Consider the following 112500-nt stretch of genomic DNA (forward strand, 5'->3'; position numbering starts at 1 on the left):
TGCGCCCGGACCTCGGTGCCCAGCCGTTCCCGAAGCTGGCTGAGCAAACCGTCATCATGCTCGTCATTGAAACGGACATAGCTCATGAACGCCGCAGGCTTACCGGACATGGCATCCCCCTCCCGCCGCACCATGTGAATTCTGGCAGACCGGCCCAACCCGTGATCGGTGAAGCACACAACGGCAGTTGCACATACGGCACTTGTGAGCGGCGTGCAGCAACCCACCACGACTACAAAGCAGATGCTTGCGCTTGCCCCCGCGTGGCCATCCTCCAGCCAGCATCCCGCCGCCGCAGGGAGCGCAGTTAGCGAATGTCCTGGTCAAGTACGGTTCCTGTGCGAGTCCTTGACCGGTCTTGAAAACCGCCGTGGCAGCGATGTCACCGTGGGTTCAAATCCCACACCCACCGCTGATGAACGGCCCCTGACCAGGTATCTAGGTCAGGGGCCGTTCTCGTGAGCGTTGTCCACCAGTGACTGCGGCTCCCCGCCGTTTCCCGACCGAACGGGCGCGAGAGGGGCACGTTGACTGGCGATCTCTAGACGGCGAGCAGTCCGGCGAGCACCACAGCCCCCGCCGCGGAGAAGACCCGCAGCTTCCTCCAGCCCGGTCCCGAAGCCTGGCGGTTCAGCTCCCACATGAACACCAGACCGCCACCAAGGCCCAGCGCACTCCGCAGCAGGAAAACGGTGGTGTGCACAGGGAGCCTCCAGGGACCTTCGAAGGGACGGGAAGGCTACCCCGGGCGGCGGTCTGGTGGTGGATGGGGCGCTCATACGGGGCGCGGAGCCGACCGCCCCAGCCACCCACAATCCCACCCACCACGGCCCGCAGGATCCGGCAGAGCCCCCAGCCGTTGCGCACCTGCTTTTGGATCAAAGCGTCTTTTGGGTCCGTGGCGGATCCTGCGTGTAGCCCCGCGGGCAGTGCCTATCCCCAGGTCGGGCCTGCCGGTGTGGGCCACGGGTGGGGAATCAAGCTCGGTCCGGTGTGTCGACCCTCGGCGGGCCGGAGTGTGAAGCGTGATCATCCCGGGGCATCGATGGTGGCGCGGGGGGCCGGGGCCGGGGCGGCACGGGCCGAAGGCATGAGCGCAGCCCCGAGTCCCGAGCCCGCGCCGGCCCGCAGTGGGGGCCGGTGGGGTGTGATCTACGCAGCGACGGCCGGGAAGCCGTTGGGACAGAGCAACCGGATGTCGAAGGCAAGAGCCCCCGGCCCCTGACCGATCCGCCGTAGGCCGGTGACCGAGGGAAGCAGGCTCTAGCCCTAGGGGCTGTCGAGCATGGAGAAGCTGACGGTTCCCGGGGGGGGTCCTGTCGAGTCCTGTTCTCCCAAGTGCGCGACGGCTGGGAGCTCTGCAGGATCCTGCGGGCCGTGGTCGGAGGGATCCCCCGTCCCCGCCCGGAAGGGCGGGGCTTGATGAAGTAGAGCAAGTTGTATCGCCCTGGCACACAGCGGTTTTCAAGATCGTCACACTGCCCGCGCCCACAGGCCGGAGGCCCTCCAGGGTTCCTGGATAGAAGCCCCGCGAGAGGGCTGGCCTTGCCCTAGCAACACAGCGGGCCCGCCCCGGGAGATGCCAAATGCGAGGCCTCCGTGTTGACGGCCCGTGATCGGAGCCAGCCGCATGTGGAGGGCACGACGAGGGCACAACGGCATCGCGCAGGTTCAACGGCGGTCAACGCCAGCAAACGACATTTCGCTTGGTCAGCGACGTAGCTTGACGGTCTCCGCAGAAAACGCAGGAGAGGGCGGCACCCCCGCACAGGGTGCCGCCCTCATTGGTGCACCGGAGTCGCCGCCCATCGGTCTTGAGGGTCGGGGACAGGCGACGACTCCGGAGTTCGGTGGCCGTAGGGCCTAAAGGTCGCCGTACGGCCTAACGGTGGACGTACGGCCTAACGGTGGTCGCTGCCCGTCGACTGTGAGGCCGCGCGGCCTGCCTCCAGACGTGCCACCGGGATACGGAACGGCGAGCAGGACACGTAGTCGAGGCCGACCTCGTGGAAGAAGTGCACCGACTCCGGGTCACCGCCGTGCTCGCCGCAGACGCCGAGCTTCAGGTCGGGGCGGGTCTCGCGGCCGGCCCTCGCCGCGGCGGCGACCAGCGAGCCGACGCCGTCCTTGTCGATCGTCTCGAACGGGGAGACGCCGAAGATGCCCTTCTCCAGGTACGCCGTGAAGAACGAGGCCTCCACGTCGTCCCGGCTGAAGCCCCACACCGTCTGGGTGAGGTCGTTCGTGCCGAAGGAGAAGAACTCCGCCGCCTCGGCGATCTGACCGGCGGTCAGCGCGGCACGCGGGAGCTCGATCATCGTGCCGATCGACAGCTTCAGCTTCGTACCCGTCGCCGCCTCGACCTCCGCGATGACCTGGTCGGCCTCCTCGCGGACGATCTCCAGCTCCTGGACGGTGCCGACCAGCGGGATCATGATCTCGGCGCGCGGATCGCCCTTGGCGTTCTTGCGCTCGGCGGCCGCTTCCGCGATCGCGCGGACCTGCATCGTGAACAGGCCGGGGATGACCAGGCCCAGGCGTACGCCGCGCAGACCCAGCATCGGGTTCTGCTCGTGCAGGCGGTGCACCGCCTGGAGCAGGCGCAGCTCGTTCTCGTGCGGCTCCTGGCGGGACTCCGCCAGGGCCACGCGGACCGAGAGCTCCGTGATGTCGGGCAGGAACTCGTGCAGCGGCGGGTCCAGCAGACGGACCGTCACCGGCAGGCCGTCCATCGCCGCGAACAGCTCCACGAAGTCCTTCTTCTGGAGCGGCAGCAGCGCCTGCAGGCTCTCCTCGCGCTCCTCCTCCGAGTCCGCCAGGATCAGGCGCTCGACCAGCTCACGCCGGTCACCGAGGAACATGTGCTCGGTACGGCACAGGCCGATGCCCTGGGCGCCGAAGCGACGGGCGCGCAGCGCGTCCTCGGCGTTGTCCGCGTTGGCCCGCACCCGCAGCCGGCGCTTGCGGTCCGCGAAGGCCATGATGCGGTGGACCGCCTCCACCAACTCGCCGGCGTCCTGCGCACCCGCGTGCATCCGGCCCTCGAAGTACTCCACGACCGGCGACGGGACCACCGGGACCTCGCCCAGGTAGACCTTGCCGGACGACCCGTCGATGGAGATGACGTCGCCTTCCTCGACCACGTGCCCGCCGGGGACCGTCATCCTGCGGCGCTTGGTGTCGACCTCCAGCTCCTCTGCGCCGCAGACACAGGTCTTGCCCATGCCGCGTGCGACGACGGCCGCGTGGGAGGTCTTGCCGCCGCGCGAGGTCAGGATGCCCTCGGCGGCGATCATGCCGTCCAGGTCGTCGGGGTTGGTCTCCCGGCGGACCAGGATGACCTTCTCGCCCGAACGCGACCACTTCACGGCGGTGTACGAGTCGAAGACCGCCTTGCCGACCGCCGCACCCGGCGACGCCGCGATGCCCCGGCCGACCTGCTCGACCTTCGCATCGTCGTCGAACTTCGGGAACATGAGCTGCGCGAGCTGGGCGCCGTTGACGCGCTGGAGCGCCTCCGCCTCATCGATGAGGCCCTGGTCCACGAGCTGGGTCGCGATACGGAAGGCCGCGCCCGCGGTGCGCTTGCCGACGCGGGTCTGGAGCATCCAGAGCTGACCGCGCTCGATCGTGAACTCGATGTCGCAGAGGTCCTTGTAGTGGTTCTCCAGCGTCTCCATGATCTGCATGAGCTGGTCGTACGACTTCTTGTCGATCGACTCCAGCTCCGCGAGCGGCACGGTGTTGCGGATGCCCGCGACCACGTCCTCGCCCTGGGCGTTCTGGAGGTAGTCGCCGTAGACGCCCTGGTGGCCGGAGGCGGGGTCACGGGTGAAGGCGACGCCCGTGCCGGAGTCCGGGCCGAGGTTGCCGAAGACCATCGAGCAGACGTTGACGGCCGTGCCGAGGTCGCCGGGGATGCGCTCCTGGCGGCGGTACAGCTTGGCGCGGTCGGTGTTCCACGAGTTGAAGACCGCCTCGATGGCGAGGTCCATCTGCTCGCGAGGCTCCTGCGGGAAGTCCCGGCCGGCCTCCTTCTTGACGATCTTCTTGAAGGCGGTGACCAGCTTCTTGAGGTCGGCGGCCTCCAGGTCGGTGTCGACCGTGACCTTCTTGGCCTCCTTGGCCTTGTCGAGGGCCTCCTCGAAGAGGTCGCCGTCGACGCCGAGGACGGTCTTGCCGAACATCTGGATCAGGCGGCGGTAGGAGTCCCACGCGAACCGCTCGTCGCCGGCCTGCTCGGCGAGGCCCTTCACGGACTTGTCGGAGAGTCCGATGTTGAGGACCGTGTCCATCATGCCGGGCATGGAGAACTTCGCGCCGGAACGGACGGAGACCAGAAGCGGGTTGTCGGCCTGGCCGAGCTTCTTGCCCATACGGCTCTCGAGAGCGTCGAGGTGCGCACTCACCTCGTCACGCAGTGCCGCCGGCTCCGCGCCGCTGTCGAGGTAGACCTTGCAGGCTTCCGTCGTGATCGTGAAGCCCGGGGGAACGGGAAGCCCCAGGTTGGTCATCTCGGCGAGGTTTGCGCCCTTGCCACCCAGGAGGTCCTTGAGGTCTTTGTTTCCCTCGGTGAAGTCGTAAACGAACTTCGCTACGTGGGGTTCTTTGTTTTCCGACACGGTCTCGACTCCCTCGAGGACGTGGTGGCTGCCCTGACGGCGAGGAACATACCCAGATCGAAGGCGCCTGGGTACGTCTACTCACGCGTCATGCGCCTGTAACCACCCGTCCGCCAGTGGATCGAAAGTCAAGGCTTGGCAAGCCGTGACGGGCTGATGTTTTCACTTCTTGAACGCAAGAGCGTCCGCAGGTGCGGTTTTCCGCTCACATGAGCGGCCTGACCGCACGTTTGATTTCGATCGATGAACGATCAAAGGGTGGCACCCAGTGCCACCCTTTGGAGAAGTGCAGTCGCTCAAGATCCGCTCATCTGAGCGCAACCCTTATCAAGGGTGGCGAGAATCACGCTGCCACAGCCGACGGAATTTCACCATGCGGACCCGTCCTCGAAACGGAAACGCGGCTGTCACACACCCAGCGCGACCAGCCGATCTTCCACCCGTTCGGGCGCGTAGAGGTGCTCCACGACGAGCGCCCCGGCCCCGATCAGCCCGGCCCGCTCACCCAGCCGCGAGGTCACGACGTCCAGATGAGCGGTGGAGCGCGGCAGCGCCCGCTGGTACAGCAGCTCCCGCACCCCCGTGAGGAAGGCCGTCCCGGCCAGATCCCCGGCGATCATCAGCACCCCGGGGTTGAGCAGCGTCACCACGGTCGCCAGTACGTCCCCGACCTGCCGCCCGGCCTCCCGGGCCAGGGCTGCGGCACCCGGGTGCCCGGCCGCGAGCAGGTCCCGTACGTCCGAGCCGGAGGCCGCGGGCACGCCCGTCTCGGCCAGCCTGCGGGCCACGGCACGGCCACTGGCGACCGCGGCCAGACAGCCGTGGGAACCACAGCGGCACTGCGCGTCGGCGCCCACCCGGATGTGGCCGATGTCGCCGGCGCCCCCGTCGATGCCCCGGTAGACCGAGCCGTCCACCACGACCCCGGCGCCGATGCCCGTCGACACCTTGACCAGCACGAAGGCCGAGCAGTCCGGGTATCCGGTGCGCTGTTCGCCGTAGGCCATGAGGTTGGCGTCGTTGTCGACGAGGACCGGTACCGGCGCGGCCCCGGTCTCCTCGCCGAAGGCCCTCGCCAGTTGGCCCGTTATGTCGTAGCCGTCCCAGCCGGGCATGATCGGCGGCTGGACGACCCGGCCGGTCTCGCTGTCCACGGGGCCCGGCACCGCGAGCCCGATGCCGCAGACTTCCCCGGCCCGCCGCCCGGCCTTCTCCAGCAGCTCGGCGAACCAGCGCCCCAGGTCGCCAAGCACCGCCTCCGGCCCGTCCTCGACGACCAGCGTGCCGCTGTGCTCGGCGAGGATCTCGCCGGTCAGCGTCAGTACGGCGGCACGCGCGTGCCGGGTCTCCAGGTCGGCGGCGAGGACGACGGCGTGGGCGTCGTCGAACTCCAGGGTGATGGAAGGGCGCCCGCCCAGCGGGGAGTCCACGGGACCGCCGGCGCCCTCGCGCAGCCAGCCGGCGCGGAAGAGGCGGTCCAGGCGCTGGCCGACGGTGGCACGGGACAGTCCGGTGGCCTGTTGAAGTGCTCCGCGTGTGACGGCCCGTCCGCTCCGCACCAGTTCAAGCAGTTCCCCGGCGCTGGCCTGACCCCGTGCGCTCATGCACACCCCCTTGTGTTTCTCAAGCTTGCATTACATATTGGGTTTTGCGTGTTAAATAGACGTAACTCTACGGTGTTGCCGACCTAACCGGTCGGCCGGACGTCTTTTCGGGGAGCCCCGAGTGGATCGCACTGCCCAACTCACCGCCCGCCGCGCGGACCGTGACATCGCATACGATCCGCCGCCGGGTGCCGATTCCCCGCACGCCGGAGCCGCCCGCGTACTGGAGGCCAACTGGACCGGCACCTCCACGGTGCCCTCGCGCGGCCTGTACCCGCACCAGTGGTCCTGGGACTCGGCGTTCATCGCGATCGGCCTCAGGCACGTCTCGCCGTTACGGGCGCAGACGGAACTGGAGACGCTGCTCGACGCCCAATGGGGTGACGGGCGCATCCCGCACATCGTCTTCAACCCCTCCGTGCCGCTCGACGCCTACTTCCCGAGCCCCGACTTCTGGCGCTCCTCGACCGCCGGGCGGGCCGCCGGCGCCCCGCGCACCGTACAGACCTCCGGCATCGTGCAGCCACCGGTGCACGCCCTGGCCGCCTGGCTGGTGCACCGCGCCGACCCGGGGCTGTCCCGGGCGCGCGGTTTCCTCTCCCGGGTGTATCCCCGCCTGGCCGCCTGGCACCGCTATCTGCTGCACCGGCGCGACCTCGGCGGGGCCGGCCTCGCGTCGGTCGTGCACCCCTGGGAACAGGGCATGGACAACAGCCCCTGCTGGGACGCTCCCCTGCGCCGCGTCCCGCCCGCGCCGACCCGCTCCTTCCGCCGTGCCGACCTCGACCACGGTGCGGCGGAGGTCCGGCCGACGGATCTGGACTACGGGCGGTACGTGCGGCTGGCGACGGACTACCGGGACGCCGGGTACGCGGACGGCCCGGGCCGCTTCGCCGTCGAGGACCCGGCCTTCAACGCCCTGCTCATCGCCTCCGAGCACGCCCTGGCCGGCATCGCCAGGGAGCTGGGGGCTACGGGCACGGCCCGGCACGCCCGCGCCGAACGCCTGACGGCGGCGCTGATCGAGCGGATGTGGGATCCGGCGAGCGGGATGTTCCTCTGCCACGACGTGCGAGCGGGCGAGCTCATCCCCGAGCGCGGCGTCACCGGCCTGATCCCCCTCCTCCTGCCCACCCTCCCGCGCGACATCACCTCCGCCCTGGTCCGCACCGCGTACGGCCCGCACTTCGGCCTCGGCCGCTCCACCCGCCTCGCCCCGTCGTACGACCTGCTCGGCGAGGCCTTCGACCCGCACCGCTACTGGCGCGGCCCGGCCTGGTTCAACACCGGCTGGCTGCTGGAGCGCGGCCTGCGCACGCACGGCGAGCTGGACCGGGCCGACGCCCTGCGCGAGGCGATGCTCGACCTCGCCGCCGCGTCCGACTTCGCCGAGTACGTCGACCCGTACACCGGCGAGGGCTGCGGCGCCACGCGCTTTAGCTGGACGGCGGCGCTCACGCTCGATCTGCTGCACGAATTCAAGGAACCCATGGACTCCAAGGGAGGGGACCGGGGATGACAGATCGTCATCATCTGCTCGTGTACGGGGGTACGTTCGCCGCCGTGGGCGACGCCGGCGACATCAGCGGCGTACGGGCCGCCGGCTCCCCGGAGGGGTTGTTCGTACGCGACGCCAGGCATCTGAGCCGCTGGCAGCTCACCGTCGACGGGGCGGTGCCCGAGACGCTCTCCCCGGTGGCCGACGGTGACACGGCACGCTGTGTGCTGGTCCCGCGCGGCGGGCGCGACGAGCCTCCGGCGTACACACTCTTCCGTGAACAGGCCGTCGGCGACGGCTCGTTCATCGACTCCATCCGTGTGACGAGCAACCGTCCGGTGCCGACGACGATCCGCCTCGCGCTGACGGCCGACGCCGACTTCACCGACCAGTTCGAGCTGCGCTCCGACCACCGCACCTACGCCAAGTCCGGCGCCAAGCGCCGCCGCCAGGTCCTCGACCACGGCGTGGAGTTCAGCTACCAACGAGGCGAATGGCGCTCGGTGACGACGGTGACGACCGAGCCCGCACCCGACGCCGTGGAGGAGACCGGGACCGGTGCCCGCCGGCTGGCCTGGGCCCTGGATCTCGAACCGCACGGCACGGCGGAGCTGACCCTGCGCGTGATGGCCCGACCGCACGGCGACAAACGGGCCCTGCGCGTACCCCGCTCCCCCGCCGCCCTGTCCGCCCAACTCCTCGCACTGGAAGGCGAGTTCGTCGAGGGCGTGGCCTTCCCGACGGGCTGGCCGGAGCTCGCCGCGGCCTGTGCGCGCGGCCTGGCCGACCTGGCCGCGCTCCAGGTCCCGGCGACGGGCCCGGACGGCGAGGAGCTGCGCGTACCGGCTGCCGGAGCGCCCTGGTTCCTGACCCTCCTGGGCCGCGACGCCCTGCTCACCTCGCTCTTCGCCCTCCCCTACCGGCCCCGGCTCGCCGCGGCCACCCTGCCCGCGCTGGCGGCGACGCAGGCGACGACCCGGACGGGGCCTGACGCGGTCTCCCAGCCCGGCAAGATCGTGCACGAGGTCCGGCACGGCGAGCTGGCGCACTTCGGGCAGGTGCCGTACGGCCGTTACTACGGCTCCGTGGACGCGACGCCGCTGTTCCTGATCCTGCTCGGCGCGTATGTGGAACAGACCGGCGACACACCTCTGGCGCAGCGCCTGGAGTCGCACGCCCGTGCCGCGATCGGCTGGATGCTGGACCACGGCGGCCTCACCACCCGCGGCTATCTGGTCTACCGCGCCGACCAGGGGGGCCTCGCCAACCAGAACTGGAAGGACTCCCCGGGCGCGATCTGTTCCTCCGACGGGACCCGCCCGGCCGGCCCGGTGATGGCGGCGGGCGCCCAGGGCTACGCGTACGACGCCCTGCGCCGCACGGCGTGGCTGGCCCGCACGGTGTGGCAGGACGCGACGTACGCCGCCCTGCTGGAGCAGGCGGCGGCCGATCTGCGCGACCGTTTCCAGCGGGACTTCTGGATGCCGGAGCACTCCTTCCCGGCTCTGGCGCTGGACGGCGAGGGCCGCCAGGTGGACGCACTCGCATCCGACGCGGGGCATCTGCTGTGGTCCGGGCTGCTGGACAAGGAGTACGGCGAGCTGGTGGGCCGGCGCCTGCTGGAGCCGGACTTCTTCTCCGGCTGGGGTGTACGCACGCTGGCCTCCGGCCAACCGGCCTACCACCCCCTGTCCTACCACCGCGGCTCGGTCTGGCCGCACGACAACGCCCTGATCAGCCTGGGTCTGGCCCGCTACGGCCTGCATGACGAGGCCCGCACGGTGGCGCACGCGCTGGTCGACGCGGCGACGACGACCGGGCATCGGCTGCCGGAGGTTCTCGCGGGGTACGGCCGAGACACCCATGCGGAGCCGGTGCCGTACCCGCACGCGTGCGAGCGCGAATCCCGCTCGGCGGCCGCGCCGTTGGCTCTGCTGACGGCGGTGGGCGGGGCGTAGCCCCACGGCCTCGGCTCCGCCTTCGCCCGATCCGTGTTCCCACCCGCACCACCTGTGCGACTTTCGCCGCCGGGTGCGGGTGGCCCCCGCGAGGGCTCGTCACCGTCGGCGGCCCCAGGTTCAAGCCACCCGCACCACCTGTGCGACTTTCGCCGCCGAGTGCGGGTGGCCCCCGCGGGGGCTCGTCACCGTCGGCGGCCCCAGGTTCAAGCCACCCGCACCACCTGTGCGACTTTCGCCGCCGAGTGCGGGTGGCCCCTGCGGGGGCTCTTCACCGTCGGCGGCCGCAGGTTCAAGCCACCCGCACCACCTGTGCGACTTTCGCCGCCGAGTGCGGGTGGCCCCCGCGAGGGCTCGTCACCGTCGGCGGCCGCAGGTTCGGGCCGACCGTCCATCGAGGGCTCATCACTGTCTGCGCCCGCAGGCTCGTGTGGCCGGCCATCCATCCGTCCGTCGGTTCATCGCCTTCGTAGGGCCACCGCGAGCCTGTTGGCCCGCCGTTTGCCGGGTGTTTGCCGAGCGCTGGGGCGCGGGGGCTGAACATGGGTGCAGGCCGGCCCGTACGAGGAGATGGCGGGCCCCCAGCCTCCCCAGCGAGGCCCGCCACAACTCCAGCAGGGGCCTCGCACGGAAGGACCTTCGGGTGCCTGTCTTCACGCGCTTTCGTCAACCCACCAGCAAGAACGACGACTTGACCGAGACGGCCCCCACCGACAAGAAGTCCTCGGAAGACCCCCCGCCGGACAACCAGCCGCCCGAGCCCACGCCCACCGCCGGCGGCGAGACCTCGGCAGACGACCGGTCCCTCGAACCCGCGGACGCCGACGGCGACGAGCTCTCAACGGCGGACGCCCGGACCCTCGAACCCCCGCCTACCGACGGCGACGAGCCCTCGACGGACGACGGCCCCAACGACCCCGCGGCCGCAGACCGGCCCTCGGCAGACGGCCAGACCCTCGAACCCGCGGACGCCGACGGTGACGAACCCCCGCAGGGGCCACCCGCACCCGACGACGAAGGTGCCACGGGTGGTGCGGGTGGGAAAAAGGAATCGGCCGATGGCGAAGCCGAGGACGAGCGGCGGCCCCAATACCTCCGCTGGACCCTCACCCTCCTCGCCGCCGCCCTCGTCTACGTCTGCCTCCAGATGCCGAACACCCTCGGCAACCTCAGACTCAGGGAGTTCGTACGCCTCCCCGCCGAGGCAGTCATCGGCGCCGCGATCCTCCTCAGCCTCCCCCGCCGCCCCCGCGTCATCACCGCGGCGACGACGGGCGCGGCCCTGGGCGCCCTCACCATCCTCAACCTGCTGGACATCGGCTTCAACGAATACCTGGGCCGGCACTTCAACATCGTCCTGGACTGGGAGCTCCTCGACGACGCCCAGTCGTACATGAAGGACTCCATGGGCGGCACGACCGCCGTGCTGCTCACGATCGGCGCCATAGTCCTCGCCGTGCTCCTGATAGCCCTCGTCGCCCTGGCCACCGTCCGCGTCGCCGACGTGCTGGCCCGGCACAAGGCGGACGCGTCCAAGGGCGCCCTGATCGCCGGCACCGTCTGGATCACCTGCACGGCGTTCGGCATCCAGATCGCCGGCGTGCCGATCGCCGCCGACCACACCGCCGGCGTGGTCAAGGTCCATGTGCGCCGGACGCTGGACACCCTCCGCGACGAGGCGGCGTTCGCGAAGGACGCCAAGGCGGACACGTTCGGCAACACACCGCCCGCCCAACTCGTCCCCGACCTGCGGGGCAAGGACGTCATCTTCACGTTCATCGAGAGCTACGGCCGCAGCGCGATCGAGGACCCGGAGATCGCCCCCGGCGTCACGAGCACGCTCGACAACAGCACGGCGGCCCTGGCGAAGGCCGGCTTCCACGCGAAGAGCGGCTGGCTGACGTCGGCGACGTTCGGCGGCAATAGCTGGCTGGGCCACTCCAGCACCCTGTCCGGCCTGTGGATCGACAACCAGCAGCGCTACCGCACGGTCATGGCCAGCGACCACCTCAGCCTCACCAAGGTCTTCCAGAAGACCGGCGAGTGGGACACGGTCGGGGTGATGCCCGGCGTGCAGAAGAGCTGGCCGGAACAGAAGTACTACGGCCTGGACAAGGTCTACAACGCCTTCCAACTCGGCTACCGAGGACCGAAGTTCAGTTGGTCGACGATGCCCGACCAGTACGCCCTGGAGGCATTCCAGCGCCAGGTCCACAGCAAGAAACGCGACAAGCCCCTGATGTCGGAGATCATCCTGACCTCCAGCCACCAGCCCTGGGCGCCGATCCCCAAGATGGTCGACTGGGACGACCTGGGCGACGGTTCGGTCTTCGGGCCCATCCAGCAGGCGGGCGTCAAGCCGGCGGACATCATCTCCGACTCCACCCGCTCCAAGCAGGAGTACGGCAAGTCCGTCTCGTACTCCGTCACCAGCCTCACCCAGTGGGTGGAGCGCTACGGCACCGACGACACCGTCCTCGTCTTCCTGGGCGACCACCAGCCGATGTCCCGGGTCAGCGGCACCAAGGCCAGCCGGGACGTGCCGATCTCCATCGTCGCCAAGGACCCCGAGGTCCTGGACAAGATCGCCGACTGGAACTGGACGGACGGCCTCCAGCCCGCGTCCAAGGCCCCGGTGTGGAAGATGAACTCCTTCCGTGACCGCTTCCTGACGGCCTACGGCTCCACGCCGAACCCGTCGAAGTAGTCCCTCGGCCCCTCAGCCCCCGGACGTGTCCAGCTCGGCGTCCTCGCTCACACCCGCGCAGTCGTACGGGTCCTTCAGCCAGCCGTCCGGCAGCACCACCCGGTTGTTGCCGGACGTACGGCCGCGGGGCCCGTCGGCGCCGGCGGGCCAGGGCTGGTCGAGGTCCAGCTCGTCGAGACCGCCGCGCAGCGCCTGGAGCGAGGACGTGATCGCGAGCCGCTTGCGCATCTCGGAGCCGACCGCGAAGCCCTTCAGGTACCAGGCGACGTGCTTGCGGAAGTCGATGACGCCCCGCGCCTCGTCGCCGATCCACTCGCCGAGCAGCGTGGCGTGCCGGACCATGACGTCGGCGACCTCGCGCAGGGTGGGCCGCGCGATGTCCTCCGTGCGTCCTTCGAAGACCGCGACCAGGTCCGAGAACAGCCAGGGCCGCCCGAGGCACCCGCGTCCGACGACCACGCCGTCGCAGCCGGTCTCGCGCACCATCCGCACCGCGTCCTCGGCCGACCAGATGTCGCCGTTGCCGAGCACGGGGATCTCCGGCACATGCTCCTTGAGCCGCGCGATGGCGTCCCAGTCGGCCGTGCCGCCGTAGTGCTGGGCGGCGGTGCGGCCGTGCAGCGCGATGGCCGTGACACCCTCCTCGACGGCGATCCGCCCGGCGTCGAGGTAGGTGATGTGGTCGTCGTCGATGCCCTTGCGCATCTTCATCGTGACCGGCAGGTCACCGGCCCCGCTGACCGCCTCCCGCAGGATCGCCCGCAGCAGGTTCCGCTTGAACGGCAGCGCGGAGCCGCCGCCCTTGCGCGTCACTTTCGGCACCGGGCACCCGAAGTTCAGGTCGATGTGATCGGCGAGGCCCTCCTCCGCGATCATGCGGACGGCCTTGCCGACGGTGGCGGGGTCGACGCCGTAGAGCTGGATCGAGCGCGGCTTCTCGGTCGCGTCGAAGTGGATGAGTTGCATGGTCTTCTCGTTGCGCTCGACCAGCGCCCGGGTCGTGATCATCTCGCTGACGAACAGCCCCTTGCCGCCGCTGAACTCCCTGCACAGGGTGCGGAAGGGCGCGTTCGTGATCCCGGCCATGGGGGCCAGGACGACGGGCGGCTGGACGGTGTGCGGGCCGATCTGCAGCGGCGAGGCGGTCGTGGGCATCCACCCATTCTCACGTACCGGACCGGGTGCGGCGAAATTCATTAGTTAGGCGTACTATTCAAGAATGCCGGAGCTCAGCCCCCGCCGCCGAGTGCTGGTCCTCGCGATCTGCTGCATGAGCCTGCTGATCGTGAGCCTCGACACCACGGCCCTCAACGTCTCCCTCCCCGCGATGCAGCGCGATCTCGGCGCGAGCACGTCGGGCCTCCAGTGGACGATCGACGCCTACACCCTCGTCCTGGCCTCGCTGCTGATGCTGGCCGGCTCCACGGCGGACCGCATCGGCCGCAAACGCGTCTTCATGACCGGCCTGATCCTGTTCACCATCGGCTCGGCCCTGTGCTCCGCCGCACCGAGTCTCGACGCGCTGATCGTCTTCCGGATGGTGCAGGCGGTGGGCGGTTCGATGCTCAACCCGGTCGCGATGTCGATCATCACCAACACCTTCACGGACCCGCGCGAGCGGGCGCGGGCGATCGGCGTGTGGGGCGGGGTCGTCGGCATCTCGATGGCCGCGGGACCGCTGGTCGGGGGCCTGCTCGTGGACGCGGTCGACTGGCGCGCGATCTTCTGGGTCAACCTTCCGGTGGGCATCGCCGCCCTCCTGCTCACCCTGCGCTTCGTCCCCGAGTCCAGGGCCCCCAAGGCCCGCCGCCTGGACCCGGTGGGCCAGCTCCTGGTGATCGCGCTGTTCGGCTCGCTGACGTACGCGATCATCGAGGCGCCGAACGCCGGGTTCGCGTCGGTGCTGCCGTTCGCGGCCGTCGCGGCGGCGGCCCTGCTCGGGCTCCTGTGGTACGAGCCGCGCCGCGCCGAGCCCCTCATCGACCTGCGGTTCTTCCGGTCGGCACCGTTCAGCGGGGCCACCGTCATCGCGATCGGCGCGTTCGCCTCGCTGGGCGGGTTCCTGTTCCTGTCGACGCTGTACCTCCAGAACGTGCGCGGGCTCGACGCCCTGGACGCGGGCCTGTGGATGCTGCCGATGGCGACGCCGATGTTCCTGTGCGCGCCGCTGTCCGGACGGCTGGTGGGCAGCCGGGGCCCGCGGCTGCCGCTGCTGGTCGCGGGCGTCGCGATGACGGTGAGCTGCGCGCTGTTCGCCCTCTTCGAGGCGGAGACGTCCAATGTCACGCTGCTGCTCGGGTACCTGCTGTTCGGCATCGGGTTCGGGTTCGTCAACGCGCCGATCACCAATACGGCGGTGTCGGGGATGCCGCGGGCCCAGGCAGGTGTCGCGGCGGCCGTCGCCTCCACGAGTCGGCAGCTCGGGGTGACGCTGGGGGTCGCCGTGATCGGGGCGGTGCTGGCAGCCGGGGTGGGGGCGTCGTCGTACAAGGAGTCGTTCGTGTCGGCGGCGGGGCCGGGGTGGTGGATTCTCACCGGGTGCGGGCTGCTGGTGCTCGTCGTGGGGGCGGTGACCAGTGGGCCGTGGGCGCGGCGTACTGCTGAACGTACGGCTGAGACGCTGGAGTCTGCTGAGATTCGCGGTGCGTCCCGGGTTGTCGCGTAGTTCGGCGGCTATCGGTTCGTGGGGGCTGGTCGCGCCCACGCGGCGGAGCCGCACATCCAACTCAGCCCCGCGCCCCTTTGAGGGCGATTTCGTGCAGCTTCTCAAGACGTACCCTCGACTCCTCGTCCGCCGGTACGTACGTCACCATCCTCGGCCCCACGTCCGGGCTCAGCCACAGGTCGGTGTGGTCGACCGTGATGCGGCCCACGTGGCGGTTGAGGAACTCCTTGCGCTTGCTGCGGTGGGACACCACCTCGTGGCGCTCCCACACCTCGCGGAACTCGGGGGACTCCGTGCGCAGCCGCTTGAGGAGCATCTTCCAGGCGGGCTCGCCGAGATGACCGGCCATCGCGGCCCGGAAGCGGGCGGCCATGAGGCGCTGGGACTCCGCCAGGTGCACGATCGAGGACTTCCAGTCCGGGTGGGTGTACGAAAGGATCATGCAGTTGCGGTCCTCGGGCGGAACCGCCTCCAGGTCGCACAGCAGCAGGCCGTAGGTGCGGTTGTGGGCGAGGATGTCGTACCGGCTGTTCTGGAGGCACGCCGGATAGGGCTCTAGCTGCTCCAGCACGGCCCGCATCGCCGGCGTCACGGACGGGCAGGCCGTCGCCGGCGTCGGGTCCACCGCCCCGGCGAGCTGGAAGAGATGGGACCGCTCGCCGGCGTCCAGCATCAGGGTGCGGGCGAGGGCGTCGAGGACCTGGACGGAGACCTGGATGTCCCGGGCCTGTTCGAGCCACGTGTACCAGGTGACGCCGACCGCGGCGAGCTGGGCGACCTCCTCGCGGCGCAGGCCGGGCGTGCGGCGCCGGCTGCCGCGGGGCAGGCCGACCTGCTCGGGGGTGATGTGCTCGCGGCGGTGGCGCAGGAAGGCGGCGAGTTCATGGCGCCGGATCACCGACGCGGCCGTACCGCGCGAGCCGTCTGCGAGCGCCGTCGTCTCCTGGGCCATGGTGGTCATGCCTCCAGCCTGCCGCTGTCCGGACCCTGTTTCCAGGTGGTTCTGCTACCAGGATAAGGACACTCTGGTACCAGTCTGAGGACCGTCGCAGCCTGGTGAGCGTGACCGAAACCATCACTTCACGCAAGGCCGCCCGGGCCACCGCGGCGGCACCCTCGCTCGGCGGCCTCGGCCTGTTCACGGTGCTGCTCGCCGCGGCGCTCCCCCTCATCGACTTCTTCATCGTCAACGTCGCCCTGCCCACCATCGGCCACGACCTCGCGGCGAGCGAGGCCGTGCTCGAACTCGTCGTCGCGGGCTACGGGTTGGCGTACGCCGTGCTGCTCGTCCTCGGCGGGCGGCTCGGTGACCTGTTCGGCCGGCGGCGGCTGTTCCTCGGCGGCATGGCGGCGTTCGGGCTGACCTCGCTGGCGTGCGGGCTGGCGCCCAGCGCGTGGACGCTCGTCGCGGCGCGGGTCGCGCAGGGCGCGGCGTCGGCGGCGATGCTGCCGCAGGTGCTCGCGACGATCCAGGCGGCCACCAGCGGCCCGCGCCGCGCGAAGGCCATGGGCCTGTACGGCGCGACGGCCGGCCTGTCGATGGTCGCCGGGCAGATCCTCGGGGGCGTCCTGGTCGCGGCGGACATCTGGGGCACCGGCTGGCGCTCGGTGTTCCTGGTGAACGTGCCCGTCGTCCTCGTCGGCCTCTTCCTGGCCGCCCGCGCGGTCCCGGAGACCCGCTCCCAGCACCCGGAGCCGCTCGACGGTCCCGGCACGGTCCTGCTGGCCGCCGCCCTGCTCACGCTGCTGGCCCCGCTCACCGAGGGCCGGGCGGCGGGCTGGCCGCTGTGGACGTGGCTGTCGCTGGCGGCGTTCCCGTTCGTGGCGGCGGCGTTCTACGCGGTGGAGCGCAGGGCGGACCGCAGGGGCCGTACGCCGCTCGTGCCGCCGAGCCTGTTCGCCCTGCTGTCGCTGCGCCGGGGCCTGGTGATGATCGTGCCGTTCTCGATCGGCTTCAGCGGCTTCATGTTCGTGATCGCGGTGGCGTTGCAGCAGGGGGCGGGGCTCGGTCCGGTCGGGGCCGGGCTGGCGTTGGTGCCCATGGCGGTGGCGTTCTTCTTCGTCTCGCTGGCCGGCCCGCGGCTCGTGGCCCGCTTCGGCACCCGGGTCGTGACCGCCGGTGCCGCGATCCAGGGCGTCGGCGTGGCCCTGATCATCCTGGCCGCCTGGCGTTCCTGGCCGGACCTCGGCCTGCTCGAGCTGCTGCCCGGCGCGGCCGTCGCCGGTGCCGGTCAGGCCCTCCAACTCCCCGTCGTCTTCCGGATCGTGCTCTCCGAGGTGCCGCCGGCCAGGGCGGGCGTGGGCAGCGGGGTGATGATCACGACCCAGCAGTCGGCGCTGGCGCTGGGCGTGGCGACCCTGGGCACCCTCTTCCTCTCCCTCGTCCCCGGGGCGGGCATGCGGGACGCCCTGGTGACGACGTTGCTGGTCCAGCTCGCCGGTGTGGCGCTGACGGGCCTGCTCAGCCTGCGCCTGCCGCGCACGATCTCCTGATCGAGTTGTGAGGGTGTGGCCACAGGTTGGTCAACTCGCCGGGCAAGTGTCCCTGTTGATGTTGGTCTTGCTGCACACTCCTTGCTGCGCGGCGCCGCGCAAGCAGACTCGATGTCCTCGGACGCTGGAGGCGTCATGCTGGAGATCAACACGAGCAAGGTGAGCCGCTGGGACCACCACGGACGAGAGCACGTCGTACGGGTACTCCGCAGGGGCACGCAGCGCACGGTCAGATGTGACACCTGCGGCTGGCGCAAGGGCGCGCAGTTCCTGCCCTGGCTCAAGGCGGAGGAGCATCTGGCCGAGGCGCACCAGGCCACGGTGGACCCGGCCGGGGCGCAGACCGACGGATGACCGGCGTACGCCCCTACCGGCCCGGGGACCGCGAGGCCGTCGAGGACATCTGCGTCCGCACGGCCCACGAGGGCGGTGACAGCCGGCCGCACTACCGGGACCCCGCCGTCTTCCCGGCGACCTTCGCGATCCCGTACGTCGTCCTGGAACCGGACCTGGCGTTCGTCCTGGACGACGGGGACGGGCGGGCGGTCGGCTACGTCCTCGGCGCCGCGGACACCCCGCGCTTCGTGACGGCGTTCCGCACGCGGTGGCTGCCCACGGTCGCCGGCCGTCATCCCGAGCCGGACGGGCCGCCGCGCACGCCGGACGAGGAGATGGTCCGGCTTCTGCACGACCCGGAGCGGATGCTCGTCCCGGAGGTCGCCGCCTACCCGGCCCACCTCCACATCGACCTGCTGCCCGACTGGCAGGGCCGGGGCCACGGGCGCGCGCTGATGCGCACCCTGCTGCGGGCCCTCGGGGACAAGGGGGTCCCGGCGGTGCACCTGTCGATGGTCACGGCCAACACGCCGGCGCGGGCCTTCTACGACCGTCTCGGCTTCCACGAGATAGCCGTCCCGGACCCGGGACCGGTCACCTACCTCGGCCGTGCGACGGGCGGACTCGACGCCCTGTGACGGCTCAGCCGCGAGCCCGCAGCCCCCGCAGCAGCAGGTCCACGAGGGCCTCGAAGTCGCCGAGAACGCCCGGCTGTTCCCACTCCCGGGCGTAGTGCGGGTCGTGGAAACGGTCGGTCGCCCGGAACAGGGCGCCCGCGGTGACGACCGGGTCCTCGGCGGTGAAGGCGCCCGCGGCGACGCCCGAGCGCACGATCTCGGTGAGCTGGCCGGTGAGTTCGGCGATGTGCTCGCCGACGACCGTCTCGACGGTCTCGCTGGTCAGCACGGTGTACGTGGCGAACAGCTCCGGGTCGTCGAACGCCTTGCGGCGCTTAGCGGCGAACAGCGCCGCGAGCCACTCGCGCACCCGGGTCTCCGGGTCCAGGTCGGGTGCCGCGACGATGGCCGCGAGCACCTGCGTGGTCCGGTCCAGCCACCGCTTGGTGACCGCTTCGCGCAGCGCCGCCTTCGTGCGGAAGTGCCGGTAGACGCTGCCATGGCTGACGCCGAGCGCGCGGGCCACGTCGACCACGGTGGCCTTGGCCGGGCCGTGGCGGCGCAGCACCTCCTCGGTGGCTTCGAGGATGCGCTCGGCGGTCAGGGTCTGGGGCGTCGGTGACATGCCCTAGACCGTACCCGGCAGGTGATCCGGCACCGCGGTCACTACTTGCTGCCCAGGTGGGCCATCTGCTGGGCCGGGTAGCGGTCGCCCGCCGCGGCGTCCGCCGGCACCGCCCGCTCGATCGCCGCGAGGTCGGTGGCGTCCAGCGTGACGTCCAGCGCGCCCAGCGACTCGGTGAGCCGCTCGCGGGTGCGGGCGCCGATCAGGGGCACGATGTCGTCGTTGTGGCCCGCGCCCCGCGAGAGCACCCAGGCGATGGCGATCTGGGCGACGGAGACGCCCTTCTGCTCGGCGATCTTCCGCAGTGCCTCGACGAGGTCGAGGTTGTGCTGGAGGTTCTCGCCCTGGAAGCGGGGCGAGTACGCCCGGAAATCGTTGGTGGCGAGCTGCCGGTCGCGGGCGAAGTGGCCGGAGATCAGCCCGCGCGACAGGACGCCGTACGCGGTGATGGAGATGCCCAGCTCACGGGTGGTCGGCAGGACGGACTCCTCGATGCCGCGGGAGATCAGGGAGTACTCGATCTGGAGATCGGCGATGGGTGCGGTGGCGGCGGCCCGGCGGATCGTGTCGGCGCCGACCTCGCTGAGGCCCACATGGCGGACGTATCCCTTCTCGATCAGTTCCGAGATCGCGCCGACCGTCTCCTCGATCGGTACGTCGGGGTCGAGCCGGGCGATCCGGTAGACGTCGATGTGGTCGACGCCCAGGCGCTGGAGGGAGTAGGCGGCGAAGTTCTTCACGGCGGCCGGGCGGCCGTCGTAGCCGGCCCAGTCGCCGTCCGGGGAGCGCAGCGCGCCGAACTTCACGCTGACCAGTGCCTGTTCGCGCAGGGCGGCGGGCGCGGTGCGCAGGGCCTCGCCGACCAGCATCTCGTTGTGGCCCATGGCGTAGAAGTCGCCGGTGTCGAGCAGCGTCACGCCTGCTTCCAGGGCTGCGTGGACGGTGGCGATCGACTCGGTCCGGTCCGCGTCGCCGTACAGCGCGGACATGCCCATGCATCCGAGGCCGAGGGCGGAGACCTGGGGGCCGGTGGTTCCGAGGGTGCGGGTTTGCATCGTCATGCCTCCACCATGCCCTAACAAATGACAGATTTCAATATCTGTCATTCCATACTTGTCCGCACACTCGCCGACCACCCAATGTGGTCCAGACCTATTGACGAGAGGTCTGGACCACGAGCACTGTCATGCCTACGACATCGCCCGCCCCGACCCCCACCGGGAGGCCCCGTATGCTCCGCCGCGCCCTCAGCCTGCTCACCGCGGCACTGGCGACCGCCTGTCTCACCCAGCTCCCCGCCGCACCCCCCGCATCCGCCGCCGACACCTGCGCGGTCAAGTCCAAGCCGGCCGGCAAGGTCCTCCAGGGCTACTGGGAGAACTGGGACGGCGCCGCCAACGGCGTCCACCCGCCCTTCGGCTGGACCCCGATCACCGATTCCCGCATGGCCGCGCACGGCTACAACGTGATCAACGCGGCGTTCCCGGTCATCCGCTCCGACGGCACGGCCCTGTGGGAGGACGGCATGGACAGCGGGGTGAAGGTGGCCACCCCCGCGGAGATGTGCGCGGCGAAGGCGTCCGGCCAGACGATCCTGCTCTCGATCGGCGGCGCGGCAGCCGGCATCGACCTCAACTCGACGGCCGTCGCGGACAGGTTCGTCGCGACGATCGTCCCGATCCTGAAGAAGTACAACTTCGACGGCATCGACATCGACATCGAGACGGGCCTGACCGGCAGCGGGAACATCGGCCAACTGTCCACGTCCCAGGCCAACCTGATCCGCATCATCGACGGGATCCTCGCCCGGATGCCGTCCAACTTCGGCCTGACGATGGCCCCGGAGACGGCGTACGTCACCGGCGGCAGCGTCGTCTACGGCTCGATCTGGGGCGCGTATCTGCCCATCGTCAAGAAGTACGCCGACAACGGCCGCCTGTGGTGGCTGAACATGCAGTACTACAACGGCAGCATGTACGGCTGCTCCGGTGACTCCTACTCGGCGGGCACCGTCGAGGGCTTCGTCGCGCAGACCGACTGCCTCAACAAGGGCCTCGTAGTGCAGGGCACGACCATCAAGGTGCCCTACGACAAGCAGGTGCCCGGCCTGCCCGCACAGTCCGGCGCGGGCGGCGGCTACATGTCACCGTCCCTCGTCGCCCAGGCCTGGCGGCACTACGGCACCTCGCTCAAGGGCCTGATGACCTGGTCGATCAACTGGGACGGCTCGAAGAACTGGACGTTCGGCGACAACGTCAGGTCGCTGCAGGGCCGTTGACCCCGGGGGCACGCAGGTCCCGGACATACCGGTCGAGCAGCGTCCCGTCCTCGGTGAACCTCTGCCCGCCGGGCGTGAACCCCGCCCGGCGGGCGACGGCGGCGGACGCGGCGTTGTCCGGCTCCACCTGGATCACGGCCTCGTTCCCGCCCGCGCCGGCCGCGTACCGGCAGACCAGGAGGACGGCGCGGGTGGCCAGGCCGCGGCCCCGCCACGACGGGTAGAGGCCGTAGGCGACATTGACCTGGCCGCGGGTGAGGCCCTCCGCCGCGAACCGCAGGTCGATCGTGCCCGCGAGCGTCCGGTCGGCGCCCACGCGGATGCCGAAGGCACGCAGGGGGCCGGACGCGGCCCACTGGTCCACGCAGTGCCGGAGATAGGCCGCGACGCCCTCGGGAGTGCCGGGACCGCCGCTGAGCCAGCGGACCAACTGCTCGTCCTCGCCCGCGAGATGGGCCTCGGCGTCGTCCGGGCACAGCGGGGACAGCTTGACGACCCCGTCGGACAGCCTCACCTCACGCATCCGCTCGGCACCGGCCCTCAGCGCCGGTCGTCGGAGTGCAGGGCGGCGAACAGGCCGTGCGCGCGGGTGCCGTCCGGCAGTTGCCAGGCGCCGCCGACATGACCCGAGGCTCCCTCGGTCAGGAGCCCGGCGCCCTGCCGGGCGGGCCGCAGGACGCGGTGCAGCCGCAGGGTCGTGCCGTCCGGCGCGGCCAGCCGGCCGCTCTCCGAGTCCTCGACGACCGGGGCGGTGACCTGCTCCGCCGCGAGCCCGGGTCCGGTGTAGGAGCGGGTGACCTCGCGGTCCACGGCGTCGGTGACGCTCTGCGCCTGGGCCTGGGCCCGCCCCTCGATCAGGGCCCACAACTGGGCGACCAGCACCGGGTCGTGGCAGCCGTCGTAGGCCCAGCGCGGGCCCAGCACCCCGTGCTCCATGGTCCCGACGAGAGCGTGCTCGGCGCCGTCGAGAGGGGCGCCGCGATAGGTCAGCGGAACCAGATAGCAGACCGTTTCCGGACCGGAGTCGTCGGTGATCACCATGAACTCGATCCCGACCTCGCCCCGCGGGTCGTCCAGCCGGAAGCCGCCGGCCTTGGCCAGACGGGGTTCACCGGCACCGGCGTACCACGGGCGGGAGGGCAGCCAGGCGGTGAGCAGCTCCAGCTTCGTCGGCTTGAGGGTGGTGTGGTGGATGATGGCCATGCCGCAGGCTCTCACGGAAACCAGACCGGCTGGTACGCTTTTTCGATCATGATGACGACGTACTTCTTCCCCCTCCGCTAGCCGCTCCGTCGGCACGACGCGGAACATCCCGGCGCCGGCGATGCGGGACGGTCCTCCACCGTCCCGGGCTTCGACGTGGGAGAAGACGGCATCATGCGCACACCGCGCGTGTTCCTGGTGGCCCGGTGCGTACGCGGGCTGGAGCCCGTACTCGGCACCGAGATTCTGCGGACGGACTCCGCGACCATCGACTGGATCGGCCACCGCGAGGTGGGTTTCCGGGCGGCCGACGACATCGCCCTTCGGCTACGGACCGCCGACGATGTCTTCCTGCTGGCCCACCGCCGGCACGACATCGGTCCGCACAGGAGCGACCTGACCGAACTGACCGGCCTGGCCCGCGAGTTCGACCTGGCGGCCCTGGCCCGCGACCGCAGGACACTGGGCGGCCCGTCCGGCTTCGGTGACGGCATCGAGATCTCGGCGTCCTTCCTGGGCCGCAGGACGTACAACCGGTACGACATCGAGGACACCGTCGGCCGGGTGCTGGCCGAACGTGCGGGGGTGCCGTACCACTCGCGCCGGCACGGCGACGCGCCCCCGCCCGGCCACAGCGGCTGGCGGCTGACCCTGGACGGCACCCACGCCACCCTGCTGCTGCGCCTGGGCCGGCGCCCCGCGCACCGGCGTGCCTACAAGAACGCGACGATCCCGGGCACCCTGCACCCACCGGTCGCCGCCGCCATGGCCCAGGCGGCCGAACTACGGCCGGGGCAGCGGGTGCTGGACCCGTGCTGCGGCGCGGGCACGCTGCTGATCGAGGCTCATCACACGGCGCCGGGCACGACTCTGGTCGGCTTCGACCTCGCCCCGGCCGCACGCCGGGCGGCACGGGAGAACGCCGGCCCGCTGCCGATCACGGTCCGCCGCGGCGACGCCGGGGCCCTCCCTCTCGCCGACCGCAGTGTGGACCGCGTGCTGTGCAACCCGCCCTGGGGCGAACAGGTCGGCGCCGGCGGCCGGCTCACCGGGCACCCGGAGCGCTGGTGGCACGAACTCGCCAGGGTCCTGACCGACGAGGGACGCGCGATCGTACTCCTACCGGACGCACGCGGCCTGGCCCACGCCCTGGCGCTGGGCCTGTCCCCCGTCCATGTCCAGCGGCTCAGCCTCTTCGGCAGCCAACCGCTCCTGATCCACTTGGAACGCCGGGTCCTCGCACCCCCTGAGGGGCGCGGGGAACTGCGCGACCAGCCACGACGGCGCCGCAGCCGAACGACGGCACAGCCGCGGAGCGCCTAGCGGGCGGTGAGGGCCAGCTTCGCCCCCAGTGCCACGAACGACCCGGCGAAGGTCCGCCGCAGCCACGTCATCACCCGCGGCCGGGAGGTGACGTGGCTGCGCACGGAGGCCGCGATGACGCCGTACGCCGCGAAGACCACGAACGTCGCCGCCATGAACACCCCGCTGAGCACGAGCATGCGCGGCAGTGCGTTCGCCTCGCCCGGATCCACGAACTGCGGCAGGAAGGCGAAGAAGAACATCGTCAGCTTCGGATTGAGAATGTTGATCAGCACACCCCGCAGGATCACCCGCCCCGCGGAGAGCGGCGCGGGCTTGTCGTCCACCACGAGGGCCTCCCTGTCCTTGAGCGTCGCCCAGGCCATGTAGAAGAGGTAGGCGACACCGGCGTACTTGAGGATCTGGAAGGCGGTCGCGCTCGCGTGCAGCAGCGCGGCGACACCGGTGATCGTGGCCACCATGTGCGGCACGATCCCGAGGGTGCAGCCGAAGGCGGCGACGACGCCGGCGCGACGGCCGCGGGAAAGAGCGGCGGCGAGCGTGTAGACGACGCCGGTGCCGGGGGTGGCGACGACGACGAGGGTGGTGAGGAGGAAGGCGAGACTCATGCCGTCACCCTGCCGTGCCCGAAGCATGGCCGTACAAGGCCAATCGCCCACCCCGTAACAGGGCCAATCAGCCACTGCGTTCGACACCGCCTCGCGGTGGCCGGAGAATTGAACTGTCGGGCGAGCAGCCCCCGGTGGCGCCTGCCCCCCGGCACCGCGGACGCCCCTGCGCCACCGCAGAGGAGGCGCCATGACCATCCGCATCGCCACCTTCAACGCGGAGAACCTCTTCCGCCGTCCCAAGGCCCTCGGCATCCCGGACGTCGAGCGGCGCCGCCGGGTCCTGGCCGACTTCGCCGAGCTGGTGTCGCTGCTCGACCTGGCGAGGTACGAGCGGGACGAGAAGCTGCGGATCGCCGAGATCGTCGCGAAGCACCGGGCCTACGAGACGAACCCGAAGAACCCCCCGCCGATCTTCGTCAACCAGACCCGCATCGGCGGCGCCAAGCTCTTCCAGACATCCGGTCAGCCGGGCAGCGCCGAGTTCGAGGTGCGGGTCGTCGCCGGCGGCCGGGGCGACTGGACGGGTTGGGCCGAACTCGTACGGGAGGACCTCGGCGGGGACGCCGTGAAGAACACCGGCCGGGTCGTCGCCGAGGTCAACGCCGACATCCTGCTGATGGTCGAGGTCGAGGACCGGCTCACCCTGCAACGCTTCAACGAGCAGATCCTGGACGGGACCCTGAAGATGAAGCCGTACCCGTACAGCATGCTGATCGACGGCAACGACATCCGTGGCATCGACATCGGCGTTCTGAGCCGCCACCCGATCACCTCCGTACGGCCGCACCTCTTCGACCGCCACGAAAACCGGCCGTTGTTCAGCCGGGACTGCCCCGAGTTCGAGATCGATCTCGGCGGTCAGAAGCCGCTGTGGCTCCTCGGCAACCACCTCAAGAGCAAGAGCTCGGACGACCCGGCGCTGCGACTGGCCCAGGCCCGTCGGGTCGCGGAGATCTACACGGAAGCCCTGAAGCGCTCCCCGAAGGTCGTGGTCGCCGGAGACCTCAACGACTCCCCCGACAGCGCCTCCAGCGGCGCCATCCTGGCCACCGGTCTTCAGGACGCGATGAGTCACCCAAGTTACCGGGGCCTGCCCGGCACCTTCGGGGAGTGCGACTCACCGCGCCACAAGATCGACTATCTCCTTCTGTCACCGCAGTTGTGGAACGGCGTACAGCATGTGGCCCTGGAGACCCGCGGAATCCACGCCGAGGGCATCAAGTCCTTCGACTCGGTGACGTCGAACGTCGACGCCGCCTCCGACCACGCCGCCCTCTACGCCGATCTGGACCTGTGATCGCCGGTCCTCAGCCCTGCCGCAGCGGCAGCGCCAGGTCCACCACCTGCCGCCCCTTCGGGAAGCCGCCGACGGTGGTCGCCCTGCCGGTCAGCAGGTTGATGCGCAGGGTGCGTGAACCGGCCACCGCGTAGCCGGTGTTGGCGGCGGTGGACGGTGAGCTGTAGATGTCGAAGCCCGTTGCGGGCGGCAGGTCCGTGCCCGTCTTTCCGGTCGGCGCCAGGTTGCCCGCGTTGGCCGGGGACTGGAGGGAGACCTGGTCCTGGGCCGTGTCGAGGTCGAAGAGCGTCGTGGCGGTCGTCGCGTCGAGGTCGTTGTTCGTGTACGCCGCCGCCGTCACCCCCGCCGCCGTCGCACCGAGAGGTTCCTCGCCGCGCCCCGCCCGCTGCGGGCCGCGCATGACCTCCCCTTCGGAGCGAACCGCCCCACGGACGGCAAAAACCCCGATTCCGTTATGCCTGTTACGTCCGTAACGGAATCGGGGTTTTTCAGCGGATCCCTCAGGCGCCGACGAGGCGGCTCGCCAGGTAGCCCTCGATCTGGTCGAGGGAGATACGCTCCTGCTTCATCGAGTCACGCTCACGCACCGTCACGGCGTTGTCCTCGAGCGTGTCGAAGTCGACCGTCACGCAGTACGGCGTGCCGATCTCGTCCTGGCGGCGGTAGCGGCGGCCGATGGCGCCGGCGTCGTCGAACTCGATGTTCCAGTTCTGCCGCAGCGCCTGGGCGAGGCCCTTGGCCTTCGGGGAGAGCTCGGCGTTCCGCGACAGCGGCAGGACCGCGACCTTCACCGGGGCCAGGCGGTGGTCGAGGCGCAGCACCGTGCGCTTCTCCATCTTGCCCTTGGCGTTCGGCGCCTCGTCCTCGACGTAGGCGTCGAGGAGGAACGCCAGCATCGCGCGGCCGACACCGGCCGCGGGCTCGATGACGTACGGCGTCCAGCGCTCGCCGGCCTCCTGGTCGAAGTAGGAGAGGTCCTGGCCGGAGGCCTTGGAGTGCGCGCCGAGGTCGTAGTCGGTGCGGTTGGCCACACCCTCCAGCTCGCCCCACTCGTTGCCGCCGAACTGGAAGCGGTACTCGATGTCAGCGGTGCGCTTGGAGTAGTGGGAGAGCTTCTCCTTCGGGTGCTCGTACCACCGCATGTTCTCCTCGCGCAGGCCCAGGCCGGTGTACCAGTTCCAGCGCTGCTCCATCCAGTACTCCTGCCACTTCTCGTCCTCGCCCGGCTTGACGAAGAACTCCATCTCCATCTGCTCGAACTCGCGGGTGCGGAAGATGAAGTTGCCGGGCGTGATCTCGTTGCGGAAGGACTTGCCCATCTGCGCGATGCCGAACGGCGGCTTCTTGCGAGAAGCGACCTGCACCTGGGCGAAGTTGGTGAAGATGCCCTGCGCGGTCTCCGGGCGCAGGTACGCGATCGAGCCGGAGTCCTGCGTCGGGCCGAGGTGGGTGGAGAGCAGACCCGAGAACTGCTTGGGCTCGGTGAACTGGCCCTTGTTGCCGCAGTTCGGGCAGTTGATGTCCGCGAGGCCGTTCTCCGGAAGGTGGCCCTTCTTGGCCTCGTACGCCTCCTCCAGGTGGTCCGCGCGGAACCGCTTGTGGCAGGAGGTGCACTCGGTGAGCGGGTCCGTGAAGGTGGCGACGTGGCCGGAGGCGACCCAGACGTCGGGGGCCAGGATCACGGACGAGTCGATACCGACGACGTCCTCGCGCGACGTCACCATGTAGCGCCACCACTGGCGCTTGAGGTTCTCCTTGAGCTCGACACCCAGCGGCCCGTAGTCCCAGGCGGCGCGCTGACCGCCGTAGATCTCACTGCAGGGGAATACGAAGCCACGGCGCTTGCTCAGGCTGACGATGGTGTCGATCTTGTCGGCGGCCACGGTGCTCTCTTCATTACGACGACGGGCGACGAAGCGAGGCGCTTCACAGCGAATGCTTCAGGGTACCGGCGGGGCCTCCCCCTCAACCAAATCGGTAGCCCTCTGTGGACGGCCGCTCACGCTTGTTGACAACCGTTTCCAATTTCGCTGAAAATGACTGTCATGAACGTACGACGACCTCACATATCCAGGATCGCCCTCGCGGCCGTCACCGCAGTCGGTATCGGCGCGCTCTCCGCCTGCTCCTCGGACAGCGCGGCCGCGGGCAACACGGACAAGTTCGACGTCGTCGCGTCGTTCTACCCCATGGCCTTCCTCGCCGAGCAGATCGGCGGCTCCCATGTGAAGGTCACCAGCCTCACCGAGCCCGGCCAGGAGCCGCACGACCTGGAGATCAGCGCCCGGCAGCGGGCCCAGTTGGAGGACTCCGACGCGGCCCTCTACCTCAAGGGTCTCCAGCCCTCCGTGGACGAGGCGATCGGCCAGGCCGGCCTCGACACGAAGATCGACGCCGCCACGCTCACCAAGCTGGAGGACCACGGCGACGTCGAGCACGAGCACGCGGGCGAGGAGGCCCACTCCGAGGAGTCGCACTCCGAGGAGGAGGGGCACGCCCTCGACCCGCACGTCTGGCTCGACCCGGTGAAGTACGCCGAGATCGCCAAGGGCGTCGGCGCGGCCTTCGAGAAGGCGGACCCCGACCACGCGGCCGACTACCAGAAGAACACCGACGCCCTGGTCAAGAAGCTCGGCGAGCTGAACACCGAGTTCGCGGACGGGCTCAAGGACACCCGGTCCAAGGTCTTCTTCACCAACCACTCCGCCTTCGGCTACCTCGCCGAGCGCTACGGCCTGACCCAGGAGGCCATCACCGGCGTCGACCCGGACAGCGAGCCGAGTCCGGCCCGGATGAAGGAGCTCCAGAAGGAGGCCAGCGCCGACGGTGTGACCACCGTGTTCTACGAGACACTCGTGTCCGACAAGACCGCGAAGACCCTCGCCGCCGACGCCGGCCTGAAGACCGACGTCCTCGATCCGCTGGAGGGCATCACCGACAAGTCCAAGGGCGACGACTACTTCGGAGTCATGGAGGCCAACCTCACGGCCCTGAAGACCGCCCTGGGAGCCAAATGACCAACGCTACGGAGGACGGCATGACCGAGCCCGTCATATCGCTGCGCGGCGTCCGCGCCGAGCTGGGCTCGCGCCCCGTCCTGCGCGGCATCGACCTCACCGTGCGCCGCGGTGAGGTCGTCGCCCTGCTCGGCGCCAACGGCTCGGGCAAGTCGACGGCCGTGCGCAGCGTCATCGGCCAGGTGCCGGTCAGCGCCGGCGAGATCGAGCTGTTCGGCACCGCGCGGGCCCGGTTCCGCGACTGGGCGCGGGTGGGCTACGTCCCGCAGCGCACGACGGCCGCCGGCGGCGTGCCCGCCACGGTCGGCGAGGTCGTCTCCTCGGGCCGCCTGTCCCGCACCCGCTTCGGCGTCTTCCGCAAGGCCGACCACACGGCCGTCCGGCACGCCCTGGAGCTGGTCGGCATGGCGGACCGGGTCAAGGACTCCGTGAACGCCCTCTCCGGCGGCCAGCACCAGCGCGTGCTCATCGCCCGTGCCCTGGCCTCCGAGCCCGAGCTGCTGATCATGGACGAGCCGATGGCGGGCGTGGACCTGGCCAGCCAGGAAGTGCTCGCTCGCACGCTCACGGAGCAGGTCGCAGGCGGTGCGACGGTCCTTCTCGTGCTGCACGAACTGGGCCCCCTGGAGCCCTTGATCGACCGGGCGGTCGTCCTGCGCGACGGCTGTGTCATGCACGACGGGCCGCCCCCGAAGGCGGTCGGCCAGCACGCGCTTCCCGGCCACGACCACGTACACCCGCACGCGGCTCACGACGCCGAACGGATCCGGACGGGACTGCTGAGCTGATGGACTTCCTGAACTACGACTTCATGCAGCGGGCGCTGCTCGCCGCCGTCCTGGTCGGCATCACCGCCCCCGCCGTCGGCATCTACCTCGTCCAGCGCCGCCAGGCACTGATGGGCGACGGAATCGGCCATGTCGCGATGACCGGCGTGGGCCTCGGCTTCCTGCTGTCCTGGTCGCCGGTGTGGATGGCGACGCTGGTGTCGGTGCTCGGCGCGGTACTGATGGAGCTGATCCGCTGGTACGGCAAGACCCGCGGCGACATCGCCCTCGCGATGCTCTTCTACGGCGGTATGGCCGGCGGCGTCATGCTCATCAACCTCGCTCCGAACGGCTCGAACGCGAACCTGACGTCGTACCTCTTCGGCTCCTTGTCCACGGTGAGCGAGTCGGACGTGACGGCGATCATCCTGCTCGCCGCATTCGTGGTGCTCGTCACCCTGGGTCTGCGCCGCCAGCTCTTCGCGGTGAGCCAGGACGAGGAGTTCGCGAGGGTCACGGGCCTTCCCGTGCGCGCCCTGAACCTGCTGACCGCGATCACCGCGGCGGTGACGGTGACGGTCGCGATGCGCGTGGTCGGCCTGCTGCTGGTGAGCGCGCTGATGGTGGTGCCGGTGGCGGCGGCGCAGCAGCTCACGCGCAGCTTCGCGGCGACGTTCGCCATCGCCGTGGCGATCGGCATCACGGTGACGATCGGCGGCACCGTGACCTCGTACTACCAGGACGTGCCGCCCGGCGCGACGATCGTCCTGCTGACCATCGGCGCGTTCATCGCGCTTACCGCGCTGGCGGCCCCGCTGGCCCGGCGCAGGGCGCGTGCCCTGGCGGCGGCGCAACCCTCCGGCGACCCGGCGGAGTGCGCGATTCCGGCCAGCAGGGAGAGCGACGGGAAGGTGAGCGTCTGACCGCGCCCAGCCCGGGCTGGCACAATGGCCCGGCAAGGCGCAGACGTGAGGAGGCAAACCGGTGACGACCGCTGGACCGCCCGTGAAGGGCCGCGCGACGCGGCAGCGGGCCGCTGTGGCGGCGGCCCTGGACGAGGTCGACGAGTTCCGCAGCGCGCAGGAGCTCCACGACATGCTCAAGCACAAGGGCGATTCGGTCGGCCTCACGACGGTCTACCGCACCCTCCAGTCGCTCGCCGACGCCGGCGAGGTCGACGTCCTGCGCACCTCCGACGGCGAGTCGGTCTACCGCCGCTGCTCCAGCGGCGAGCACCACCACCACCTCGTGTGCCGTGTCTGCGGCAAGGCGGTCGAGGTCGAAGGCCCGGCCGTGGAGAAGTGGGCGGACGCCATCGCGGCCGAGCACGGCTATGTGAACGTGGCGCACACGGTGGAGATCTTCGGCACCTGCGCGGACTGCGCGGCCATCAACGGCTGAGCCAAATCAGGCCAGTTGGCCAAATGATGAACCTACCGTAACCCCTTCGTGATCAAGTGTTCATATGATCATTACGGCTCCTGCGACCACAGGGGCCACATGAATCACAGGGGAGAACAACTTGAGACTGGGACGTATGGCAGGTGTGGCCGCTGCGAGCGCCGCGCTCGTGATGGCTGTCGCGAACTCCGCGGCCGCCGCCGACCACACCATGCACACGGGGGACGCCTGGGGCAACGTGCCCGGCGTCGACTGGAGCGGCACCGGCTTCTTCAACGAGTACGGTGACGTTGTCACGATCAAGGACAACGACGCCGACGGCCGTGGTGTCACGATGAACGTGTACATCGGCAGCCCGAGCGGCAACCCGCGCTACTCCTTCACCGTCGGTGGCGAGGGCAACACGGCCACCAAGAAGGCCAGCATGGGCGGCAAGTACGACCTGCCGGAGAACACCCGCATCGGCTTCAAGTTCTGCCGCGCGCCTGACGGCGAGTGCAAGGACTACACGTTCCTCAACGACAACTAAGTCGGCGGGAACCACGAACGGCCCCGCTCCACTTCGGTGGAGCGGGGCCGCTTCATGTCGTGGCGAGCTGGAGCATCAGCGTCACGGCGAACCCGGCGAATGCGATGCCCAGGGCGAGTACACCGACGCGGATCCTGCGGTACTTGCGTGACACGACGCGGCTGAGCAGCCAGAGCTGCTCCACCGTCCTGGCCAGTGGATCGGCAGCGTGCCGCTCGATGTTGTCCCGCAACTGCTCGATGCTCGCGCAGGCTTCGACGTCACCGTAGTAGCTCAGCGAGCTCGCGGGGTGCGACGGTGTACGCCGCTTGCTGGTCGTCGGCATGACCGCGGAGGCCAGAGCGCCGAGCCCGTACGCGCCGCAGATCGCCGAGATCCACCACGTGATCTGCGACAGGGTCCTCAGATCACGGGGCGACCACTGGCCGGCGAGAGCCGCGCTCAGCACGACGCCGGTCACCACACCGCTGCCCGCCAGCAGGGTTGCGGCTTTGGCGTCGGCTCTGGTGATCTCTTCCCGCGTTTCCCTCAGCAGGGTGTCCGTGTAGGCAAGCTGCTGCCTGCGCGCCCGCCTGTCACGGGAATTGGCCTCAGCGGTCATGGGACCGGCCTGAAGGTGTTCACGTCCGTCGCCAGGCCGTTCAGTTGTACGCGCTGGAACTGCGTGAACTCGGAGGCCCGCCACAGGTTCTGCCGGGTCCCCACGTCGTATGCGTCCTCGGTGATCAGCAACTGCGCCTGGGCCGTACGGTAGAGCTGCTCATCGGCGCAGAGCCGGGTGGCCTGTACGGCGGGCAGGCCCATCAGGTCGTACGAGGACACGACGGGCCCCACCCAGGTCCTGCCGTAGGCGAGGGCGACCCGCAACACCGGCGTACTGAACCGTGTCTCCTGGACGATGCTTTTGACCTCGTCGTTCCGGTCGCGCAGCGAGCGGAGCCGACTCGCGATGCCGGTGGTCAGCGCCGCGTGCACATTCCGTTCGAGGGTGGTGTCGCCCGGGAGGAAGAACTGAAGACCGTCCCCTGTGAAGCCGATCACACGGGCGAATCCCTCGATGAACTCCTTGATGTCTCCCAGGAGCAACTGCAGATACCGTATGGCCTGGCCGGGCCCGGAGGCCGCGTTGCCGACGATGCTCGCGGTGGAGCCCTGTACGTCGAGCACTCCGACGAACGCATCCAGTTCTTCCTGGCTCCGCCTGGCCTCCAGTCCGGCCACGCGCCCCCGGACCTCCTGCAGTTCCGCGCTCTGCTCCCTGTGCTGGATCTTCAACTTGCCCAGGGTTTCGTTCGTATTGAGCAGGCGGCTGATGAGGTCGCCGGTGAATTTCTTCTCCGTGGCGAACATGTGCCCGTCGCTGTTCCATCCGTAGTAGTCGAGGACCGCTCGCCAGCAGACGGCCTTCGCGCCCAGGTCGGCTATCTCATCCTGCCCGGCCTCGGCCAGGCGCTGCATCAGAGCGTTCTTGGCGTTGACATGGATGGTGAGAACGCCGCCCTTCTGCTGCATCTCCTCCAGAACACGACGCATCCGGTCGAAGACGACTTCCGAGCCCACCATTCCGCTGAGCGAGTCGAAACTGCCCCTGATGTTCTCCAGAACCTCCGGGTCCACATTGGAATTGGTGATGGCGATGGCGGTCGTGGCGGGGTCGAACCGTTCTACCTGCACCTCATGGCTGCTGTGGACGAAGCGGATGCCGCGCTCGAGGCTTCCCACCAGATGACGCCAATGAGGGGCCTCCTCGTCGGAAACCTTCTCGAACCTGCTGGCGCTCACCTGACGGATGCGGTAATCCGGGTAATGCTCGTTGAAGGCCTGCATCTGCATGATCATCGCCTGATGCGGCCGCTTCTCCGCCCGGCTCACGTCGATGAAGAAGAGGTGATCGTTGAGGAGCAGCTCCTTCTCGATCGGGTTGGTCTTCTCGGAGAAGTGGATGGTCACCTTCTCGCCGCCGACGGCCGGCGGGTTCTTCTTCAGCAGCTCGTCGATGGAAATCCACGCCGGCTTGCCCTGGGCCCCGATGAACTGGGTGATCACATGGAAGGGGAAGTATCGGGAGGCGTTCAGCACGAAGGACTTGGCGGCGTCATGGTCCTCACCACCCTCCCCGTCGACCACCAGAATCTCAAGCAGTCGGCTGATCACCGTGTTGTCGATATTGGGCCATAGCTCGGTGAAGTCGTCGGCCCTCTCGCGTGCGAAATTGATGAATGCCGTCTCGAACTCCTGGGCCGCAACCCCGCGCACCCATCGGTAGGTCGGGTCGAAGGGCCGAACGGTGCGCCGGGCCAGGTCGTACTGGAGGTCGGGGCATTCGAAGATGGCCTGTACGAACGGCGCGTAGGCGGGTATCAGCCGGTTGACCTCCCGGTCCACCAACATGCGCTTGACGTGCAGTGAGGCGGACAGCGAGCTGGAGATGCGGTCGCGGAAATAGAGAACGCCGGACACGGTCAGGTCGAGCTGGGGGTGCTTCCGGTGGAACCGGTGGATGGCGAGGGGTTCGTTGCGCTGCCCGAACATCGCCTGGAAGGCGGCCCGTGCCTCGACGTCGGAATCCCAGGGAACGCCAAGGGCGTTCGCCCGGCGCAGGCCGCCGCCCACGCTGACGTTTCCGACCTGGATCGGCACCGCGATGAGGTAGCAGTGCTGTTTGATGATGCCCTCGACGCCATCGACGAAGCGGAGGCTGCGGACCCGCTCTTCGTATTCCGGCGGGTAGTAGTCCCGGAAATAGAGACGCACGCGAGTACCGTGCTCGAATGCGTGCTCCGCGAGGGTCGTGATCTGCCAGTTCTCTTTGTCTCTGGTCTCCCAGAGCAGCGTCGTGTCCGAACCGTAGCGCCGGGTGACCACCTCGACGCGATCGGCGACGATGAACGAAGAGAGGAAGCCGATGCCGTACTTGCCGATCAGAGCGGGGTTGTGAGCCTTGAGCTTGGAACTGTTGCCCACGACGCACAGCTTCGTGCGCACATCGTCCGCGGTCATGCCGATGCCGTGATCGGTGATCTCCAGATAGGGTTCCTCACCAAGGGCGTCGATCATCACGACGATGGGCTGGTTGCGGTGTTCCCCCGCCTCTTCGGGAAGTTCCGCCAGCGCGTCGTGCGCGTTCTGCATGAGTTCCCGGACGGTGAGGTAGGGGTCGTTCCCATAGAGATCGCGGACGAGCAGATCGAGGATGGTCGACACCGCGCCGATCGATATTTTCCCGTCGTCCGTGGCATTGCCGTCCTGGAGCGGGAGCTCTTCCTCCTCATCAGCTCCAGGAACGATCTCGTCGCCCTCGTCCGCATGGTTCTCGCTCATCGTCAACCCTCCTCCGCCGACTGTCCCGTTCGCCCGTCTTTCGTTCCGATGTCGTTGTCGAGCAGGGCGAGCACCTCGACGTTCAGCCGCTGGAACTCCTCATTGCTGATGGTGTTCTGGGCCATGAGCTGGGCGAGCACCATCATGATCCGGGCGTAGCGGCTGAGCTCCGTCGTGGAGACGACATCGAGTGACCGGCGCAGGCTCTGAATAATCGGATTCCTGGTGTTCACCACGGCCCACAGCGAACCGTCGCCCTGGACGGTCCGCGGTTCAGCGAATTCGAAGTCCTCCCACCAGTCCTCCTCCAGGTCCGCGTCGTCGTCGAACATGTCGTCCCAGTAGGACGAACGGGCCGGAGCGGCGGACCGGGACGTCGAGACCAACTTGACCGGGACCCGGGCGTCGACATCGTCGACACACAGGATCTCCCAGTCCGGCGCGCTCACCGAGGCGAAGAGTTCGTGCAGTGGCCCCCATGCCTCGGCGGCCCTGCTGATCTCGTCCATGTAGTCCTTGACGACGTGCCGGAGAGTCACCCCGTGATCGGCGCAGATGTCGGCCACGAGTCGAAGGATCTCCTCCTCGTCCAGCAGCACGGGCGCCGCCCCGAGGTGCCGGGCGCGGTCGGCGAAGAGCTGGTCGTTGCCTCGGTCGTAGGCCCATCGCAGCACCCGGCCGGCGGATCCCTCGACGACGTCCCGTACGGATGTGTGGCGCCGGCCCGACACGGCGTCCGGGAAGTACAGGGGGAGCGGCATCCTCGGCCCGAGCGCCAGGCGAAGTTCCGGGTCGTGCCTCAGGAGCAGCCTGGTGGTGTCCCCGTGGGTCTGGAACAGGCGCTCCACATGGTCGTTGCCCTTCCGGGCGAGTTGAAGCAGTGCCTGCCGTGCGGACGCCTCCAGGTCACGGCTGAGTCGCTGGTACGAGGCGTCGTGGCGCAACCCGGCGCGATCCGGCTTGAGATCGATGTCGGCGACATCGACGACGCCGCACATGACGAGGTTCAGCGGATAGGGAAGGATCTCCTCCTCGGTGACGAGGATGCCCCGGCGGTAGACGGTGATCGGAGGCACGAAGCCGGCGGGCGCCACTGCCAGCGCGCCATCTCCCGCAGTTTTCACGCGGGTTGCGTACACGGGGCGATGCGACCACTGAAACCGCTCCTGCAGCATCTCTCCCACCACACCTCCCCGCGACGACAGGGACTCCCGCCAGCCTTCGGGCTGAGGAATTCCCAGCGGGACCCCGTTCACGAGCACGGGATAGGGCGCGTACAGATATTGCTCGCGCAGGTATTCGAGGATGAAGTCGGTGTCGAGCAGTTCGTCATGCTCGTCGGAGATCTGCAGCACGACGGTGGTGCCGTGGTCGCGCAAACCGTCCGGGACCCTGTCGATGACAGCCGTACGTGCGCTTCGGTTCAGTGACCAGCGAACCGCCGGCTCGTCCGGAGCGCTGCCGAACTTGCGGGAAACCACGCTGACCTCGTGTGCGGCCAGGAACACCGTGTAGAAACCGAAACCGAACTTTCCGATTCCCAGCGTTTCCCCGGGTTCGCTTGGCCAACCGCTCAGGAAGAACGTCGAGAGGTTTCCCTCGAGCTCGGCCTCCGACATGCCTATGCCCGCGTCGGAGAAAATGAGCCGCCCGCCTCCGACACCGCCCGGATCCTGCCGTGTGGTGATGGTGATCGGCGATATTCGTGCCCCGGACCGGGCCGCCTGGAAGGTCGCTTCCAGGGCGTTCTGCAGCAGCTCCCGGAGAATCACCTCCGGAGAATCGAATAGGCTTTCCACCATCCTGAGAAAGCTGGAAACGTCCGTTCCAATTTCGATATCGCGCACCGACCGCTCCCCCTGATACACCTCTGGCCGGCAGAAGTGTTATTAACGGTAGCGCTCTCGATACCCGCTAACAAGCCATTCGCATGGATGGTCGCGAACAGTCAAATATGATCAGAGGTGGTGGCCCTGAGTTCGCCGACTCAGGGCCTGCGCTCAGGCGTCGGGCTGCCGGCCTTCCATGGCGAGCAGTTCCTCGTTCGGGATCGCGCCGCCGAACCGCCGGTCGCGGGAGGCGAACTCCACGCACGCGCGCCACAGGTCGCGCCGGTCGAAGTCCGGCCACAGGACGTCCTGGAAGACCATCTCGGCGTAAGCGCTCTGCCAGAGAAGGTAGTTGGAGGTGCGCTGCTCGCCGCTCGGGCGCAGGAACAGGTCCACGTCCGGCATGTCCGGGTAGTACAGGTACTTCGCGAAGGTCTTCTCGGTCACCTTCGACGGGTCCAGCTTGCCGGCCTTCACATCCTCCGCGAGGGCCTGCGCCGCGTCCGCGATCTCGGCCCGGCCGCCGTAGTTCATGCAGAAGTACAGCGTCAGCTTGTCGTTGCCCTTGGTCTGCTCCTGGGAGATCTCCAGCTCCTTGGCGACCGACTTCCACAGCTTGGGCATACGGCCCACCCAGCGCACCCGGATGCCGAGCTCGTCGAGCTGGTCGCGGGTCTTGCGGATGAAGTCGCGGTTGAAGTTCATCAGGAACTTCACCTCGTCCGGGGACCGCTTCCAGTTCTCGGTGGAGAAGGCGTACAGCGAGATCGCCCCCACGCCCATCTCGACCGCGCCCTGAAGGACGTCCAGCACCCGCTCGGCACCGACCTTGTGCCCCTCGGTGCGCGGCAGGCCCCGCTCCTTCGCCCAGCGGCCGTTCCCGTCCATGACGATCGCCACGTGCTTGGGAACCAGCTCGCCGGGGATCTTCGGCGCACGGGCACCGGACGGGTGCGGCTCGGGCGCCTTGTACTCGCGTCGCCGGCGTCCCAGGAACCCACTCACGGCCATGTGCTTGTCGTCTCCCTTACTTTTCCACGTACCGAAGCGAACGCAGTCCGCGTTCCAGATGCCAGTGCAGATAGGCGGACACCAGCCCGCTGCCCTCCCGGACGTGCCGCGGCTCACAGGCGTCCGCGGTCTCCCAGTCCCCCGTAAGCAGCGCACCTAGCAGTTCCAGGGTCTGCGGCGACGGTACGACGCTACCGGGCACCCGGCAGTCGACACAGACCGAGCCCCCGGAAGCGACCGAGAAGAAGCGGTTCGGTCCGGGCATACCGCACTTCGCACAGTCGCTGAAGGTCGGGGCGTAGCCGTTGACGGCGAGGGAGCGGAGCAGGAACGCGTCGAGCACGAGATGGGGCGCGTGCTCGCCGCGGGACAGCGTCCGCAGGGCGCCGACCAGCAGCAGATACTGCTGCACCGCCGGTTCGCCCTCATGATCGGTGAACCGCTCGGCGGTCTCCAGCATGGCCGTCCCGGCGGTGTAGCGGGCGTAGTCGCTGACGATCCCGCCGCCGTACGGAGCGATGGTCTCGCTCTGTGTGCACAGCGGCAGACCGCGCCCGATCAGCTCGCTCCCGCGCGCGAAGAACTGCACGTCGACATGGGAGAACGGTTCGAGCCGGGCGCCGAACTTGGACTTCGTCCGCCGCACCCCCCGCGCCACGGCCCGCACCCGCCCGTGCCCCCGCGTGAGCAGCGTGATGATCCGGTCCGCCTCACCGAGTTTCTGGGTGCGCAGCACGATGCCGTCATCCCGGAAGAGACTCATCGCAGGCCTCCACGGGCTTCCGGCCGGGGGTCCGGGGGGTGGCCCCCGGGAAAGCACAGCATGATCCGGTCCGCCTCACCGAGTTTCTGGGTGCGCAGCACGATGCCGTCGTCGCGGAACAGACTCATGGGTTCATTCTCGCGTACGGCGGGGGGTGGGGGTCCCCCCTGTCGAGCGAAGCCGAGAGTGGGGGAGGGTGCGGTCGGGGTTGCTGATCGCGTCCCAGGGGGCCAGGTTCCACGGGCTGGAGCGGTTCGCCGGGTCCAGCAGGGCCCGCAGATGCTCGTCGGCGACCGCCTGCGACGCCGGCAGATCGGAGTCCCCCGCGTCCCGCAGCCCCGCCCGCCACACATGCCGGCCGAGCAGATAGTGATCGGCGTACTCCTGCCAGGAGGCGTACTCGCGCACCACCGTCGGCACGATGTTCTTCAGCGCGGTCCAGGCGTCGCCCTCGCCGATCAGCCCGCAGGCGAAGCCCCGGCGGGTGATGTCGACGTACAGCGCGGCATCCCAGGCGAGCGGCGAGACGCCCGTCTGCCGGTACGCCCGCGCCCGGTATCCACTGCGGGACAGGTCGTCGAGCCGACCGACCAGCTCCTCACGCGAGGTGATCTCCCACTGGTCGGCCAACCAGCGCCGGGCACTGTCGTCGTCGATCCGTACATACGGGTACAGCGTCGTCCGCGAGGCGCCCTTGTCCCTGCTCACCGGCGCGCTCAGCGACACCATCCACAACTGGTGCGTGGTGAGCGGCACGGGGTAGCGGCGGGCCGCCTTCACACCACGCCTTCTCCATCTCCACATGGCCATGCCGCCGCACCCTATGCGCACGCACCTACGTCAAGGAACCTCACCCCTGCTCCGTGCGTTCGCGTACGCCGTCGCGGCCCGCAGCCGCTCGGCGGGCGTCGCGTTGCGTACGGCCGCCGGCTCCGCGTCCCACTCCTTGCCGCCCCCGTACGGCCTTAGCTGCACATACGGTCCCTCGTGTCCCATCACGATGCCGATCCGACCCGAACGAGTGTCGATCACATACGACCCGACAGGCGGCTTCATCGAAGTACCGCCGCGAGGCGCCGCACGGTCTCGACGGAACAACGACCCAATTCGACGAGCGGGCACGGAGCTTCACGCGCAAGACTCGCCGGATCGATCCGGAGTGTCGGAAGCGTAATTCCTGCCTTCTCCAGCGCCGCCCGCAATTCCTTCACTACTTCCTCCGCTTCTTCGACGCAGCGCGCCGAGTGTCGTGCCGTCACCTGACTCCCCTCGAATTCGGGTTTCACGCTTCCCATCTCCATGGTGACCTGCGACGCCTACACTCGGCAGGAGTCTGTGCCCTACAAGTGCAGGGCAGCGCAAGGGGGTTGGCCATGGCCAACGGTTCACGTCAGGCGGCGTGGGAGTTTTTCGGAGCGGAACTGAAGCGACGCCGGGAGGACGCCGGGATCACTCAGGTGGAGTTGGGTTCCCGGGTATTTGTATCCGGCGGATACATCGGCCAGTTCGAACAGGCAATTCGAAAGCCGCAACTTGATGTCGCCCAGCGGATTGATGAGTCCCTGCAAACCGACGGTATTTTCGAGCGGATGTGGCGGCAACTCATCAAGGAACAGCGGTACGCCGATTATTTCGCGCACGCGGCAGAACTGGAGCGGCTGGCAACGAGCATCTGCGACTGGGCGCCGGCTGTGGTGCCGGGGCTCCTCCAGACGCGCGCATACGCCCGAGCCATCTACCTGGCGAGCAACCCGCTCGCGACGGACGAGTACATCGAGCAGGTGGTCGGGCTGCGCCAAGAACGCGCGCAGATCCTCAAGGACGCCACAAGGCCGGTGTACTGGGCGATTCTGCACGAGACGGTCCTGCGCGTCCCTGTCGGCGCCTCTGCTGTGATGGCCGAGCAGTTGGACCAAGTGGCGGCGATGGTGCGGGAGCGCAAGGTGCTGGTGCAGGTGCTGCCGTTCTCGGCGGGAGCCCACCCCCAGATGGGCAAGATGATGACCCTCATGCAGTTCGAGGATGCCCCGCCAACTGCCTATACAGAGGCCGTGTTTTCGGGGAGTCTGTTGGACGATCCGGCTGTAGTGAAGCAAACACAGGCGGATTACGATCTCCTGAGGGGCGCTGCGCTGTCGTTGGAGGCGTCCCTGGCACTGATCGAGTCGGTGGCGGAGGACTACAGACGATGCAGGCGTACGACCTGAGCAAGGCCCGTTGGCGCAAGAGCACCTACAGCGGGGGCAGCGGCGGCGAGTCCTGCGTCGAGGTGGCCGACGGAGTCCCCGGCGTCGTTCCTGTCCGAGACTCCAAACTGGCCTCGGACAGTCCCGTACTCCTCGTTCCGGCGTACGCCTGGTGCGGCTTTCTCACGTCTCTGAGGTGACCCGCGGAGCCGTCTGCTGACGCTCCGCCTCTGCCCACAGCTCGGTGAACTGGGTGACGTGGTCCTCGATATGGTCCGGCTCGGCACTCAGCAACGTACTGTCCGGGTTGTTCTCCTGGTCCGGCTTGGTCTCGTGGCAGAGTTCGCCGTCGAAGACGATGAAGTCGCTGACCCTGGGGTTGGACTGCATCAGCGAGCGCACCGCGATACGCGCGTCGATACCCCGCCTGCGCTGGCTCTCGCACAGCGCTCTGAGTTCGGATGTGACCTCGTCGGGGTCCCGCACGATGAACAGGCGCCGGATCTCCACGCCGCGCCGCTTGATCGCCTTCTCCTGCGCGGCGAGGTACCGCTCGGCCGGCCCGCTGGTCCAGAACTCCCGGTCCACCGAAGTACTCGTGGCGTCGAGGGTCATCTTCACGCAGTCGGTGATGTCGATGAGCCACTCGTGGTTCTCGCCGGGGCAGTCCGCGCTGCCGCTGCCGAGCCCCTCCATCATCTTGGCCAGGCGGCCGAGCTCCTTCTCGGCGAAGGCCTGCACGATGTCGCCGCCCTGCTCACGGACCTTGGTGTAGCCGAGGACCAGCCGGGTCACCTCGTCGGAGCGCAGCACCGAACCGTCGACCTGGCTGAACAGCGTCGTCGCGGCGAGGATCTCGTTGAAGCGGGTGTCGACCTTCTCGAACCGCTCGCCGAAGTCGATGAGGAACTGCACGATCAGCGCCGCGCTGCCGATGACGATGGACGCCACCCACTGCCAGATGTTGCCGTCGTCCTCATTGAGAATGCTGGTGAGCAGGAAGGCGCCGCCCGCCGCCGTGGCCGTGATCAGGATCCGCCAGAACATCCTGGGCATGCGCTGCTCCTGCCGCGGTACCGCGTGTCCGTTGCTTCCCGCTCCTAACGATGACGCTCCACTCATCTCTCATCCCCCGTCGGGTTTCTCGTCCGGTTCCGCCCCTCAGCGTGTGCTCAGCGCCTGGTGCGGCGTCGCCACGGCCTGGAGGGCCAGTCGATCTCGGATGCGCCGGCTCAGGTTCTCCCACTGGCGGGAGAAACCCGGTTTGTCTTCCAGCACGTCCCACAGGTGACCCAGCGCGGGGTCCACGTGCGCGCGCGGCATCCACAGATGCAGCAGATGTACGACGACCGGTTGCAGCGTCTCGAGCACGGAAGGCCCGTCCGCCGTACCGAGCCGGCTGTTGTCAAGCATGTGCTGAACAGTCGTCAAAAGCCAGTCGTGCAGGGCGAGATCTTCGCAAATGCCCGCCGCCGATGCCGTCGGAATGTGCTCCGGAAGCCGTAGCTCCATGGTCCGCAGCCCGCCCTCGGCCACCGTGAAGTGCACGAGGGACGCCCGCTCGCCGTCCGAGGTGCGCCGCGCGACCCAACGCAGCCTCGTGGGGCTGGACTTGAAGGGCACCCGGCGGTCCAGGAGCGGATGGCGGCGAAGCTCGGCCAGCAGGCCCTCGGCGATCATCCCGAGGTCGAGCTCACCCCGCCGCGCACCCTGCAACACCCCATCGGCCGTAGCTTGTTGGGGCAGCTTGCCGAAGGGCTCGACCAGGCCGGGGCGGACCAGATACTGACCCCAGGTACGGCGCACGTCGGGGCCGGAGGCAGGGAGGCTGAAGTACGCCGTCGACTGCAACAGGCGGCCCTCGGTCAGCGCCGCGCGGCCGGCCACCGTACCGACGGCCCGGACCTTGGAGCCGTTGGAGGCGGGCAGCCGGCAGTCCACGCCGGTCAGGATCTCGGGGGAAAGAGCGTGTATGGAGGGCCGCTCGGAGACCCGGACGTGTTCGTCGGCCCGCAGCTTGAGCAGTTGGGCGGCGGCCCGGCGGTCCAGGGCCTGATGGGACGGCAGCAGACAGGTGCGCACCTCGCCGCAGGCGAGGACCGAAGGCGCGGGTTGTCCGAAGGCCGCCGTCATCTCAGGTCCCCTCAGCCTCGGAGGAGTCGCCGGGCTCCTCGTAGAAGACGTAGGTGGCGCGTTGCGCGACCGCCGCGGGAACCGGCATCCCCTCGCCGGCGGACCGCTCGGCGACCTGCTGGAGCGCACCGGCGTCGACGTCTATCTGGTCCAGGATGAGCCGTACGGCGTCCTCGACGGCGAGGAAGCGGTTCGGCATCAGGGTGCAGGTGCGGTAGGCGCTGAAGGCGGCCTTGGTGTCGGTGAGCCTGATCAGCGGATCCAGCCGGTCCCAGTCCTGCGGGAACTCCCCGCCCTCCCACTGGGTCGGTGGCAGCACGGGATCGCCGAGGTGACGTAACAGGCCCAGCCGGGCGAGCTGCCAGACGGCGGCCAGGAACGGGCAGGACCACAGCCGCCGGCCGTCCTTCTCGGACCACAGCTCGACGTCCATGAAGATGGAGTGGTTGCGGGCCGCGGTCTCCTGGGGCGCGGCCCAGCCCTTGACCTCGCCGAGTGCGCTGCGTGAAGTCGACGGCGTGCGCTGGCCGTTGGCGAGCCAGCCGCTGTGACTGACGGACGGGCGGGAGCCGTAGCTGCCGGGCGGCGGCGACTCGACGAGGCGGTGCATGACCGATTCCGCAAGCTCGATGCGGTCGGCGACCGCGCAGGCCGACTCGCGGGCCAGGTAGTCGATGACCAGGCCCGCCTTCTCGGCCTCCTTGAGCACCATCGGGATCAGCTCGGCCGGGGTGGAGAAGCGGGTGAAGTAGTCGTCGATGAGGAAGCAGGTGCTGATCCGGGGCCGCTTGCTGCGCCGGGCCGCGGAGGCGCGCACGGCGTCCACCCAGATCCGCACCTCGGCGAAGTGCTCGGCCAGCCGTTTGGGGCCCGCCTCGAAGTCCTCCATGTAGAGGTGGCCCAGCTCCAGCGAGAGGTGGGCCAGCGGGACGGACTGGGTGCGCCGCTCCGCGGTGGTCTCCTGGAAAACGGCCTCGGTCACACCTGCTCCCAGTACTTGTCGTCGGTCAGGCGTCCGGCGAGCTGGCTGAGCGCCTGCCAGGTCTCCTGGTTGGCGATCTGGCTGTCGAGCACGTCCTCGTCGGTGATGAGCTGCTCACGCCACTGCAGGACCGGTTCGAGCGGCACCGAGCCGAGGACCTGGCTGTAGCCGATGCCGTGCGTGGAGGCGAGCTGCTTGAGGTCGCCGTCGGTCTTGCGCATCCACGCCGACTGGGTGGGCGAGACCTGCGACCACAGGGGCGACTCGGGGTCGGGTACGGCGGCCCGCACGAAGCGGATCGCGTTGCGCAGGGCGTCCTCGCCGTGGCCGCGCTCGACACCGCCGGCGACGATGCCGCGCTTGCCGAACACCAGGCTCGCGGCGGCCGCCACATGCTGGCGGGTCCAGCGGTGGAAGACCAGCCAGCGGGCCGTGACCTCGCTCATCTCGGACGACGCGGTGGCCTCCAGCGCCATGTCGACGGCGTAGGAGCGCCCGGCGCTGAGGTCGACGATCACCAGGTCGAACTCGTAGTACAGCGTCATCAGCAGGTCGACGCAGCGGCGCAGGTTGTCGTCGCTGGTGGCGAACTCGCCGCCGCTGACGTCACCCGGCATCAGCACCAGGCGTCCGCTGCCGGGCGGCGGGAACCGCAGCACCTGGTGCTCCGTCTCGGCCCACACGTCGATCCGGGCCGGTTCGCTGACCTCTCCTATGAGGTAGGCGTGCAGTCCGCGGTCCTCGGTGGCCTGGCGGGCGTCGCCCACGTCGAAGACGGCCGCCGCGGTGGGCGAGCCGAAGTCGAAGTCCAGGTAGCAGACGTCGTCCCCGGCCATGGCGCGGTGGTAGGCGAGGTTGGCGCTCGTGACGGAGCGGCCCGTGCCTCCTTTGTCGGAGGCGGCGAAGATCAGCACGGTTCACACTCCCCGGTCCGCGGCTTCGCGGGCACGGGCGAGCGAGTCGAGCTGTCCCAGCACGTCGAGCGTCAACGCGTAGGCCGTACCCGGCTGTTCGTCCACGAGGCTGCGGGCGCGGCGCAACTTGACCTCGATGTTCCTGAGCTGCATGCCGTGCCGGCCGGCGTCCGAGGGCGCGGGTTCCATCTGTTCGTTGCCCAGCAGGTGCGCGGACTCACTGAGCAACGCCCTTGCCAGGTCGGTCAGTTCGAGGCTGCGGATCGGGGGCTGGCGGTACATGGCGTGGGCCTGCACCATCACCTCGGTGACGCGCTCGGTGATGCTCCACGACACCGGTACGCGCCGTTTGTGGATCTCCGCCTCGGGATAGGCGGCGTGGACGTTGTCCCACAGGCCGGCGCCCTCGCCGTCCCGGATGCGGCGACGCCACATGTGGTCGAAGATGTCCTCGGCGAGCCGCAGCAGCCGGTCGTGCGAGCCGAGGCTGCGCGAGAGCGTGCAGAGCTGGACGGTCCGCTTCAGCAACTGGGCCGAGAAGTCGGTCATGGCCCAGGTCATGGGCGGTCCGATCCGCTCGCTGCCTTGCAGCGGCAGGGCGACGCCGACGTTGTGGAGCTGGTGGACCATGGGGTCGTCGCGCGTCATACGGCTGGTGATACGGCCGCGCTCGGCGAGGCGCTCCATGACGCCGACGGTGCGGGTGAGGTCGTCGTCGGTGGCCCGGCGGCGCATCAGGTCGTGCACGAGGATGGCGGCGACGGAGAGGGAGAAGTACTCGGACTCCAGCTTCTGTCCCGTCGTACGCCAGGGGATGTCCTCCAGGGGCCAGCGGTCCTCGTCGAAGCGGGCGATGCGGGACCAGTACTGCTGGGTCAGCTCCCACCGCAGCCGGAGCGCCTCGGCGAGCCGCTGCTGCTCGGTGTTCAGCAGGCCGAGGGTCAGGGTGCGGTCGGAGAACAGGTCCTGGATACCGTCGAGCGCGACCACGGTGAAGTACAGGTACGGCACCGCGTTGGCGACGCCCTCGGGCTGCGGTCCGACGGGTTCGGTGGTCTCGACCTCGGGCGAGTCCTTGACCATGGTCCAGGCCCAGCCGCACTCGAAGAGCTGGTTCTCGTCCTTGAGGCCTTCCTGGACGTCGATACCGAGGTAGACACTCTCGACGATCGCCGCGCGTAGCGCGCGGAAGCGGTTCTGGAACTTGTTCAGCACCTGGCGCTGCGACAGCCGCCCCTGGCCGAGGAGTTCGGAGAGCGTGCGGCCCTGCGAGGAGTCGGTGTCGAAGACGTTGACGACGAAGGAACGCAGCAGGCTCACCATCGCGGCGGTCAGGCGGTTGCTGGTGGCCTGGCGCAGTTCGGCGATGGTGTCCCGGACGTCGCTGCGCCGGGTTCTGGTCTCGTAGATCTTGAGGAAGCCGAGGGTCGCCAGGCACAGGGTGATCGACATGGAGTAGGAGTCGACCACGCCCAACTGGCGTTGTTCCTCGGTGACTTCCTTGGCCTTGTCGGCCGAGCCGAAGTAGTAGCCCCCGGCGAAGGTGGGCCGCTTGTCGTCACCGGTGTGGGTGCGCATGAAGTCGGCGGCGGCGGTCACGAGGTTGGCCGGGATGTCCAGCCGTCCGCCGGCCTTCTTCAGGACCTGTTGGACGTCCTCCTGGGTGGTGTCGGGGTCGTCGAGCCGGAACGCGGGGATCTCGGTTGCCGGGTACAGCAGGCAGAGCAGCCGCTCGGCGTCGGCCACACTGCTCTCTCCGCCCCATTCGCCCCAGTCCCACTCTCCCCCGTCGAAAGAGTGGCGAGCGATTCCCTGCCAGATGTCCAGCAGATGCTGGCGTGGCTTGATCTGCATCCCATGCCCCTCACACAGGCCGCACTGCCATCAGTTGAGGAATATCCCTCTTCTGTTGTGAAGATTCACTGTGAAGATTCACTGATCAGTCGATCGGAAGGATCGAGTCCGAATTACTGCGCCAGCCGTAGGCGATGATCATTCCCGAATAACCGTCGCGCACTTCGGCCTCGGATTCGAGCCGTTGGACCTTGAAGTCGCCCGCGAATGTCTCAAGACTCGCGCGCACCTCGGATTCTCCCACGTCACAGGCCGGGAAGAAATGCTCACCCGCGTGATAGCCCTTCGAATGCTCCATGAAGGCCGCGGCGAAGGGCGCTCCCGGAGCCAGGGCCCGCATGAAGCGCTCGACGCCGAGCCGGAACTCCTTGTGGGACGTGGTCATGGACTCGGCGACGAAGAACATGGTCCCCATGGACCACCGTCGCCCGTACCGCGCGAGGTCGAAGAGGTCGCCCTGCTCGACCGAGACGACCTTGCTGAACCGCTCACGCGGGTCCACACCAAGGGAGTTGTACGCCTCGTGCTCGCACAGGGCGCTCCAGAACTGGTCCCAGTTCGGGTCGTAGGACTCGACCTGGCTTCTGAGGTAGCCGACGTTCGCGGACGAGCGCTCGAAGAGCGTGATCTCGTCGCACCACGGCATCATGGAGAGTGCGGGATAGAGATTGGCGCCGGCACCCACATCGATACCGGAAACGGGGCCGCTGCCCTGCTTCCGGAAATGATCGCCAAAATGATCCCGTACCATGTGCAGGATCTCCGCGTCCTCTGCCTGTAAGTCGCGGTAGTTATGATCAACGTAGGCGATCGGGTCGAATGCCGCCCAGCGCACCTCAGCGTTCTTCAACTGGACGCCCCCCGACGATCTCTGGGTCATTCACTCACGGTACCAAAGGAAGGCGCACTGGGAGCGCGTCGAGGCATAAGCATCTCGCACTCTTGAACCACCGGATTGCCCTGCTCAAGATGGGCGGATCTCGAACCGAGCACCTGAAACGGCGGGCAACGGGTGCTCACCCGCACGAGTGACACCATTCCATCACATAGGGGGCAGTTGATGGCTGTGCCGGAGGAACGTTTCCCTCTTCTGGGTCACCGCGCTGAGCAGGCCTTCCTAGCCGACAGCAGCGATCGGCCGCTGACGATGAGGGGCGTCACCGAGACGGACCTGCCCGAACTCCTCCGCGTCGACCGCGAGGTCTTCCCCGACGACCCGTACCCGTACTTCGTGCTGCGCCAGCACATCGACGTGCACGGCGACCGGATCCTGGTCCTCGACGACGGGGAGTACCTGCACGGCTATGTCCTCTTCGTGACCACGTCGGACGGCTATGTGTGCTGGGTGCTGAGCCTGGCCGTCAGCGCCGACCAGCGCGGCCGGGGGCTGGGCAAGCGGCTGATGCTGGAGGTGCTGCGGCAACTGCGCAGGGAGCGGGTGCACGAGGTGAGGCTGACCGTCGAGCCGACGAACGCCGCGGCCATCATGCTGTACCGCACCCTGGGGTTCTCCACCGACGGGGGCGTGCACAGGGACTATCTGGGGCCCGGGGAGGACCGGCTCATCATGGTGCTGGGGTTGGCTTCCGCGTAGGGCGCGTCGGGGGTAATCCCCCGGGGAGACCGGGGAGTTGGCCGGATGTGACACTCCGTCATGGTCCGTCAGGCTGCTGTGCATGAAGCAGATCACGAAGAGTGCCGCCCTGATCGCCGCCGCCTCCGGAGTCGTCTTCGGACTCGTCACTCCGCTCACCGCGTCCGCCACCGGCGCGCCCACGCCGCTGAAGTGGACCAAGTGCGAGGGTGCGGGGCTCGACCCGCGCCAGGAGTGCGCGACCGTGTCCGTGCCGATGGACTACGCCGACCCCGGCGGCCCGCGGATCGACCTCGCCGTCTCCCGTATCCGCAGCGAGAACCCGTCCGCCCGCCGGGGCGCGCTGCTGATGATCCCCGGCGGGCCGGGCGGCGACAGCCTGGCCCATCCTTCGGACAAGGGAAAGCTGATGCCGCGCCAGGTGCGGGACGCCTACGACCTGATCGGGTTCGCACCCCGCGGCAACGCGCCGTCCACGTCGGTCAGTTGTGACGTCGACTCCGACGACCTGTCCGTGACGAGCCTGCTGCCCTGGCCCGCCCCCGACGGCTCCGTCACCGAGAACATGGCGATGGGCCGGCGCCTGGGGGACGCCTGTGCGCGCAACGGCGGGGAGCTGATGCAGCACATCAGCACGCTCAACAACGCCCGGGACGTCGACAGCATCCGGGCCGCCCTCGGCGAGCGCAAGCTGTCCGCGTGGGGCGTCTCCTACGGCACCTATGTCGGCGCCGCCTACACCGAGCTGTTCCCGCAGCACACCGACCGGATCGTGCTGGACAGCAGCGACAACCCCGACCCCGTGCAGGCGGAGCGCGCCTGGCTGCGGGCGTTCGAGGTGGGCGTCGAGGACAACTTCCCCGAGTTCGCCAAGTGGGCCTCGCGGCCCGGCAATCCGGACCGGGTCGCAGAGACCCCGGCCCAGGTGCGCTCCCGCTTCCTCGGCCTCGCCGCCCGGCTGGACCGCGAGCCGATCCCCTGGCCCGGTGCCAACCCGGCGGAGCTGAACGGCAACGTGCTGCGCCAGACCATGCTGTCGAGCATGTACGACCCCGACGACTATCCGGTCCTGGCGAAGCTGATGCTGGCCGCCGAGAGCGGCACGCTGCCGGCCGCTCCGCCGCGCCCGCCGGAGTCCGCGCTCCAGAACTACCTGGCGGTCGGCGCCGGGACGATCTGCAACGACGTCGCGTGGCCCAAGTCGGCGGCCGTGTACGAGAAGGGGGTCGCCGAGAGCCGGGCGAAGTACCCGCTCACCGCGGGCATGCCGCGCAACGCGCTGCCGTGCACCGCGTGGCCGTGGCAGCCGCGGGAGGCGCCGGTGCGGGTGACTGATCGGGGGCCGTCGAATGTTCTGATGATCCAGAACGAGCGGGATGTGGCCACGCCGCTCAGTGGTGCGTTGAAGCTGCGTGAGGCTCTTGGGCGGCGGGCCGTCATGGTCACCGTGAACTCCACGGGGCATGACGCCTATCTGGAGAACGGCAATGCGTGTGGGGACGCTGCCGTGTCTCGGTATCTGGTGACGGGGAAGCGGCCCGGGAAGGACCTGTACTGCGAGTGAGGGTCGTCGGTTGAGTGCGGCGCCGTCGTGGCTGGTCGCGCAGTTCCCCGCGCCCCTTAAGGCGTTGCCGGACCGCCGGTCCCTCGGCCCCGCCCGCTCAGCGGCAGCTCGCGTAACGGTGTGCCAAGGCGCGGTACGCCTCCTTCGGTTCCCAGTGCCAAGGGGAGTTCGGGTCGTCCGGGTGGGTCTTGATGGGCTTGGTGATGGCGTAGCTCGCCAGGTCGAGGTCGTAGCGGGGGTTGTCCGGGCGGTGGGGGGCGTCGGGGGTGACGAACTCGAAGGCCATCGCCACGTAGAGACCCATCGACTCGAAGACGTCCAGCAGATCGGTCAGGTAGGCGGCCTGTGTGCGCTCACTGCGCACCGGGTCGCCTTTGATCTCGTTGGGCTCCTTCGTGTAGTCGACGATGTTCCAGCCCATGCCGGCGGTCTCGGGGGCACCGACGTAGGCGCACGTGCCGAACTCGGTGATGGCCAGGGGCTTGCCCCAGCGCAGGTGGCGGCGCAACTCGCGGACGTAGGCGGCCGGTTGGGGGTGGTAGGAGTAGTAGTCGATGCCGACGACGTCGAAGAGGTTCCAGTCGACCGGCTCGAACTTCTCGTCCTGGGCGGCGGCGTAGCTGAGGCGGCCGTGGAAGACGGAGCGGCCGACCGCCGCTGCCTTCGCGGTGAAGCGGGCCAGGCGGCGCTGCATCCGCGCCATGTCGACGTTGCCCTTCTGGAGGTTGTCGATGCGGTCCAGGACCGTCTCGCCCGGGATGATCCCCGGCACGAACAGCCAGAACTCGCAGCCCACGCTGAAGTCGACGCCCGCGCCCTGCCTGCGCAGCTTCTCCGCGAACCGGCCGCACTCGGCGATCGAGTCCAGGATCTCCTTCTCCGGGATGTCCCCGAGGGTCGGCTGGAGCCAGACGTGCAGCCCGCGTTCGGCGGCCTCGGCGGCCGTGCCGAGGAGGCGGTCGACGCCGTCGCCGGTGACGTCGACCGTGTCGGCGTGCAGCTCGTCGCGGATGGCGCGGATGTCACGGCGCATCCGGGCGGCGCTCCACGCGGTGCCGGGCGTCTCCCCCTCGCCGACGGTGTAGACGACGCCCCGGTGCTTCAGGCCCCGGTGCTTCAGGCCCCGGCGCTCCGGCTCTCGCGTGGCCGCGGCGGCCTGCCCCGCGGGCAGCGCCGCCCCCGCCAGTCCGACGGCCGCCGCACCCGCGAGAAACCGTGCCCTGCTGATTCCCTCGGTGTTCTCCATACGGCCACTGTGGCGAGCACGGGCGAGTCGCGCCGTCGGCCGACGGTCTACAACACCGCAACCAAGGAATGACATACGGCGTCGATCACTAACGAGATCGTCATCACCGTTCATCCATCTTCCGTCAGACGACATCCGAACGAAGGAGATCGAGATCTTAGGCCGACGCACCCTGCTCACCGCAGGCATCGCCACCACCGCCGCGCTCCTCACGGGCGCGCCCGCCGCCCACGCCACCACCGAGCGTCTCGGCGAACTGGAGCGGCAACACGGCGCCCGCCTGGGCGTGTTCGCATACAACGTCCGTACGAGAAAGACCATCACTCACCGCGCCGACGAGCTCTTCCCGATCTGCTCGCTGTTCAAGACCCTGGCCGCCGCGGCCGTCCTGCGTGACCTGGACCGGAACGGCGAGGTGCTCGCCAAGCGGATCCATTACACGGCGGCCGACCTCGTGGACAATTCCGAACAGACCAAGCAGCACCTGGACACCGGCATGACCGTCGGCGAACTCGCCGACGTGGCCATCCGGTTCAGCGACAACACGGCGGGCAACCTGCTGCTGCGCGAGCTCGGCGGCCCCACCGCCGTCACCGGTTTCGCCCGCTCGCTCGGCGACCGGGTGACCCGCCTCGACCGCTGGGAGACCGAGCTCAACTCGGCGGAGCCGTGGCGCGTCACGGACACCACGAGCCCGCGCGCGATCGGCCGCACCTACGCCCGGCTGGTCCTGGGCGACGCCCTGAACCACCGCGACCGGGACCTGCTCACGCACTGGCTGCTGAACAACACCACCAGCGTCAACCGGTTCCGTGCGGCCCTGCCCCCGACCTGGGCGATCGCCGACAAGACCGGCGGCGGCTTCTACGGTGCCAACAACGACGTGGGCATCGCCTGGACCGAAGACGGCACCCCGCTCGTCCTCGCGGTCCAGACGACGCTGCCCGAGCAGGACGCCGCGTACGACCACGCCCTGATCGTGGAGACGGCGAAGCTGCTCGCCGAGACCCTCGTCTGAGTCGTCGCGCGACAGAAATCACCTGAAGCGCCGGGCAACCCATTCCTCGCCCTTGGTGGTCTGGAGGGCGAGGGAGGGTGCCAGATGCAGGCCGAACAAGAGGCCCAGTTCCAGGAGTTCGTCAGGGCGCGGTGGTCCCACCTGGTGCGGACCGCGTATCTCCTCACCGGCGACGCGCACCACGCCGAGGACCTGACGCAGACGGCGCTGGCGAAGGCGTACCGCTCATGGCGGCGGGTGGCGCGTGCCGACAACCCGGAGGCCTACGTCCGGCGGATGCTGGTGAGCTGCAACAGCGACCGGTTCCGCAAGCGGCGGGTCGCCGAGGCGTTGACGGCCGCGCCGCCCGAGACCGCGGGGCGCGACGAGGGCTACGCGGGTGTGGACGAGCGCGGTGCGCTCATCCGCGCGCTGGCCCAACTGCCGCCCAAACAGCGGGCAGTGGTCGTCATGCGCTACTGGGAGGACCTGTCGGAGACGGAGGTCGCCGACGTACTCGGCTGCTCCGTCGGCACGGTCAAGAGCCAGGCGTCGAAGGGGCTGGCGAAGTTGCGTGCGTGTCCGGGGCTCGCCCGGATGACGCCGTCGGGGCAGGGAGGCAGCAGGTGAACGACGACGAGCAGCCGCAGGAAGCGGACGGCGAGCGGGACTTCGAGGAGCGGCTGCGGGAGCTGCTCGCGGAGGACGCGTACACGATCCGGCCCTCTCCGGCACCGTATCCGGCGATCCGGCGGCGGGGCGTGGTGGAGCACCGGCGCCGGGTGGCCGCGGCGGGGGCGGCGCTGGTGACGCTGGCGGCGATGCCGGTCGGGGCGTACGCGCTGAGCGGCGGGGGGCCGGGCACGAGCACGGCCACGTCCCCGACGCCCTCCGCCAGTGCCTCGCGGACGACCACACCCACGCCGTCGCCGACGCCGAGCGGGCCCGCGCGGCCGGCCACGGCGGGGCAGTTGCTGGACGGCATCACCTTCGAGCAGGCGGTGGACGGGCTGGAGGGCTGCCTGGACTACAGCCGGTCCGGGCCCACCCACGCGGGCGAGACCGACCTGGGCGGTGCCGACGGCTACCGGATCGTCCTGGCGATGAACTCGACCGGCGACTCCAACGCGCCCGGCGACGGCATGTACGTCGTCGCGGTGAAGGAGAAGCCGCGGTCGACCCGGCTGATCTGCCGCACCGAGGACGGCGAGACACAGGGCCTGAACACCAGTGTCGGCAACGACGCCGACGCCATCGAGGACGAGGGCCCGGTCTTCGTCGACCCCAACGGCGGCAAGCTCTACCAGCAGTCGTTCCTCGACCGGGGCAACTGGAAGCTGCCTTTCCGGTGGGGTGTGGTCGGCACGGTCGAGCCGTCGGTGGCCAAGGTGACGGTCTCCTACGGCGACTCCAGCGCCGAGGCCGCCCTCGACCACGGCTGGTTCGTGGCGTCCGGCGTGCTGAACGAGCAGGTCACCCTGGCACCGCACATCAAGGGCTACGACGCCGGCGGCAAGTTGATCTACGACTCCGACGGGGACAAGTACTACCAGCGGACCCTGCCGTAGCAGCGCCCATGCGCGGCATCGACGGGCCGGGGGCGCCGCACCGGGGACGGCGCCCCCGGCCCGTCGTCACGCCGGCCGCTGCCCGCCGTCCGGCACCGCTCCGTTGACCGCCGCGGCGAGGCTGAACGGCGCCGGCCGGTTCCTGAGCGGCCTGGTCACCTGCTTCGCCACGCAGGACGGCATCCCTTCCGTCGCGTCCGTCTCCTGCCGCCGGTAGGCGCTGGGCGACATGCCGACCAGCTCCGTGAAGCGGGTGCTGAAGGTGCCGAGGGACGAACAGCCGACCGCGAAGCACACGTCGGTGACGCTGAGGTCGCCCCGGCGCAGCAGCGCCATCGCGCGCTCGATGCGCCGCGTCATCAGATAGCCGTACGGCGACTCGCCGTACGCGGCCCGGAACTCGCGGCTGAGATGCCCGGCCGACATGTGCACTCCCCGCGCGAGCGCCTCCACGTCCAGCGGCTGCGCGTACTCCCGGTCCATCCGGTCACGGACGCGGCGCAGCGCGACGAGGGTGCGCAGGCGCTGTTCCTCGGACGTCGACTGGCTGGATCCCACACCCGTATCTTCCCGGGCCGGCTCCCACCTCGTCCACTGCCGCGTCTGGCGCGAGCGGGACGAGAGCAGGGCCAGCACCGGTGCGGAACCTGTGCACATCGCCGCTCAGCCGCCGACGTAGGCCGCGAGGTGCTCACCGGTGAGGGTGGAGCGCTCGGCGACGAGGTCGGCGGGGGTGCCCTCGAAGACGATCCGGCCGCCGTCGTGACCGGCGCCGGGGCCGAGGTCGATGATCCAGTCGGCGTGCGCCATCACGGCCTGGTGGTGCTCGATGACGATGACCGACTTGCCGGACTCCACGAGCCGGTCCAGCAGACCGAGGAGCTGCTCGACGTCGGCCAGGTGCAGACCGGTCGTCGGTTCGTCGAGGACGTACACCCCGCCCTTGTCGGCCATGTGCACGGCCAGCTTCAGCCGCTGCCGCTCACCGCCGGACAGCGTGGTCAGCGGCTGGCCGAGGGTGAGGTAGCCGAGCCCGACCTCCGCCATCCGCTCGACGATCCGGTGCGCGGCCGGGATGCGCGCCTCGCCCTCGCGGAAGAACTCCTCGGCCTCGGTCACCGACATCGCGAGCACCTCGCTGATGTCCCGCCCGCCGAAGTGGTACTCCAGCACCGACGCGTCGAACCGCTTGCCCTCGCAGTCCTCGCAGGTCGTGGCGACGCTCTGCATGATCGCCAGGTCGGTGTAGATGACGCCGGCGCCGTTGCAGGTGGGGCAGGCGCCCTCGGAGTTGGCGCTGAACAGGGCCGGCTTGACGCCGTTGGCCTTGGCGAACGCCTTGCGGATCGGCTCCAGCAGTCCGGTGTACGTGGCCGGGTTGCTGCGCCGCGAGCCGCGGATCGGCGTCTGGTCCACCGAGACCACTCCCTCCGGCGCCGGGATGGAGCCGTGCACGAGCGAGCTCTTGCCGGAGCCGGCGACGCCGGTGACGACGCAGAGCACGCCGAGCGGAATGTCGACGTCGACGTCCTGGAGGTTGTTGGCGGTGGCCCCGCGGATCGCCAGCTTCCCGGTGGCCTCGCGGACCGACTCCTTGAGCTTGGCCCGGTCGTCGAGGTGACGGCCGGTGACGGTGTCGGAGGCGCGCAGCCCGTCGAGGGTGCCCTCGAAGCAGACGGTGCCGCCCGCCGTGCCCGCGCCGGGGCCGAGGTCCACGACGTGGTCGGCGATGGCGATCGTCTCCGGCTTGTGCTCCACCACGAGCACCGTGTTGCCCTTGTCCCGCAGGCGCAGCAGCAGGTTGTTCATGCGCTGGATGTCGTGCGGGTGCAGGCCGATGGTGGGCTCGTCGAAGACGTAGGTGACGTCGGTGAGCGAGGAGCCGAGGTGGCGGATCATCTTGGTGCGCTGCGCCTCACCGCCGGACAGCGTGCCCGAGGCCCGGTCGAGGGAGAGATAGCCGAGGCCGATCTCCACGAACGAGTCGAGGCTGTGCTGGAGCTTGGCGAGCAGCGGCGCCACCGACGGTGCCTTGAGTCCCCGTACCCATTCGGCGAGGTCGCGGATCTCCATCGCGCAGGCGTCGGCGATGTTGACCTTGCCGATCTTCGAGGAGCGGGCCAGTTCGCTGAGCCGGGTGCCGCCGCAGTCGGGACACTCGGCGAAGGTGACCGCCCGGTCCACGAAGGCCCGGATGTGCGGCTGCATCGACTCGCGGTCCTTGGACAGGAAGGTCTTCTGCAGCTTGGGGATCAGGCCCTCGTAGGTGAGGTTGACCCCGTTGATCTTGACCTTGGTCGGCTCGCGGTAGAGGAAGTCGTGCCGCTCCTTCTTGGTGTACTTCGCGATCGGCTTCTCCTTGTCGAAGAAGCCCGACTCGGTGATGACCCGCACGACCCACCCGTCTCCCGTGTAGGTGGGGATGGTGAACGGGTCCTCGGACAGCGACTTGGAGTCGTCGTAGAGCTGTGTGAGGTCGATGTCGGAGACCCGGCCCCGGCCCTCACAGTGCGTGCACATGCCGCCGGTGCGGCTGAAGGAGACCTTCTCGGTCCTGGTCTTGTCGGCACCCCGGTCGATCGTGAACCCGCCGCTCGCGGAGACCGAGGCGACGTTGAAGGAGTACGCGGCGGGCGGGCCGATGTGCGGCTTGCCGAGCCGGCTGAAGAGGATCCGCAGCATCGCGTTGGCGTCGGTGGCGGTGCCGACGGTGGAGCGCGGGTCGGAGCCCATGCGCTGCTGGTCGACGGTGATGGCGGTGGTCAGACCGTCCAGGACGTCGACCTCGGGCCGCGCGAGGTTCGGCATGAACCCTTGCAGGAACGCGCTGTAGGTCTCGTTGATCAGCCGCTGCGACTCGGCGGCGATCGTGTCGAACACCAGCGAGCTCTTGCCCGAGCCGGAGACCCCGGTGAACACCGTCAGCCGGCGCTTGGGGATCTCGATGCTGACGTCCTTGAGGTTGTTCTCCCGCGCGCCGTGCACGCGGATCAGGTCATGGCTGTCGGCAACGTGCGGCTCGGTCATCGTGAGATCTCCATCTGCAATTCGGTCGGGACGTCGCCGGTGAGGGAGGTGGGGCGCGGGGCGGGGAGCAGGGTGGGCCGCGGGGTGGACTCAGCCGCGCTCCTGGATACGGACCAGGTTGCCCGCGGGGTCGCGGAAAGCACAGTCGCGGATGCCGTACGGCTGGTCGGTGGGCTCCTGGACGACCTCGGCGCCGCTCGCCTGGACCTTCTCGAAGGTGTCGTCGACGTTCCCGGTGGCCAGCAGGATCCAGCCGTAGGTGCCCTTGGCCATCATCTCGGCGATGACGCGGCGCTCGTCGTCGGTGACGCCGGGGTCCGCGGCGGGCGGCGCGAGCAGGATGGACGTGCCGGGCTGACCCGCCGGGCCGACCGTGATCCAGCGCATCTTGCCCTGTCCGACGTCGGTGCGCACCTCGAAGCCGAGGGCGTCGCGGTAGAAGGCCAGGGAGGCGTCCGGGTCGTCGTGCGGAAGAAAACTGGCGTGAATGCTGATGTCCATGCCCGTCACGCTAGCCGTGGCACGGTGACGGCGCTTCTCGATTCCTGACCGGCCTCGGCGACATCGCGGATTCCTTCCGCCCCTACCTGTCCCGTCCTGAAAGATCGCGTCCCGCCCGCGCCTCGATCCCCCGGAAATGGACCGTCATCGCCCTCTGCGCGCCCTCGACGTCACCGGCGCGCAGGGCGGTGACGATGTCGCGGTGCCAGCGGGCGGTGACCTCGGGCGAGGGGTCGTCGGGGCGCCCGCGGGCGCCGTTCACGCGGCGGAACACCGTCCAGAACGCGGCGAGCAACTGCGGCACGAGGTCGTTGCCCAGCGAGGCGTACAGCAGCTCGTGGAACTCGCGGTCCAGCTCCGGAAAGGGCCGCCCGGACCGCCCCGCCGCCTCCATCCGCGACACGACCGCCTCCAGTCGGTCCAGCTCGCCCTCGCTCACCGTCGCCGCCACCCGCCGGATCAGCCCCTCCTCCAGCACCTCGCGCACCTGGAGGATCTCCGCGAGGGCGCCGGTGTCGTGGTCGTGCCGGGCGAGCGTGCGGAAGGTCAGACCGTCGATCAGCGGGGTGAGCGAGGCCTGGCCGACATACGTCCCGTAGCCGTGCCTGATCTCCACGATGTCGAGGGCCTGGAGGGCCTTGAGCGCCTCGCGCACGGAGTTGCGGCTGACGCCGAGGTCCTCCATGAGCTCGGCCTCGGTGGGCAGGAGGGCGCCGGCCTGGAGCCTGCGGTCGATGATGAGCTGCATGACCTGGCGCTGGATCCGGCTGTTCCTGGACTCCTCGGACGTACGGCTGTTCCTGGGCTGCCCGGGCATGCGGCGCATCGTACGCGCACCCGGACGTCCCACGTCCCATGTCTCCCGTAATCGCCCCTGACGGGGGGTCAACTCTCGCCATTTCACAGCGCCATTGGTCCGACCTGTGGCAGATGCGCCATTCGTGTGAGATCCCTTGACCGCCCCCATCGCCCCACCTATGGTCGCGCTGACCGTCAGGACGTAGGACGTCGTATCTCCTCGCATCACCCCATCGCCGGAGCACACCACCCACCGCTGGAGGAACCGTGCGCGACGTGACCCACGACGTGCCGGCGCTGCACCGCCGGTCGTTCCTGAAGTACACCGGCGCGCTGGGCGCGGCCGCCGCCGTCTCCGCGTCGCTGTCGGCCTGCTCGTCGGGGCCGGAGTCCACGAACGAGACCGGCGGGGGCGGTGGCCAGAACCGGACCCTCACCGCCGTGATCGGCTACGGCAACGACGGTAGCTGGGACCCCACCCAGACGGCGTCCGCCTTCTGCATGGCCGCCAACAACCACATCTACGAGGGCCTCCTCGACACCGACCCGATCTCCCGCGAGCCGTACGCCGCGCTCGCCACGCAGGTGCCGGCCGACCCGAATGCCACGTCGTGGAAGTTCACCCTGCGCGCGGGCGCCAAGTTCCACGACGGCAAGCCGGTCACCGCCGACGACGTGGTCTTCGTCTTCGACCGGATCCTCGACCCGAAGACCCAGACCCTCGCCAAGGGCTTCTTTGCGAGCTGGCTGAAGGAAGTGCGCAAGATCGACGCGCAGAACGTCGAGCTGGTGCTGAAGTTCCCCTTCCCGGACGGCCTCGCCCGGCTCACCCTCGCCAAGATCATGCCCAAGCACGTGTTCTCCCAGCCGGGCGCCTGGGACGAGGCCATCAAGGGCAAGGCGATCGGTTCCGGGCCGTACGTGCAGAGCGCGCACCACCCGAAGTCCAACACCACCTTCGAGGCGTATCCGGACTACAACGGCCCGCGCAAGGCGGCCTTCAAGAAGATGAACTGGCTGACCATCGTGGACGCGGCACCGCGTGTGGCCCGGATCTCCGGCGCGAGCGCGGGTGCGCAGATCGCCGACAACATCCCGTACGCCAACATCGGCCAGCTCGAGAGCGGCGGCCTGACCGTCGCCGGCGGCGCCGGGATGAACAACCTGTTCCTGATGTTCAACACCAAGCACAAGCCCTTCGACGACGTGCGCGTGCGCCAGGCCCTGCACTACGCCATCGACACCGGCAAGATGATCGAGGTCGCCCTCAAGGGGCACGGGAAGCCGTCGAGCTCCTTCCTCAACGAGGCCAACCCCAGCTACCGCCGCGCCAAGAGCGTCTACGACTACGACCCCGACAAGGCCAAGGCGCTGCTGAAGCAGGCCGGGGTCAGCGGGCTGAAGGTCGAGATCCTCTCGGTGAACGTGAGCTGGATCGTGGACTGCCTGCCGACCATCAAGTCGTCCTGGGACGCGATCGGTGTCGAGACGACCCTCTCGCCGCAGGAGACGACGGCCGTCTTCACCAAGATGGACCAGAAGCAGGACTACCAGGTCGTCGCCGCCGCCTCGAACCCCAACCAGTTCGGCCTCGACGCGGATCTGATCATGCATTACAACTACGGGCCCGAGAACCTGTGGATGCAGTACACGCGGTGGGCGGACAACTCCGTCGCCAAGGCGCTGTTCAAGGACATGGACCGGGCGACCCAGGAGCCGGACGCCGAGAAGAAGAAGGCGATGGTCCAGGACTACATCGACATCGTCGCCGAGCAGGCCGTCCTCTACCCGGTCGTCCACAACGAGCTGATGACCGCGTGGAACCCGAAGGAGCTCACCGGGATAAGGGCACAGCCGTACCCCGGCATCAACCTCCTCCAGGCCAAGTGGGCCTAGGAGTCACTGAGTGATCACCGTCGTCAGGATCCTGGCCAGGCGCGTTCTGCTGCTCGTGCCGCTGATGCTGGGCATCGTGCTGTTCGTGTTCCTGGTCATGCGGTTCTCGGACGTCGACCCGGCGTCCGCGTTCTTCCAGGGCGCCAACCCCACCGCCCAGCAGCTCCACGACTTCCGCGAGCAGAACGGCCTGCTGGATCCCCTGCCCGTGCGCTACGTCGCCTTCATCGGCGACCTGGTCCACGGCGACATGGGCACCAGCGCCCTGACCCGGGGCGCGGTCATCGACCAGGTCATGACCGCGCTGCCGCTGACCATCCAGCTCACCTTCCTGGGACTCGGCATCGCGGTCGTCCTGTCGCTGGCCGGCGGCGTCACCGCGGCCATCTACCGCGACCGCCTGCCCGACCAGATCATCCGCGTCGTCTCCCTCACCGGGGTCGCCGCCCCCGGCTTCTGGCTGGCGCTGCTGATGATCCAGTACCTCGCCGTCGATCTCGGCTGGTTCCCGACCGGCGGCTACATCAACCCGGCCGACTCCTTCACCGGCTGGCTGAAGACGATGACCCTGCCCGCCCTCGCGCTGTCGCTGCCGGTGGCGGCGCAGCTCACGCGGATCGTGCGGACGTCGGTGGTGGAGGAGCTGGACAAGGACTACGTCCGCACGGCGATCGGCAGCGGCCTGCCGCCGCGGGTGGTCGTCGGCCGGAACGTGCTGCGCAACGCCCTGATCAACCCGCTGACCGTCCTCGGTCTGCGGGTCGGCTATCTGCTGGGCGGCGCGGTCGTCATCGAGACGATCTTCTCCCTGCCGGGCATGGGGAAGCTGATGATCGACGCGGTCAAGAACGGTGACCCCGCCGTGGTCCAGGGCGTCGTCATCACCACGGCGATCGGCTTCGTCGTCGTCAACCTCGTGATCGACATCCTGTATCTGCTGGTCAACCCGCGGCTGCGGGAGGCGACGTGACGTTCAACCGCAAGCGCCTGGCCGAGGCGCTGTCCCGGCCCGGCATCCGTCTGCGCGGCTGGCGCAAGCTGCCGACGCTGTCGAAGGTGGCGGTCTGCTTCCTGGCCGTCGTCGTCGTGGTGGCGCTGTTCGCCCCGCTCCTCGCCCCGCACGACCCGCTCGACCAGCAACCGCCGGTCGACGGCACCGGGCATCCGTCCGCCGGGCACTGGATGGGCCAGGACAGCCTCGGCCGGGACATCCTGAGCCGGCTGATGTACGGCGCCCGCTGGTCGCTGGCGATCGGGCTCGGCGCGACCGCGCTCGCGCTCGTCGTCGGCGCGCTCATCGGCGCCGTCGCGGCGACCTCGCGCAAGGCGGTCGACGAGACGCTGATGCGCTGCCTGGATGTGGTGATGGCGTTCCCGGGCATCGCGCTGGCCGCCGTGCTCGTCGCCGTCTTCGGCGGCGGCATCACCGTCCTGATCTGCGCCATCGCCTTCCTGTTCACCCCACCCGTGGCCCGGGTGGTCCGGGCGAACGTCCTCGACCAGTACGGCGAGGACTATGTGACGGCGGAACGGGTCATCGGCGCCCGCACCCCGCACATCGTCATCAAGCACGTGGCGATCAACTGTGCCGCGCCGGTGCTGGTGTTCTGCACCGTGCAGGTGGCGGAGGCGATCGTCTTCGAGGCGTCGCTGTCCTTCATCGGCGCGGGCGTCCGGCCGCCGGACCCGTCCTGGGGCAGCGTCATCGCCGACGGCAAGAACATGGTGCTGACCGGCGGCTGGTGGGCGACCGTCTTCCCCGGGCTGCTGATGCTGGTGACCGTGCTGTGTCTGAACATCCTCTCCGAGGGTGTCTCGGACGCGTGGGCGGCGCCGTCCGCGCGCGAGGTCGACGTGAAGGACGAGCACGACCGGCTCCAGGCACCGGAGCCGGGCAGTGGCAAGGTCCTTCAGTTGCCCGGGCTCACGCAGGCCGCGGCCCGGCTGCGGTCACGTGCACGGCCGTTGCCCGGGGGGCAGCTCCCGGTGCTCGCGGTGGAGAACCTGGCCATCGGGTTCGAGGACCGGCACGGCGGCGTGGACATCGTCGACGGCATCAGCTTCGAGGTGCAGCCCGGCGAGGTGCTGGGCCTGGTCGGCGAGTCGGGCTGCGGGAAGTCGCTGACCGCGCTCGCGGTGATGGGCCTGGAGCCGAAGGGCGCCCGGGTGCGCGGCCATGTGCGCTTCAACCAGCGCCAGTTGGTCGGCGAGCCGATGCGCGTACGGCGCAAGCTGCTGGGCCACGAGATGGCGATGATCTACCAGGACGCCCTGTCGTCCCTGAACCCGGCGATGACGATCCGCTCGCAGCTCAAGCAGGTCGTACGCCGTGGCGGCCGGCGCAGCCCGCACGAGCTGCTGACCCTGGTCGGCCTCGACCCCGAACGCACCCTGCGCAGCTATCCGCACGAGCTCTCCGGCGGCCAGCGCCAGCGCGTCCTGATCGCCATGGCGCTGTCCCGGGACCCGAAGCTGATCGTCGCGGACGAGCCGACGACCGCGCTGGACGTCACCGTGCAGGCGCAGATCATAGAGCTGATGCTGAGGCTGCGGGAGGAGCTCGGCTTCGCCCTGATCCTCGTCTCGCACGACCTCGCACTGATCGCGGACGTCACCGACCGGGTGGTCGTCATGTATGGCGGCCAGATCGTCGAGACCGGCGTGACCTCCGACCTGGTGGAGGCGCCCGCGCATCACTACACGCGGGGTCTGCTGGGCAGCGTGCTGTCGCTGGAGTCGGCGCAGGAGCGGATGACGCAGATCAAGGGCGTGGTCCCCTCCCCCGCGGACTTCCCGGCGGGCTGCCGTTTCGCGGACCGCTGCCCGCTGGCGAGCGAGGTGTGCCTCACGACCGCGCCCGCCCTGGTGGGGACACCGACACACACGGCGGCCTGCCACCATCCGGCGATCCTTCTGGCGCCGACTGACCGCTCGGAGAGCGAGGCGGTGACATGAGCGCGAGTGAGATGAACGCGGACGGCCTGGGCGCGGTGAGCGCGGGCGACGTGACCCTGAGCAAGGCGAGCACGGCCGGGACGGACCAGGGACGGGGCCCGGCTCAGCCGGGCGTGCTGGTGGAGCTGTCCGACGCGCACGTCGTGCACAAGGCGCGCAGCGGCGGACTGTTCACCCGGGACAGGGTGTACGCCCTGACCGGCGCCGACCTCACCATCGCGCCCGGCGAGACGGTGGGCGTGGTCGGTGAGTCGGGGTGCGGCAAGTCGACGCTGGCGAAGGTGCTGGTGGGGGTGCAGCGGCCGACGTCGGGGAGCGTGGCGTTCCGGGGGCGTGACCTGTGGAGTATGACGCCGGCCGAGCGCAGGACGGCGGTGGGCGCCGGCACGGGCATGATCTTCCAGGACCCGTCGACGGCCCTGAACCGCAGGCTGCCGGTCCGCCAGATACTGCGGGACCCGCTGGACGTGCACGACCGCGGCACGAAGCGCGAGCGCGAGGACCGGGTGCGGGAGTTGATGTCCCTGGTGGGGCTGCCCCGCGCCCTGACCGACGCCCTGCCCGGCCAGCTCTCGGGCGGCCAGCGCCAGCGCGTCGCCATCGCCCGCGCGCTGGCTCTGGACCCCGACCTGGTGGTGGCGGACGAGCCGACGAGCGCCCTGGACGTCTCGGTGCGCGCCCAGATCCTGAACCTCCTGCTGGACCTGAAGGAGCGGCTGGGCCTGGCCCTGGTCTTCGTCTCGCACGACATCCAGACGGTACGCCGGATGAGCGACCGTGTGATCACGATGTACCTGGGCCGGATCGTCGAGGAGGTCCCGGCGGCCGACGTCACCGACGGCTCCCGGCACCCGTACACCCGCGCCCTGTTCTCCGCGACCCCCGGGCTGCTGGACCCCATCGACCCGATCCCGCTGGTCGGGCCGGTCCCGTCGGCGACCCGGCCGCCCAGCGGTTGCCCCTTCCGGACCAGGTGCTGGAAGGCGGACGGGGTATGTGCGCAGGCGATGCCGGAGTTCTCGGCCGCGTCGAGCCCCGCGCACCGTTACAGGTGTCACCATCCAGTGGAGGAGGGCGAGGCCACCCGCGACCTCGTACGACAGAGCCACAGTTCCAGGGAGCCCTGATCATGATCCCCACCCCGCTCACCGGTGTCGTCCCGCCCGTCTGCACGCCCCTGACACCGGACCGCGAGGTGGACGTCCCGTCACTGCGCAGACTGATCGACCATCTTATGGCGGGCGGGGTGCACGGCCTGTTCGTGCTCGGCTCGACGTCGGAGGTGGCGTATCTGACGGACCGGCAGCGGCAACTGGTGGTGGAGACGGCCGTACGGCACGCGGCCGGCCGGCTCCCGGTCCTGGCCGGCGTGATCGACATGACGACGCCGCGGGTCCTGGACCACGTACGGCAGGTCACGGAGGCGGGCGCGGACGCCGTGGTGGCGACGGCACCCTTCTACGCGCGCACCCACCCCGCCGAGATCGCCCGCCACTACCGCCTGATCGCGACGGCCAGCCCGGTCCCGGTCATCGCCTACGACCTGCCGTCCGCCGTGCACACCAAACTGCCCGCCGAGGTGATCCTGGACCTGGCCGCCGAGGGGGCGCTGGCGGGGCTGAAGGACTCCAGCGGCGATCTGGCCGGTTTCCGCGAGGTCGTCATGGGTGTCCGCAACCGGCCCGACCTCAAGGGCTTCAGCGTGCTGACCGGCTCCGAACTCATCGTCGACGCGGCCCTCGCGGTCGGCGCCGACGGGGCGGTGCCGGGGCTGGCCAACGTCGACCCGGCGGGGTACGTCCGTCTCGACCGCCTGTACCGCTCCGGCGACCGCGAGTCGGCCCGTGCCGAGCAGGAACGCCTGTGCGCCCTGTTCGGCATGGTGACCGTCGGCGACCCCGAGCGGATGGGCGGCAGCTCCTCCGCGCTGGGCGCGTTCAAGGCGGCACTGCACCTGAGGGGCGTCATCGACTGCCCGGCGACAGCGGAGCCCCAGGTGCCGCTGTCGCCGGAGGAGGTGGAACGGGTGGGGAAGTTCCTGGCGGGTGCGGGCCTGCTGTAGCCGGGTCTCCCCCGGTGGCCGCTAGCTGAGATCGGTCACCGGCAGCCGGCGGAACTCGATGGTCTCGTACGTGCCCGACTGCCCCGTCTCGTACAGCAGCCCCACCGTGTGCCGGTCGAGCCGCACCAGGTCGGAGTACGCGGCCCGCTGCTGGGACAGCGTCAGCGCCTTCGTGAAGGTCGCCCCGCCGTCGGTGCTGCGCCATACGGCCATCGACTGGCGGGCGGTGGGGACGGACGGGCCGGAGAACATCAACGGAGCCCCTGCGCCCGGGAGTTGGAGGACGCTGCCCTCCACCACCGGCACATCGTTCAGGGTGGGCTGGACCGTGTACGGCCGGTCCAGGCTCTCGCCGCCGTCGCTGGAGACGCTGTCGAGGCGGTTGCCCGCGCTCGTGCCGAGCTGGTCCCGGGAGTTGAAGTACACCCTGCCGTCGGGGAGTTCGGCGGCGGTGGATTCGTTGGCGTTGCTGTAGCCGTCGTACGTCTCGTCGACGAAGCCGGTCTGCCAGGTGCGCCCGCCGTCGTCGCTGTAGATGGCGTGCGCGCCGTAGTACTTCGCCTCCTGCCCCGTGTCGCCGGACCCCGCCGGCGGGGCCACCGAGTGGTTCGAGGGGACCACCAGCCGCCCCGCGTGCTTTCCGCGCTGGAGGGCGATGGCGTGCCCGGGGCCCGTCGCGTACCAACGCCAGTTCGCCGGCTTCACGTCATCCGTGACATCGCGCGGGGAGCCGAAGGTGCGGCCGTCGTCCGTGCTGCGCTGCACGAACACCCGGCGGCTCTGCTCCGGCGTCGCCTCACCCCGCATGATCTGCGCCTCCGTCACATCCCCGCTGTTGTAGGAGGTGACCAGCACGACCGCGCCGGTGAGCGGATCCACCACCGGCGCCGGGTTGCCCCGCGTGTCCCCCTCCCCCGCGGCGACCACCGCCACCGGTCCCCAGGTGCAGCCGCCGTCGAGGGACCGTCTGAGGACGACATCGATGTCGCCGGTGTCACCGGCCCCGTCGTGCCGGCCCTCGGCGAAGGCCAGCACCGTGCCCCGCGGGGTCGTGACCGTCGCCGGGATGCGGTACGTGTCGTAGCCGTCCTCGCCCGAGACGTACGGGACGGAGGACGTGCAGCCGGGGTCCGCCGAGGCGGTGCCTGCGGTGGTGAGTGGGGTGGTCAGGAGTACTGCGGTGGCCAGGACTGTGCGGCTCAGGATGGTCATCGAGCTCCCTTGACGGAGGGTCAGACATTACCTGTCCGTCACAGGCTCCCCGGACTCACCATCCCTGACTCATACGCCACGATGACGAGCTGCGCCCGGTCCCGTGCCCCCAGCTTGCCCATGATGCGGCTGACATGGGTCTTGGCCGTGAGCGGACTGAGTCCCAACGCTTCGGCGATCTCCGTGTTGTTGAGTCCGCGCGCGACCAGCGTCAGCACTTCGCGTTCACGTTCGGACAGGCATTCGGGTCCGCCGGCCGCGGGTGCCGATGGGCTGCGCAGGAACCGCTCGATCAGCCGTGCGGTCGGCCCCGGCGAGAGCAGGGCCTCGCCCGCGGCCACCGTACGGATGGCGTCGAGGAGTTCGGCCGGGCGGGTGTCCTTGACGAGGAACCCGGAGGCACCGGCGCGCAGCGCGTCCACGATGTTCTCGTCGGTGTCGTAGGTGGTCAGGACCAGCACGCGCACTCCGGCCAAGTCCTCGTCCGCCGCGATCAGCCGGGTCGCCTCGATGCCGTCGAGGTCGGGCATGCGGATGTCCATCACGACGAGGTCGGCGCGCGAACCACGGGCCAGCTCCGCGGCCTCCCGGCCGGTGGCCGCCTGGCCGACGACCTCCATGTCCGGGGCCGACTCGACCAGCATGGCGAACGCCTCCCTGACGAGCGTCTGGTCGTCCGCGAGCAGGACGCGGATCATCGCTCTCCCTCCCGGCCGGTGCCGGTGGGCAGTACTGCGCTCACTTCGAAACCCCCCTCGTCGCGCGGCCCGGCGTCGAGGGTGCCACCCACGCTGCGGGCCCGCTCACGCATCCCGACCAGACCATAGCCCGGGGGCTGCCCGGCGGGGGCGGGGCGGGGGCCGTCGTCGGTGACCGAAAGACGCAGGGCGCCCCGCTCCTCGTACAGCGCGACGCGCACGGCCGGTTCGGGGCCCGCGTGCCGGACCGCGTTCGTCAGCGCCTCCTGCACGATCCGGTATGCCGCCGCGCCCACGGCGGGCGGTGCCTCGCGCACCCGTACGTCCGAGGCGACCCGCGCTCCCGCGAGCCGCGCCGTCTCCACCAGGTCCGGCACTCCGTCCAGGCCGGGCAGCGGGCCGCGGGTCTCGCCCGCGACGCCCTGTGCGCGCAGCACCTCCAGCGTGCCGCGCACTTCACCGCGTGCCGTGCGGCAGGTCTCGGCGATGTCGTCGAGCGCCTTGGCGATCGTCGCGCGGTCCAGCCGCTCGGGGTCCGCCGCCAGTACGTGCGCGGCCACCGACGTCTGCACGCCGATGAGGGTGATGCTGTGGGCGAGCAGGTCGTGCAGGTCCCGGGCGATGCGCAGGCGCTCCTCGGCGACGCGGCGACGGGCCTCCTCCTCGCGGGTGCGTTCGGCGCGCTCGGCGCGCTCGACGACGGCGGCGAAGTACCGCCGGTAGTAGCGGACGTCCATCCCGCTGAAGAGGAACGCGAAGACCCAGCCGGAGATCCGCAGCAGCTCCAGCGTCTCGTCGGGGTTGGTGAGGGCGTTGAGGATCAGGGTCACGCCGAGGACGGCGGCGCCGGTGAGCAGCGTGCGGCGCACCGTGCCGGTCGCCGCGACCGTGTACAGCACCACCATGGTCGCGAAGATGGGCGCGACGTGGTTGTAGTCGAGGGCGTGGTACGGGGCGATGCAGACCATCACCGCGACCAGGACCAGCAGCGGACGGTGGCGCCGCCACACCAGGGGGACGTGGGCGGCGAGCAGCAGGGCCCAGCCGAGCGCGTCGGGCCGGCGCCCGTCGTCGCCGAGCAGGGCCATCGCCGTGGCGAGGACGGCCCACCCGGCGGCCAGCAGCGCGTCGTTGCGGCTGCGGTGCGGGGCCGTCATGGGGTCGCGGTTGATCGCCGCCATGACCCGCTCGCCGACGCGGGGCCGTACCTGTGTCCTGTTCGCCTGCACGGGCTCATCCTCCGCGATGGGGGCGCCCCTCCGGGAGGGAGGGGCGCCCGTCGGATCAGTGGGCGGACACGGCCACGCGCTCCGGTTCCTTCGGCGGCACGGGCGGCTTCGGCGCCCGGGAGAGCGGGCCCGGCCACCACACCTTGCGCCCGAGCGCGACGCCGGCGCTGGTGACCAGGTAGGTGCGGACGAGGAAGGTGTCCAGCAGCACGCCGACGGCGATGACGAAGCCCAGCTCGACGAGCTGCACCAGCGGCATGTTGGTGAGCACCGCGAAGGTGGCGGCGAGGACGAGTCCGGCGGAGGCGATGACGCCGCCCGTCGTGCGCAGCGCGGTGAGCGCGGCCGAGGCCGGTTCGGCGCCGTTCAGGCACTCCTCGCGCATCCGGTGCATCAGGAAGATGCCGTAGTCGACGCCGAGGGCGACCAGGAACACGAAGGACAGCAGGCCCAGTCCGGGGTCGGTGCCCTCGAAGCCGAAGACCGGCCCGAAGACGAGTCCGCCGATGCCGAGAGCCGCGGCCCACACCGCGACCACGGCCGCCACCAGGATCAGCGGCGCGACGAGCGAGCGCAGCAGGGCGACGAGGATCAGCAGCACGGACAACAGCACGATCGGCACGACGGTCAGGCGGTCGCGGGCGTTGGTGTCCTTCAGGTCGAGCTGCTGGGCGCTGGGCCCGCCGACGTAGGAGCCGTCGAGCTTGTCGCGCAGGGCCTCGATGGTGGCGCTCTCCGCGGCGGACTGGGGCGGTGCGGTGGCGATGACGGAGATCTCGGTCCAGCCGTCTCCGGTACGGCCTTCCTGCGCGCTGTCGACGCCCCGGGTGCCGCGGATCGACGCGAGGGTCGCCTCGGCGCGGTCGTCCGGTGTGATGACGCTGATGGGCTGGGTGCCGCGCTCGGGGTAGGCCTTGGCGAGCGTCTCCATGGCGGCGACCGCGTCGGGCTTGGACGTGAAGGAGTCCTCCTGCTTGAGGCTGCCGGGCAGATTGAGGGTGCCGAGCGCGAGCGCGCCGAGCAGGACCGCGCCGCCCGCGAGGACGGTGAGGGGCCGGCGTCCGGCGGAGTCGCCCATCGCGGTGAACAGGGACCGGCGGGCCTTGGGCGTGCTGCCGTGGCGCGGCACGAGCGGCCAGAAGACGCGCCGGCCGAGCAGGACGAGGATCGCGGGCAGCAACGTCAGCATGGCGAACAGGGCGCACAGCACGCCGACGGTGCCGAGCGGGCCCATGCCCCGGCTGGAGTTGAGGTCGGCGGCGAGCAGGCACAGCAGTCCGGCGGCGACGGTGCCGGAGGAGGCGAGCACGGCGGGCCCGCAGCCCTTGAGCGCGGCGACCATGGCGTCGTAGGGCCGCTCGATGCGCCGTAGCTCTTCCCGGTAGCGCGAGACGAGCAGCAGGGCGTAGTCGGTCCCGGCGCCGAACACGAGGATGGTCATGATCCCGGAGCTCTGGCCGGAAACCGACGTCCCGAACGCCTGGTTGAGCCCGTAGGCGACGCCCATCGACAGATAGTCGGCCATGCCCGCGACGGCGAGCGGCACCAGCCACAGGAACGGGCTGCGGTAGATGAGGATCAGCAGCAGCGCGACGACGGCGGCGGTGGTGTAGAGCAGTGGCCCGTCGAGCGAGTTGTAGACCTCGCTCGCGTCGGTGGCGAGCGCCCCCGGCCCACCGACGTCGACGCTCAGCCCGTCGCTCCCCCGCGCGACGTCCCTGACGTCGTTGACGAGCCGGTCGCGCGCCTCCTCGTCGGTCCCCGGCTCGGTGCTCGCGATCGGGTACATCAACGTGGTCCCGTCCCCCGACGGCACGCCCCGCGGTTCACCGGTGAGCTTGTGCTCGCCCGCGATCCGCTCGATCTGCCCGGCCGCGGCCGCCTTGTCACCGGAGGTCAGCCCGCCGTCCCGGTGATACACGACGACCATCTCGGTGGCCTCACCGCCGGGCAGCCGTTCCTGGATCCTGGCCACCTGCGTGGAATCGGCACTGGCCGGCAGATAGTCGACGGCCCGGTCCCGCTGCACGTCCGCGAGTTTCGACGCGAACGGCGACGCGATGGCCAGCACGGCGATCCACAACCCGAGCACAAGCCAGGGCACCGCCCGCCGCCGCGCACTCGTCCTTACGGCCCCCATGAGACGGGCCCCCTTCCGGTCGGATGTCTGGGTCGCTTCCAGACTTCCGGCAGGAAGGTGGCCGATCGTCGGGCGGGAGGGGGAGTTGGGGGCTACTGCGCGGGGTGGCCCGGGGCGGGGGTTACTCCCCAGGGAGTACTGCGGCGAAATGCGTCGAGCGCCTTGCGGGGGTGCCCGGTGGCCAGGGCCAGAAGGGCGAGTCTGCGCAGGCCGCGGCGTACGTCGGGGTGGTCCGCGCCGAGCGTGCGGATGCCGTCGGCGAAGACGGAGTCGGCCAGGTCGAAGGCGCGCCGGGGGTGTCCGGACCAGAGGACCGCGTAGGCGTGGAGCCGCCGCCGCTGCCAGGTTCCCGCGTGGTCCGGGCCGTGCAGGCGAGTGCTGTCGGCGACGAGTGCGGTGTATGCCGTGACGGACTTGCGGACCCGTCCGGTCAGGCGCAGGGCCCAGGCCTCGCTGCCGCGGGCGTCGAGCGTCTCGCGGTGATCGGGGCCGTGGATCCGCTCGTTGTCGGCGACAAGGCTCCGGTAGGCGGCGAGTGACCGCCTCAAGCGGCCGGTGGCGCGCAGGCTGCCGGCCACGTAGCGGCGCTGGTCCAGCACCTCCGGATGGTCCGGGCCGTAGAGCGCGAGCATCCTGCTCAGCAGTCGCCGCTGCACGGCGGCGCACTTCCACACCAGGCCCACCGACCAGTAGGCGTGGCCCAGTGATCGCAGGGCCCTCAGGCTCTCCTGGCTGTCCTCCGCGGTCCTGGCGGTCTCCAGCGCGAGCACCCTGCGCCGGATGCGGAGCGCCTTGAACCGGCGGTTGACCGCTCGGTGGTCGTCGGCCAGGTCGTCCAGGAGCTCGATGGTGTACGGATGGTCCGGCCCGAGGGCACGCACATAGTCCGGGTACAGGGCACGGCGCAGACGGAGCGCCTGTCGGCGCTTCCCGGAGCGTCGCACGGCGTCGGCCCGCTCGGAGCGGACGACCAACGTCCAGTGGTGCTGCTCGCCGTAGAACCGCGTGAACTCCTCGACGACCTGCGTGATGGTCGCCAGCCATTCCTGTACGCGGTAGGCGCTGCCGTAGGCGCCCGCCAGCCTGCGCCGCAGAATGATCGTGTGCCGGTGCCCGGCGCCGCTGCGCCGTTCCGCCGTCGCGAGGGCCTCCTGGTAGCGGGCCACGGCACTGTCGTAGTCGCCCAGCCACAGTTCGGCCTGGCCGACCATGGCGCCGAGCCAGGGAACGGCGGCATCGTCGGCGCCGTGGTCCGCGATGCGCTCCTGAAGCGCACGGGCGCGCAGGTCACGGACCTCCTGTCGGCGGTTGGCCGAGTGCAGCACCCAGGCCAGCACGTCGTCCACCCGGCGCAGCAGCGGGTGGCGTGAGCCGAGGTGGCGTGCGATGTCCGTACGCGTCCGCCGGAGCAGGGTTTCGGCCTCGTCGTGGGACTGGGCTCCGTTCAGCGCGACGGCCAGGTCGACGCGGCAGCCCAGTGTCCAGGGGTGGCCCCGACCGTGGATCCGCTCCGCGTCCCGCAGGACCTGCCGCGACACCGCGATCGCCTCGGTGTGCTGTGCCGCGTCCGCGCAGGTGTCGGCGTACAGGTCGCGGGCGCGAAGGGTGGCGGTGTCGTCGGGACTCAGTAACCGTTCGTAGTCCGCGAGGAGTCGTCGTGCCTGCTCGTAGGCTTCCTGGAACCTGTCCGCACTGCTCAGGGCCCGCACGAGCGAGCGCCGCGCGTCGAGGACATCGGGGTGGTCCCGGCCGTGCAGCGCCACCAAGTCGTCGACGACACGCCGGAGTTCGGCCAGGGCCTCGTCATAGCGTTCCTGCTGTGTCAGGGCGTCCGCCCAGGTCACGCGCAGCGTCGCGATCCGCGCCGGGGTGTCGGCGAACAGCCGCTCGGCGTCGCGCAGCGCACGTCGGGCGGCCTCCAGTGCCTCCTCGTACAGGCCCGCCGACATGCAGTTGTACGCCAGGCGGTTCCTGATCCACACCGTCTCCGACTCGTCGTGGTCCCCGCCCGCCGCACGCTCCGCGAGCAGTCGCCGCAGCAGGTCCACGCCCTCGGCGGCGCGGCCCACCGAGTCGTAGAAGTCCGCCAGGCGGCTCAGCTCGTCGGAGTTGCGCAGGGGGTCCACCGCGTCCGCCGGCATAAGCCGCTCGCGCAGGGACTCCGACACGGCGACGGCTTCGGCCAGCCGTCCCGCCTCGGCGTACATCTCCGCCAGGGTGGCCCGGGCCTCGATGGTGCGGCTGTGGTCAGGTCCGCCGAGCCGCTCGAAGTCCTCGACGAGGCGTTCACACATGGATACGGCGACATCGAAGTGGCCCGCCGAGCTGTGGGCCTGCGCCAGGTCGCTGCGGATGGTCAGGGTCTCCTCGGCGTCGGGGCCATTGGCCTCTTCCAGGAGAGCATGCAGCCGCTGGAGAGCGGCGACGGCTCCCTCGGCGCGGCCGGCCCTTGCCCGGATGCCGGCCAGGGATCTCAAGGCGGTCGGCACGGCCCCCGACTGTGTGTCGGGCCCGGTCTCCAGGCACAGCAGGGTCTCCTCGGCCGCGTCCAGGGCCCGCCCGGACTCCCCGACCTCATACAGATACCGCGCCATCCAGCCGCGCAGCCGCGCAAGGCGCTCGGCGCACTCCTGCCCCAGATCGGCGAGGTCGCTCACCACGGCGTTCCACAACGCGTCGATCTGGTCGACGAGTTGGCCGCCCTCCTCCCTGCGTTCCCATGCCTCGCCCAGCGGTACCCGGTCCTCCTCCAGGCACTGCGCGATCGTCGCCGCCGCCTCGGCGAGAGTCCCCTCCGCCCGAACGCGGTCCTGGAGCACACGACGGGTGAGCCGGTGTACGGCGATGCTCTGGGCGCCCATCCTCGTGGCGAGCGAGGCCTCGACAAGTCGGCCGGCCGCGCGCTCGACCGCCGTGCCGGACTCCTGCCCCTGCCGCCGGGCGATCGCGTACAGCAGCGCACCGGGCACCCCCGCGGGCGACAGCAGGGCGAGGGCGTCCAGGAGAGGCCGGACCAAGCCCGTGTCGTCGTAGCCCTCCACCTGCTGGACGGAGACCAGTACGGCCTCGGCGGCCCGGTGCGGATACCGCTCACCCGGCACCGCCGCCAGCAACTGCCCCACCGGCATCGTCCGCAACCGCCGCAGGCACCCCTCGTACCCGATGTGCTCGCTCTTGATCACGGCGGCGGACTGGGCGAGGGCGACGGGCAGCCGCCCGAGTTCCTCGGCGAGGGCACGAGCCCCCTCGTCGTCGTCGAGCCCGGTCCGCTCCCGGAGGAAGGCGAGCGCCTCCTGCGGGGTGAACACCCCGACGTCCACCTGCCCTCCCGCCGCGATGTTCCCGAAGGCCCGGCTGGTCGTGGTCACGACCACCTCCGCCCGCCCCACCGTGGGCAGCCAGTCGGCGGCCTCGTCGGGATCGACGGCGTTGTCGACGACCAGCAGGCACTGCTCGTCGGTGCGACCGATCCAGGTCAGCGCCGCCCGCGCCGAGGTCTCCGCGTCCTCGCCCGGTTCCCGCACTCCGAGCTGGGCGGCCAGTTCGGCGAGACCGGAGACCAGTTGGCCGCGCGTCTCGCCATTGATCCAGGCGACCACGGGCCACTCGTCCTCGACGCGCAGGCGGGCGTACGCGGCAGCGAGCTGGGTCTTGCCGACGCCTCGCGTACCGGTCACCGTGCGGACGACCGCCAGACGGTGGTCCGCCGCGGTCCGGGCGAGTTCGGCGACGAGATCGTCGCGCGGCTGGAAGCCGACCGGACGGCGGGGCAGGTCGCCCATGCGTACCAGGGGCCTGACCGGCTCGGCCGGCTGCCCGTTGGCGGTGACGGAGATGGTCGAGTGGGCGAAGTCGAGCCGGACCGGGGCGTCGGCGGCAGGGGCGGGCGCGGCTCGGTGGGTGGCGTACCAGGCGCTCCACGCGGTGATCGCGGCGGCGACGACCGTGCCGGCGCCGACGGCGACCGAGGCGCGGTCGCCGTCCTGCGAGGGCAGCAGGGGAAGTCCCGCGCCGTAGAAGACCGCGAAGGTGGCCCCGAAGCCCAAGAGGGCGAGCCCGATCGCCACCGCCCAGCGCACTCCCGGCCGCATGCCGCCCCCTTCAGGCGCCGCCCCTCCGGCGCACGGCACGATTGTGCGGGAGTGCGGGCAGCTCAGGAAGGCGAACGGTCGAGACGGCTCGTCGGAGCTCAGGAAGGCGAACGGCCGGGACCGCTCGTCGGAGCTCAGGAAGGCGTGCGTGCCGCCGCCGCCAGCAGCCTCGTCACGTCGTCCGTGCAGATGGTGAGGGCCGCGCCGACCGTCGCGAGGGCGTCTCGTTCGGCGGGGGTGTACGGGCCGTCGGCCAGGGCGATGCGGGCTCCCTGGAGGAGGATCGATTCGCGGCCGGCGGGGGCGAGGTGCGGGGCCAGGGGGTCCAGGGCCTCGTGGAGCTCTATGGCGAGGCCGGCACCGCAGGGCTCGGAGAAGACGCGGCCGGTGTCGGCGGCCAGGGCCTCGACCAGGGCATTGAGCTGGTCCTCCGTGCAGTCCTCGAAGCCGGCCGCGCGCACGGTGGCCGCGGCGGTCTCCAGGGACGTACGGGCGCAGGTGCCGCCGGCCGCCAGCACCGCGAGGGCGACCGTGTGGACGGCGTCGCGGAGCATCGCGGAGAAGCGGGTGGTGGTCGGATGGTCGAGGACGTCGGTGCCGAAGTGGCGGCGGCAGGCCGCGCACTCCACGACGGGGGCGGTCTCGCCGCGCGGCAGCACCGGCACGCCGAGCAGCGTGAAGCGGCGATGGCCGGTCAGCCGCTGGTAGTTGCGGTCGCCTCCGCATCCGGGGCAGAAGAACTCACCGTCGCCCACGGCCGACCATGCGGTGCGGGTGCCCAGGATGCGCGCAAGCCTGGCGGCACGGCCGTTTCGTACCCGTCCTGGCAGCACGTCGCACCTCCGTAACGCCGCGGCAACATCGCCGCGCTTGCGTGATGTTAGCCACATCACGGACGTGGAGTCAGTACCCCGGACGAGACCTTTCCGTGACCTGCACAGGTCAATGGCCGGAAATGAGCGAACCCCGCCCACCGAAATACGGCGGACGGGGCCCGAAAACTCCGGGTGCGACAACGCCCTGAAGGGGCGCGGGGAACTGCGCGACCAGCCACGACGACGCCGCGGCCGACCGAATGTACACAGCCCCCCGCGGAGCGAACCGTCAGCGAGCCGCCCGGTTGACGGCGGAGACGACCGCCTTCAGCGAGGCACGCGTGGTGTTGGCGTCGATGCCGATGCCCCACAGAACCTTGCCGTCGATCGCGCATTCGATGTAGGAGGCGGCCTGCGCGGACGCACCCTCGCTCATCGTGTGCTCCTGGTAGTCCAGCAGACGCGCGTCGATGTCGATCTTCGCCAGCGCGTCGAAGAAGGCCGAGATAGGACCATTGCCGGTACCGGTCAGGACCGTGTCGACGCCGTCGACGGTGGCCTCCACCTTCAGTGTGTCCACGCCGTCCGTGTCGGTCGTCGACTGGCCGTTCTTGACCTGGACGCGACCCCACGGGTTCTCGGGGTTCGGCAGGTACTCGTCCTGGAAGACCGCCCAGATGTCGCCGCCGGTGACCTCGCCGCCCTCGGCGTCGGTCTTGGCCTGGATGAGCTTCGAGAACTCGATCTGCATCCGGCGCGGCAGGTCCAGCTTGTGGTCGTTCTTCAGGACGTACGCGATACCGCCCTTGCCGGACTGCGAGTTGACGCGGATGACCGCCTCGTAGGAACGGCCGACGTCCTTCGGGTCGATCGGCAGGTAGGGCACGGCCCACTCGATGTCGTCGACGGTGACCCCGCGCGCGGCCGCGTCGGCCTCCATGGCGTCGAAGCCCTTCTTGATGGCGTCCTGGTGGGAGCCGGAGAAGGACGTGTAGACCAGGTCGCCCACGTACGGGTGGCGCGGGTGGACCTCCATCTGGTTGCAGTACTCCCACGTGCGACGGATCTCGTCGATGTCGGAGAAGTCGATCTGCGGGTCGACGCCCTGGGAGAACAGGTTCATGCCCAGGGTGACCAGGTCGACGTTGCCGGTGCGCTCGCCCTGCCCGAACAGACAGCCCTCGATGCGGTCGGCGCCGGCCATCAGCGCCAGCTCGGCCGCCGCCACCGCCGTACCGCGGTCGTTGTGCGGGTGGACCGACAGCACGACGTGCTCGCGGCGCGTCAGGTTGCGGTGCATCCACTCGAAGCGGTCCGCGTGCGTGGACGGCGTCGAACGCTCCACCGTGGCGGGCAGGTTGAGGATGATCTCGCGGCCGGGACCGGGCTGGTAGACGTCCATCACCGCCTCGCAGACCTCCAGCGCGAAGTCCAGCTCGGTGTCGGTGAAGATCTCCGGGCTGTACTGGTAGCCGAACTCGGTCTCCGGGCCCAGCAGCTTCTCGGCGTACTCCATCACCAGACGGGTGCCGTCCACGGCGATCTGCTTGATGTCGTCCTTGGAGCCGCGGAAGACCACGCGGCGGAAGACGGGGGCGGTGGCGTTGTACAGGTGGACGGTGGCCCGCCTGGCACCCTTCAGCGACTCCACCGTGCGCTCGATCAGGTCCTCGCGGGCCTGGGTCAGTACGGAGATGGTGACGTCGTCGGGGATGGCCCCGGGCTCCTCGATGATGGAGCGCACGAAGTCGAAGTCGGTCTGGCCCGACGCGGGGAAGCCGACCTCGATCTCCTTGTAGCCCATCTTGACCAGTTGGTCGAACATCCGGCGCTTGCGCTCGGGCGACATCGGGTCGATCAGGGCCTGGTTGCCGTCACGCAGGTCGGTGGAGAGCCAGCGGGGAGCGGCGGTGACACGCTTGCCCGGCCAGGTCCGGTCGGGGATGTCGACCTGGTCGTAGCGGCCGTACTTGTGGATCGGCATGGTGCTGGGCTGCTGGCGGTTCGCCATGTCTGCGGGGCTCCTCAGGATGTCCGGAAGGACGGCCGACGACGCAACGCGAAGCTCCGCGGGGAGGGAGTCGACCTGGACTACAGGCCCTCGCCGCGGCAGCTAAGAAGAAGCAGCCCGAAACGCATGATGCGAAGCATGCTAGCCGAGCCTCTCCGGATGCGGGGCGCTGTATCAGTATGCGGGACCCCAGGGGCAAATAGGGCAAAACGTGCGCCATACCACTCCGTCACGGAGAGTGCGGCTCCCTATCCGCATATTTCACCAATCATGGTTGCGACTAGTGACAGTCAGCTAACGCAGTGCAATGGTGCCGGACATGACGACCAACGGGGGCTTCGAGCCCGTCTTCTGCACCGTCGTACCACCACATGTCCTGGACAAACTGGCCCGCAACGACGACCCGGCCCTGTCCGGCCCCGCCCGCCGCACCCTGATGCGCGACAGCGAGCTGCGCGGCAGGCGCCGTGTCACGACCGAGTTCGCCCTCGCGGCGGCTCCGACGGCGAAGGCACCGTCGGACCAGCCGCTGCGCACCATCTACGACGCACGGCACGGCACCGCCCTGCCCGGCACCAAGGTCCGCGGCGAGGGCGCGGACCCCGGCCAGGACGCCACGGTCAACCGCGCCTTCTCCGGGCTCGGCGCCACCTTCGAGCTCTTCCTCAAGGCCTACGCCCGCCACTCCATCGACGGCGACGGCCTGCCGCTGGACGCCACCGTCCACTACGACGAGAACTACAACAACGCCTTCTGGAACGGCGAGCAGATGGTGTTCGGCGACGGTGACGGCGAGATCTTCCTCGACTTCACCATCCCGATCGACGTGATCGGCCACGAGCTCACGCACGGCGTCACCCAGTACACGGCCAACCTCACGTACTACGGCCAGCCGGGCGCGCTGAACGAGTCGATGTCGGACGTCTTCGGCTCCCTGATCAAGCAGTACACGCTCGGCCAGACCGCCGCCGAGGCCGACTGGCTGATCGGCGCTGGCCTGCTCGCCCCCAGCGTCTCCGGCAAGGCCCTGCGCTCCATGAAGGAGCCGGGCAGCGCGTACGACGACGACGTGCTCGGCAAGGACCCGCAGCCCGCGACGATGGACGAATACGTCCGCACCGGCCGCGACAACGGCGGTGTCCACATCAACTCCGGCATCCCCAACCACGCCTTCTACCTGGCCGCCACCGCGCTCGGCGGAAACGCCTGGGAGAAGGCGGGGCAGGTCTGGTACGACGTGCTGACCGGCGGCGAGCTGTCGGACCGGGCCATGTTCACCGACTTCGCGGCGCTCACGGTCAAGGCCGCGCGCGAGCGGTTCGGCGACGGCGGCGAGGAACTCCAGGCCGTGTCGAAGGCATGGGAACAGGTCGGGGTGCGAATCCCGTAAGTCCGTACTAGACAGGGACCCATGCGTATTCAGGTACGGCGCACGGGCGGATTCGCGGGCATCGAGCGGTACGCCGAGGTGGACACCTCGGGGCGGCCCGACGCCCAGGAGTGGCAGGCCCTGGCCGAGCGCGCGGTCGCGTCCGGCCGGGGCACGCCCCCGGTCGGGGTTCCGGACGGCTTCAGCTACCAGATCACCGTGGACGGCAGGACGGTGTACTGCTCGGATCCCCGGCTCACCGACGAGCAGCGCAAGCTGATCACAAGGGTGCTGAAGGAAGGAGCGTAACGGGCAGTTCACGCCCGGGCGTTGACTTCCATTACCGCCGGTACGGATGATCCGGCGCATGGCGATCGATGAGCGCGGCGCGCAGCGTCCGATACCCCGTTTCCCGGCCGGCTTCCTGTGGGGCGTCTCGACGTCCGCCCACCAGATCGAGGGCGCGACGGACGAGCGCGAGCGGTCCGTGTGGGACGCCTTCACGGCCGAGCCGGGACGGGTGAAGGACGGCTCCACGGCCGAGGTGGCGTGCGACCACTACCACCGGTACCGCGAGGACGTGGCGCTGCTGGCCGGCCTGGGCGTCGGCGCGTACCGCTTCTCGGTCTCCTGGCCCCGGGTGAACTCGCCGAAGGGCCTCGACTTCTACGACCGTCTGGTGGACGAGCTGTGCGCGGCGGGCGTACGCCCGGTCCCGACCCTCTTCCACTGGGACCTGCCGCTCACGCTGGACTGGCTGGAGCGGGACACGGCCGCCCGGTTCGCCGAGTACGTGTCCGTGGTCGCCGAGCGCCTCGGCGACCGCGTCCAGAAGTGGATCACCCTCAACGAACCCGCCGAGCACACCCTGCTGGGTCACGCCCTCGGCACCCACGCCCCGGGCAGGCAGCTCCTTTTCGACGCCCTCCCGGTCGCCCACCATCAGTTGCTGGCCCACGGCCTGGCGGTACGGGCCCTGCGCGCGGTCGGCGCCACCGACATCGGCATCGCCAACTCGCACGGCCCGACCTGGCCGGCGTCGCAGGAACAGCCGGACCTGGAGGCGGCCGACTTCTACGACCTGCTCCTCAACCGCCTGTTCGCCGACCCCCTCCTCCTCGGCCGGTACCCGGACGGCATCGGCGAGTTGATGCCCGGCGACGTCGAGTCGGACCTGAAGGTCATCGCCGAGCCGATCGACTTCTACGGCGTCAACTACTACGCCCCGACCCGCGTGGGCGCCCCACAGGGCACCGAGATCGAGTTCGGCGGAGTGACCATGCCGGCCGAACTGCCCTTCTCGGTAAGGGAGATCGAGGGCGTGCCGACGACGGACTTCGGGTGGCCGGTGGTCCCCGACGGGCTGACGGAGCTGCTCACCGGCTTCCGTGAGCGCTACGGCGACCGGCTGCCGCCCGTCGTCATCACCGAGAACGGCTGCTCGTACGAGGGCGTCGACGACCAGGAGCGGATCGCCTATCTGGACGGCCACATCCGCGCCCTGCACCGGGCCGTGGAGGCGGGCGTGGACGTGCGCGGCTACTTCGTCTGGTCGCTGCTGGACAACTTCGAGTGGGCCGAGGGGTACGCGCGCCGGTTCGGGCTGGTCCACGTGGACTACGAGACGCAGGAGCGGACGCCCAAGGCGTCGTACGGCTGGCTGCGGGACGTGCTCCGGGCCCAGGGATGACGACCGGCGCCCTGGCCGAGCCCACGGAACGGGTCGGCGGGGGCTGGACGACGGCGCTGTCGCTGGCCAACGTGGCGATCTGGGTGGGCTGGTACGGCCCGCTCCAGATCCTGCTGGCCCAGCAGGCGGAGGACTTCGCGCCCGGCACGGGGATGTCGAAGGAGACCCTGCTGGCCTGGGTGACGGGCGCGGGGGCGGTGGTGTCGCTGGCGGCGAACCCGTTCTTCGGTGCCCTGTCGGACCGCACCACGGCCCGCCGGGGCCGCCGTACGCCGTGGATCGTGGCCGGGGCCGCGGGCGGTGCGCTGTCGTTGCTGCTGCTCGCGGGCGCGGACGGGCTGTGGCTGATGACGCTCGGCTGGTGCCTGGTCCAGCTCACCCTGAACGCGGCCTTCGCGGCGGTGACGGCGGCGGTGCCGGACCGGGTGCCGCGGCTCCAACGGGGCGTCGTGGGCGGCTGGCTGGGGGCGGCGCAGATCCTCGGGGCGGTCGCCGGGACGGGCCTGGCGACGGCGGCGGGCGGGATCGCGGCAGGGTACGCGGCGTGTGCGGTGTTCGTCGCGGCGGGCGTGTTGCCGTACGTGCTCCGCCACCGGGACCTCCGGCTCGCCGCCGCGGACCGGCCGGCGTGGTCCTGGCGGTCGTTCGCACGCGGCTTCTGGCTGAGCCCGCGCCGCTATCCGGACTTCGGCTGGGCCTGGCTGACCCGCTTCCTGATCAACCTCAGCAACGCGCTGGTGATCCTCTACCTGCTCTACTACCTCCGGGACCGCCTGCACCACGACGACCCCGAGCAGGGCGTGCTGATCCTGACCGCGGTGAACGCCGTGTCGCTGCTGGCCACGGTCGTGGTGGGCGGCGTCTGGTCGGACCGGGTGGGCCGCCGCAAGCCGTTCGTGCACTGGTCCGGCGTCCTGATCGCGGCGGCCACCGCGCTCCTCGCCGCCTGGCAGACCTGGCCGGGCGCGATCGTCGTGGCGGCGCTGCTCGGCGTCGGCCTCGGCGTCTTCATGTCGGTCGACTTCGCCCTGATGACGGACGTCCTGCCCGCGGCACGGGACCGCGGGAAGGACCTCGGCGTCATCAACATCGCCAACGCCCTCCCCCAGGTAGCGGCCCCCGCCCTGGCGGCCCCGATCGTGACGTACCTGGGCGGCTACCGGGCGCTGTACCTGGTGGCGGCGGTGGTCGGGTTGGCGGGGGCGGTGCTGGTCGGACGTATCAGGGGCGTGGATTAGTCGCCCACGGTTCGGCGACGCCGCCAAGGGGCGCGGGGCTGCATTGGATTTGCGGCTCCGCCGCGTGGGCGCGACAAGCCACAGCGAATCAGCAGCCGCCCGACTACCGATCGCGGCACTCGGTCACAGCGCACCGGCGTCCCGAGCCGCATAGACACTCGGGAACAACGGCCGATACCCCAGCTCCCGCCGAATCCGGTCCGTGGAGACAACCGCCAGCCACGGGTCGGGATCGGTGCGGTCGTACAGAGCCTCCGGCACCTCCACCCCGTTGAGCTGGTGCAACTCGACCGCCGTGACAGGGACGTCGTCGGCGATGTTGTAGATCCGCCCCGCGATCCCCGGCGCGTGCAGGATCCGCAGCAGCCCCTGGGCGACATCCGCATGGTGCCCCATGTGCAGCCGCTGGGTCGCCGCCCAGTTCCCGGCCCACATCAGGGACTGCGCGAGATGCGGATCGCCCTCGCCGTAGACGAAGGGGAGACGGCCGATGCGTACGTCCATCCCGTCCAGCGCGAGCAGCTCCCGCTCGGCCTGCGCCTTGGACTCGGGGTAGGCGCCCCACATCGCGCCGCCGGGCCGGGTCTCGTCGTCCTCGGTCAGCGGGCGCCCGCGCCCGGTGCCGTACACCAGCCCGGTGCTGACCTGCACGAACCTGCGCACACCGGCCGCCTGTGCGGCGCGGCCCAGTTCCACGGCCGCGTCCCGGTTGACCGCCCACGCCTCCTCGTCGGGCACGCCGCGGAAGGACGCCGCGACGTTGACGACGGCGTCGACCCCGGCGACCGCCTTGCCGAGCACCTCCGCGTCCCGCAGGTCGCCGACGACGACCTCGGCGCCCAGTTCGGCGAACGGCTCGCCCCGTACCGCGTCCCGGACCAGGACCCTGACCTGCTCCCCGGCCCTGGCCTGCGCCAGCAGCCTCGGCACGAAGCGCCGGCCGACCTGTCCCGTCGTACCCGTCACCAATGTCTGCATGATCTGCCCCTCTCGTCACCGACCACCCTCGGACGGGGCGGGTCGGAGCGGGAGAGACCTGTTGATCAGGGGATCGGCAGTCCCTGGATAAGGCGCGCGCCGTGTCGCAGGCTGGAGGGGTGAACCGAGCCGAACTCGCCGACTTCCTGCGCCGTGGCCGCGCCCGGCTGACCCCGTCGGACGTGGGCCTCACGCCCGGCTCCCGGCGCCGTACGCCGGGCCTGCGCCGCGAGGAGGTGGCGCAGCTTGCGGGCATGTCGGTGGACTACTACACCCGGCTGGAACAGTCCCGGGGACCGCGCCCGTCCCGCCAGATGCTCACCGCGCTGGGCCGCGCGCTGCGCCTGACCGACGTCGAGCAGGACCATCTGTTCCACCTGGCCGGCGAGGAGCCGCCGCGGCGCGAGACGGCGTCGGCGCATGTGCGCCCCGGGCTCCTGCTGATCCTGGACCGGCTGCACGACACCCCGGCGCAGGTGGTGAACGACTGCGGTGAGGTGATGGCGCAGAACGCGATGGCCAAGGCGCTGATCGGCGACGTGATGTCCCGCCCGCGGCGCGAGCGCAACCTCGCCCGGCTCTTCTTCCTGGACCCGGCCGCGCGCACCCTCTTCCCGCCGGAGGACCTCGCAGGCCATGCGCGGGGCCACGTGTCCAGTCTGCGCGCGGTGGCCGCGGCCCGCCCCGACGACCCGGAGCCGGCCGAGCTGGTCGCCGAACTGCGCGCGGGCAGCGAGGAGTTCGCAGCGCTTTGGGACGAGCACGAGGTGTCCCAGCGCAACCGGGCGACCAAGCGTTTCCTGCACCCCCTGGTCGGCCTGCTGGAGCTGGACTGCGAGGTCATGGTCAGCCACCAGCACCACCACCTCCTGGTCGTGCACTCCGCCCGCCCCGGCACGGACGCCTACGAACGCCTCCAACTGCTGCGCGTGGTGGGCCTCCAGGACATGTCGCCCAGCAGGACCTGACCGGGCCAGGGCCGGGTAGTTGACCCGTCGGTAGTTGAGGCCGGAAATCACCCTTGCCGACCCTCGTCCCAGGCGCATCAATGGAAACGACGGTTCCGACGGACCGTCAGATCCCAGTTCTCAGTTCTCAGATGCCAGCTCTCGCCGCAGCGTGCCCGCACCCACCTGCCGAGCTGTCCCCCCACACGGAATTCCCCCACCCCCGAAAGGGAGCGAATCCCATGAGACGAACGCGTATCGGAGCAGGTGCGGCCCTGGCGGCCGGGGCACTCGCCATCACCGGCCTCGCCTTCGCACCCGCCGCCCTCGCCGTCACCCCCGCCACCGCGACGATCACCGCCGACTGCGGCAGCTTCGGCGGCGGCGAGGCGAGCATCACCGCGACGCAGAACGGCACCTCCGCCACCGTCACCGTCAACTCGTCCGCGATCACCGCGCCGATCGCGCTGTCCGCGGACTCGATCGCCTCGACGCTCACTTTGGTGAAGGCGAGCGGCGGCACCGTCGCCTTCTCCGGCACCAAGAACCCGGCGATGGCCGCCGGCGACCCCGTCCAGGTCGGCCCGCTCAGCGGCACCGTCGCCTCCGGGGACAGCCTGGAGGCCTTCGGCGGCTCGTTGCAGATGACCGTGTTCGGCATCACCATCACCTGCACGGCGACCGGGCCGCAGTCGCCGGGCCCGTTCGTGTTCGACTGAGGCGCGTGACGCGCTGAGAGGGCGCGGTCCCGGCGTTGCTACAGCGCGTCGGGGCCGCGCTCGCCCGTCCGTACCCGTACGACGGTGTCGACCGGCAGCGCCCAGACCTTGCCGTCGCCGATCTTGCCGGTCTGCGCGGCCTTCACGATGGCGTCGATGACGTCCTCGGCCGCCGCGTCGTCCACGACGACCTCGATGCGGACCTTCGGCACCAGGTCGACCTGGTACTCCGCGCCGCGGTACACCTCGGTGTGGCCGCGCTGCCGGCCGTAGCCGCTGGCCTCGGTCACGGTCAGACCGTGCACGCCGATCTCCTGCAGAGCGGTCTTGACCTCGTCGAGCCGGTACGGCTTGACGATCGCGGTGATGAGCTTCATGCCTGCTTATTGACCTTCTGCGCGGCGGGAGCGGACGAGGACAGGGACGCGGTGACCGGGGCTCCGTGCCCCAGGACCCCGTGATCGTAGGCGCTCTCGGCGTGCACCGTAAGGTCCAGGCCGGTGTGCTCCTGCTCCTCGCTCGCCCGGAAGCCCATGACCTTGTCGATCAGCTTGCCGAGCCCGAAGGTAACGAGGAAGGCGTACGCCGCCACCGCCACGATCGCCACGAGCTGCTTGCCGAGCTGCGCGAGCCCGCCACCGTGCAGCAGACCCTCGGTGCCGCCCGTCATGGTGGCCGTCGCGAAGACGCCGATCAGCAGGGTGCCGACGACACCGCCGACCAGGTGGACGCCGACGACGTCCAGGGAGTCGTCGTAGTCGAACTTGAACTTCCAGCTCACGGCGTAGGAGCAGACGACACCCGCGGCGAGGCCGATGACGAGCGCGCCGAGCAGGGAGACCGAGCCGCAGGACGGCGTGATGGCGACGAGGCCGGCGACCGCGCCGGAGGCCGCCCCCAGGGTGGTGGGGTGGCCGTCGCGCTTGTGCTCGACGAGGAGCCAGCCGAGCAGACCGGTGCAGCCGGCGGCGAGGGTGTTGAGGAAGACGGCGGCGGCGAGGCCGTTGGCGCCGAGGGCGGACCCGGCGTTGAACCCGAACCAGCCGAACCAGAGCAGACCGGCCCCGAGGACGACCATCGGCAGATTATGCGGCCGCATCGCGTCCTTCTTGAAGCCGAGCCGCGGGCCGAGGACCAGGCACAGCGCGAGGCCCGAGGCGCCTGAGGTGATCTCGACGGGCAGACCGCCCGCGAAGTCGAGTGCGCCGAGGCCGTCGAGGATCCAGCCACCGGGACCCCAGGTCCAGTGGGCGACCGGAACGTATACGAGCAGCGCCCACACCGGCACGAACACCAGCCACGCCCCGAACTTGGCCCGGTCCGCGACGGCACCGCTGACCAGGGCCGCGGTGACGATCGCGAAGGTGAGCTGGAAGGTGGCGAAGAGGAGGGTGGGGACGGTGCCCTGGACGCTGTCCGGACCGATACCGGCCATGCCGAGGTGTTCGAGGCCGCCGATCAGCCCGCCGGCCGCGTCGTCGCCGAAGGCGAGCGAGTACCCACAGGCCAGCCATACGACGGTGACCAGGGCGATGGACACGAAGCTCATCATCAGCATGTTGAGGACACTCTTCGTGCGGACCATGCCGCCGTAGAAGAGGGCCAGGCCCGGGGTCATCAGCAGGACGAGCGCGGTGGCGGCGAGCAGCCAGGCGGTGTCGCCGGTGTCGACGCTTGCGGCGGCGAGGGGCACGGTGGTCTCCAACGGTGTGGGGGCTCGTCAGAGATTCACGGGAGTGCGTTTCCGGTTGTGCACGGGGGTGTTTCCAGGGTGTTTCATTGCGCGCGGGTTTCCGAAGGCTCACACGGCGGGGTCCGGTCGCTCCCTTGTGCGGCAGGGGCTTGTGGATCAGGGAGAATGGGCGCCATGAGCGTTCGCAGCAAGTCATCCGAGCCGTCGGCATCGTCGGAGGCACCCCACCGCGCCGGCTTCGCCTGCTTCGTGGGCCGCCCCAACGCGGGCAAGTCCACTCTCACGAATGCTCTGGTCGGCCAGAAGGTCGCGATCACCGCGAACCAGCCGCAGACCACGCGGCACACGGTGCGCGGGATCGTGCACCGGCCCGACGCCCAGCTCATCCTGGTGGACACCCCCGGACTGCACAAACCGCGCACCCTGCTCGGCGAGCGCCTCAACGACGTCGTGCGCACCACCTGGGCCGAGGTCGACGTGATCGGCTTCTGCCTGCCCGCGAACGAGAAGCTCGGCCCCGGTGACCGCTTCATCGCGAAGGAACTGGCGTCGATCAAGAAGACGCCGAAGATCGCGATCGTCACGAAGACCGATCTCGTGGACAGCAAGACCCTCGCCGAGCAGCTCATCGCGATCGACCAGCTCGGCAAGGAGCTGGGCTTCGAGTGGGCCGAGATCGTCCCCGTCTCTGCGGTCGGCGACAAGCAGGTGGGCCTGCTGGCCGACCTGATCGTCCCGCTGCTGCCGGAGGGTCCGGCGCTCTACCCCGAGGGCGATCTCACCGACGAGCCCGAGCAGGTCATGATCGCGGAGCTGATCCGCGAGGCCGCGCTGGAGGGCGTACGGGACGAGCTTCCGCACTCCATCGCCGTCGTCGTCGAGGAGATGCTCCCCCGCGAGGACCGCCCCGCCGACAAGCCCCTCCTGGACATCCACGCCTTCGTCTACATCGAGCGCCCCAGCCAGAAGGGCATCATCATCGGCCCCAAGGGCAAGCGCCTGAAGGACGTCGGCATCAAGTCCCGCAAGCAGATCGAGGCCCTCCTCGGCACTCCGGTCTTCCTGGATCTGCACGTGAAGGTGGCGAAGGACTGGCAGCGGGACCCCCGCCAGCTCCGCAAGCTGGGCTTCTGAGAGCCGTAACCTCCTCGCCGAAAAGCCCTACGGCAGTGTCAGTCCTGCGGCGTACCCTTGAAATCGCCAGGCCGCCCCTGTGGCGGGCGAGTCGTATCGAGGAGGACGAGCAAGGCCTACGAGCCGGCCCATGACTCAGACACCCACAGCTCACACACCCGCGCAGGGACAGGCGAGAGCACAGTTCACCGTCCCCGCCCAGCACCCCATGGTGACCGTGCTGGGGTCCGGCGACTCCCTGCTGCGCGTGATCGAGAAGGCCTTCCCGGCGGCCGACATCCACGTCCGGGGCAATGAGATCAGCGCGGTCGGCGACTCCGCGGAAGTCGCCCTCATACAGCGCCTGTTCGACGAGATGATGCTGGTGCTCCGCACCGGACAGCCGATGACGGAGGACGCAGTGGAACGCTCGATCGCCATGCTGCGGGCGAGTGAGAACGGGGAGGGCGACGGCCAGGAGACCCCTGCCGAAGTGCTCACACAGAACATCCTGTCCTCGCGCGGCCGCACCATCCGCCCCAAGACGCTCAACCAGAAGCGGTACGTCGACGCCATCGACAAGCACACCGTCGTCTTCGGCATCGGCCCCGCCGGCACCGGCAAGACCTACCTGGCCATGGCCAAGGCCGTCCAGGCCCTGCAATCCAAGCAGGTCAACCGCATCATCCTGACCCGCCCGGCGGTCGAGGCCGGCGAGCGCCTGGGCTTCCTGCCCGGCACGCTCTACGAGAAGATCGACCCGTATCTGCGCCCGCTGTACGACGCACTGCACGACATGCTGGACCCGGACTCGATCCCGCGGCTGATGGCGGCCGGGACGATCGAGGTCGCCCCGCTCGCGTACATGCGCGGTCGTACGCTCAACGACGCCTTCATCATCCTGGACGAGGCCCAGAACACCTCGCCCGAGCAGATGAAGATGTTCCTCACCCGCCTCGGCTTCGACTCGAAGATCGTGATCACGGGTGACGTGACCCAGGTCGACCTGCCGAGCGGCACGAAGTCGGGTCTGCGTCAGGTCCAGGACATCCTGGAGGGCCTCGACGACGTCCACTTCTCCCGGCTCACGTCCCACGATGTCGTACGGCACAAGCTGGTCGGCCGTATCGTCGACGCGTACGAGAAGTACGACAGCCGCAACGGCACGGAGAACGGCACCCACAAGGGCGCCCGTAACAAACGGAAGTAGACCAGCGCGACCATGTCGATCGACGTCAACAACGAGTCCGGAACCGAGGTCGACGAGCAGGCGATCCTCGACATCGCCCGCTACGCACTCGCGCGGATGCGCATCCACCCGCTCTCCGAGCTCTCGGTGATCGTCGTGGACGCCGACGCCATGGAGCAGCTCCACATCCAGTGGATGGACCTGCCGGGGCCGACGGATGTCATGTCCTTCCCGATGGACGAGCTGCGCCCGCCGTCGAAGGACGACGAGGAGCCGCCGCAGGGGCTGCTCGGCGACATCGTGCTGTGCCCCGAGGTCGCCGCGAAGCAAGGGGCCGAGGCGCCCACGCAGCACACCATGGACGAGGAGCTCCAGTTGCTCACCGTCCACGGTGTGCTGCACCTCCTCGGGTACGACCACGAGGAGCCCGACGAGAAGGCCGAGATGTTCGGTCTCCAGGCGGCCATCGTGGACGGCTGGCGTTCGGAGAAGGGCCTGACCGGTCCTTCCCCGGCCCCCACCGTGTCATGAGTCTCGCCCTCGTCTCCGGCGCCATCGCCCTGGTGGTCGTCGCCTGGCTCGCCGCCTGCGCGGAGGCGGGCCTGGCGCGCGTCTCCAGCTTCCGCGCCGAGGAGGCCGTACGCAGCGGGCGGCGCGGCAGCGAGAAGCTCGCGCTGGTCGCCGCCGACCCGACGCGCTATCTGAACGTGGCGCTGCTGGTCCGGGTGGCCTGCGAGATGGCCGCCGCCGCCCTGGTCACGTATGCCTGCCTGAAGGAATTCGACAGCACCACCGAGGCCCTGCTGGTCGCGATAGCGGTCATGGTCCTGGTGTCGTACGTCGCCGTCGGGGTCTCCCCGCGCACCATCGGCCGCCAGCACCCGCTGAACACGGCGACGGCGGCGGCGTACGTCCTGCTGCCGCTGGCCCGCATCATGGGCCCGATCCCGTATCTGCTGATCCTCATCGGCAACGCGCTGACCCCCGGCAAGGGCTTCCGCCGCGGCCCGTTCGCCTCCGAGGCCGAGCTGCGCGCGCTGGTCGACCTCGCCGAGAAGGAATCGCTGATCGAGGACGAGGAGCGCCGCATGGTGCACTCGGTCTTCGAGCTGGGCGACACGCTGGTGCGGGAGGTCATGGTCCCGCGGACCGACCTCGTCGTCATCGAGCGCTACAAGACCATCCGCCAGGCCCTCACCCTCGCCCTGCGCTCCGGTTTCTCGCGTATCCCGGTCGTCGGGGAGAACGAGGACGACGTGGTCGGGATGGTGTACCTGAAGGACCTGACCCGCAAGACGCACATCTCCCGGGACGCGGAGAGCGAACTGGTGTCGACGGCGATGCGGCCCGCGTTCTTCGTGCCCGACACCAAGAACGCCGGTGACCTGCTGCGCGAGATGCAGAAGGAACGCAACCACGTCGCCGTGGTCGTCGACGAGTACGGCGGCACCGCAGGCATCGTCACCATCGAGGACATCCTTGAGGAGATCGTCGGCGAGATCACCGACGAGTACGACCGTGAGCTGCCGCCGGTGGAGGACCTGGGCGAGGACCGCTACCGGGTGACCGCCCGCCTGGACATCACCGACCTGGGCGAGCTGTACGGCCTCGACGAGTACGACGACGAGGACGTGGAGACCGTCGGCGGTCTGCTGGCGAAGGCCCTCGGCCGGGTGCCGATCGCCGGGGCGTCGTCGGTGGTCGAGCTGCCCGACGGCCGCGTCCTGCGGCTGACGGCGGAGGCGGCGGCCGGCCGCCGGAACAAGATCGTGACCGTGCTCGTCGAGCCGGTGGGTCCCCTCGTGCCCCCGGAGGAGCAGAAGGAGTCCGAGTGACCCCCAAGGAGCTGCGCGCCCTCTGCCTGTCGTTCAACGCGGCCGTGGAGGACTTCCCCTTCACCCCCGAGACCTCGGTCTTCAAGGTCCTCGGCAAGCTCTTCGCCCTGACGAACCTCGACGCCCGGCCCCTGACGGTCAACCTGAAGTGCGACCCCGAGGACGCGGTCCGGCTGCGCGGCGAGCACCCCGGCCTGATCATCCCCGGGTATCACATGAACAAGCGGCACTGGAACACCGTCACGGCGGACGGCGAGCTCCCGGACCGTCTCGTCCGGGAGCTCGTCGAGGACTCCTACGACCTGGTCGTCGCCGGCCTACCGCGAGCCGACCGCCTCCGCCTCGACCGCCCCTGATCCGGCCGTCCGCCGGGTGCGCAGGCCGAGGGCGACCAGGGCCGCGGCGACCAGGACGATCGCCGAGTTCAGCGCCATGGCCGTGCGGGTGCCGGACAGGAGGTCGTCGGCGGTGGTGGCGAGGACGCCGAGCAGCGGGATGCCGACCGTGAGGCCGATCTGCTGGGTCGAGGTGACCAGGCCGGTGGCCAGGCCCTGTTCCTCGTCGGGGACGCCGGAGGTGACCGTCAGGCCGTAGGAGATGATCGCGCCCAGATGGAACATGCTCGCCACCGAGACGGCGGCCGTGGCGAGCCAGACGGACCAGGTCTCGGTGTTCAGGAACACCAGCGCCGAGATGAAGGCGCCCTGACCGGTGAGGGAGAGGACCAGGGTGCGGCGGGCGCCGAGGCGGCTGACGAACCTCGGGGTGAGCGCGCCCGCGACCACCGACACCACGCCCTGGACGCCGAAGACCAGACCCGTCTCCCAGGCCGACAGGCGCAGGATCTCCTGGAGGTACAGGGTCAGCACGAAGATCACCGTCGACATCATCGAGAAGGTGACAAGACCGCCGACGTTGCCCCACGCCACCGTGCGGCGGCGCAGCATGGGCAGGGAGACCAGCGGTGCCTTGGTGCGGGACTCGACGATCACGAAGGCGGCGAGCAGCGCGAGGCCGGCGATCAGGGTCGCGATGACGTCGACGCGGGCGAAGCCGTGGTCGGCGGCCGTCGTCAGGGCGTAGATCAGCGACAGCAGACCGCCGGTGACGGTGATCGCGCCGGGGACGTCGAGGTGCGGGCGCTCCGGGGTGCGGGACTCGGGCAGCAGACCGGGCGCGAGAGGCAGCACGATCAGGGCGAAGATCGCGAGCAGGCCCATCGTGGAGCGCCAGCCGAGCGCGTCGGTCAGGATGCCGCCGGCCACCATGCCGATGGTGAAGCCGAGGGACATCAGCGTCCCGGAGATGCCGAGCGCCCGGTCGCGGGCGGGACCCTCGGCGAACGTGGTCGTCAGCAGGGACATGCCGGTCGGGACGATGACCGCCGCGCCGAGGCCCTGGAGGGCGCGTCCGGCGAGGAACGACGCCGGGTCCCAGGCGAACGTCGCGAGCACCGAGGCGGCGGCGAACAGGGCGAGGCCGGTGAGGAACAGCCTGCGGCGGCCGTAGAGGTCGCCGATGCGGCCGAACAGGAGCAGGAAGCCACCGGAGGGCAGCGCGAACGCGGTGACCGCCCACTGGAGCGCCGACTGGCTCATGCCGAGGTCGGCGCCGAGGACGGGCAGGGCGACGTTCAGCACGGAGAAGTCGAGCGCGACCATGAACTGGGCGGCGCACAGGACGAACAGGACGAGCCTGTCGCGCGCCGACATCCCGGGGGTGTCGAGCGGGGGCGCGGGGGTGGGTGCGGAGGTGGAGGTGGGCTGGGGAGTGTCGATCGCCATGGGTAAGAGCCTGCTGGCATCGGAATAGCCGTGGGGAGCGGGAAGTTGTCCTGGTGGTGGCACCACCAGCCAACGCGACGAGGGGGATCGGTACGTGTCCGAGGGCACGCTGAAGAGTCATCGGCGGCGCGAGCTGCGCGAGTTCCTGATGAGCAGGCGGGCCCGGGTGACCCCGGGCGAGGCGGGACTGCCCGACGGTGGCGCGCGGCGCCGGACACCGGGGCTGCGGCGCGAGGAGGTCGCCGTGCTGGCCGGGGTGGGCGCCTCCTGGTACCAGTGGCTGGAGCAGGGGCGGGAGATCTCCGTCTCGCCTCAGGTGCTGGACTCCGTCGGCCGGGTGCTGCGGCTGAGCAACGCCGAGCGCCGGCACCTGTATCTGCTGGCCGGGCTGAACCCTCCGGCGCCCGAAGTGGCGCCCGAGAAGCAGGACATGTGCGACGGGCTGCGGCGGCTGATCGACGCGTGGATGCCGTATCCGGCGCACATCATGGACAAGTACTACAACGGCGTGCTGCACAACGACGCGGCCGCGACGGTGCTCGGCATGCGGCCGGGCAAGCGGTGGAACTGCCTGATCGACTTCTTCACCGACCCGATGTACCGCTCGCGTTCCAGGAACTGGGAGGCGAACGCGGCCACGGTCGTGGCGCAGTTCCGCGCGGTCTGCTCGGCCTCCCCCGACGACGAGGGGTTCCAGGCGGTGCTGGCCGAGGCGAGGGCGTCCAGCGCGGAGTTCGTCGCGCTGTGGGAGCGGCGGGACATCGAGGACGCCGGGCAGATCCGCAAGGAGCTGGACCATCCGCTGGTCGGGCTGCTGTGCATGGAGTCGAGCGTGATGCAGATGCCGGTGCGGCCCGATCTGTCGATCGTGCTGCACACGCCGCTGGACGAGGCGAACACGGCGGCCAAGCTGGAGTGGCTGGCGTCCCCGGAGGGCCGGCGCGGGGCGATGTACCCCGTGGCCGGATAGGGCCCGTGGCGCTACGTATGCTCAGCTCATGACCGACAACAGCGCGCTCGACCCCGAGGACCGCAAGATCGTCACCCTGGCCCGTTCCGCGCGGGCCCGCAACGGCGTGCCCGAGGGGGCTGCCGTACGGGACGAGACGGGCCGTACGTATGTCGCCGGGACCGTCGCTCTGGACTCCCTGAAGCTGAGCGCGCTCCAGACCGCGGTGGCGATGGCGGTGGCGTCGGGGGCGACGTCGCTGGAGGCGGCCGCGGTCGTGACGGAGGCGGAGGGTGCCTCGGACGCGGACCGGGCCGCTGTGCGGGATCTCGGCGGGCCGCAGACGCCGGTGCTGGTGGCGGGGCCGGACGGGTCGGTGCGTACGACGGTGACGGCGGGCTGAGGTTCGAACCGGCGCGTACGCCGGTAGGACACGGACCGGCGTGGAGGCGAGGAAGGGGCGATCCGACGGGCGGTTGTCTGTGCCCGGTGTCACGCTGAGGGCATACAGGATCGGCGGAAGGGAATCGTCATGATCACCACCGACCAGGCCCCGGGTTCCCCCTGTTGGCTCGACCTCGGCGCCCCCGATGTGCGGGCCTCCGCGGCCTTCTACGGTGCGGTGCTCGGCTGGGACTACGAGTCCATGGGCGAGGGCGAGGAATTCCAGGGCGGCATGTTCAAGAAGGACGGCAAGACCGTCGCCGGGCTCGGCAAGCTCACCGAGGAGGGGGCGCGGTCGGCCTGGATGATCTACTACACCGTCGCGGACGCGGACGCCACGACACAGGCCGTGCAGAACGCGGGCGGCACGGTGCGGGTGGCGCCGATGGACCTGGAGGACTGGGGTCGGATGGCGCAGTTCACCGATCCGCTGGGCGGGCAGTTCGCCGTGTGGCAGCCGAGGAAGAACTCGGGCTTCGAGCTGGCGGACGCGTCGGGTTCGCTGTCCTGGACCGAGCTGTACACGACCGATGCCGCGGCCGCGAAGGAGTTCTACGGCGGGGTCTTCGGCTGGCAGTACAGCGACATGGAACTGCCGGGCGGCGGTGGCGCGTACACCATCATCACGCCCGCCGGGCTGCCCGAGGACCGTATGCAGGGCGGCCTCATGGAGCTGCCGGCGGAGAACCTCGCGCTGGCGGACGGGCGGCCGTACTGGCACCCGGTCTTCAACGTCGACGACTGCGACGCGGCGGTCGCCAAGGTCACCGAGAACGGCGGCAGTGTGCAGATGGGCCCGGATGACGCGGAGGGCGTCGGCCGGCTGGCCGTGTGCGTGGACCCGTCGAACGCGGACTTCGTGGTGCTGACCCCGGCGACGCCGAGTTGAGCGCCCTCACACCACCGACCGTCTGAACCCCTTGCCGACCCGGGCGACACCGCCCTGAGCCCGGCCGCTCTCACGCCGACCGTCTGAACCCCTTGCCGACCCCGGCGGCACCGTCCTGAGCCCGGCCGCTCTCACGCCGACCGTCTGAACCCGATCGTCGGTACCGCCCTGCGCAGCGGCCAGGGCCGTCCCGCGTCCTTCGGCACCAGGTCCGTCAGGAACGCGTACCGGCGCAGGGCCTCGGGGTCCTGCCGGTCGAGGGACTGGACCTGGCGCCACCAGCCGCCGATCTCGGCCCAACCGGGCGCCGAGAGGGAGCCGCCGAACTCCTGGACCGACAGGGCGGCCGTGAGGCCCGCGAAGGCCAGGCGGTCGGCGAGCGGCCAGTCGGCCAGGGTGCCGGTGACGAAACCGGCGACGAAGACGTCACCGGCGCCGGTCGGGTCCAGGGCCTCCACGGCGATGGCCGGGACGACGGCCGTCTCCCCGGTCCTGCCGTCCACCGCGTACGCGCCCTCCGCGCCGAGGGTGACGACCGCCAGCGGGACGTGCTCGGTCAGGGCGTGGGCCGCCTCGCGGGGGCAGTCGGTGCGGGTGTACCGCATCGCCTCCTGGGCGTTCGGCAGGAACGCCTCGCAGTGCTCCAGGTCCGCCAGCCCCGCCAGATCCCATGCCCCCGTGTCGTCCCAGCCGACGTCGGCGAAGATGCGGGCGCCCTTGCTCGCGGCCTGCGCGATCCAGGGTGCGCGGGTGCCCGGCACCAGGGAGGCGACGGCGGCACGCGCGCGCGGCGGGCACTCCAGTGCCCCGTCCGGACCGGGCACGGGCTCGGGGGGCGGCTCGTGGCCGTGGGAGACCATCGTGCGCTCCCCCTCGTACGCCATCGACACCGTCACCGGCGAGTGCCAGCCCGGGACCGTGCGCGACGGCGAGAGGTCGATGCCCTCGCCCTGCTCCAGCGCGTCCCAGCAGTAGTCGCCGTAGTGGTCGTCGCCGAAGGCGGCCGCGAGCGAGGTCCGCAGGCCGAGGCGGGCCAGGGCGGTGGCCATGTTCGCCACGCCGCCGGGGCTGGAGCCCATGCCGCGCGCCCAGGACTCGGTGCCGCGCACCGGGGCGGAGTCGAGGCCGGTGAAGATGATGTCCAGGAAGACCGTGCCCGTGAGATACACGTCCCAGGGCGGGTCGGCGGGCGTGCGCAGGCCGGCGAGAGGGTCGACCTGGGCCCGGCGATACGGCCCCGCCGCCATGGCCGACGGCCGCTGGGGCGAGGGTCCCTTTCCGGTGGGCGCGGTGGGCGTGGTCACGGGTGCGCTCCCTGACGTGATGCTGATCTGGCCAGTGTGCACCACGCCACTGACAACGCCACCACGATCTTGCCCGAGCCGCCCGTCCGTACAGGTCGAGCGGCCGCTACCCGCTCCCGGCCGCCCCTACCAGCGCGGCACCGCCGGTGTGACCCACCCCGGCTCCGCGACCCGCATCGCCGCCGCGTCGTCGCGGTCCCTGAGCGTGCCGTCGTCATCGAGCCATCGCCGGTGCAGCTCGGCGAGCCGGGTGCGGTCCAGTTCGACGCCGAGGCCGGGCCCGTCCGGTACGGCGACCTTGCCCGCCTCGAAGGTGAGGCGCTCGGTGAGGACGTCCTCGGACTGCCAGGGGTAGTGGGAGTCGCAGGCGTGGTGCAGGTCCGGCACGGTTGACGCCACGTGGGTCATCGCGGCCAGGGAGATGCCGAGATGGGTGTTGGAGTGCATGGACACCGCGACGCCGAACGTGCGGCAGATCGCCGCCAGTTGCTGCGTGTTGCGCAGCCCGCCCCAGTAGTGGTGGTCGGAGAGGACGACCTGCACGGCGTCCTTCCTGAACGCCTCCTTGATCTCGGCGAACGTCGTCACGCACATGTTGGTCGCCAGCGGCACCCCGGTGCGCGCGGCGACCTCGGCCATGCCGGCCGTGCCGAGGGTCGGGTCCTCCAGGTACTCCAGGACGTCCCCGAGCTCCCGCGCCACCCTCAGCGAGGTCTCCACCGACCAGGCCCCGTTGGGGTCGAGCCGCAGCGGATGCCCGGGAAATGCCTCGGCGAGGGCCCGTACGGCAGCGATCTCCTCGTCCGGCGGGAAGACACCGCCCTTGAGCTTGAAGGACGTGAAGCCGTACAGGTCCTTGAACCTGCGCGCCTGCTCGACGACCCCGGCCGGGTCGAGGGCGGCACCCCAGTCGTCCTTCTCCGCGCCCACGCCCTCCGGGTGCCCGGCCCACTTGTAGAACAGGTACGCGCTGTACTCGACCGCGTCCCGCACCTTGCCGCCGAGCAGCGCGTGCACGGGCAGCCCGAGCGCCTTGCCGAGGGCGTCGAGGCAGGCGACCTCGAAGCCGGAGACGACGGACAGCCGCAGCTTCTCGGCGGTCTGGACACCGCGCAGCCCGCCGACGTCGACCTGACCGGAGACCCGGTTCCGGTCGACGGCCACCTCGTCGGCGACGGCGAACAGGCCGTTCAGGTCCGAGACCCGGCGCCCGACCAGTTTCTGCGCGAACGGCCGCGCGAGCTCCAGGTACTTGGTGTCGCCGTACGTCTCACCGACGCCCGTGATCCCGTCAGCCGTCTCGACCTCCACGATCAGGCGGGGCGTGTACGGCTGGTGGACGCCCTGGGTGTTCAGCAGCGGCGGGTCGGCGACCAGGATCGGCGTCAGGCGTACGTCCGCGATGGTCGGGTTCACAGCGCGGCTCCCACGAGGTCGAGTCCGGTGCCGAGCAGGGCCCTGAGCTCGGCCAGGTCGCCGGGCGACGGGTCGGTGAGCGGGGCGCGCACGGGTCCGACGGGGCGGCCGCGCAGCCGGGCCGCCGCCTTCACCAGGGAGACGGCGTAGCCGGGCACCCGGTCGCGCAGTTCGACGAGCGGGACGTAGAAGTCGCGCAGCAGTTGGTCGGCGAAGCCGTGGTCGCCGTCGCGCAGGGCGGCGAAGAAGGCGTTCGCGATCTCGGGGGCGAAGGCGTGCACGGCGGAGGAGTAGGCGGGGACGCCGACCGTGGCGTAGGCGCGGGCCTGGATCTCGGCGGTGGCGGCACCGTTGAAGAACAGGAAGCCCTCGGGGGCGGCCAGGGTGAGGCGCTGGAGGCGGTCGAGGTCGCTGTGGCCGTCCTTGAGGCCGATGACGCCGGGGATGCGCGCGATGCGCCGCAACGAGGCGGCGGTGAAGGTGACCTGGCCCCGCTGGTAGGCGATGAGCGGCAGCCGGGTCCGGGCCGCGAGCTGCTCCAGTTGGGCGACGAGGCCGTCCTGCGGGGCGGCGACGAGGTAGTGCGGCAGGACCAGGAGGGCGTCGGCGCCGGCCTCCTCGGCGATCCGCGCGAACCGGGCGGCCTGCGCCCAGCCGTACCCGACCCCGGCCACCACGGGCACCCGGCCGGCCGCCTCCTCGACGGCGGCGGTGACGACGACGCGGTACTCGTCCTCGTCCAGCGAGAAGAACTCGCCGGTGCCGCAGGCGGGGAAGACCGCGCCGGGTTCGGTGGCGAGCTGGGCGGCGACATGGGCGCGGCAGCCGTCCGGGTCCAGCGAGCCGTCCTCGTGGAAGCTCGTGAGCGGGAACGACAGAACGCCGCGTGCCATGCCGTCCCGCAGCCGGCGGATAGTGTCCGTGTCCGTATCGAGGCTCACCCTCGCCATCTCCCCATGTAGACCTCATCCATGTATGAGAATCGAGATTAGATACGCGAACCGCGACCGTCAATGGCACCGTCCCTCCGATTACGATCGGCCCATGTCGGAGACAGGCGGCGTCCGCGAGGTGAAGTCCGCGGCGCGCACGGTGGAGCTGCTCGAACTCCTCGCCGCGCGCGGCGACCGCCCCGCACGCCTCCAGGAGCTGGCCGACGAGCTGGAGGTGCCGCGCAGCTCCATGTACGCGTTGCTCCAGACCCTGATCTCGCGCGGCTGGGTCCGCACCGACGTCACCGGCTCGCTCTACGGCATCGGCATCCACGCCCTGCTCACCGGCACCAGCTACCTCGACTCCGACCCGCGCGTGCGCCTGGTGCGCCCCTACCTCGACGAGGCGTCGCAGACGCTGGGCGAGACGATCCACATGGCGCGCCTCGACGGCCGGGACGTGGCGTACCTCGCGACCCGTGAGTCGCACGAGTACCTCAGGACGATCAGCCGGGTCGGCCGCCGACTGCCGGCGCACGTGGGCGCCCTCGGCAAGGCGCTGCTCGCCGAACGCCCCGACGGCGACCTGCCCGAGGGCCCGTACCGCGCGCTCACCCCCAACACCCGCACCAGCCGCGAGGCGCTGGCCGCCGACCTCGCCGAGGTGCGGGCGCGCGGCTGGTCGATCGACCGCGAGGAGGGCGTCCTCGGCATCGTCGGCTTCGGCTTCGCCCTGCGCTACGACACCCCGGCGCAGGACGCGATCAGTTGCTCGGTGCCGGTGGCCCGGTTGTCGGCCGCGCACGAGGAACGGATCGTGGCGGTGATGCGGGAGACCCGGGCGAAGATCGAGGCGAGGGCCCCCGGCGGGGGCGGCGCGGCGCACTGGCGTAGCTGAGGGCGCCTCGGGAAGGCCCGGGCGAGGCGAGCACCTCAGCTACCCCTCTTCCCTCACTGCAAACGGAATGTGCCTCAGATCACTCCGTCCCCGCTTCTTCGCGCCTCCCCCGGCTTGATACAAATTGCCCGCGCGTTCCTGTCCGTCGACGGCCTGCGCCCCTCCCCCTTTCTTGTGCCGCTCCTTTCGCATGCCCTGGGAACGCCCGTGTTCGCCCCCCGCACCACCCCCTGGCCCCTCGTCGCCCTTTTCACGGCCGGGTACCTCGCTCCGTATCTGCTGCCGACCGTCGTCGGCAGGCTCGACTCCGGACTTCCGCTCTCTCCCACCCAGGCGGGTGCCGTCGGCAGTGCGCTGCTGCTGAGTTCGGCCTCGGCCGGCTTCCTGCTGGCCTCCCGCGTCGACCGCGTCGGCGCTCGCAGGCTGGCCCGGATCGGCCTCACCCTCGCCCTGCTCGGCTACGGCGGCGCTGCCCTCGCGCACGCCGTACCGGCCGTCGTCCTCGGCGTCCTGGTGGGCGGCTTCGGATCCGGTACGGCCACCGCGGTCGCCGCCACCCGTATCGCCGCCCAGCACGACCCGCACCGGACCACCACGGCCGGCCTGCTCGGCGTCTCCGCCCTCGCGGGCGCCGTCTATCTGACGGTCCCGCACCTCGGTGCCGGCCATGGCCAGCCGCTGGCCGCCATCGCCCTCACCGCGCTCGCCGTATGGCCTCTGACGGGCCGGATCCCCGTCGACGCGCCGACGGCCGGGGCACGCCGGCCGGCCGCGCCTCTCCCCCATCGCCGCCCCGGCCTGGTCCTCGCCGCCTGCATGCTGTGCTGGTCCCTGGCCCAGAACTCCCTGTGGGGCGTCAGCGGCCGGATCGGCCTGACGCAGGCGCAGTTGACGGAGACCACGGTCGGAGCGGTGTTCGCCGTGGCGCTGGGCGCCGGGCTGCTCGGCGTGACCGGGGCGGGCGCGCTCGGCCCGCGCCTCGGGCTCGCGCTGCCGATCGGGGCCGGCACGGTCACCATCGCGGGCTGCATCGCGCTCAGCGCGGCCGCCACCGATCTCGCGACCTTCGCGACCGGCGAGATCGCCTGGAACACGATCTACCCGATCGTCCTGTCGTACGTCATCGGCCTCGCCGCCTCCCTCGACCCGCGTGGCCGCTGGGCGGTGCTCGTGGGTTCGGCGGGGTCGCTGGGCACGGCGGCGGGCCCGCTGACCGGGAGCGTGCTGTCGGCGCAGGCCGGGTTCCCCGTGATGGGCGCGGTCCTCGCGGTGGGGCTGCTGGTCGTCGCCGTGCCGATGACGGTCGTGGCACTGGGCCACCGGACCCACCCGAGCGTCGAGGTCGCCGAGACGGCGGAGGCGGTCGAGGCGGTCGAGGTCGTCGAGATCCCGCTGGACACCTTCGAGGCCACCCCGGCCGTCCCCGACCGCCTGACCGCCGCCACCTGAGCGGCTGCCTGCCGGGCTACCCGAACTCGTAGCCCTCCACCTCGGCCAAGTACCGCGCCCGCAGCTCCTCGTCGTCCTCCAGGAAGGAGGCGAGGAAGGAGTTGCGGGCCAGCCCCCGAAGCCGTTCCCGGTCAAGGCCCAGCGCCGAGCGCACCGCGTCGAAGTTGTCGCCGGCGTACCCGCCGAAGTAGGCCGGGTCGTCGGAGTTGACGGTGCACATCAGACCGGCGTCGAGCATCGCGGGCAACGGGTGGTCGGCGAGGGTGTCGACGGTCCGCAGCCGCACATTGGACAGCGGGCACAGGGTCAGCGGCACCCGCTCCCGAACCAGCCGCTCGACCAGCGCGGGGTCCTCCATGCAGCGCAGCCCGTGGTCGACGCGCTCGACGCCGAGGATGTCCAGGGCCTCGGTGATGTAGGCGGGCGGGCCCTCCTCGCCGGCGTGCGCGACCCGCCGCAGCCCGAGCTCGGCGGCGGCCTCGTACACCTCGCGGAACTTCACCGGCGGGTGGCCGACCTCGGCCGAGTCGAGGCCGACGCCGGTGATCCGGTCGAGATACGGCTCGGCGGCCCGCAGCGTGTCCATGGCCGACTCGGCGGAGTCGTCGCGCAGGAAGCACAGGATGAGGCGGGTGGAGACCCCGTGGTTCGCCTCGCTGCTCCCCAGCGCCCGCCACAGTCCCTCGACGACGGTGCCCAGCTCGACGCCCCGCTTGGTGTGCGCCTGCGGGTCGAAGAAGATCTCCGCGTGCCGCACGCCCTGAGCGGCGGCACGCGCGAGATAGGCGTTCGCGAGGTCCGCGAAGTCCTGCTCGGTGCGCAGGACGGCCATGAGTTCGTAGTACAGGTTCAGGAAGGACTGGAGGTCCTCGAACTGGTAGGCCTTGCGGAGCTCGTCGGTGTCGCCGTACGGCAGCGTGACGCCGTTGCGGGCGGCCAGCTCGAAGGCGAGCTCGGGTTCGAGGGTGCCTTCGATATGGAGGTGCAGTTCTGCTTTCGGGAGGGGCATCAAAGCATCGTACGGCGGCATTACCGACGTTTCGGTAGCGGGACCCTCAGCAGGTCGTGCGCGACCGTCAGCTCCCCGTCGAAACCGGCGTCGCGGGCCTGCCGCTCGAACTCCTCCGGCTCGGTGTAGCGCTGGCTGAAGTGGGTCAGCACGAGATGCCGTACGCCGCTGTCGAGCGCGGCGCGGGCCGCCTGACCGGCGGTCAGATGGCCGTGCTCGGCCGCGAGTTCGCCGTCCTCGTCCAGGAAGGTGGACTCGATGACGAGCATGTCGCAGCCGTCGGCGAGGGCGTACACCCCGTCGCACAGCCGGGTGTCCATGACGAACGCGAACCGCTGCCCTCGCCGGATCTCGCTCACGTCGTCCAGCGAGACGCCGCCGAGCACGCCCTCGCGCTGGAGCCGCCCGACGTCCGGGCCCTGGATGCCGTGCGCGGCGAGGCGTTCGGGCAGCATGCGCCGGCCGTCGGGCTCGACGAGGCGGTAGCCGTACGACTCGACGGGGTGCGACAGCAGGGCGGTGTGCAGCGTGTAGCCGCCGGTGTCGGCGATGACGCCGTCGGTGTCGACCGGGGCCTCGGTGATGTCGACGGTCTCGCGGTAGGCGGTGGCGTACCGAAGGCGGTCGAAGAAGCGCCGGCCGGAGCGCGGGTAGTGGGCCGTGACGGGGTGCGGGACCTTGTCGAGGTTGATCCGCTGGATGACCCCGGCGAGCCCCAGCGAGTGGTCCCCGTGGAAGTGGGTGACGCAGATCCGGTTCAGGTCATGGGCCGCGACGCCGGCGCGCAGCATCTGCCGCTGCGTGCCCTCGCCGGGGTCGAAGAGGATGCCCTCGCCGTCCCACCGCAGCAGATACCCGTTGTGGTTACGGTGCCGGGTCGGGACCTGGCTCGCCGTCCCGAGGACGACCAACTCACGTACGGACACGACGACTTCCGGCTAGCCGGGGGGCCACTGCATGCCACGGCCACCGAGGATGTGGGCGTGCGCGTGGAACACGGTCTGGCCGGCGCCGGCGCCGGTGTTGAAGACGACGCGGTAGCTCTCCAGCTTGTCCTCGTCGGCCACCGCCTGGGTCTCGCGCAGCACGTCCGCGACGAGGGCCGGCTCGGCGGCGGCCAGGGTGGCGGCGTCCTTGTAGTGCGCCTTGGGGATGACCAGGACGTGGGTGGGAGCCTGGGGGTTGATGTCCCGGAACGCGACGGTCGTCTCCGTCTCCCGCACGATCGTCGCCGGAACGTGCTTTGCGACGATCTTGCAGAACAAGCAGTCGTCCTGCGGCTCCCCTGCCATGGTCCCTCCGGGGGTTGGGCCGGTTTGGTTTACGGGGGGCATCGTATCGTCGCTGGGTGCGGGTGCTCGGTGGCTGGTCGCGCAGTTCCCCGCGCCCCTTAGGTGGGCAGACCTGGCGGCGTTTTGGCCGGCCGTTCCTCCAGCCCTGCCAACGCCAGGCGGATCGCCTCGTCCAGTTGGGTGTCCCTGCCCGCCGCCCAGTCCTGTGGGCGCTGGAGCACCTCCACGTCCGGGTCGACTCCGTGGTTCTCGACGTCCCAGCCGTAGCCCTCCAGCCAGATGGCGTACTTCGGCTGGGTGATCAGCGTGCCGTCGACCAGTTGGTACCGGCTGTCGATCCCGATCACGCCGCCCCAGGTCCGGGTGCCCACCACCGGGCCGAGGCCCAGCGCCTTGATCGCCGCGTTGACGATGTCCCCGTCGGATCCGGAGAACTCGTCCGCCACCGCCACCACGGGTCCCCGGGGCGCGTCCTGCGGATAGCTGTACGGCCGCATGCCGCGCGGCAGTTCCCAGCCGACGATCCGCCGGGCCAGCTTCTCCACGACCAACTGGGAGGTGTGCCCGCCGCCGTTCTCGCGGACGTCCACGACGAGCCCCTCCCGGGCCACCTCGACCCGCAGGTCCCGGTGGATCTGGGCCCAGCCCGGCGCCTGCATGTCCGGTACGTGGAGGTAACCGAGCCGGCCGCCGGACTTCTCGTGGACGTACGCCCGCCGGTCCGCGACCCATGCGTGGTAGCGCAGCGGCTGTTCGTCCGCGATGGGCACCACGACCGCGTGCCGTACGTCCCCGCCGCCGGCCGGCGAGATCGTCAGCTCGACCACCTTGCCCGCCGTGCCGACGAGCAGCGGTCCGGGCCCGGTCACCGGGTCGACCGGCATCCCGGCCACCGCCACGATCGCGTCCCCGGCGCGCACCGCGACCCCGGGCGCGGCCAGCGGCGCCCGTGCGTCGGGGTCGGAGGTCTCCGACGGCAGGATGCGGTCGATGCGCCAACTGCCGTCGGCGTGCCGGGAGATGTCGGCACCGAGCAGGCCCTGCCGGGCCCCGCCGCCGTATCCGCCGCGCGGCGAGACGTAGGCGTGCGAGGTGCCCAGTTCACCCTGCACCTCCCACAGCAGGTCGATCAGGTCGTCGTGGGTGGCGACGCGGTCGAGGAGCGGGCGGTAGCGGTCCAGGACGCCGGGCCAGTCCACCCCGCTCATGTCGGGCCGCCAGAAGTGGTCCCGCATGATGCGGCCCGCCTCGTCGAACATCTGCCGCCACTCGGCCGCCGGGTCGACCCGCTGCCGTACCCGCGTCAGGTCCACGGTGATGTTCGAGTCGCTGTCCTCGTCGCCGGAGGCCCGCCGGTCGCTCGGTACGACCTTGAGCCTGCCGTCGGTCCACAACAGCACCCGCTTGCCGTCGCCGCTGACCTCGAAGTCGTCGGCGTCGTCGGCGAGATGCTCGACGCGCCGCTGGAGGAGGTCGTAGCGCTCCAGCTCGGTCTTGGGCTCGGGGTCCTCGGGCGTGGCCCGGGAGGCGCCGAGCGCGCCCTGCACGGGGTGGCGCAGCCACAGCACGCCGTCCTTGGCGGTCCGCAGGTGCGTGTAGCGGGCCGCCTCGACCGGGAACGGCACGATCCGGTCGGCGAGCCCTTCGAGGTCGATGCGGGTGGTCGGGGTGCCCTCGCTGTCGGGGGTCTCGTCCTTGTCCGGCGCGTCGAAGGGGCGGCCGTGCCGCTGCGGGCCGAAGGGGGACGGGGTCGTGGCCGCCAGCGTGATCAGGTGCGGGCGGGAGCCGACCACGAAGGCCAGGTCGAAGACGTGCTCGTCGTAGACCGGGTCGAAGGCGCGCGCCGACAGGAACACCAGGTGCTTGCCGTCCTGCGTGAACGCGGGCGCGTAGTCCTGGAATCGCAGCGGGGTCGCCTCGGAGACCGACAGGTCGGTGGTGTTGGCGAGCTTGAGCTGGGACAGCGGGCGCGGGCCGGGGTGCGACCAGGCGAGCCAGGCCGAGTCGGGAGAGAAGACCAGCCCCGAGACGTCGCCGTGCACGCTGCGGTCGACCTCGCGGACCTCGCCGCTCTCCCGCTCGACGAGCAGCACCCGTCCGTCGTGCGCGGCGACCGCCGCCCGGCTCCCGTCGGGCGCCATGGCCAGCTCCAGCACCCGCCCGAGCTGCCCGGCGGCCAGCCTGCGCGGGGTGGCCGCGGGCGCGAGCCCGGTCGCCGGGGCGAACTCCAGCGCGTCGTCGCCCTCGGCGTCCGTCACCCACACCACCCACTCCTCGCCCTCCGCCCGGAAGGTGCGCGGCAGCCGGGCCCGGACGCCCGGCTCGGCGGCCAGCGCGCGGGCGGGGCCGGAGCGGTGGGTGACCCAGTGCACGGTGCCCCGGACACAGACGGCGCTGCCGCGCGCGGTGTGGTCGGGCGCGGCCTCCCCGAAGGAACGGGCGGCGTTCAGCGAGTACGGCTGCCGGTCGGTGCGCTGCCCGCCGAGCCGGATGTCCAGCCTGCGCGGCTCGGCGCCGTCGAGGTCGTCCAGCAGCCGGAGTTCACCGGCGGACACGTACACGACACGGGTGCCGTCGCTCGCGGCATGGCGGGCGTAGAAGCTGTCGATGGGCGTGTGCCGGCGCAGATCGGAGCCGTCGGCGAGGGAGGAGTACACCGCCCCGACGCCCTCGTGGTCGGAGAGGAAGGCGATCCGGTCCCCCACCCATACGGGGTCCTCGAGGTTCCCGTCCAGCTCCGCGTGCAGCCGTACGAAGTCCCCCTCGCCCTCCCGGTCGATCCACAGCTTGCCCGCCGTACCGCCGCGGTAGCGCTTCCAGCGGGCCGCCTCCAGCCCCATCGGCGCGGAGGCGAGCACCAGGTGCGGCCCGTGCACGACGTCGCCGACGGGGCCGTACGGCAGGGTGGTCGCGGGGCCGCCGTCGAGCGGGATCGTGTGGGCCCAGGTGCGGCGGCTGCCGGCCTGGCCCTGGGTGCTGATCGCGAGGACCCGGCCGTCCGGGGTCCAGCCGCGCACCCGGGTCTGCCAACTGCCCCAGTGCGTCAGGCGCCTGGAGGGGCCGCCGTCGACCGGTGCGATGTGCACCTCGGGAGCGCCGTCGCGGGTGGAGGTCCAGGCGACGGTCGTGCCGTCGGGCGAGATACGCGGCCGGGAGACCGGCACGTTGTCGGCGCTGACCCGCCAGGCGCGGCCGCCGTCGAGGGGGGCGAGCCATACGTCGTCCTCGGCGGTGAAGGCGACCAGGTCGCCGCGCAGGTGCGGATACCGCATATACGCGGGCGAGGGGCGGGTGGCCGCCGGGTGGGAGGCCGAAGTCGTCACGGGCGTCGCGGACTGTGTCACCCGATCACCCTAAGCAAGGGCGGCGTGCGCGAACAGGCCTTTGGATCACTTGCCCGTGCCTCCGGGGGGAGGCGGTCACTTGCCCTCCGGCCAGCAGTTCGGGTGCTGCTTGCAGTACACGGTCTTGGTGACGGTCACCGTGACGGTCGGTCCGGGCTGCCCACCGCCGCCGGGGTTCACGGGCGAGGGCGTGGCGTTGCAGTCGCCCAGCCCGTTCACGTGGAACCACTCCTTGCCGTCGATCTTGGCGACGAGGTCCCCGCGCACACAGGCGCCGCTGACGGCCCGGGTGATCCGGCCGGTGACGACGATGTCCTTGCCGTCGCCGGTCTCGCCCTCGCAGTCGACCTTGACCACGGTGTTCTCGCTCGCCGTGGCACCGGAGCCGTTGTTGCCGCCGCCGTCGTAGGAGCCGGTGCAGTTGAGCCACTGCACATCGGCCTTCTGCCGCTCCAGTTCCTTGGTCACGGTCTGGTCGGTGGTGAACGCGACGGTCGCACTGCTCAGCCCGCCCGGGTCGCAGGCGCCCAGCCCACCGACCGCGACCACGGCGAGCCCGGCGGCACCGGCCACCCGCGCCCCGCGCCCGCGGCGCCCCGCACGCCGGTCCGCGCGACCCCAAATCCTCCTGAATGCCCCCATGGAGGGGAGCCTGCCACTGTCCCGGCCGACGCGGTAGAGCGCATACGGCCACTGGCGGCTCGCGCACGTCACAATCGGGTGTCGCCCAACCCACCCTGCCCGGAGGACCGTTGACCTCAGCACGGATTCCCTCTCGCGCCCTGCCCGCGCCGCGCACCTCGGACGACTCCGAGCGGGCCGGGACGGACGCCGCCGATCCCGCGGCGGGACCGCCCGCGCCGCCGCGCCGGCGGCGGGTGCGGATGCTCGTCGACGTGGTCGCCCATCCGGATGAAGTGGCGTATGTGACCGCCCTGTTCGAGGAGCGCGGCTGGACCGTGCGCCCGGCGCAGGACGACGAAGCGGCACCCGCCGCGGCGCACCGCACCACACTGGTCGTCGAGGTCCGGCTGCACGGAGCCCGCCTCGGTGCCCTGCGCACGGCCACCCTGGAGGTCGAACGGCTCGCCCAGCAGGCCGAGTTGGGCGCATGGGTGCGGGACGCGGCGCTGGTCGAGCACGAGCGCCCGGCGCGCACCACGTACTACGTGCACCGCGCGCTGCCGACGCTGGGACGCCTGTGGATCCGGTTGGGCGGCGCGGACGAGCAGCGTGCCGTGACGGTACCGGCGGGCCCGCGTTCGCGGGAGGAGGCGGCGACCGAGCTGGCGGCGCGCCCGCTGGGCGGCCGCCCCTTCGATCCCGAGGCGCACGGGCTGCGGGTGCCGGGCCACTCGGACGCCGACCCGCCGCGCGACGAGACACCGCACGAGCGCCGGGTCCGGCTGGTCTGGCTGACGGCGGGCGCGGCCGGCCTCGTCCTCGCGATCGTCTGCGGGATGTACGTCGTGTGGGCCGACGGCGCCTGGAAGCTGCTGCCCGCACTGCTCGGCACGGCGGGCGCGCTGCCGCTCGGCCGGACCCTGAAGGAGACGCGGGCCCGCGGGCTCGGGGTCCAGTGGGCGGCGGGGGTCGCGGGCACCACGGCACTGGCGGCCTTCGGTGCCCTGGTCGGCCGGGGCACCCAGCCGCGGGTGCTGTGGGCGGGCGCGCTGCTGCTGGCCGTCGGTTTGTTCACGGGCGCGGGTGTGGTCCTGGCGCTGCGCCGCACCCTGTTCACCCGGCACGCGGCCTGGCTGGTGCCGCTGTCCGTGCCGGTGCTCTGGTCGATGGTGGGCTGGCTGGGCGGGCAGATGCACGACGCCTATCTGGACCGCTTCGACATCCGCGTGGAGGCGGTGCCCACGCCGCGGCTCGGCACCTATCTGGTGGCCGCCGAGCCGATGGGCCTCGCGCTGGGCAGCGCGCTGTTCTTCGTGGCGATCGTGGGCTGGCTGCGCCACTTCCATCTGGGCCGGGACGCCAGCAACCGCTTCTTCGCCATCGTCCTGGCGACGCTGATCATCGTCCTGTACGCCCTGAGCGCGATAGCGCTGGGCACCGGCCAGGCGGCGAGCGCGGCAGGACGGGCCGCGGAGAACGCCGCCCGGCAGGGCGCCGCACCGCCCTCCTACTTCGGCATCTACGGCCACTTCATGTGCGTGCGCCCGGTACCGGCCGACGGGGTCGTGGCGGTGGAGAACGGCCCCGTGGCCACCACCCACCCGGTGCTCTCCTTCGGCACCTCCGGCGACTGGATCTGGCTCTGGGACCCGGCCCGCAACAACGGCACGGTCCAGGAGTCCTTCGCCGTCCGCCGCGAGGACGTCCGGTTGATCCCCGCAGAAAACCCAGAGACCAGGCGGTGCCCGGCGCCGTAGCGTGGCCGGATGCGATCCCACCGCCGACGGCGCAGGCTCGTCGTGGACGAGCGGACGACGTATCTGTGGAGCGTGCGGCACAAGCATCGCGACGGCGACGTGTGCCGTGAGGTCCTCAACCTCTACCTCGACGGCGCCCGCACGCGTGTCGTCTTCCGCTCGGGCGAGGCAGGCTCGGGCCGCCATGTCGCCGACGGGTACTGGTTCGCCGGCTGTGTCGCCGACGGCCGCGGCAATCTCCTCAACCTGCGCGAGCCGGGGGTCGTACGGGCCCTCGTCGACGAGGCGGGGCGACGCGAACTACTGCCGGGAAAGGGCGAGTTGGACGGCTGGGAGCTGTTTCCCGCGGTCGTCGAGGCGGTCGACCTCAGCCGCGCAGCAGCAGCCACTCCTGGAGCTCCACCAGGTTCCCCTCCGGGTCCTTGAGGTGGACGACGCGCATGCGGTCGGTCATGGGCGCCGGGCCGTGCATGAGGGTCGCGCCGCGGGCGGTGATCTGGGCGCAGTAGCTGTCCAGGTCGTCCACGCGCAGGACGACCAGGGAGCGGTGGCCGGTGGCGTCGTCGCCGAGTTCGCCGAGGACCTCGGCCATCATGACCCGGTCCTGGAGGGCGATGCCCGCCGAGCCGGTGGCGGGGCTGAACTTCTCGTACGGCCCGTTCGTCGCCCCGGCCTGCGGTTTGAGGCCGAGGACGTCGGCGTAGAAGCGGTAGCAGGCGGCGAAGTCGGTGACCAGCAGCCGTACTTGGGCGAGTTCCACGGCGGACGTCCCTCCCGGTGTCAGGACCAGCGGCCGGTGCGGCCGAGGAGCAGTGCCGTCGCCGCGGTTCCGGCGGTGGAGGTGCGCAGGACGGTACGGCCCAGACGGTACGCCTTCGCCCCCGCCTCCTCGAAGAGGGCCAACTCCTCGGGGGCCACCCCGCCCTCGGGACCGACGACGAGCACGATCTCGCCCTCGGCGGGCAGTTCGGCGGTCGCGAGCGGCTCGCTGCCGTAGTCGCGGTCCTCGTGCAGTACCGCGGCGAAGTCGGCCGCCGCGAGAAGCTCCGCGACCTGCTTGGTCGTCGCCGCGTCCGCGACCTCGGGGAAGCGCACCCGGCGGGACTGCTTGCCGGCCTCGCGGGCGGTGGCCCGCCATTTGCCGAGTGCCTTCGCGCCCCGCTCGCCCTTCCACTGCGTGATGCAGCGGGCGGCCGCCCACGGCACGATCGCGTCGACGCCGGTCTCGGTCATGGTCTCGACGGCGAGCTCACCGCGGTCGCCCTTGGGCAGGGCCTGCACGACGGTGATCCGGGGCCGCTCGGGGGCCTCCTCAGCCACGGCACCGAGCTCCAGCACCAGCCGGTCCTTGCCCTCGGCCGCCCTGACGACGCCCTCGGCCCAGCGGCCGTGCCCGTCGGTGAGGACGACCTCCTCGCCGGCCCGCAGCCGCTTCACCGAGACGGCGTGCCGGCCCTCGGGCCCGTCGAGCACGAACTCGGCGCCGGCGGCACCGGCCCGCTCCAGCGACTCGACGACGAACACCGGAGCGGTCATCCGGCCGCACCGCCCTTCGGGAAGGCCGACAACGCTGTCGACGCGGCGTCCAACTCGGCGACCAGGACCTCCACCAGCCGCCCGGCGGAGAGTTCGCGGGCCATGCGGTGCCCCTGCCCGGCCCACAGCGCCATGCCCTGCGGGTCGCCGGACGCGGCGGCCTTCTTGCGCAGGGGCGAGGTGAGGTGGTGGACCTCGGGGTAGGCGGCGGGGGCGTACGGGCCGTGCTCGCGCATGAAGCGGTTGACGAGGCCGCGCGCGGGACGTCCGGAGAACGCGCGCGTCAGCTCGGTGCGGACGAACAGCGGGTTGGTCAGCGCCTGCTTGTGCAGGGCGTTGGCGCCGGACTCCGGGGTGACGAGGAAGGCGGTGCCGAGCTGTGCGGCACTGGCGCCGGCCGCGAGGGCGGCGGCGATCTGGCTGCCGCGCATGATGCCGCCGGCGGCGACCAGCGGGAGGCTCACGGTCTCGCGGACCTGGGCGATGAGCGACAGCAGCCCTATTCCGGTGCCGTCGGTCTCGGGGTTGTCGCGATGGGTGCCCTGGTGGCCGCCGGCCTCGACGCCCTGCACGATCACGGCGTCGGCGCCGGCCCGCTGCACGGCGAGGGCCTCGTCGGGGGTGGTGGCGGTGACGAGGGTGACGGTGCCGGCGCGGCGCAGGGACTCCAGTACGTCGGCGCTGGGCACGCCGAAGTGGAAGGAGACGACGGGCACCGGGTTGTCGAGCAGCACGGCGAGCTTGGCGTCGTAGCCGTCGTCGCGGCCGCTGTCCGGGTCCCCCAGCTCGACCTCGTACCAGGCGGCCTCACCGGCGAGCTGATGGGAGTAGACGTCCACGGCCGCGGCGTCGGCGTACTCGGGCTGCGGCATGAACAGGTTGACGCCGAAGGGCCGCTGGGTCAGCCCGCGCAGTTGCTTGATCTCCTGGTACATCCCGTCGGCGGTTTTGTACCCGGCGGCGAGAAACCCCAGCCCGCCGGCCTCGCCCACGGCGGCGGCGAGGTGCGGCACGGAGACGCCGCCCGCCATGGGGGCCTGCACGATCGGATGGGGGAAGAGACCGGTCAGCGCGGAGGACATGACGGCATGTTGTCACGTCCTCCGAACAAGTCCGAATCGGCCCTGTGCCCCGGCATCGGGCCGGGGAAAATCAGCCCGTCCGGCGTTTGAGGACGAGGCCCGTTCAGGGCCGAAGCGGGGGTCTGGGGGCGGCGGCCCCCAGCCACGGAGCCGCAACCCCCACGCACCGGTCAGCGACCGTTGAACGCGTCCTTCAGCCGCGAGAACAGCCCTTGCTGACCCGGCTGGAACTGCCCCTGCGGGCGCTCCTCGCCGCGGAGCTTGGCCAGCTCGCGCAGGAGGCGTTCCTGTTCGGGGTCCAGCTTGGTCGGGGTCTGTACCTCGACGTGCACGATGAGGTCGCCCCGGCCGCCGCCGCGCAGATGCGTGACGCCGCGTCCGTGCAGCGGGATCGACTGGCCGGACTGGGTGCCGGGCCGGATGTCGACCTCCTCCATGCCGTCCAGCGTCTCCAGCGGCACCTTCGTGCCGAGGCACGCCGCCGTCATCGGGATCGTCACCGTGCAGTGCAGGTCGTCGCCGCGCCGCTGGAAGGTCGAGTGCGGCAGCTCGTGGATCTCGACGTACAGGTCACCGGCCGGACCGCCACCCGGCCCGACCTCGCCCTCGCCGGCGAGCTGGATCCGGGTGCCGTTGTCGACACCTGCGGGGATCTTGACCGTGAGGGTGCGCCGGGACCGTACGCGGCCGTCGCCCGCGCACTCGGGGCACGGCGTCGGGACGACGGTGCCGAAGCCCTGGCACTGCGGACACGGCCGCGACGTCATGACCTGGCCCAGGAAGGACCGCGTCACCTGCGACACCTCACCGCGGCCGCGGCACATGTCACATGTCTGGGCGGAGGTGCCGGGTGCGGCCCCTTCACCGTTACAGGTGTTGCAGACGACGGCCGTGTCGACCTGGATGTCCTTCGTCGTACCGAAGGCCGCCTCGTCGAGCTCGACCTCCAGCCGGATCATCGCGTCCTGGCCGCGCCGGGTGCGCGAGCGCGGACCGCGCTGGGACGCCGTACCGAAGAACGCGTCCATGATGTCCGAGAAGTTTCCGAAGCCGCCGGCGCCGAAGCCGCCCGCACCCGCGCCGCCCGCCTGGGACAGCGGGTCGCCGCCGAGGTCGTAGACCTGCTTCTTCTGCGGGTCCGACAGCACCTCGTAAGCGGCGTTGATCTCCTTGAACCGCTCTTGGGTCTTCGGATCAGGGTTGACGTCCGGGTGCAGCTCGCGGGCGAGCCGCCGGAAGGCCTTCTTGATCTCTTCCTGCGACGCGTCGCGACGCACGCCGAGCACGGCGTAGTAGTCCGTGGCCACTTACGACTCCGCCAGGATCTGTCCGACGTAACGTGCCACTGCGCGTACCGCTCCCATCGTTCCCGGGTAATCCATGCGGGTCGGTCCGACCACGCCGAGCTTGGCGACTGCCTCGCCGCCCGAACCGTAGCCCACCGACACGACAGACGTGGAGTTGAGTCCCTCATAGGCGTTCTCGTGCCCGATGCGCACGGTCATGCCCGAATCCCCGGCCTCGCCAAGCAACTTGAGGAGCACGACCTGCTCCTCCAGCGCCTCCAGGACCGGTCGGATGGTGAGGGGGAAGTCATGCCCGAAGCGGGTGAGATTGGCGGTGCCGCCGATCATCAGCCGCTCCTCGTTCTCCTCGACGAGCGTCTCCAGGAGGGTGGAGAGCACGGTCGAGACGGTGCCGCGGTCCTCGATGTCGAAGGCCTCGGGGAGGTCCTCGACGAGCCTCGGCACATCGCTGAAGCGCCGCCCCGCGACCTTGCTGTTCAGCCGCGCCCGCAGATCCGCGAGCGAGGTCTCGCCGAACGGTGCCGGGCAGTCGATCATCCGCTGCTCGACCCGACCGGTGTCCGTGATCAGCACGAGCATCACCCGCGCGGGGGCGAGCGAGAGCAGCTCGACATGCCGGACGGTGGACCGGGTCAGCGACGGGTACTGCACGACGGCGACCTGCCGGGTGAGCTGCGCGAGCAGCCGTACGGTCCGGGCCACCACGTCGTCGAGGTCGACGGCGCCGTCGAGGAAGTTCTGGATGGCGCGCCGCTCGGGCGGGGT

At 70.6% G+C, this 112500-nt stretch carries 100 protein-coding genes, 1 tRNA gene and 1 pseudogene (1 of these 102 only partly in view); 46 read left to right on the forward strand and 56 right to left on the reverse strand.

All coding sequences use genetic code 11. The annotated features are described in order from the left end of the window. Positions 1–297: 297 nt before the first annotated feature. Positions 298–409, forward strand: a tRNA-Ser gene (locus tag ACZ69Q_RS28575). A gap of 132 nt (positions 410–541) precedes the next feature. Here the strand turns inward: ACZ69Q_RS28575 and ACZ69Q_RS28580 are convergent. The 3 genes from ACZ69Q_RS28580 to ACZ69Q_RS28590 form a co-directional block, all read right to left on the reverse strand. Beyond that, positions 542–703: a hypothetical protein gene (locus ACZ69Q_RS28580; protein WP_181925304.1), complete on the reverse strand. Its 162-nt coding sequence runs from the start codon at positions 701–703 to the stop codon at positions 542–544. A gap of 1198 nt (positions 704–1901) precedes the next feature. After that, entirely contained in the window at positions 1902–4622 is a 2721-nt protein-coding gene (ppdK, locus tag ACZ69Q_RS28585; protein WP_471046957.1) for a pyruvate, phosphate dikinase, read from the reverse strand. A gap of 407 nt (positions 4623–5029) precedes the next feature. After that, the gene (locus tag ACZ69Q_RS28590) at positions 5030–6226 is read right to left on the reverse strand and encodes an ROK family transcriptional regulator (protein WP_471046959.1); all 1197 of its coding nucleotides are present in this window, start codon (positions 6224–6226) and stop codon (positions 5030–5032) included. Between the two features lie 121 nt (positions 6227–6347). Between ACZ69Q_RS28590 and ACZ69Q_RS28595 the strand changes: the two genes are divergently transcribed. The 3 genes from ACZ69Q_RS28595 to ACZ69Q_RS28605 all read left to right on the forward strand — a co-directional run bounded on the left by ACZ69Q_RS28595 (position 6348) and on the right by ACZ69Q_RS28605 (position 12389). Then, positions 6348–7745 carry an MGH1-like glycoside hydrolase domain-containing protein gene (locus tag ACZ69Q_RS28595; protein ID WP_471046961.1) on the forward strand — a complete coding sequence of 466 codons (1398 nt, stop codon included), beginning with the start codon at positions 6348–6350 and terminating at the stop codon, positions 7743–7745. Then, a complete protein-coding gene (locus ACZ69Q_RS28600) occupies positions 7742–9682 on the forward strand; it encodes an amylo-alpha-1,6-glucosidase (RefSeq protein ID WP_471046963.1) in 1941 nt (646 codons plus the stop codon). The genes ACZ69Q_RS28595 and ACZ69Q_RS28600 overlap by 4 nt, the downstream gene beginning before the upstream one ends. Before the next feature lie 691 nt (positions 9683–10373). Beyond that, the gene (locus tag ACZ69Q_RS28605) at positions 10374–12389 is read left to right on the forward strand and encodes an LTA synthase family protein (protein WP_471046965.1); all 2016 of its coding nucleotides are present in this window, start codon (positions 10374–10376) and stop codon (positions 12387–12389) included. Positions 12390–12401: 12 nt separating this feature from the next. Here ACZ69Q_RS28605 and dusB read toward each other — a convergent pair whose 3' ends face one another. Continuing rightward, the gene (gene dusB / locus ACZ69Q_RS28610) at positions 12402–13544 is read right to left on the reverse strand and encodes a tRNA dihydrouridine synthase DusB (RefSeq protein WP_471046967.1); all 1143 of its coding nucleotides are present in this window, start codon (positions 13542–13544) and stop codon (positions 12402–12404) included. Between the two features lie 64 nt (positions 13545–13608). Between dusB and ACZ69Q_RS28615 the strand changes: the two genes are divergently transcribed. Next, the gene (locus ACZ69Q_RS28615) at positions 13609–15054 is read left to right on the forward strand and encodes an MFS transporter (RefSeq protein ID WP_471046969.1); all 1446 of its coding nucleotides are present in this window, start codon (positions 13609–13611) and stop codon (positions 15052–15054) included. A 61-nt stretch (positions 15055–15115) separates the two neighbouring features. Here the strand turns inward: ACZ69Q_RS28615 and ACZ69Q_RS28620 are convergent, their stop codons facing one another. Then, positions 15116–16015, reverse strand: a complete 900-nt coding sequence (locus ACZ69Q_RS28620; RefSeq protein WP_471046971.1) for a helix-turn-helix transcriptional regulator — start codon at positions 16013–16015, stop codon at positions 15116–15118. A gap of 101 nt (positions 16016–16116) precedes the next feature. Between ACZ69Q_RS28620 and ACZ69Q_RS28625 the strand changes: the two genes are divergently transcribed. From ACZ69Q_RS28625 to ACZ69Q_RS28635, 3 genes are all read left to right on the forward strand, one after another. Beyond that, positions 16117–17547, forward strand: coding sequence for an MFS transporter (locus ACZ69Q_RS28625; protein WP_471046973.1), 1431 nt, complete (start codon positions 16117–16119; stop codon positions 17545–17547). A 135-nt stretch (positions 17548–17682) separates the two neighbouring features. Beyond that, positions 17683–17901 (forward strand): hypothetical protein, encoded by a 219-nt coding sequence (locus ACZ69Q_RS28630; protein ID WP_471046975.1) that lies wholly within the window; start codon positions 17683–17685, stop codon positions 17899–17901. Further along, positions 17898–18521: a GNAT family N-acetyltransferase gene (locus ACZ69Q_RS28635; RefSeq protein ID WP_471046977.1), complete on the forward strand. Its 624-nt coding sequence runs from the start codon at positions 17898–17900 to the stop codon at positions 18519–18521. The genes ACZ69Q_RS28630 and ACZ69Q_RS28635 overlap by 4 nt, the downstream gene beginning before the upstream one ends. 4 nt (positions 18522–18525) lie before the next feature. On the opposite strand, the gene ACZ69Q_RS28640 is transcribed toward ACZ69Q_RS28635, so the two are convergent. Beyond that, the gene (locus ACZ69Q_RS28640) at positions 18526–19125 is read right to left on the reverse strand and encodes a TetR/AcrR family transcriptional regulator (RefSeq protein WP_471046979.1); all 600 of its coding nucleotides are present in this window, start codon (positions 19123–19125) and stop codon (positions 18526–18528) included. 41 nt (positions 19126–19166) lie between these two features. Continuing rightward, complete coding sequence (locus ACZ69Q_RS28645; RefSeq protein WP_471046981.1) at positions 19167–20186, reverse strand: aldo/keto reductase; 1020 nt, start codon at positions 20184–20186, stop codon at positions 19167–19169. A gap of 170 nt (positions 20187–20356) precedes the next feature. On the opposite strand from ACZ69Q_RS28645, the gene ACZ69Q_RS28650 reads away from it, so the two are divergent. Then, positions 20357–21403: a chitinase gene (locus ACZ69Q_RS28650; RefSeq protein ID WP_471046983.1), complete on the forward strand. Its 1047-nt coding sequence runs from the start codon at positions 20357–20359 to the stop codon at positions 21401–21403. Here ACZ69Q_RS28650 and ACZ69Q_RS28655 read toward each other — a convergent pair. Beyond that, a complete protein-coding gene (locus ACZ69Q_RS28655) occupies positions 21381–21926 on the reverse strand; it encodes a GNAT family N-acetyltransferase (protein WP_471046985.1) in 546 nt (181 codons plus the stop codon). The two genes, ACZ69Q_RS28650 and ACZ69Q_RS28655, sit on opposite strands and share 23 nt — an antisense overlap. A 17-nt stretch (positions 21927–21943) precedes the next feature. After that, on the reverse strand, positions 21944–22606 hold the full coding sequence (locus ACZ69Q_RS28660; protein WP_471046987.1) for a maltokinase N-terminal cap-like domain-containing protein: 663 nt from the start codon (positions 22604–22606) through the stop codon (positions 21944–21946). A gap of 174 nt (positions 22607–22780) precedes the next feature. Between ACZ69Q_RS28660 and ACZ69Q_RS28665 the strand changes: the two genes are divergently transcribed. Next, positions 22781–23929 carry a TRM11 family SAM-dependent methyltransferase gene (locus ACZ69Q_RS28665; protein ID WP_471046989.1) on the forward strand — a complete coding sequence of 383 codons (1149 nt, stop codon included), beginning with the start codon at positions 22781–22783 and terminating at the stop codon, positions 23927–23929. Here the strand turns inward: ACZ69Q_RS28665 and ACZ69Q_RS28670 are convergent. Beyond that, on the reverse strand, positions 23926–24537 hold the full coding sequence (locus ACZ69Q_RS28670; protein WP_471046991.1) for a LysE family translocator: 612 nt from the start codon (positions 24535–24537) through the stop codon (positions 23926–23928). The genes ACZ69Q_RS28665 and ACZ69Q_RS28670 overlap by 4 nt on opposite strands. 190 nt (positions 24538–24727) lie before the next feature. Between ACZ69Q_RS28670 and ACZ69Q_RS28675 the strand changes: the two genes are divergently transcribed. Next, on the forward strand, positions 24728–25837 hold the full coding sequence (locus tag ACZ69Q_RS28675) for an endonuclease/exonuclease/phosphatase family protein (protein ID WP_471046993.1): 1110 nt from the start codon (positions 24728–24730) through the stop codon (positions 25835–25837). A 10-nt stretch (positions 25838–25847) separates the two neighbouring features. Here the strand turns inward: ACZ69Q_RS28675 and ACZ69Q_RS28680 are convergent, their stop codons facing one another. Continuing rightward, a complete protein-coding gene (locus ACZ69Q_RS28680) occupies positions 25848–26237 on the reverse strand; it encodes a DUF4394 domain-containing protein (protein WP_471046995.1) in 390 nt (129 codons plus the stop codon). Between the two features lie 100 nt (positions 26238–26337). Further along, a complete protein-coding gene (locus tag ACZ69Q_RS28685; protein WP_471046997.1) occupies positions 26338–27720 on the reverse strand; it encodes a glycine--tRNA ligase in 1383 nt (460 codons plus the stop codon). Positions 27721–27882: 162 nt separating this feature from the next. On the opposite strand from ACZ69Q_RS28685, the gene ACZ69Q_RS28690 reads away from it, so the two are divergent. The 5 genes from ACZ69Q_RS28690 to ACZ69Q_RS28710 all read left to right on the forward strand — a co-directional run bounded on the left by ACZ69Q_RS28690 (position 27883) and on the right by ACZ69Q_RS28710 (position 31551). Beyond that, positions 27883–28854, forward strand: coding sequence for a metal ABC transporter substrate-binding protein (locus tag ACZ69Q_RS28690; protein WP_471046999.1), 972 nt, complete (start codon positions 27883–27885; stop codon positions 28852–28854). Next, positions 28851–29642: a metal ABC transporter ATP-binding protein gene (locus ACZ69Q_RS28695; protein ID WP_471047001.1), complete on the forward strand. Its 792-nt coding sequence runs from the start codon at positions 28851–28853 to the stop codon at positions 29640–29642. Before ACZ69Q_RS28690 ends, ACZ69Q_RS28695 begins: the two co-directional genes overlap by 4 nt. Then, positions 29642–30544 (forward strand): metal ABC transporter permease, encoded by a 903-nt coding sequence (locus ACZ69Q_RS28700; RefSeq protein ID WP_471047003.1) that lies wholly within the window; start codon positions 29642–29644, stop codon positions 30542–30544. Before ACZ69Q_RS28695 ends, ACZ69Q_RS28700 begins: the two co-directional genes overlap by 1 nt. A gap of 61 nt (positions 30545–30605) precedes the next feature. Next, positions 30606–31022 carry a Fur family transcriptional regulator gene (locus tag ACZ69Q_RS28705; protein WP_471047004.1) on the forward strand — a complete coding sequence of 139 codons (417 nt, stop codon included), beginning with the start codon at positions 30606–30608 and terminating at the stop codon, positions 31020–31022. Positions 31023–31158: 136 nt separating this feature from the next. After that, on the forward strand, positions 31159–31551 hold the full coding sequence (locus ACZ69Q_RS28710) for a hypothetical protein (protein ID WP_471047006.1): 393 nt from the start codon (positions 31159–31161) through the stop codon (positions 31549–31551). Between the two features lie 52 nt (positions 31552–31603). Here the strand turns inward: ACZ69Q_RS28710 and ACZ69Q_RS28715 are convergent, their stop codons facing one another. The 9 genes and pseudogenes from ACZ69Q_RS28715 to ACZ69Q_RS28755 form a co-directional block, all read right to left on the reverse strand. After that, positions 31604–32152 (reverse strand): Pycsar system effector family protein, encoded by a 549-nt coding sequence (locus ACZ69Q_RS28715; RefSeq protein ID WP_471047008.1) that lies wholly within the window; start codon positions 32150–32152, stop codon positions 31604–31606. Beyond that, on the reverse strand, positions 32149–34872 hold the full coding sequence (locus ACZ69Q_RS28720) for an ATP-binding protein (protein WP_471047010.1): 2724 nt from the start codon (positions 34870–34872) through the stop codon (positions 32149–32151). Before ACZ69Q_RS28720 ends, ACZ69Q_RS28715 begins: the two co-directional genes overlap by 4 nt. 2 nt (positions 34873–34874) lie before the next feature. Beyond that, entirely contained in the window at positions 34875–36740 is a 1866-nt protein-coding gene (locus ACZ69Q_RS28725) for an ATP-binding protein (RefSeq protein ID WP_471047012.1), read from the reverse strand. Between the two features lie 132 nt (positions 36741–36872). Further along, entirely contained in the window at positions 36873–37712 is an 840-nt protein-coding gene (locus ACZ69Q_RS28730; protein WP_471047014.1) for an isoprenyl transferase, read from the reverse strand. Between the two features lie 16 nt (positions 37713–37728). Continuing rightward, entirely contained in the window at positions 37729–38475 is a 747-nt protein-coding gene (recO, locus tag ACZ69Q_RS28735; RefSeq protein WP_471047016.1) for a DNA repair protein RecO, read from the reverse strand. Between the two features lie 38 nt (positions 38476–38513). After that, positions 38514–38603, reverse strand: a pseudogene (locus ACZ69Q_RS28740) (DNA repair protein RecO); the annotation flags it as partial. Positions 38604–38607: 4 nt separating this feature from the next. Continuing rightward, a complete protein-coding gene (locus tag ACZ69Q_RS28745) occupies positions 38608–39285 on the reverse strand; it encodes a DUF1266 domain-containing protein (RefSeq protein ID WP_471047017.1) in 678 nt (225 codons plus the stop codon). 30 nt (positions 39286–39315) lie between these two features. Beyond that, entirely contained in the window at positions 39316–39531 is a 216-nt protein-coding gene (locus tag ACZ69Q_RS28750) for a hypothetical protein (RefSeq protein ID WP_269642983.1), read from the reverse strand. Continuing rightward, positions 39528–39761 (reverse strand): hypothetical protein, encoded by a 234-nt coding sequence (locus ACZ69Q_RS28755; protein WP_471047019.1) that lies wholly within the window; start codon positions 39759–39761, stop codon positions 39528–39530. Before ACZ69Q_RS28755 ends, ACZ69Q_RS28750 begins: the two co-directional genes overlap by 4 nt. A gap of 87 nt (positions 39762–39848) precedes the next feature. On the opposite strand from ACZ69Q_RS28755, the gene ACZ69Q_RS28760 reads away from it, so the two are divergent. Together ACZ69Q_RS28760 and ACZ69Q_RS28765 are read left to right on the forward strand one after the other, a co-directional pair. After that, positions 39849–40682, forward strand: coding sequence for a helix-turn-helix domain-containing protein (locus tag ACZ69Q_RS28760; RefSeq protein ID WP_471047020.1), 834 nt, complete (start codon positions 39849–39851; stop codon positions 40680–40682). Next, entirely contained in the window at positions 40664–40861 is a 198-nt protein-coding gene (locus ACZ69Q_RS28765) for a DUF397 domain-containing protein (RefSeq protein ID WP_471047022.1), read from the forward strand. Before ACZ69Q_RS28760 ends, ACZ69Q_RS28765 begins: the two co-directional genes overlap by 19 nt. Here ACZ69Q_RS28765 and ACZ69Q_RS28770 read toward each other — a convergent pair. The 6 genes from ACZ69Q_RS28770 to ACZ69Q_RS28795 form a co-directional block, all read right to left on the reverse strand. Next, positions 40845–41717, reverse strand: coding sequence for a DUF6879 family protein (locus tag ACZ69Q_RS28770; RefSeq protein ID WP_471047024.1), 873 nt, complete (start codon positions 41715–41717; stop codon positions 40845–40847). The genes ACZ69Q_RS28765 and ACZ69Q_RS28770 overlap by 17 nt on opposite strands. Before the next feature lie 105 nt (positions 41718–41822). Then, positions 41823–42794 (reverse strand): SCO2521 family protein, encoded by a 972-nt coding sequence (locus ACZ69Q_RS28775; protein WP_471047026.1) that lies wholly within the window; start codon positions 42792–42794, stop codon positions 41823–41825. A 1-nt stretch (position 42795) separates the two neighbouring features. Further along, entirely contained in the window at positions 42796–43776 is a 981-nt protein-coding gene (locus tag ACZ69Q_RS28780) for an SCO2522 family protein (protein WP_471047028.1), read from the reverse strand. Further along, a complete protein-coding gene (locus ACZ69Q_RS28785) occupies positions 43773–44690 on the reverse strand; it encodes an SCO2523 family variant P-loop protein (protein ID WP_471047030.1) in 918 nt (305 codons plus the stop codon). The genes ACZ69Q_RS28780 and ACZ69Q_RS28785 overlap by 4 nt, the downstream gene beginning before the upstream one ends. A 3-nt stretch (positions 44691–44693) precedes the next feature. Continuing rightward, entirely contained in the window at positions 44694–46544 is a 1851-nt protein-coding gene (locus ACZ69Q_RS28790; protein WP_471047032.1) for an SCO2524 family protein, read from the reverse strand. Between the two features lie 85 nt (positions 46545–46629). Further along, positions 46630–47424 (reverse strand): SCO2525 family SAM-dependent methyltransferase, encoded by a 795-nt coding sequence (locus ACZ69Q_RS28795; protein ID WP_471047034.1) that lies wholly within the window; start codon positions 47422–47424, stop codon positions 46630–46632. A 180-nt stretch (positions 47425–47604) separates the two neighbouring features. On the opposite strand from ACZ69Q_RS28795, the gene ACZ69Q_RS28800 reads away from it, so the two are divergent. Together ACZ69Q_RS28800 and ACZ69Q_RS28805 are read left to right on the forward strand one after the other, a co-directional pair. Then, the gene (locus ACZ69Q_RS28800) at positions 47605–48138 is read left to right on the forward strand and encodes a GNAT family N-acetyltransferase (RefSeq protein ID WP_471047036.1); all 534 of its coding nucleotides are present in this window, start codon (positions 47605–47607) and stop codon (positions 48136–48138) included. A gap of 82 nt (positions 48139–48220) precedes the next feature. After that, positions 48221–49702, forward strand: a complete 1482-nt coding sequence (locus ACZ69Q_RS28805; protein ID WP_471047038.1) for an alpha/beta hydrolase — start codon at positions 48221–48223, stop codon at positions 49700–49702. 97 nt (positions 49703–49799) lie between these two features. On the opposite strand, the gene ACZ69Q_RS28810 is transcribed toward ACZ69Q_RS28805, so the two are convergent. Then, positions 49800–50948 carry an abortive phage infection protein gene (locus tag ACZ69Q_RS28810; RefSeq protein ID WP_471047040.1) on the reverse strand — a complete coding sequence of 383 codons (1149 nt, stop codon included), beginning with the start codon at positions 50946–50948 and terminating at the stop codon, positions 49800–49802. 112 nt (positions 50949–51060) lie between these two features. Between ACZ69Q_RS28810 and bla the strand changes: the two genes are divergently transcribed. From bla to ACZ69Q_RS28825, 3 genes are all read left to right on the forward strand, one after another. Next, positions 51061–51966 carry a class A beta-lactamase gene (bla, locus tag ACZ69Q_RS28815; protein WP_471047543.1) on the forward strand — a complete coding sequence of 302 codons (906 nt, stop codon included), beginning with the start codon at positions 51061–51063 and terminating at the stop codon, positions 51964–51966. A gap of 84 nt (positions 51967–52050) precedes the next feature. Continuing rightward, entirely contained in the window at positions 52051–52575 is a 525-nt protein-coding gene (locus ACZ69Q_RS28820; RefSeq protein ID WP_471047042.1) for a SigE family RNA polymerase sigma factor, read from the forward strand. Further along, positions 52572–53513, forward strand: coding sequence for a hypothetical protein (locus tag ACZ69Q_RS28825; RefSeq protein WP_471047044.1), 942 nt, complete (start codon positions 52572–52574; stop codon positions 53511–53513). Before ACZ69Q_RS28820 ends, ACZ69Q_RS28825 begins: the two co-directional genes overlap by 4 nt. Positions 53514–53579: 66 nt before the next feature. Here ACZ69Q_RS28825 and ACZ69Q_RS28830 read toward each other — a convergent pair whose 3' ends face one another. The 4 genes from ACZ69Q_RS28830 to ACZ69Q_RS28845 form a co-directional block, all read right to left on the reverse strand. Further along, the gene (locus ACZ69Q_RS28830) at positions 53580–53996 is read right to left on the reverse strand and encodes a helix-turn-helix transcriptional regulator (protein WP_471047545.1); all 417 of its coding nucleotides are present in this window, start codon (positions 53994–53996) and stop codon (positions 53580–53582) included. Between the two features lie 180 nt (positions 53997–54176). Beyond that, on the reverse strand, positions 54177–56540 hold the full coding sequence (locus tag ACZ69Q_RS28835; protein WP_471047046.1) for an ATP-binding cassette domain-containing protein: 2364 nt from the start codon (positions 56538–56540) through the stop codon (positions 54177–54179). A gap of 90 nt (positions 56541–56630) precedes the next feature. Then, positions 56631–57041 carry a VOC family protein gene (locus tag ACZ69Q_RS28840; protein ID WP_346179987.1) on the reverse strand — a complete coding sequence of 137 codons (411 nt, stop codon included), beginning with the start codon at positions 57039–57041 and terminating at the stop codon, positions 56631–56633. A gap of 82 nt (positions 57042–57123) precedes the next feature. Beyond that, positions 57124–57867, reverse strand: coding sequence for a FadR/GntR family transcriptional regulator (locus ACZ69Q_RS28845; RefSeq protein ID WP_471047048.1), 744 nt, complete (start codon positions 57865–57867; stop codon positions 57124–57126). 239 nt (positions 57868–58106) lie between these two features. Here ACZ69Q_RS28845 and ACZ69Q_RS28850 point away from each other — a divergent pair, with 239 nt between their 5' ends. From ACZ69Q_RS28850 to ACZ69Q_RS28870, 5 genes are all read left to right on the forward strand, one after another. After that, entirely contained in the window at positions 58107–59735 is a 1629-nt protein-coding gene (locus ACZ69Q_RS28850) for an ABC transporter substrate-binding protein (RefSeq protein WP_471047050.1), read from the forward strand. Positions 59736–59745: 10 nt separating this feature from the next. Further along, complete coding sequence (locus tag ACZ69Q_RS28855) at positions 59746–60705, forward strand: ABC transporter permease (protein ID WP_471047052.1); 960 nt, start codon at positions 59746–59748, stop codon at positions 60703–60705. Then, the gene (locus ACZ69Q_RS28860; RefSeq protein WP_471047054.1) at positions 60702–62690 is read left to right on the forward strand and encodes a dipeptide/oligopeptide/nickel ABC transporter permease/ATP-binding protein; all 1989 of its coding nucleotides are present in this window, start codon (positions 60702–60704) and stop codon (positions 62688–62690) included. The genes ACZ69Q_RS28855 and ACZ69Q_RS28860 overlap by 4 nt, the downstream gene beginning before the upstream one ends. Positions 62691–62809: 119 nt before the next feature. Next, complete coding sequence (locus ACZ69Q_RS28865) at positions 62810–63817, forward strand: oligopeptide/dipeptide ABC transporter ATP-binding protein (RefSeq protein ID WP_471047547.1); 1008 nt, start codon at positions 62810–62812, stop codon at positions 63815–63817. Beyond that, the gene (locus ACZ69Q_RS28870) at positions 63817–64752 is read left to right on the forward strand and encodes a dihydrodipicolinate synthase family protein (RefSeq protein WP_471047550.1); all 936 of its coding nucleotides are present in this window, start codon (positions 63817–63819) and stop codon (positions 64750–64752) included. The genes ACZ69Q_RS28865 and ACZ69Q_RS28870 overlap by 1 nt, the downstream gene beginning before the upstream one ends. 21 nt (positions 64753–64773) lie before the next feature. Here ACZ69Q_RS28870 and ACZ69Q_RS28875 read toward each other — a convergent pair whose 3' ends face one another. The 7 genes from ACZ69Q_RS28875 to leuA form a co-directional block, all read right to left on the reverse strand. Beyond that, on the reverse strand, positions 64774–65964 hold the full coding sequence (locus ACZ69Q_RS28875; RefSeq protein ID WP_471047055.1) for a sialidase family protein: 1191 nt from the start codon (positions 65962–65964) through the stop codon (positions 64774–64776). Between the two features lie 38 nt (positions 65965–66002). After that, positions 66003–66662, reverse strand: a complete 660-nt coding sequence (locus tag ACZ69Q_RS28880; RefSeq protein ID WP_471047057.1) for a response regulator — start codon at positions 66660–66662, stop codon at positions 66003–66005. Beyond that, positions 66659–67891 (reverse strand): sensor histidine kinase, encoded by a 1233-nt coding sequence (locus ACZ69Q_RS28885; protein WP_471047059.1) that lies wholly within the window; start codon positions 67889–67891, stop codon positions 66659–66661. The genes ACZ69Q_RS28880 and ACZ69Q_RS28885 overlap by 4 nt, the downstream gene beginning before the upstream one ends. Positions 67892–67946: 55 nt before the next feature. Continuing rightward, the gene (locus tag ACZ69Q_RS28890; protein ID WP_471047061.1) at positions 67947–70031 is read right to left on the reverse strand and encodes an MMPL family transporter; all 2085 of its coding nucleotides are present in this window, start codon (positions 70029–70031) and stop codon (positions 67947–67949) included. Positions 70032–70123: 92 nt separating this feature from the next. Beyond that, positions 70124–74122, reverse strand: a complete 3999-nt coding sequence (locus ACZ69Q_RS28895; RefSeq protein WP_471047063.1) for a tetratricopeptide repeat protein — start codon at positions 74120–74122, stop codon at positions 70124–70126. A gap of 134 nt (positions 74123–74256) precedes the next feature. Next, positions 74257–74955: a TerB family tellurite resistance protein gene (locus ACZ69Q_RS28900; RefSeq protein WP_471047065.1), complete on the reverse strand. Its 699-nt coding sequence runs from the start codon at positions 74953–74955 to the stop codon at positions 74257–74259. 271 nt (positions 74956–75226) lie between these two features. Then, positions 75227–76948: a 2-isopropylmalate synthase gene (leuA, locus tag ACZ69Q_RS28905; protein WP_471047067.1), complete on the reverse strand. Its 1722-nt coding sequence runs from the start codon at positions 76946–76948 to the stop codon at positions 75227–75229. A gap of 319 nt (positions 76949–77267) precedes the next feature. Here leuA and ACZ69Q_RS28910 point away from each other — a divergent pair, with 319 nt between their 5' ends. From ACZ69Q_RS28910 to ACZ69Q_RS28925, 4 genes are read left to right on the forward strand one after another with little or no spacing between them, the layout of a single operon-like run. Continuing rightward, positions 77268–78338, forward strand: a complete 1071-nt coding sequence (locus ACZ69Q_RS28910) for a M4 family metallopeptidase (RefSeq protein ID WP_471047069.1) — start codon at positions 77268–77270, stop codon at positions 78336–78338. A gap of 21 nt (positions 78339–78359) precedes the next feature. Then, a complete protein-coding gene (locus tag ACZ69Q_RS28915; protein ID WP_471047071.1) occupies positions 78360–78626 on the forward strand; it encodes a protealysin inhibitor emfourin in 267 nt (88 codons plus the stop codon). Positions 78627–78672: 46 nt separating this feature from the next. Next, positions 78673–80007 carry a GH1 family beta-glucosidase gene (locus ACZ69Q_RS28920; protein WP_471047073.1) on the forward strand — a complete coding sequence of 445 codons (1335 nt, stop codon included), beginning with the start codon at positions 78673–78675 and terminating at the stop codon, positions 80005–80007. Beyond that, complete coding sequence (locus ACZ69Q_RS28925) at positions 80004–81245, forward strand: MFS transporter (protein WP_471047075.1); 1242 nt, start codon at positions 80004–80006, stop codon at positions 81243–81245. Before ACZ69Q_RS28920 ends, ACZ69Q_RS28925 begins: the two co-directional genes overlap by 4 nt. A 123-nt stretch (positions 81246–81368) precedes the next feature. On the opposite strand, the gene ACZ69Q_RS28930 is transcribed toward ACZ69Q_RS28925, so the two are convergent. Then, entirely contained in the window at positions 81369–82223 is an 855-nt protein-coding gene (locus ACZ69Q_RS28930) for an NAD-dependent epimerase/dehydratase family protein (RefSeq protein WP_471047077.1), read from the reverse strand. A 119-nt stretch (positions 82224–82342) separates the two neighbouring features. Between ACZ69Q_RS28930 and ACZ69Q_RS28935 the strand changes: the two genes are divergently transcribed. Beyond that, the gene (locus tag ACZ69Q_RS28935; RefSeq protein WP_471047079.1) at positions 82343–83191 is read left to right on the forward strand and encodes a helix-turn-helix transcriptional regulator; all 849 of its coding nucleotides are present in this window, start codon (positions 82343–82345) and stop codon (positions 83189–83191) included. Positions 83192–83412: 221 nt separating this feature from the next. Further along, positions 83413–83889 (forward strand): hypothetical protein, encoded by a 477-nt coding sequence (locus ACZ69Q_RS28940; RefSeq protein WP_471047080.1) that lies wholly within the window; start codon positions 83413–83415, stop codon positions 83887–83889. Between the two features lie 38 nt (positions 83890–83927). On the opposite strand, the gene ACZ69Q_RS28945 is transcribed toward ACZ69Q_RS28940, so the two are convergent. Together ACZ69Q_RS28945 and ACZ69Q_RS28950 are read right to left on the reverse strand one after the other, a co-directional pair. After that, positions 83928–84266 (reverse strand): P-II family nitrogen regulator, encoded by a 339-nt coding sequence (locus tag ACZ69Q_RS28945; protein ID WP_471047082.1) that lies wholly within the window; start codon positions 84264–84266, stop codon positions 83928–83930. Next, on the reverse strand, positions 84263–85582 hold the full coding sequence (locus tag ACZ69Q_RS28950; RefSeq protein WP_471047084.1) for an ammonium transporter: 1320 nt from the start codon (positions 85580–85582) through the stop codon (positions 84263–84265). Before ACZ69Q_RS28950 ends, ACZ69Q_RS28945 begins: the two co-directional genes overlap by 4 nt. A 165-nt stretch (positions 85583–85747) precedes the next feature. Here ACZ69Q_RS28950 and era point away from each other — a divergent pair, with 165 nt between their 5' ends. The 5 genes from era (at position 85748) to ACZ69Q_RS28975 (ending at position 90075) form a co-directional block, all read left to right on the forward strand. Beyond that, a complete protein-coding gene (gene era / locus ACZ69Q_RS28955) occupies positions 85748–86716 on the forward strand; it encodes a GTPase Era (RefSeq protein ID WP_471047086.1) in 969 nt (322 codons plus the stop codon). Positions 86717–86846: 130 nt separating this feature from the next. Further along, positions 86847–87905, forward strand: a complete 1059-nt coding sequence (locus ACZ69Q_RS28960) for a PhoH family protein (protein WP_471047087.1) — start codon at positions 86847–86849, stop codon at positions 87903–87905. Between the two features lie 12 nt (positions 87906–87917). Next, positions 87918–88415: an rRNA maturation RNase YbeY gene (gene ybeY, locus ACZ69Q_RS28965; RefSeq protein ID WP_471047089.1), complete on the forward strand. Its 498-nt coding sequence runs from the start codon at positions 87918–87920 to the stop codon at positions 88413–88415. Next, the gene (locus ACZ69Q_RS28970; protein ID WP_471047091.1) at positions 88412–89719 is read left to right on the forward strand and encodes a hemolysin family protein; all 1308 of its coding nucleotides are present in this window, start codon (positions 88412–88414) and stop codon (positions 89717–89719) included. Before ybeY ends, ACZ69Q_RS28970 begins: the two co-directional genes overlap by 4 nt. Beyond that, on the forward strand, positions 89716–90075 hold the full coding sequence (locus ACZ69Q_RS28975; RefSeq protein ID WP_471047092.1) for an MmcQ/YjbR family DNA-binding protein: 360 nt from the start codon (positions 89716–89718) through the stop codon (positions 90073–90075). Before ACZ69Q_RS28970 ends, ACZ69Q_RS28975 begins: the two co-directional genes overlap by 4 nt. Here ACZ69Q_RS28975 and ACZ69Q_RS28980 read toward each other — a convergent pair. Beyond that, positions 90037–91503 carry an MFS transporter gene (locus tag ACZ69Q_RS28980; RefSeq protein ID WP_471047094.1) on the reverse strand — a complete coding sequence of 489 codons (1467 nt, stop codon included), beginning with the start codon at positions 91501–91503 and terminating at the stop codon, positions 90037–90039. The two genes, ACZ69Q_RS28975 and ACZ69Q_RS28980, sit on opposite strands and share 39 nt — an antisense overlap. A 148-nt stretch (positions 91504–91651) precedes the next feature. On the opposite strand from ACZ69Q_RS28980, the gene ACZ69Q_RS28985 reads away from it, so the two are divergent. The 3 genes from ACZ69Q_RS28985 to ACZ69Q_RS28995 all read left to right on the forward strand — a co-directional run bounded on the left by ACZ69Q_RS28985 (position 91652) and on the right by ACZ69Q_RS28995 (position 93785). Next, positions 91652–92473, forward strand: coding sequence for a helix-turn-helix transcriptional regulator (locus tag ACZ69Q_RS28985; RefSeq protein ID WP_471047552.1), 822 nt, complete (start codon positions 91652–91654; stop codon positions 92471–92473). A 28-nt stretch (positions 92474–92501) separates the two neighbouring features. Beyond that, positions 92502–92855: a cytidine deaminase gene (locus tag ACZ69Q_RS28990; RefSeq protein WP_471047096.1), complete on the forward strand. Its 354-nt coding sequence runs from the start codon at positions 92502–92504 to the stop codon at positions 92853–92855. Between the two features lie 129 nt (positions 92856–92984). Next, the gene (locus ACZ69Q_RS28995) at positions 92985–93785 is read left to right on the forward strand and encodes a VOC family protein (protein ID WP_471047097.1); all 801 of its coding nucleotides are present in this window, start codon (positions 92985–92987) and stop codon (positions 93783–93785) included. Between the two features lie 131 nt (positions 93786–93916). On the opposite strand, the gene ACZ69Q_RS29000 is transcribed toward ACZ69Q_RS28995, so the two are convergent. From ACZ69Q_RS29000 to ACZ69Q_RS29010, 3 genes are all read right to left on the reverse strand, one after another. Continuing rightward, positions 93917–95032, reverse strand: coding sequence for a carbohydrate kinase family protein (locus tag ACZ69Q_RS29000; RefSeq protein WP_471047555.1), 1116 nt, complete (start codon positions 95030–95032; stop codon positions 93917–93919). 183 nt (positions 95033–95215) lie between these two features. After that, positions 95216–96505 (reverse strand): glucarate dehydratase family protein, encoded by a 1290-nt coding sequence (locus ACZ69Q_RS29005; RefSeq protein WP_471047098.1) that lies wholly within the window; start codon positions 96503–96505, stop codon positions 95216–95218. Further along, positions 96502–97398, reverse strand: a complete 897-nt coding sequence (locus tag ACZ69Q_RS29010; protein WP_471047557.1) for a 5-dehydro-4-deoxyglucarate dehydratase — start codon at positions 97396–97398, stop codon at positions 96502–96504. Before ACZ69Q_RS29010 ends, ACZ69Q_RS29005 begins: the two co-directional genes overlap by 4 nt. Before the next feature lie 151 nt (positions 97399–97549). On the opposite strand from ACZ69Q_RS29010, the gene ACZ69Q_RS29015 reads away from it, so the two are divergent. Then, positions 97550–98335, forward strand: a complete 786-nt coding sequence (locus ACZ69Q_RS29015) for an IclR family transcriptional regulator (RefSeq protein ID WP_471047100.1) — start codon at positions 97550–97552, stop codon at positions 98333–98335. Between the two features lie 207 nt (positions 98336–98542). Next, the gene (locus tag ACZ69Q_RS29020; RefSeq protein ID WP_471047103.1) at positions 98543–99784 is read left to right on the forward strand and encodes an MFS transporter; all 1242 of its coding nucleotides are present in this window, start codon (positions 98543–98545) and stop codon (positions 99782–99784) included. A gap of 16 nt (positions 99785–99800) precedes the next feature. Here the strand turns inward: ACZ69Q_RS29020 and ACZ69Q_RS29025 are convergent, their stop codons facing one another. From ACZ69Q_RS29025 to ACZ69Q_RS29045, 5 genes are all read right to left on the reverse strand, one after another. Continuing rightward, positions 99801–100793 (reverse strand): adenosine deaminase, encoded by a 993-nt coding sequence (locus ACZ69Q_RS29025; protein ID WP_471047105.1) that lies wholly within the window; start codon positions 100791–100793, stop codon positions 99801–99803. A gap of 20 nt (positions 100794–100813) precedes the next feature. Next, positions 100814–101719: a ribonuclease Z gene (locus ACZ69Q_RS29030; protein ID WP_471047107.1), complete on the reverse strand. Its 906-nt coding sequence runs from the start codon at positions 101717–101719 to the stop codon at positions 100814–100816. A gap of 12 nt (positions 101720–101731) precedes the next feature. Further along, the gene (locus tag ACZ69Q_RS29035) at positions 101732–102085 is read right to left on the reverse strand and encodes a histidine triad nucleotide-binding protein (protein ID WP_471047109.1); all 354 of its coding nucleotides are present in this window, start codon (positions 102083–102085) and stop codon (positions 101732–101734) included. 98 nt (positions 102086–102183) lie between these two features. Continuing rightward, positions 102184–105357 (reverse strand): S41 family peptidase, encoded by a 3174-nt coding sequence (locus tag ACZ69Q_RS29040; RefSeq protein ID WP_471047559.1) that lies wholly within the window; start codon positions 105355–105357, stop codon positions 102184–102186. Positions 105358–105504: 147 nt separating this feature from the next. Next, positions 105505–106002: a hypothetical protein gene (locus ACZ69Q_RS29045; RefSeq protein ID WP_471047110.1), complete on the reverse strand. Its 498-nt coding sequence runs from the start codon at positions 106000–106002 to the stop codon at positions 105505–105507. Positions 106003–106181: 179 nt separating this feature from the next. Between ACZ69Q_RS29045 and ACZ69Q_RS29050 the strand changes: the two genes are divergently transcribed. After that, positions 106182–107810 carry a hypothetical protein gene (locus tag ACZ69Q_RS29050; RefSeq protein WP_471047111.1) on the forward strand — a complete coding sequence of 543 codons (1629 nt, stop codon included), beginning with the start codon at positions 106182–106184 and terminating at the stop codon, positions 107808–107810. A 9-nt stretch (positions 107811–107819) separates the two neighbouring features. Beyond that, entirely contained in the window at positions 107820–108236 is a 417-nt protein-coding gene (locus ACZ69Q_RS29055; protein WP_471047113.1) for a hypothetical protein, read from the forward strand. Here the strand turns inward: ACZ69Q_RS29055 and ACZ69Q_RS29060 are convergent. From ACZ69Q_RS29060 to hrcA, 5 genes are all read right to left on the reverse strand, one after another. Then, entirely contained in the window at positions 108178–108570 is a 393-nt protein-coding gene (locus tag ACZ69Q_RS29060; RefSeq protein WP_471047115.1) for a VOC family protein, read from the reverse strand. The two genes, ACZ69Q_RS29055 and ACZ69Q_RS29060, sit on opposite strands and share 59 nt — an antisense overlap. 20 nt (positions 108571–108590) lie before the next feature. Then, on the reverse strand, positions 108591–109346 hold the full coding sequence (locus tag ACZ69Q_RS29065; protein ID WP_471047117.1) for a 16S rRNA (uracil(1498)-N(3))-methyltransferase: 756 nt from the start codon (positions 109344–109346) through the stop codon (positions 108591–108593). Continuing rightward, positions 109343–110428: a nitronate monooxygenase gene (locus ACZ69Q_RS29070; protein ID WP_471047119.1), complete on the reverse strand. Its 1086-nt coding sequence runs from the start codon at positions 110426–110428 to the stop codon at positions 109343–109345. The genes ACZ69Q_RS29065 and ACZ69Q_RS29070 overlap by 4 nt, the downstream gene beginning before the upstream one ends. A gap of 170 nt (positions 110429–110598) precedes the next feature. Further along, positions 110599–111735, reverse strand: coding sequence for a molecular chaperone DnaJ (gene dnaJ / locus ACZ69Q_RS29075; RefSeq protein ID WP_107906603.1), 1137 nt, complete (start codon positions 111733–111735; stop codon positions 110599–110601). Beyond that, positions 111736–112500, reverse strand: the 3' portion of a protein-coding gene (gene hrcA / locus ACZ69Q_RS29080; RefSeq protein WP_471047122.1) for a heat-inducible transcriptional repressor HrcA. The gene runs 252 nt beyond the window's last position; only the last 765 of its 1017 coding nucleotides appear in the window; its start codon lies off the right edge, out of view; its stop codon occupies positions 111736–111738.

The sequence above is a fragment of the Streptomyces sp. NPDC036764 genome (assembly GCF_055609385.1).

Excerpts from the sequence above, each read along its gene's own strand:
- ACZ69Q_RS28590 (WP_471046959.1), bottom strand. The coding sequence starts at position 6,226 with ATGAGCGCACGGGGTCAGGCCAGCGCCGGGGAACTGCTTGAACTGGTG.
- ACZ69Q_RS28600 (WP_471046963.1), top strand. The coding sequence starts at position 7,742 with ATGACAGATCGTCATCATCTGCTCGTGTACGGGGGTACGTTCGCCGCC.
- dusB (WP_471046967.1), bottom strand. The coding sequence starts at position 13,544 with ATGCCCACGACCGCCTCGCCGCTGCAGATCGGCCCGCACACCGTCCAG.
- ACZ69Q_RS28615 (WP_471046969.1), top strand. The coding sequence starts at position 13,609 with ATGCCGGAGCTCAGCCCCCGCCGCCGAGTGCTGGTCCTCGCGATCTGC.
- ACZ69Q_RS28620 (WP_471046971.1), bottom strand. The coding sequence starts at position 16,015 with ATGACCACCATGGCCCAGGAGACGACGGCGCTCGCAGACGGCTCGCGC.
- ACZ69Q_RS28630 (WP_471046975.1), top strand. The coding sequence starts at position 17,683 with ATGCTGGAGATCAACACGAGCAAGGTGAGCCGCTGGGACCACCACGGA.
- ACZ69Q_RS28635 (WP_471046977.1), top strand. The coding sequence starts at position 17,898 with ATGACCGGCGTACGCCCCTACCGGCCCGGGGACCGCGAGGCCGTCGAG.
- ACZ69Q_RS28640 (WP_471046979.1), bottom strand. The coding sequence starts at position 19,125 with ATGTCACCGACGCCCCAGACCCTGACCGCCGAGCGCATCCTCGAAGCC.
- ACZ69Q_RS28645 (WP_471046981.1), bottom strand. The coding sequence starts at position 20,186 with ATGACGATGCAAACCCGCACCCTCGGAACCACCGGCCCCCAGGTCTCC.
- ACZ69Q_RS28650 (WP_471046983.1), top strand. The coding sequence starts at position 20,357 with ATGCTCCGCCGCGCCCTCAGCCTGCTCACCGCGGCACTGGCGACCGCC.
- ACZ69Q_RS28655 (WP_471046985.1), bottom strand. The coding sequence starts at position 21,926 with ATGCGTGAGGTGAGGCTGTCCGACGGGGTCGTCAAGCTGTCCCCGCTG.
- ACZ69Q_RS28660 (WP_471046987.1), bottom strand. The coding sequence starts at position 22,606 with ATGGCCATCATCCACCACACCACCCTCAAGCCGACGAAGCTGGAGCTG.
- ACZ69Q_RS28665 (WP_471046989.1), top strand. The coding sequence starts at position 22,781 with ATGCGCACACCGCGCGTGTTCCTGGTGGCCCGGTGCGTACGCGGGCTG.
- ACZ69Q_RS28670 (WP_471046991.1), bottom strand. The coding sequence starts at position 24,537 with ATGAGTCTCGCCTTCCTCCTCACCACCCTCGTCGTCGTCGCCACCCCC.
- ACZ69Q_RS28675 (WP_471046993.1), top strand. The coding sequence starts at position 24,728 with ATGACCATCCGCATCGCCACCTTCAACGCGGAGAACCTCTTCCGCCGT.
- ACZ69Q_RS28680 (WP_471046995.1), bottom strand. The coding sequence starts at position 26,237 with ATGCGCGGCCCGCAGCGGGCGGGGCGCGGCGAGGAACCTCTCGGTGCG.
- ACZ69Q_RS28690 (WP_471046999.1), top strand. The coding sequence starts at position 27,883 with ATGAACGTACGACGACCTCACATATCCAGGATCGCCCTCGCGGCCGTC.
- ACZ69Q_RS28695 (WP_471047001.1), top strand. The coding sequence starts at position 28,851 with ATGACCAACGCTACGGAGGACGGCATGACCGAGCCCGTCATATCGCTG.
- ACZ69Q_RS28700 (WP_471047003.1), top strand. The coding sequence starts at position 29,642 with ATGGACTTCCTGAACTACGACTTCATGCAGCGGGCGCTGCTCGCCGCC.
- ACZ69Q_RS28710 (WP_471047006.1), top strand. The coding sequence starts at position 31,159 with ATGGCAGGTGTGGCCGCTGCGAGCGCCGCGCTCGTGATGGCTGTCGCG.
- ACZ69Q_RS28715 (WP_471047008.1), bottom strand. The coding sequence starts at position 32,152 with ATGACCGCTGAGGCCAATTCCCGTGACAGGCGGGCGCGCAGGCAGCAG.
- ACZ69Q_RS28720 (WP_471047010.1), bottom strand. The coding sequence starts at position 34,872 with ATGAGCGAGAACCATGCGGACGAGGGCGACGAGATCGTTCCTGGAGCT.
- ACZ69Q_RS28730 (WP_471047014.1), bottom strand. The coding sequence starts at position 37,712 with ATGGCCGTGAGTGGGTTCCTGGGACGCCGGCGACGCGAGTACAAGGCG.
- recO (WP_471047016.1), bottom strand. The coding sequence starts at position 38,475 with ATGAGTCTCTTCCGGGATGACGGCATCGTGCTGCGCACCCAGAAACTC.
- ACZ69Q_RS28745 (WP_471047017.1), bottom strand. The coding sequence starts at position 39,285 with ATGGCCATGTGGAGATGGAGAAGGCGTGGTGTGAAGGCGGCCCGCCGC.
- ACZ69Q_RS28750 (WP_269642983.1), bottom strand. The coding sequence starts at position 39,531 with ATGAAGCCGCCTGTCGGGTCGTATGTGATCGACACTCGTTCGGGTCGG.
- ACZ69Q_RS28760 (WP_471047020.1), top strand. The coding sequence starts at position 39,849 with ATGGCCAACGGTTCACGTCAGGCGGCGTGGGAGTTTTTCGGAGCGGAA.
- ACZ69Q_RS28765 (WP_471047022.1), top strand. The coding sequence starts at position 40,664 with ATGCAGGCGTACGACCTGAGCAAGGCCCGTTGGCGCAAGAGCACCTAC.
- ACZ69Q_RS28770 (WP_471047024.1), bottom strand. The coding sequence starts at position 41,717 with ATGCCCAGGATGTTCTGGCGGATCCTGATCACGGCCACGGCGGCGGGC.
- ACZ69Q_RS28775 (WP_471047026.1), bottom strand. The coding sequence starts at position 42,794 with ATGACGGCGGCCTTCGGACAACCCGCGCCTTCGGTCCTCGCCTGCGGC.
- ACZ69Q_RS28790 (WP_471047032.1), bottom strand. The coding sequence starts at position 46,544 with ATGCAGATCAAGCCACGCCAGCATCTGCTGGACATCTGGCAGGGAATC.
- ACZ69Q_RS28795 (WP_471047034.1), bottom strand. The coding sequence starts at position 47,424 with ATGACCCAGAGATCGTCGGGGGGCGTCCAGTTGAAGAACGCTGAGGTG.
- ACZ69Q_RS28800 (WP_471047036.1), top strand. The coding sequence starts at position 47,605 with ATGGCTGTGCCGGAGGAACGTTTCCCTCTTCTGGGTCACCGCGCTGAG.
- ACZ69Q_RS28805 (WP_471047038.1), top strand. The coding sequence starts at position 48,221 with ATGAAGCAGATCACGAAGAGTGCCGCCCTGATCGCCGCCGCCTCCGGA.
- ACZ69Q_RS28810 (WP_471047040.1), bottom strand. The coding sequence starts at position 50,948 with ATGGAGAACACCGAGGGAATCAGCAGGGCACGGTTTCTCGCGGGTGCG.
- ACZ69Q_RS28820 (WP_471047042.1), top strand. The coding sequence starts at position 52,051 with ATGCAGGCCGAACAAGAGGCCCAGTTCCAGGAGTTCGTCAGGGCGCGG.
- ACZ69Q_RS28830 (WP_471047545.1), bottom strand. The coding sequence starts at position 53,996 with ATGGACCGGGAGTACGCGCAGCCGCTGGACGTGGAGGCGCTCGCGCGG.
- ACZ69Q_RS28835 (WP_471047046.1), bottom strand. The coding sequence starts at position 56,540 with ATGACCGAGCCGCACGTTGCCGACAGCCATGACCTGATCCGCGTGCAC.
- ACZ69Q_RS28840 (WP_346179987.1), bottom strand. The coding sequence starts at position 57,041 with ATGGACATCAGCATTCACGCCAGTTTTCTTCCGCACGACGACCCGGAC.
- ACZ69Q_RS28845 (WP_471047048.1), bottom strand. The coding sequence starts at position 57,867 with ATGCGCCGCATGCCCGGGCAGCCCAGGAACAGCCGTACGTCCGAGGAG.
- ACZ69Q_RS28875 (WP_471047055.1), bottom strand. The coding sequence starts at position 65,964 with ATGACCATCCTGAGCCGCACAGTCCTGGCCACCGCAGTACTCCTGACC.
- ACZ69Q_RS28880 (WP_471047057.1), bottom strand. The coding sequence starts at position 66,662 with ATGATCCGCGTCCTGCTCGCGGACGACCAGACGCTCGTCAGGGAGGCG.
- ACZ69Q_RS28890 (WP_471047061.1), bottom strand. The coding sequence starts at position 70,031 with ATGGGGGCCGTAAGGACGAGTGCGCGGCGGCGGGCGGTGCCCTGGCTT.
- ACZ69Q_RS28895 (WP_471047063.1), bottom strand. The coding sequence starts at position 74,122 with ATGCGGCCGGGAGTGCGCTGGGCGGTGGCGATCGGGCTCGCCCTCTTG.
- leuA (WP_471047067.1), bottom strand. The coding sequence starts at position 76,948 with ATGGCGAACCGCCAGCAGCCCAGCACCATGCCGATCCACAAGTACGGC.
- ACZ69Q_RS28910 (WP_471047069.1), top strand. The coding sequence starts at position 77,268 with ATGACGACCAACGGGGGCTTCGAGCCCGTCTTCTGCACCGTCGTACCA.
- ACZ69Q_RS28915 (WP_471047071.1), top strand. The coding sequence starts at position 78,360 with ATGCGTATTCAGGTACGGCGCACGGGCGGATTCGCGGGCATCGAGCGG.
- ACZ69Q_RS28920 (WP_471047073.1), top strand. The coding sequence starts at position 78,673 with ATGATCCGGCGCATGGCGATCGATGAGCGCGGCGCGCAGCGTCCGATA.
- ACZ69Q_RS28925 (WP_471047075.1), top strand. The coding sequence starts at position 80,004 with ATGACGACCGGCGCCCTGGCCGAGCCCACGGAACGGGTCGGCGGGGGC.
- ACZ69Q_RS28930 (WP_471047077.1), bottom strand. The coding sequence starts at position 82,223 with ATGCAGACATTGGTGACGGGTACGACGGGACAGGTCGGCCGGCGCTTC.
- ACZ69Q_RS28940 (WP_471047080.1), top strand. The coding sequence starts at position 83,413 with ATGAGACGAACGCGTATCGGAGCAGGTGCGGCCCTGGCGGCCGGGGCA.
- ACZ69Q_RS28945 (WP_471047082.1), bottom strand. The coding sequence starts at position 84,266 with ATGAAGCTCATCACCGCGATCGTCAAGCCGTACCGGCTCGACGAGGTC.
- era (WP_471047086.1), top strand. The coding sequence starts at position 85,748 with ATGGGCGCCATGAGCGTTCGCAGCAAGTCATCCGAGCCGTCGGCATCG.
- ACZ69Q_RS28960 (WP_471047087.1), top strand. The coding sequence starts at position 86,847 with ATGACTCAGACACCCACAGCTCACACACCCGCGCAGGGACAGGCGAGA.
- ybeY (WP_471047089.1), top strand. The coding sequence starts at position 87,918 with ATGTCGATCGACGTCAACAACGAGTCCGGAACCGAGGTCGACGAGCAG.
- ACZ69Q_RS28970 (WP_471047091.1), top strand. The coding sequence starts at position 88,412 with ATGAGTCTCGCCCTCGTCTCCGGCGCCATCGCCCTGGTGGTCGTCGCC.
- ACZ69Q_RS28980 (WP_471047094.1), bottom strand. The coding sequence starts at position 91,503 with ATGGCGATCGACACTCCCCAGCCCACCTCCACCTCCGCACCCACCCCC.
- ACZ69Q_RS28985 (WP_471047552.1), top strand. The coding sequence starts at position 91,652 with ATGAGCAGGCGGGCCCGGGTGACCCCGGGCGAGGCGGGACTGCCCGAC.
- ACZ69Q_RS28990 (WP_471047096.1), top strand. The coding sequence starts at position 92,502 with ATGACCGACAACAGCGCGCTCGACCCCGAGGACCGCAAGATCGTCACC.
- ACZ69Q_RS28995 (WP_471047097.1), top strand. The coding sequence starts at position 92,985 with ATGATCACCACCGACCAGGCCCCGGGTTCCCCCTGTTGGCTCGACCTC.
- ACZ69Q_RS29000 (WP_471047555.1), bottom strand. The coding sequence starts at position 95,032 with ATGGCGGCGGGGCCGTATCGCCGGGCCCAGGTCGACCCTCTCGCCGGC.
- ACZ69Q_RS29010 (WP_471047557.1), bottom strand. The coding sequence starts at position 97,398 with ATGGCACGCGGCGTTCTGTCGTTCCCGCTCACGAGCTTCCACGAGGAC.
- ACZ69Q_RS29015 (WP_471047100.1), top strand. The coding sequence starts at position 97,550 with ATGTCGGAGACAGGCGGCGTCCGCGAGGTGAAGTCCGCGGCGCGCACG.
- ACZ69Q_RS29025 (WP_471047105.1), bottom strand. The coding sequence starts at position 100,793 with ATGCCCCTCCCGAAAGCAGAACTGCACCTCCATATCGAAGGCACCCTC.
- ACZ69Q_RS29035 (WP_471047109.1), bottom strand. The coding sequence starts at position 102,085 with ATGGCAGGGGAGCCGCAGGACGACTGCTTGTTCTGCAAGATCGTCGCA.
- ACZ69Q_RS29040 (WP_471047559.1), bottom strand. The coding sequence starts at position 105,357 with ATGCGGTATCCGCACCTGCGCGGCGACCTGGTCGCCTTCACCGCCGAG.
- ACZ69Q_RS29055 (WP_471047113.1), top strand. The coding sequence starts at position 107,820 with ATGCGATCCCACCGCCGACGGCGCAGGCTCGTCGTGGACGAGCGGACG.
- ACZ69Q_RS29065 (WP_471047117.1), bottom strand. The coding sequence starts at position 109,346 with ATGACCGCTCCGGTGTTCGTCGTCGAGTCGCTGGAGCGGGCCGGTGCC.
- ACZ69Q_RS29070 (WP_471047119.1), bottom strand. The coding sequence starts at position 110,428 with ATGTCCTCCGCGCTGACCGGTCTCTTCCCCCATCCGATCGTGCAGGCC.